The 114,338-nt window shown below is 61.3% G+C and carries 99 protein-coding genes, 3 tRNA genes and 11 pseudogenes (2 of these 113 cut by a window edge); 59 read left to right on the top strand and 54 right to left on the bottom strand.

The genetic code is table 11. The features are described 5' to 3' along the window. Positions 1-1,085: the 3' portion of a hypothetical protein gene (locus tag MSIL_RS07805; RefSeq protein WP_012590550.1), read on the top strand. Its footprint begins 64 nt before the window's first position; the window shows 1,085 of its 1,149 coding nt (coding positions 65-1,149); its start codon lies off the left edge, out of view; it ends in the stop codon at positions 1,083-1,085. A 357-nt stretch (positions 1,086-1,442) separates the two neighbouring features. Here the strand turns inward: MSIL_RS07805 and MSIL_RS21640 are convergent, their stop codons facing one another. The 4 genes and pseudogenes from MSIL_RS21640 to MSIL_RS07790 form a co-directional block, all read right to left on the bottom strand. Further along, positions 1,443-1,601, bottom strand: a complete 159-nt coding sequence (locus MSIL_RS21640) for a hypothetical protein (RefSeq protein WP_012590549.1) — start codon at positions 1,599-1,601, stop codon at positions 1,443-1,445. After that, positions 1,598-3,475, bottom strand: a complete 1,878-nt coding sequence (locus tag MSIL_RS07800; RefSeq protein ID WP_012590548.1) for a phage tail tape measure protein — start codon at positions 3,473-3,475, stop codon at positions 1,598-1,600. The genes MSIL_RS21640 and MSIL_RS07800 overlap by 4 nt, the downstream gene beginning before the upstream one ends. A 3-nt stretch (positions 3,476-3,478) precedes the next feature. Continuing rightward, the gene (locus MSIL_RS21635) at positions 3,479-3,748 is read right to left on the bottom strand and encodes a hypothetical protein (RefSeq protein WP_041367755.1); all 270 of its coding nucleotides are present in this window, start codon (positions 3,746-3,748) and stop codon (positions 3,479-3,481) included. Then, a pseudogene (locus MSIL_RS07790) lies at positions 3,734-4,170 on the bottom strand (IS5 family transposase); the annotation flags it as partial. The pseudogene MSIL_RS07790 and the gene MSIL_RS21635, both read right to left, overlap by 15 nt. 69 nt (positions 4,171-4,239) lie before the next feature. Here MSIL_RS07790 and MSIL_RS20660 point away from each other — a divergent pair. After that, positions 4,240-4,398, top strand: a pseudogene (locus tag MSIL_RS20660) (winged helix-turn-helix domain-containing protein); the annotation flags it as partial. Positions 4,399-4,657: 259 nt separating this feature from the next. Next, on the top strand, positions 4,658-5,803 hold the full coding sequence (locus MSIL_RS07785; protein ID WP_187148735.1) for a sensor histidine kinase: 1,146 nt from the start codon (positions 4,658-4,660) through the stop codon (positions 5,801-5,803). Between the two features lie 95 nt (positions 5,804-5,898). On the opposite strand, the gene MSIL_RS07780 is transcribed toward MSIL_RS07785, so the two are convergent. Further along, complete coding sequence (locus MSIL_RS07780; protein ID WP_012590544.1) at positions 5,899-7,083, bottom strand: NnrS family protein; 1,185 nt, start codon at positions 7,081-7,083, stop codon at positions 5,899-5,901. Positions 7,084-7,292: 209 nt separating this feature from the next. On the opposite strand from MSIL_RS07780, the gene MSIL_RS07775 reads away from it, so the two are divergent. Further along, a complete protein-coding gene (locus MSIL_RS07775) occupies positions 7,293-7,988 on the top strand; it encodes a Crp/Fnr family transcriptional regulator (RefSeq protein ID WP_012590543.1) in 696 nt (231 codons plus the stop codon). Here MSIL_RS07775 and MSIL_RS07770 read toward each other — a convergent pair. The 12 genes from MSIL_RS07770 to MSIL_RS07715 all read right to left on the bottom strand — a co-directional run bounded on the left by MSIL_RS07770 (position 7,963) and on the right by MSIL_RS07715 (position 20,834). Then, positions 7,963-8,190, bottom strand: coding sequence for a DUF1858 domain-containing protein (locus MSIL_RS07770; RefSeq protein ID WP_012590542.1), 228 nt, complete (start codon positions 8,188-8,190; stop codon positions 7,963-7,965). The two genes, MSIL_RS07775 and MSIL_RS07770, sit on opposite strands and share 26 nt — an antisense overlap. Positions 8,191-8,225: 35 nt before the next feature. Continuing rightward, complete coding sequence (locus MSIL_RS07765) at positions 8,226-8,834, bottom strand: SCO family protein (protein WP_012590541.1); 609 nt, start codon at positions 8,832-8,834, stop codon at positions 8,226-8,228. Further along, the gene (locus MSIL_RS07760) at positions 8,834-9,538 is read right to left on the bottom strand and encodes a formylglycine-generating enzyme family protein (RefSeq protein ID WP_041368742.1); all 705 of its coding nucleotides are present in this window, start codon (positions 9,536-9,538) and stop codon (positions 8,834-8,836) included. Before MSIL_RS07760 ends, MSIL_RS07765 begins: the two co-directional genes overlap by 1 nt. 92 nt (positions 9,539-9,630) lie before the next feature. Then, positions 9,631-11,028 carry a copper-containing nitrite reductase gene (gene nirK, locus MSIL_RS07755; RefSeq protein WP_244406236.1) on the bottom strand — a complete coding sequence of 466 codons (1,398 nt, stop codon included), beginning with the start codon at positions 11,026-11,028 and terminating at the stop codon, positions 9,631-9,633. 291 nt (positions 11,029-11,319) lie between these two features. Next, positions 11,320-13,251 (bottom strand): nitric oxide reductase activation protein NorD, encoded by a 1,932-nt coding sequence (locus MSIL_RS07750; protein ID WP_244406235.1) that lies wholly within the window; start codon positions 13,249-13,251, stop codon positions 11,320-11,322. 27 nt (positions 13,252-13,278) lie between these two features. Further along, entirely contained in the window at positions 13,279-14,094 is an 816-nt protein-coding gene (locus tag MSIL_RS07745; protein ID WP_012590537.1) for a CbbQ/NirQ/NorQ/GpvN family protein, read from the bottom strand. A gap of 11 nt (positions 14,095-14,105) precedes the next feature. After that, positions 14,106-15,461, bottom strand: a complete 1,356-nt coding sequence (locus MSIL_RS07740) for a cbb3-type cytochrome c oxidase subunit I (RefSeq protein ID WP_012590536.1) — start codon at positions 15,459-15,461, stop codon at positions 14,106-14,108. Positions 15,462-15,498: 37 nt separating this feature from the next. Further along, the gene (locus MSIL_RS07735; protein WP_012590535.1) at positions 15,499-15,951 is read right to left on the bottom strand and encodes a c-type cytochrome; all 453 of its coding nucleotides are present in this window, start codon (positions 15,949-15,951) and stop codon (positions 15,499-15,501) included. A gap of 24 nt (positions 15,952-15,975) precedes the next feature. Beyond that, a complete protein-coding gene (locus tag MSIL_RS07730; RefSeq protein ID WP_012590534.1) occupies positions 15,976-16,386 on the bottom strand; it encodes a hypothetical protein in 411 nt (136 codons plus the stop codon). A gap of 4 nt (positions 16,387-16,390) precedes the next feature. Further along, complete coding sequence (locus MSIL_RS07725) at positions 16,391-16,984, bottom strand: cytochrome c oxidase subunit 3 (RefSeq protein WP_049768124.1); 594 nt, start codon at positions 16,982-16,984, stop codon at positions 16,391-16,393. A 290-nt stretch (positions 16,985-17,274) separates the two neighbouring features. Further along, positions 17,275-20,028, bottom strand: coding sequence for a nitrate/nitrite transporter (locus tag MSIL_RS07720; RefSeq protein WP_012590532.1), 2,754 nt, complete (start codon positions 20,026-20,028; stop codon positions 17,275-17,277). After that, complete coding sequence (locus MSIL_RS07715; protein ID WP_012590531.1) at positions 20,025-20,834, bottom strand: helix-turn-helix domain-containing protein; 810 nt, start codon at positions 20,832-20,834, stop codon at positions 20,025-20,027. The genes MSIL_RS07720 and MSIL_RS07715 overlap by 4 nt, the downstream gene beginning before the upstream one ends. 184 nt (positions 20,835-21,018) lie before the next feature. Here MSIL_RS07715 and MSIL_RS07710 point away from each other — a divergent pair, with 184 nt between their 5' ends. The 8 genes from MSIL_RS07710 to MSIL_RS07675 all read left to right on the top strand — a co-directional run bounded on the left by MSIL_RS07710 (position 21,019) and on the right by MSIL_RS07675 (position 29,654). After that, on the top strand, positions 21,019-24,753 hold the full coding sequence (locus tag MSIL_RS07710) for a nitrate reductase subunit alpha (RefSeq protein ID WP_012590530.1): 3,735 nt from the start codon (positions 21,019-21,021) through the stop codon (positions 24,751-24,753). Then, positions 24,750-26,264, top strand: coding sequence for a nitrate reductase subunit beta (gene narH / locus MSIL_RS07705; RefSeq protein WP_012590529.1), 1,515 nt, complete (start codon positions 24,750-24,752; stop codon positions 26,262-26,264). The genes MSIL_RS07710 and narH overlap by 4 nt, the downstream gene beginning before the upstream one ends. Continuing rightward, positions 26,264-26,971, top strand: a complete 708-nt coding sequence (narJ, locus tag MSIL_RS07700; RefSeq protein ID WP_012590528.1) for a nitrate reductase molybdenum cofactor assembly chaperone — start codon at positions 26,264-26,266, stop codon at positions 26,969-26,971. The genes narH and narJ overlap by 1 nt, the downstream gene beginning before the upstream one ends. Continuing rightward, complete coding sequence (narI, locus tag MSIL_RS07695) at positions 26,968-27,669, top strand: respiratory nitrate reductase subunit gamma (protein WP_012590527.1); 702 nt, start codon at positions 26,968-26,970, stop codon at positions 27,667-27,669. Before narJ ends, narI begins: the two co-directional genes overlap by 4 nt. Before the next feature lie 3 nt (positions 27,670-27,672). Then, positions 27,673-28,464 carry a peptidylprolyl isomerase gene (locus MSIL_RS07690; RefSeq protein WP_012590526.1) on the top strand — a complete coding sequence of 264 codons (792 nt, stop codon included), beginning with the start codon at positions 27,673-27,675 and terminating at the stop codon, positions 28,462-28,464. 9 nt (positions 28,465-28,473) lie between these two features. After that, positions 28,474-28,794, top strand: a complete 321-nt coding sequence (locus MSIL_RS07685; RefSeq protein WP_012590525.1) for a hypothetical protein — start codon at positions 28,474-28,476, stop codon at positions 28,792-28,794. Next, complete coding sequence (locus MSIL_RS07680; RefSeq protein ID WP_012590524.1) at positions 28,787-29,083, top strand: GNAT family N-acetyltransferase; 297 nt, start codon at positions 28,787-28,789, stop codon at positions 29,081-29,083. Before MSIL_RS07685 ends, MSIL_RS07680 begins: the two co-directional genes overlap by 8 nt. Positions 29,084-29,147: 64 nt before the next feature. After that, positions 29,148-29,654 (top strand): DUF6306 domain-containing protein, encoded by a 507-nt coding sequence (locus tag MSIL_RS07675; RefSeq protein ID WP_012590523.1) that lies wholly within the window; start codon positions 29,148-29,150, stop codon positions 29,652-29,654. A gap of 70 nt (positions 29,655-29,724) precedes the next feature. Here MSIL_RS07675 and MSIL_RS07670 read toward each other — a convergent pair whose 3' ends face one another. Both MSIL_RS07670 and MSIL_RS07660 read right to left on the bottom strand, forming a co-directional pair. Beyond that, on the bottom strand, positions 29,725-30,933 hold the full coding sequence (locus MSIL_RS07670) for a glycosyltransferase (RefSeq protein ID WP_012590522.1): 1,209 nt from the start codon (positions 30,931-30,933) through the stop codon (positions 29,725-29,727). 725 nt (positions 30,934-31,658) lie between these two features. Beyond that, positions 31,659-32,408, bottom strand: a complete 750-nt coding sequence (locus tag MSIL_RS07660) for a sulfite exporter TauE/SafE family protein (RefSeq protein WP_012590521.1) — start codon at positions 32,406-32,408, stop codon at positions 31,659-31,661. Between the two features lie 216 nt (positions 32,409-32,624). On the opposite strand from MSIL_RS07660, the gene MSIL_RS07655 reads away from it, so the two are divergent. Further along, entirely contained in the window at positions 32,625-33,191 is a 567-nt protein-coding gene (locus tag MSIL_RS07655) for an isochorismatase family protein (RefSeq protein ID WP_012590520.1), read from the top strand. Positions 33,192-33,377: 186 nt separating this feature from the next. Continuing rightward, positions 33,378-34,484, top strand: a complete 1,107-nt coding sequence (locus MSIL_RS07650; protein ID WP_148213052.1) for a hypothetical protein — start codon at positions 33,378-33,380, stop codon at positions 34,482-34,484. Positions 34,485-34,939: 455 nt separating this feature from the next. Here the strand turns inward: MSIL_RS07650 and MSIL_RS21025 are convergent. Beyond that, positions 34,940-35,859: pseudogene (locus tag MSIL_RS21025) on the bottom strand (IS3 family transposase); the annotation flags it as partial. A gap of 2,580 nt (positions 35,860-38,439) precedes the next feature. Here MSIL_RS21025 and MSIL_RS07635 point away from each other — a divergent pair. From MSIL_RS07635 to MSIL_RS07625, 3 genes and pseudogenes are all read left to right on the top strand, one after another. Then, positions 38,440-39,579 (top strand): annotated as a pseudogene (locus MSIL_RS07635) (IS3 family transposase). 478 nt (positions 39,580-40,057) lie between these two features. Continuing rightward, entirely contained in the window at positions 40,058-40,723 is a 666-nt protein-coding gene (locus MSIL_RS07630) for a hypothetical protein (protein ID WP_148213051.1), read from the top strand. A gap of 3 nt (positions 40,724-40,726) precedes the next feature. Then, positions 40,727-44,506 (top strand): CHAT domain-containing protein, encoded by a 3,780-nt coding sequence (locus MSIL_RS07625; RefSeq protein WP_012590515.1) that lies wholly within the window; start codon positions 40,727-40,729, stop codon positions 44,504-44,506. Positions 44,507-44,802: 296 nt separating this feature from the next. Here MSIL_RS07625 and MSIL_RS07620 read toward each other — a convergent pair. Then, positions 44,803-45,114: pseudogene (locus tag MSIL_RS07620) on the bottom strand (IS1096 element passenger TnpR family protein); the annotation flags it as partial. 60 nt (positions 45,115-45,174) lie between these two features. Here MSIL_RS07620 and istA point away from each other — a divergent pair. From istA to MSIL_RS20635, 7 genes and pseudogenes are all read left to right on the top strand, one after another. Beyond that, a pseudogene (istA, locus tag MSIL_RS07615) lies at positions 45,175-46,520 on the top strand (IS21-like element ISMsi1 family transposase). Beyond that, positions 46,490-47,218 carry an IS21-like element ISMsi1 family helper ATPase IstB gene (istB, locus tag MSIL_RS07610; RefSeq protein ID WP_012590514.1) on the top strand — a complete coding sequence of 243 codons (729 nt, stop codon included), beginning with the start codon at positions 46,490-46,492 and terminating at the stop codon, positions 47,216-47,218. The pseudogene istA and the gene istB overlap by 31 nt, the downstream one beginning before the upstream one ends. 225 nt (positions 47,219-47,443) lie before the next feature. Beyond that, positions 47,444-47,656: a conjugal transfer protein TrbL gene (locus MSIL_RS07605; protein WP_012590513.1), complete on the top strand. Its 213-nt coding sequence runs from the start codon at positions 47,444-47,446 to the stop codon at positions 47,654-47,656. Further along, entirely contained in the window at positions 47,656-48,336 is a 681-nt protein-coding gene (gene trbF / locus MSIL_RS07600; protein ID WP_012590512.1) for a conjugal transfer protein TrbF, read from the top strand. The genes MSIL_RS07605 and trbF overlap by 1 nt, the downstream gene beginning before the upstream one ends. 76 nt (positions 48,337-48,412) lie before the next feature. Further along, positions 48,413-49,430, top strand: a pseudogene (gene trbG / locus MSIL_RS07595) (P-type conjugative transfer protein TrbG). Next, entirely contained in the window at positions 49,427-50,635 is a 1,209-nt protein-coding gene (locus MSIL_RS07590) for a TraB/TrbI/VirB10 family type IV secretion system protein (RefSeq protein WP_012590511.1), read from the top strand. Before trbG ends, MSIL_RS07590 begins: the two are co-directional and overlap by 4 nt. Further along, positions 50,632-50,900: pseudogene (locus MSIL_RS20635) on the top strand (DUF2274 domain-containing protein). Before MSIL_RS07590 ends, MSIL_RS20635 begins: the two are co-directional and overlap by 4 nt. On the opposite strand, the gene MSIL_RS21915 reads toward MSIL_RS20635, so the two are convergent. From MSIL_RS21915 to MSIL_RS22325, 19 genes and pseudogenes are all read right to left on the bottom strand, one after another. Continuing rightward, positions 50,855-51,121: a type 2 periplasmic-binding domain-containing protein gene (locus MSIL_RS21915; protein ID WP_244406234.1), complete on the bottom strand. Its 267-nt coding sequence runs from the start codon at positions 51,119-51,121 to the stop codon at positions 50,855-50,857. The pseudogene MSIL_RS20635 and the gene MSIL_RS21915 overlap by 46 nt on opposite strands. A 32-nt stretch (positions 51,122-51,153) precedes the next feature. Beyond that, positions 51,154-51,780: a LysR family transcriptional regulator gene (locus MSIL_RS07585; RefSeq protein ID WP_244406233.1), complete on the bottom strand. Its 627-nt coding sequence runs from the start codon at positions 51,778-51,780 to the stop codon at positions 51,154-51,156. A gap of 348 nt (positions 51,781-52,128) precedes the next feature. Further along, positions 52,129-52,374 carry a hypothetical protein gene (locus MSIL_RS07580; protein ID WP_041367748.1) on the bottom strand — a complete coding sequence of 82 codons (246 nt, stop codon included), beginning with the start codon at positions 52,372-52,374 and terminating at the stop codon, positions 52,129-52,131. 324 nt (positions 52,375-52,698) lie between these two features. Further along, a complete protein-coding gene (locus MSIL_RS07575; RefSeq protein ID WP_012590509.1) occupies positions 52,699-52,896 on the bottom strand; it encodes a 2-hydroxymuconate tautomerase in 198 nt (65 codons plus the stop codon). Between the two features lie 3 nt (positions 52,897-52,899). Beyond that, entirely contained in the window at positions 52,900-53,664 is a 765-nt protein-coding gene (locus MSIL_RS07570) for a 2-keto-4-pentenoate hydratase (protein WP_012590508.1), read from the bottom strand. Continuing rightward, positions 53,661-54,701, bottom strand: a complete 1,041-nt coding sequence (dmpG, locus tag MSIL_RS07565; protein ID WP_012590507.1) for a 4-hydroxy-2-oxovalerate aldolase — start codon at positions 54,699-54,701, stop codon at positions 53,661-53,663. Before dmpG ends, MSIL_RS07570 begins: the two co-directional genes overlap by 4 nt. Continuing rightward, complete coding sequence (locus MSIL_RS07560; RefSeq protein WP_012590506.1) at positions 54,701-55,642, bottom strand: acetaldehyde dehydrogenase (acetylating); 942 nt, start codon at positions 55,640-55,642, stop codon at positions 54,701-54,703. The genes dmpG and MSIL_RS07560 overlap by 1 nt, the downstream gene beginning before the upstream one ends. Further along, entirely contained in the window at positions 55,642-56,349 is a 708-nt protein-coding gene (locus MSIL_RS07555) for a 2-keto-4-pentenoate hydratase (RefSeq protein WP_280110216.1), read from the bottom strand. Before MSIL_RS07555 ends, MSIL_RS07560 begins: the two co-directional genes overlap by 1 nt. 124 nt (positions 56,350-56,473) lie before the next feature. Further along, positions 56,474-57,988 (bottom strand): 2-hydroxymuconic semialdehyde dehydrogenase, encoded by a 1,515-nt coding sequence (locus MSIL_RS07550; protein WP_012590504.1) that lies wholly within the window; start codon positions 57,986-57,988, stop codon positions 56,474-56,476. A gap of 89 nt (positions 57,989-58,077) precedes the next feature. Further along, positions 58,078-58,503 (bottom strand): GlcG/HbpS family heme-binding protein, encoded by a 426-nt coding sequence (locus tag MSIL_RS07545; protein WP_041368730.1) that lies wholly within the window; start codon positions 58,501-58,503, stop codon positions 58,078-58,080. Positions 58,504-58,515: 12 nt separating this feature from the next. Next, a complete protein-coding gene (locus tag MSIL_RS07540; RefSeq protein WP_012590502.1) occupies positions 58,516-59,436 on the bottom strand; it encodes a catechol 2,3-dioxygenase in 921 nt (306 codons plus the stop codon). A gap of 12 nt (positions 59,437-59,448) precedes the next feature. Beyond that, positions 59,449-59,802 carry a 2Fe-2S iron-sulfur cluster-binding protein gene (locus MSIL_RS07535; protein ID WP_012590501.1) on the bottom strand — a complete coding sequence of 118 codons (354 nt, stop codon included), beginning with the start codon at positions 59,800-59,802 and terminating at the stop codon, positions 59,449-59,451. Between the two features lies 1 nt (position 59,803). Next, entirely contained in the window at positions 59,804-60,076 is a 273-nt protein-coding gene (locus MSIL_RS07530; RefSeq protein ID WP_041367744.1) for a hypothetical protein, read from the bottom strand. Positions 60,077-60,258: 182 nt separating this feature from the next. Continuing rightward, positions 60,259-61,242: an AraC family transcriptional regulator gene (locus tag MSIL_RS20630; RefSeq protein WP_012590500.1), complete on the bottom strand. Its 984-nt coding sequence runs from the start codon at positions 61,240-61,242 to the stop codon at positions 60,259-60,261. 75 nt (positions 61,243-61,317) lie between these two features. Beyond that, on the bottom strand, positions 61,318-62,541 hold the full coding sequence (locus tag MSIL_RS07525) for an NAD(P)/FAD-dependent oxidoreductase (RefSeq protein ID WP_012590499.1): 1,224 nt from the start codon (positions 62,539-62,541) through the stop codon (positions 61,318-61,320). A gap of 115 nt (positions 62,542-62,656) precedes the next feature. Continuing rightward, entirely contained in the window at positions 62,657-63,133 is a 477-nt protein-coding gene (locus tag MSIL_RS07520) for an aromatic-ring-hydroxylating dioxygenase subunit beta (RefSeq protein ID WP_012590498.1), read from the bottom strand. An 8-nt stretch (positions 63,134-63,141) separates the two neighbouring features. Then, complete coding sequence (locus tag MSIL_RS07515; protein WP_012590497.1) at positions 63,142-64,383, bottom strand: aromatic ring-hydroxylating dioxygenase subunit alpha; 1,242 nt, start codon at positions 64,381-64,383, stop codon at positions 63,142-63,144. Between the two features lie 25 nt (positions 64,384-64,408). After that, the gene (locus MSIL_RS07510; protein ID WP_012590496.1) at positions 64,409-64,732 is read right to left on the bottom strand and encodes a non-heme iron oxygenase ferredoxin subunit; all 324 of its coding nucleotides are present in this window, start codon (positions 64,730-64,732) and stop codon (positions 64,409-64,411) included. Between the two features lie 649 nt (positions 64,733-65,381). Continuing rightward, a pseudogene (locus MSIL_RS22325) lies at positions 65,382-65,465 on the bottom strand (transposase); the annotation flags it as partial. A gap of 662 nt (positions 65,466-66,127) precedes the next feature. Between MSIL_RS22325 and MSIL_RS07505 the strand changes: the two are divergent. The 3 genes from MSIL_RS07505 to MSIL_RS07495 all read left to right on the top strand — a co-directional run bounded on the left by MSIL_RS07505 (position 66,128) and on the right by MSIL_RS07495 (position 69,733). Then, on the top strand, positions 66,128-67,015 hold the full coding sequence (locus tag MSIL_RS07505; RefSeq protein ID WP_012590495.1) for a VOC family protein: 888 nt from the start codon (positions 66,128-66,130) through the stop codon (positions 67,013-67,015). A 63-nt stretch (positions 67,016-67,078) separates the two neighbouring features. Continuing rightward, positions 67,079-67,903, top strand: a complete 825-nt coding sequence (locus MSIL_RS07500) for an alpha/beta fold hydrolase (protein ID WP_210160586.1) — start codon at positions 67,079-67,081, stop codon at positions 67,901-67,903. Between the two features lie 33 nt (positions 67,904-67,936). Then, on the top strand, positions 67,937-69,733 hold the full coding sequence (locus tag MSIL_RS07495) for an FAD-dependent oxidoreductase (RefSeq protein ID WP_012590493.1): 1,797 nt from the start codon (positions 67,937-67,939) through the stop codon (positions 69,731-69,733). 285 nt (positions 69,734-70,018) lie between these two features. Here MSIL_RS07495 and MSIL_RS21235 read toward each other — a convergent pair whose 3' ends face one another. Further along, the gene (locus MSIL_RS21235) at positions 70,019-70,261 is read right to left on the bottom strand and encodes a hypothetical protein (protein WP_148213050.1); all 243 of its coding nucleotides are present in this window, start codon (positions 70,259-70,261) and stop codon (positions 70,019-70,021) included. Between the two features lie 67 nt (positions 70,262-70,328). Between MSIL_RS21235 and MSIL_RS07490 the strand changes: the two genes are divergently transcribed. The 3 genes from MSIL_RS07490 to MSIL_RS21630 all read left to right on the top strand — a co-directional run bounded on the left by MSIL_RS07490 (position 70,329) and on the right by MSIL_RS21630 (position 72,630). After that, positions 70,329-70,661, top strand: coding sequence for a hypothetical protein (locus tag MSIL_RS07490; protein WP_148213049.1), 333 nt, complete (start codon positions 70,329-70,331; stop codon positions 70,659-70,661). Positions 70,662-70,928: 267 nt separating this feature from the next. Next, positions 70,929-71,876, top strand: a complete 948-nt coding sequence (locus MSIL_RS07485) for a transporter (RefSeq protein WP_049768121.1) — start codon at positions 70,929-70,931, stop codon at positions 71,874-71,876. Positions 71,877-72,393: 517 nt separating this feature from the next. Beyond that, positions 72,394-72,630 (top strand): hypothetical protein, encoded by a 237-nt coding sequence (locus tag MSIL_RS21630; protein WP_187148711.1) that lies wholly within the window; start codon positions 72,394-72,396, stop codon positions 72,628-72,630. Positions 72,631-72,662: 32 nt separating this feature from the next. Here the strand turns inward: MSIL_RS21630 and MSIL_RS07475 are convergent, their stop codons facing one another. Then, complete coding sequence (locus MSIL_RS07475; RefSeq protein WP_041367738.1) at positions 72,663-72,950, bottom strand: hypothetical protein; 288 nt, start codon at positions 72,948-72,950, stop codon at positions 72,663-72,665. A gap of 132 nt (positions 72,951-73,082) precedes the next feature. On the opposite strand from MSIL_RS07475, the pseudogene MSIL_RS20620 reads away from it, so the two are divergent. The 3 genes and pseudogenes from MSIL_RS20620 to MSIL_RS07465 form a co-directional block, all read left to right on the top strand. Beyond that, positions 73,083-73,223, top strand: a pseudogene (locus MSIL_RS20620) (transposase domain-containing protein); the annotation flags it as partial. A 248-nt stretch (positions 73,224-73,471) separates the two neighbouring features. Beyond that, on the top strand, positions 73,472-74,290 hold the full coding sequence (locus tag MSIL_RS07470) for an IclR family transcriptional regulator (RefSeq protein ID WP_341871987.1): 819 nt from the start codon (positions 73,472-73,474) through the stop codon (positions 74,288-74,290). A 96-nt stretch (positions 74,291-74,386) separates the two neighbouring features. Continuing rightward, positions 74,387-74,629 (top strand): annotated as a pseudogene (locus tag MSIL_RS07465) (IS66 family transposase zinc-finger binding domain-containing protein); the annotation flags it as partial. A 280-nt stretch (positions 74,630-74,909) separates the two neighbouring features. Here the strand turns inward: MSIL_RS07465 and MSIL_RS21625 are convergent. Beyond that, positions 74,910-75,545, bottom strand: coding sequence for a TetR/AcrR family transcriptional regulator (locus tag MSIL_RS21625; RefSeq protein ID WP_012590489.1), 636 nt, complete (start codon positions 75,543-75,545; stop codon positions 74,910-74,912). Between the two features lie 213 nt (positions 75,546-75,758). Between MSIL_RS21625 and MSIL_RS07455 the strand changes: the two genes are divergently transcribed. The 4 genes from MSIL_RS07455 to MSIL_RS07440 all read left to right on the top strand — a co-directional run bounded on the left by MSIL_RS07455 (position 75,759) and on the right by MSIL_RS07440 (position 82,613). Then, positions 75,759-76,970, top strand: coding sequence for an efflux RND transporter periplasmic adaptor subunit (locus tag MSIL_RS07455; RefSeq protein WP_012590488.1), 1,212 nt, complete (start codon positions 75,759-75,761; stop codon positions 76,968-76,970). Between the two features lie 11 nt (positions 76,971-76,981). Beyond that, positions 76,982-80,131 (top strand): efflux RND transporter permease subunit, encoded by a 3,150-nt coding sequence (locus MSIL_RS07450; RefSeq protein WP_012590487.1) that lies wholly within the window; start codon positions 76,982-76,984, stop codon positions 80,129-80,131. A gap of 83 nt (positions 80,132-80,214) precedes the next feature. Continuing rightward, entirely contained in the window at positions 80,215-81,657 is a 1,443-nt protein-coding gene (locus MSIL_RS07445; RefSeq protein WP_012590486.1) for a TolC family outer membrane protein, read from the top strand. 107 nt (positions 81,658-81,764) lie between these two features. Beyond that, on the top strand, positions 81,765-82,613 hold the full coding sequence (locus MSIL_RS07440; RefSeq protein WP_012590485.1) for a universal stress protein: 849 nt from the start codon (positions 81,765-81,767) through the stop codon (positions 82,611-82,613). A 1,037-nt stretch (positions 82,614-83,650) separates the two neighbouring features. On the opposite strand, the gene MSIL_RS07430 is transcribed toward MSIL_RS07440, so the two are convergent. The 3 genes from MSIL_RS07430 to MSIL_RS07420 all read right to left on the bottom strand — a co-directional run bounded on the left by MSIL_RS07430 (position 83,651) and on the right by MSIL_RS07420 (position 84,995). Next, positions 83,651-83,767, bottom strand: a tRNA-OTHER gene (locus MSIL_RS07430). A gap of 117 nt (positions 83,768-83,884) precedes the next feature. Continuing rightward, positions 83,885-83,961 (bottom strand) — tRNA-Met (locus MSIL_RS07425). Positions 83,962-84,206: 245 nt separating this feature from the next. Then, a complete protein-coding gene (locus MSIL_RS07420; RefSeq protein ID WP_012590484.1) occupies positions 84,207-84,995 on the bottom strand; it encodes a hypothetical protein in 789 nt (262 codons plus the stop codon). Between the two features lie 826 nt (positions 84,996-85,821). Between MSIL_RS07420 and MSIL_RS07415 the strand changes: the two genes are divergently transcribed. From MSIL_RS07415 to MSIL_RS07355, 12 genes are all read left to right on the top strand, one after another. Continuing rightward, a complete protein-coding gene (locus tag MSIL_RS07415; RefSeq protein ID WP_012590483.1) occupies positions 85,822-87,765 on the top strand; it encodes a methyl-accepting chemotaxis protein in 1,944 nt (647 codons plus the stop codon). Continuing rightward, positions 87,765-88,100, top strand: a complete 336-nt coding sequence (locus MSIL_RS07410) for an STAS domain-containing protein (protein WP_012590482.1) — start codon at positions 87,765-87,767, stop codon at positions 88,098-88,100. Before MSIL_RS07415 ends, MSIL_RS07410 begins: the two co-directional genes overlap by 1 nt. Then, on the top strand, positions 88,097-88,462 hold the full coding sequence (locus MSIL_RS07405) for a response regulator (RefSeq protein WP_012590481.1): 366 nt from the start codon (positions 88,097-88,099) through the stop codon (positions 88,460-88,462). Before MSIL_RS07410 ends, MSIL_RS07405 begins: the two co-directional genes overlap by 4 nt. A gap of 72 nt (positions 88,463-88,534) precedes the next feature. After that, on the top strand, positions 88,535-90,817 hold the full coding sequence (locus tag MSIL_RS07400) for a chemotaxis protein CheA (RefSeq protein ID WP_012590480.1): 2,283 nt from the start codon (positions 88,535-88,537) through the stop codon (positions 90,815-90,817). Positions 90,818-90,821: 4 nt separating this feature from the next. Continuing rightward, positions 90,822-91,307, top strand: a complete 486-nt coding sequence (locus MSIL_RS07395; RefSeq protein ID WP_012590479.1) for a chemotaxis protein CheW — start codon at positions 90,822-90,824, stop codon at positions 91,305-91,307. Next, a complete protein-coding gene (locus MSIL_RS07390; protein ID WP_012590478.1) occupies positions 91,304-92,206 on the top strand; it encodes a CheR family methyltransferase in 903 nt (300 codons plus the stop codon). Before MSIL_RS07395 ends, MSIL_RS07390 begins: the two co-directional genes overlap by 4 nt. Then, on the top strand, positions 92,203-93,228 hold the full coding sequence (locus tag MSIL_RS07385; protein ID WP_012590477.1) for a protein-glutamate methylesterase/protein-glutamine glutaminase: 1,026 nt from the start codon (positions 92,203-92,205) through the stop codon (positions 93,226-93,228). The genes MSIL_RS07390 and MSIL_RS07385 overlap by 4 nt, the downstream gene beginning before the upstream one ends. 40 nt (positions 93,229-93,268) lie before the next feature. After that, positions 93,269-93,658 (top strand): response regulator, encoded by a 390-nt coding sequence (locus MSIL_RS07380; protein ID WP_012590476.1) that lies wholly within the window; start codon positions 93,269-93,271, stop codon positions 93,656-93,658. Continuing rightward, the gene (locus MSIL_RS07375) at positions 93,655-94,230 is read left to right on the top strand and encodes a chemotaxis protein CheD (RefSeq protein WP_012590475.1); all 576 of its coding nucleotides are present in this window, start codon (positions 93,655-93,657) and stop codon (positions 94,228-94,230) included. The genes MSIL_RS07380 and MSIL_RS07375 overlap by 4 nt, the downstream gene beginning before the upstream one ends. A 130-nt stretch (positions 94,231-94,360) precedes the next feature. Continuing rightward, positions 94,361-94,762: a hypothetical protein gene (locus tag MSIL_RS20095; protein WP_012590474.1), complete on the top strand. Its 402-nt coding sequence runs from the start codon at positions 94,361-94,363 to the stop codon at positions 94,760-94,762. A 299-nt stretch (positions 94,763-95,061) separates the two neighbouring features. After that, on the top strand, positions 95,062-96,027 hold the full coding sequence (locus tag MSIL_RS07360) for a hypothetical protein (protein ID WP_148213047.1): 966 nt from the start codon (positions 95,062-95,064) through the stop codon (positions 96,025-96,027). A gap of 101 nt (positions 96,028-96,128) precedes the next feature. Next, positions 96,129-97,472, top strand: coding sequence for an MFS transporter (locus MSIL_RS07355; RefSeq protein ID WP_012590472.1), 1,344 nt, complete (start codon positions 96,129-96,131; stop codon positions 97,470-97,472). Positions 97,473-97,476: 4 nt separating this feature from the next. Here MSIL_RS07355 and MSIL_RS07350 read toward each other — a convergent pair whose 3' ends face one another. The 5 genes from MSIL_RS07350 to MSIL_RS07330 all read right to left on the bottom strand — a co-directional run bounded on the left by MSIL_RS07350 (position 97,477) and on the right by MSIL_RS07330 (position 102,248). After that, positions 97,477-97,986 (bottom strand): molybdenum cofactor biosynthesis protein MoaE, encoded by a 510-nt coding sequence (locus MSIL_RS07350; RefSeq protein WP_012590471.1) that lies wholly within the window; start codon positions 97,984-97,986, stop codon positions 97,477-97,479. A 14-nt stretch (positions 97,987-98,000) separates the two neighbouring features. Then, positions 98,001-98,252: a MoaD/ThiS family protein gene (locus MSIL_RS07345; protein ID WP_012590470.1), complete on the bottom strand. Its 252-nt coding sequence runs from the start codon at positions 98,250-98,252 to the stop codon at positions 98,001-98,003. 37 nt (positions 98,253-98,289) lie between these two features. Next, positions 98,290-98,886 carry a CDP-diacylglycerol--glycerol-3-phosphate 3-phosphatidyltransferase gene (gene pgsA, locus MSIL_RS07340; protein ID WP_012590469.1) on the bottom strand — a complete coding sequence of 199 codons (597 nt, stop codon included), beginning with the start codon at positions 98,884-98,886 and terminating at the stop codon, positions 98,290-98,292. A gap of 79 nt (positions 98,887-98,965) precedes the next feature. After that, the gene (gene uvrC / locus MSIL_RS07335; RefSeq protein WP_012590468.1) at positions 98,966-101,005 is read right to left on the bottom strand and encodes an excinuclease ABC subunit UvrC; all 2,040 of its coding nucleotides are present in this window, start codon (positions 101,003-101,005) and stop codon (positions 98,966-98,968) included. A gap of 55 nt (positions 101,006-101,060) precedes the next feature. Then, the gene (locus MSIL_RS07330) at positions 101,061-102,248 is read right to left on the bottom strand and encodes a PA0069 family radical SAM protein (protein ID WP_012590467.1); all 1,188 of its coding nucleotides are present in this window, start codon (positions 102,246-102,248) and stop codon (positions 101,061-101,063) included. An 813-nt stretch (positions 102,249-103,061) separates the two neighbouring features. Between MSIL_RS07330 and MSIL_RS07325 the strand changes: the two genes are divergently transcribed. The 3 genes from MSIL_RS07325 (at position 103,062) to MSIL_RS07315 (ending at position 104,611) form a co-directional block, all read left to right on the top strand. Then, positions 103,062-103,388, top strand: a complete 327-nt coding sequence (locus MSIL_RS07325) for a hypothetical protein (RefSeq protein ID WP_012590466.1) — start codon at positions 103,062-103,064, stop codon at positions 103,386-103,388. Between the two features lie 194 nt (positions 103,389-103,582). Next, on the top strand, positions 103,583-104,269 hold the full coding sequence (locus MSIL_RS07320; protein ID WP_148213045.1) for a hypothetical protein: 687 nt from the start codon (positions 103,583-103,585) through the stop codon (positions 104,267-104,269). A gap of 84 nt (positions 104,270-104,353) precedes the next feature. Further along, entirely contained in the window at positions 104,354-104,611 is a 258-nt protein-coding gene (locus tag MSIL_RS07315; protein WP_041367727.1) for a hypothetical protein, read from the top strand. A 45-nt stretch (positions 104,612-104,656) separates the two neighbouring features. Here the strand turns inward: MSIL_RS07315 and MSIL_RS07310 are convergent. Next, positions 104,657-104,731, bottom strand: a tRNA-Thr gene (locus MSIL_RS07310). 172 nt (positions 104,732-104,903) lie between these two features. Between MSIL_RS07310 and MSIL_RS07305 the strand changes: the two genes are divergently transcribed. The 5 genes from MSIL_RS07305 to pheS all read left to right on the top strand — a co-directional run bounded on the left by MSIL_RS07305 (position 104,904) and on the right by pheS (position 110,221). Next, positions 104,904-105,140, top strand: coding sequence for a hypothetical protein (locus tag MSIL_RS07305; protein ID WP_012590465.1), 237 nt, complete (start codon positions 104,904-104,906; stop codon positions 105,138-105,140). Between the two features lie 134 nt (positions 105,141-105,274). Beyond that, positions 105,275-106,564, top strand: coding sequence for a UDP-N-acetylglucosamine 1-carboxyvinyltransferase (gene murA / locus MSIL_RS07300; RefSeq protein WP_012590464.1), 1,290 nt, complete (start codon positions 105,275-105,277; stop codon positions 106,562-106,564). 82 nt (positions 106,565-106,646) lie between these two features. Beyond that, on the top strand, positions 106,647-107,141 hold the full coding sequence (locus MSIL_RS07295; protein WP_012590463.1) for a DUF2948 family protein: 495 nt from the start codon (positions 106,647-106,649) through the stop codon (positions 107,139-107,141). Between the two features lie 56 nt (positions 107,142-107,197). After that, positions 107,198-109,012 (top strand): aminopeptidase P family protein, encoded by a 1,815-nt coding sequence (locus MSIL_RS07290; protein WP_012590462.1) that lies wholly within the window; start codon positions 107,198-107,200, stop codon positions 109,010-109,012. A 126-nt stretch (positions 109,013-109,138) separates the two neighbouring features. Further along, on the top strand, positions 109,139-110,221 hold the full coding sequence (gene pheS, locus MSIL_RS07285; protein ID WP_012590461.1) for a phenylalanine--tRNA ligase subunit alpha: 1,083 nt from the start codon (positions 109,139-109,141) through the stop codon (positions 110,219-110,221). 9 nt (positions 110,222-110,230) lie between these two features. On the opposite strand, the gene MSIL_RS21905 is transcribed toward pheS, so the two are convergent. After that, positions 110,231-110,470, bottom strand: coding sequence for a DUF1674 domain-containing protein (locus MSIL_RS21905; RefSeq protein WP_425277116.1), 240 nt, complete (start codon positions 110,468-110,470; stop codon positions 110,231-110,233). Positions 110,471-110,831: 361 nt separating this feature from the next. Between MSIL_RS21905 and MSIL_RS07275 the strand changes: the two genes are divergently transcribed. After that, on the top strand, positions 110,832-112,178 hold the full coding sequence (locus MSIL_RS07275) for an RsmB/NOP family class I SAM-dependent RNA methyltransferase (RefSeq protein ID WP_012590459.1): 1,347 nt from the start codon (positions 110,832-110,834) through the stop codon (positions 112,176-112,178). Between the two features lie 163 nt (positions 112,179-112,341). Next, the gene (locus MSIL_RS07270) at positions 112,342-114,051 is read left to right on the top strand and encodes a heparinase II/III family protein (protein WP_012590458.1); all 1,710 of its coding nucleotides are present in this window, start codon (positions 112,342-112,344) and stop codon (positions 114,049-114,051) included. An 18-nt stretch (positions 114,052-114,069) separates the two neighbouring features. Here MSIL_RS07270 and socB read toward each other — a convergent pair whose 3' ends face one another. Then, positions 114,070-114,338: the end of a type VI toxin-antitoxin system SocB family DNA replication inhibitor toxin gene (socB, locus tag MSIL_RS21230; protein WP_012590457.1), read on the bottom strand. It continues 457 nt past the right edge of the window; 269 of the gene's 726 nt are visible here — the last part of the coding sequence; the start codon falls outside the window, past its right edge; the stop codon is at positions 114,070-114,072.

Here is a 114,338-nt window from a genome sequence, read left to right as displayed (position 1 = left end):
TTCCTTTCGCGATGAGATCGTTCGACGCCGACGGAGCGTTTCCGCGTCCGAATTGGTCGCCCCGCAAGCTGCCTCCCGGAGGCGACAGGCCCGAGATCGACTTCGAAATCAAAGCGCTTTTGAGCGTGGCCGCCCGCCCAACCGCGCGTTCCGCTGAGCAGCTTTTGGAAATCGTCGAAAGGAACTGGCCGAACTCGCAGCCTCGCGACATTGATTTTAAATCGGCGTTGGCATGCCCCTATTGGAGAGCGAGGTGGAATATCGCCTACTCAGCGGCCGTGGCGCAGGAAGCGGTGCAGATCAGGCGAACGCATGACGATCGCCTGATGAAGCAAAAGAAAGCAATCAAAGCGGCGGCCGACTCTCAGCAAGCTCTTCTCGACGGCTTTGAGGTCGCCGCATTTGCTCCGGTGTTGCCGATTGGGTTCGATCAGCCTGATATTGCCAGCGCAAGTTCTATCGTTTCCAAAGTCGGACAATTGGAGGAGTATGTTAAAAAAAGTCTTGAAGCCATAGAACAACTACAGCGTCTTGCCGACGCGGAACGCGTCAGGTTCTTTACTCCGAACATTTCCGATAGGGCGCTTTGGCTTCAAACATTTATCGAAGGAACGGGGCACCTCTGGAATTTCCTCACCGGAGAAACTCCGAAACTGTCTTCAAAGGCTTTTGTCAAATTCGTCCAACAATCGATTGCCAGCCTTCCCGCGCCGTATCAATTCGAAGACATCATCGATTGGAAGATCAGACAAGCAACAGAGCGCGTGAATGGAGCGCCGAAATCGCAAGGCCGCCCCTATTGGGATAGATTCGATCGCCTTTCGGCGGGATATAAGCCACCCGACCCGTGGCCATCCGACGAAGAAATTCGGGAGGCGATAACAGTCTACAGAAAGCTTAATCTGGACTGGCGGAGTGAGATAAAGTCAATTTATGAGGATGCCGTTTCAGACGATCGCCTCAAGCAAGACGCCGGAATGTATATACTCAGCAGGTTGCACTCGATCGGCGATAAAGAGGTATCCGGCTACATTAAGGCCCTAAGGCCAGACAACATGGACCCAGAGGCTTTCGAAGTTATTTGAGAGTGGTAAGAACGCAACACAATTGACTATTTTTTTGGTCTGGCCACGACGCTAAATTATCTCGTCATCCTTCCGAAGTGGCTTGTTGCAAAGGAGAAGCCTATGCTTCGAGCTCTTCGATCGGCATTTATCATCGTCGCTATATTTCCTCAGGCTGCTCAAGCTAAGTTCTGTGGCTGCAAAGGCTGTGGTTGCTGTGGCGGCCCAGGCTATCGTGGCTCCAACGGCCAATGCGTCGGCTGGAAGCAGCTGAACAGTGTTTGCGGCGTCCCGCCAGAAACTCATTGCAAGCCCGAGCTCGTTCATTCGAAAACCGAGGATGAATCGGAGACGAAAAAATAGCTGCCTTCGACACGTCTACCGCCCACTTGGCGCGGCCTCGGGCATCGAGATTCCCGTGTTTGCCCGCAGCGCGCCGGCGGCGGTGATCGTGCGCGCCGACTCATAGGCTCGCAGCAGCTCGGGCGCGTCGATCTTCACGGTCAGGTCGATGTTCGCGGCGCCGTCGAGCTTCACCGGTGGCGGCGGAGCCGTGTAACCTGCGGCAGCGCCGGCGGGCGGGTGGGATAGCCCGTGGCAGGGTCGAAATTCTTGAAGGAGTGGTCGAGGCTAAAGCTGCCGCCCGGCACAGGACCCGGCGCGCCTTCGAGCGGCCGGCGCATCTCCATATTTGGCGGCAAATTCCTCTGAAACTTAACGATCCGAGCCTGCGCGCCGCGCCTGGCGTCACGCGCCGCGTTCAACTCGTCGAGCTGGCGCTGAGCCGCCGCGCCCTCCGACGCGTCGCGCTCGGCGCTCTCTTTCTGAACTCTCAGCTTGAGCTCTTTGCCGCCGGTGACATCATCCCAAAAGTGGTGCGGCGCGCCCGTCCAATCGTTATAGGCCTTGCGCGCATCCTCCGCGCGGTGCGCGGCGCCGTCGCGGCCTTCCGCTTTGCGCTGGAGCTCGGCGGCCTTGGCCTCGTAATCCACCTCATTGCGCTGGACCAACGTATCGCCGCGCGATCGATCGCTCGAGACGCCGTCGACAAGAAAATTGGCCAGGCGATTGAATTTTTTCTGCCCAGAGCCGGCCGTCGGCGCATTGCCGATCGCTTTCTCCAATTCCGCGAGAAGCTTCGTGGCTTGCTCAATCATCGGCGTGAGCGCCGGCGCGATCGCCTCGCCGAGGCGACCGGTAAACACATCCCAGGCGGCGCCGAGGCGATCGACCTTCGATTTCGTCGTCTCAAGGCGGCGGTCGAGATCCGCGGTGTTTGTGCCGATCGCCGTGGCGTTGATTTCGGCGACGGTGTCTTGGTAAAAATCCTTGAACTTCAGGAGCGCCATGATGCCTTCGCGGGCCTGGCGATCGGGAAACAGCGCGGCGATCTTGAAGGGATCGCCGGCGGTCATTTTCTCGACGAGACCGAGCATGGTCGTCACGTAATCAACGCCGTGCTTGGCGCCGTCCTTCAACACCTTTTCGAGGTCGACGCTCTTCTTCTTGAAAGATTTCGTCGTATCGGCCGAGGTTATCTTGTCCAGCAAGTTGAGGAGATTGTTCGCGGCCTCCTCGCCGGTCGCCGAGGTCTTGCGCGTCGTCTCCAGCATCGCGACGAGCTTCGTCAGGCCGGTCTCGCCGGTCAGGCCGAGCGCCTTCGCCCGCGACGCCACGGCAGGCAGTTCGCGCGCCATGTTCTTGAGCTCGAAGGAGCCGAGCTTGCCGCCCTTGGCCATTATGTCGAAGGCGCGGTCGAGCTTCTCGGCGTGGATGCCTAAATTCTGAATCGACGCGATGCCCGAATTGACAACGTCGTCGAGCGAGGCGCCGGAGGCCTTCGCCGCCTTGATCGCCGCAGGCGTTCCGGCGATCGCTTGATTGAAATCGATGCCCGCCGCGACGTATTTTTCAGCCGCTTCCGAGATCGTCGAAGCCGTCACGCCGTATTGTGGGCCGAACTCGCGGAATGATTTCATCGCCCCCTTGATTTGCCCGTCCGTCGCCTCGGCTGTGATGCCGAGGCTGGTCACCCTGTCTTCAAGCTCGGCGAAATTCCCGACGGCCTCCTTGGCCACGAGCGCGGCCGCGCCGGCGCCAACGATCTGCGGGAGGGAAAGCCCTGATCCAGCGACGACAGCCGGGACCGAATGTCCGCGCGGCGCCGGTGGGGCTTTGGGGATAGCCGCCGCGCCGTTGCGGGAGCCCGCTGCGCCGGCGGCGAGTAGCGTCGAAGCGCCCGACCGTGCGCCCGGGAGATAGGATTGCATCGCCGCGACGCGAGAGGCGGTCGAACTGATAGCCGACGCCGCCGCGTTGAGGCGCATCACCCGCTCTTCGATCGCCCGGAAGACCCCGCTGGTCCGGTCTTCCGCCGAAATAATTAGCCTTGCTTCCATTTGCGAAGACATGGATCATTTCCGCTTTTCGAGATAGGCGCAGGCGCGATGGAAAATCATGTCAATCTCGTCGAACGTCATGCCATAGGCGACGTCTGCGGCGAGGACGTGGAGCCCGAAGACGAGGAGGTCGGCCTTGCGCGCGATATCGCCGCTTGCGCGTCCGAAAAAAAACCGAAGAGCGCCTCCCTCAATTGCATCACGTCGGCGAGCGACATGACGTTCATCAGATGGTCGCCGCCGTCGACGGGCTTGCCGTCGGCCAGGATTGCCGCCGGTGAGCATGAAGGCGATCGGCCGGCAGGCGGCGTCGGTCAGGGCATGGATTTTGGTGGTTCTGCCGCCGCGCGATCAACCGATCGCCTGCGCGCGCTCCCCCCTTTGCCGCCCGAGGCGCAGCGAGGCGCCTTCACTGCGGAGCTGTCGAGGAGGATCTGCGCGGGCGGGCCGCCGGCCGCCGCGAGCGCACGGAAAATCTCCATCCACACGCCTTTCGCAGCCCAGCGGACGAAGCGGTTGTAGAGCGTCTTGCGCGGACCATACTCTGGCGGCGCGTCGATCCAGCGGCCGCCCGACTTCAAAACGTGAACAATGCCGCTGATCACCCGCCGGTCGTCGACGCGCGGCTTGCCCCGCGAATCTGCCGGGAGCAGCGGCTCAAGCCGCGCAAACTGTTCTTCCGTCAGCCAAAACCCTTCGCGAATCATTCGCCCCCTCCCGTTTAGACGATGAATCACAAAATCAGCCAAAGCTAAACCTTTATGGGTCCCGGCCCTATGTTGCTGCAGCATGTGTGGGATCTGCACTTCGATCCGATGACGAATATTATCGACGTCTATGTCGGCCGGCTGCGGCGCAAAGTCGATAGCGACGCCGACTACCCGCTCATTCACACGGTCCGCGGCGTTGGGTTCCGGCTTCGTGCTCCGGGCTAGCGTTTTACGCTACTCGACGCTGCGGCATGCGCTGCTTTGTATCGCATTCTTCAGCACCGCGGTCTTTGCCCATTTTGGCTATGTCTATTGGTCAACCACATCATTCGTCAAGGCAGGGTCCGATCGCGCGCTATCAAGCGAAAATGCCGCGCTGAGACTCGCTTATGATCATGGCGGCCGCGCAGCTCTCGCAACAGCCGTCCGCAGGCGCGTCGAGGATCCTGGGGTTGATCAGGCGTCATATCTTCTGACTGACGCTTTGTCGGCGCCGATTGCCGGCAATATCGACGCTTGGCGGGGCGCGGCGGTCGGCCGCGAGGGCTTTATCACCTTTACCGCCACGCTCCCCGGCGCCAAGATGCCGCCGCCGCGCGTCCGGGCGCATTTCGACACGCTTCCAAACGGCGACCGTCTCCTGGTTGGCCGTAGCGTCGATGATCTCGACCAGTTTGTCCGAACGATCCAGCTCGCCTTCGCCGCAGCCATCGTCTTGATGTTCGCGCTTGCAGGATTTGCCAGCGTGGCGGTCACTCGGCGCACCGCAGGACGGATAGAAGCGATCAACGCGACGAGCCGCGAAATCATGCGCAGCGGGCTCAACAGTCGAATTCCGCTTCGTGGGACGAGAGACGAATGGGATCTGTTGTCTGCAAACCTCAATTCGATGCTGGACCGCATTGAAGAACTGATGGAGGGCGTTCGGCAGGTCTCCGACAATATTGCGCATGATTTAAGAACCCCGTTGTCGCGCATGCGCGGGCGCCTGGAGCTCGCGGCGAAACGGCGTTTGAGCGCCGAGCACGCTGACATACTCATTCGTGAGACGATCGGCGAACTCGACAGGGTCCTTGCCCTTTTCTCAGCGATCCTTCGAATCGCACGGCTTGAAACACAGCAAGGGTCCGCCTCCTTCCGAACAGTCGATTTAAAGGAAATCGCAGAAGGGGTCGCAGAGCTATTCGACGCGGCCGCCGAAGAAAAAGGCGGTCATGTCAACGTTAAAGGCGCTGGCGCGACCCTGATGCAGGGCGATCGCGATCTTCTTTTTGACGCGCTTTCAAATCTCACCGATAACGCCGTCAAATATGGCGGCCGCTGTGGCGCCGTGACAATTGAGGTTTCGGCAGGCCCCGCCGGCCCGATTCTAGCCGTTTCGGATCGGGGGCCGGGCATTCCCCCCAATGAGCAGAAACATGTCCTCAAGCGTTTTTATCGGCTTGAGCAAAGTAGGACCACGCCTGGGAACGGCCTTGGCCTTAGCCTCGTCGCCGCCGTCGCGAATGTGCATGGAGCACGAATCACCATGCAAAACAACGAGCCGGGATTGCGGTTCGAAATCCAGTTTCCTGGGTCGGATTGTGGCTCCGAGACTCCCGAAGCGAGCAGGCGCGGGACCCGGGGGTAGGGCGCTTACTGGACGTCAGGCGCGTGCAACCATCATGCTCAGCGAGAGCCGCGCGCGATCCGCATTCGCGCCCACGAAATGGGTGACGCGGGGCTTTAGCTACTGCCTCTCGGGCTGAGCAGCGCTTTGCCATAGGCCAGCGCAAAACCCAGAAACGCGCCCGCCCAGGCGAAGGCCGCGATATGCAATAGGATAAAGCTCCACTCGGGAAGGAGAGCAGCGCCGATTCGCGCCAGCACGGCCAGCAACGACGCGCCGTAGATCGCTAGCGTCGCCGGTCCGGCGTGGAGGCTCTGGCCGGTGTGGCCGAGGCTGGCCCGCGTCATGATCGCGAGGGTCATCACGCCAATCGCTCCGGCGGTCCAGGCGTGAACGCCCGCGCTTTCCGGAATGCGCAGCGTGAATGCGCTGAGGCCGACAAGCAAGAAACCAAGCGGCGCGAATGCATAACCCAGATGCAGCACCAGCACGAGGGCATCGGCGAAGGCGCGATCTCCCGCCCAGCGCGCCAGGCGCGCGAAATGCAAGAGCCCGGCGACGATGAGCAAACCGCCAGTGACGGCGACGCCTGGGGCGAAAGTCCAGGCCAGCAAGGCCAAAACCGCCGCCGCCACGCTGAGCTTATCGAACGCGCCGAAATTTGCGGGGAGGCGCCCCGGTGCGCGCCGGGCCAGAAAATTGCGCGTGAAGCTCGGAATGACTCGTCCGCCGATCAAGATAACCAAGGCGACGGCCATGGCGACGCCGAGCCGCTTGCCATAAAACGCGGAGCCATTGACATGCGCTTCGATATGAAAGGCGGCGTTGGCGGCTAGCAACAAGACCAGCACGGCCAGCACCTTGAGGTTTTTCCAGTTCTTGCCGGCGATGAGTTCGCGCGCGATCGCCAAGCAGAGGAAAGTCAGAAAGGCGCAATCGATCAGGGCCGCGGCCGCCCAGCCGAGCCACGCCGAGGCGGCGATCGCGAACCGTCCCGCAAGCCAGACGAGGAGCAGAACAAGGAGCGGAACGCCCTGCAAGGGCAGACGTCCTGTCCAATTGGGAATGGCGGTCAGCAGGAAGCCTGCGGCGACGGCGGCGACATAGCCGAACAGGGCTTCGTGGATATGCCAGTCGAGCGGCGTGAAAGCCGTGGTCAGGCTGATCTTTCCAAAATATTGCGGCATCCACACCAGGACGGCAATGACGGCCCAGACGGAGCCCGCAAGAAAAAATGGCCGAAAGCCATGGCTGAGGATTGCGGGACCGTCATAAGCTGGCCGGCGCGGCGCAGGGGACATTTTTCACTCCATCAAGGAGGCGGATGGGCGGCAGCGATGGCGAGTCAGCCTTTTGCGCTTTATGCGCGCGCGCGCCCGCAGTAACGTTGCGCGCAAACAAACAGCGGAACGGGAGGCAAAACGCCCTTTTGCGCCGAGCTTTCGTTTTGGCCCGGACGGGGCCCTGCAGAGGGGGCGCCAGGGAGGCGCTGCAGTGGGGATATCGAGGCATGGCGCAACTTGATCGCTCTTTGATTTCCGAGCTGCCGGCCTTCGCCAGCATTGAGCCGGAAGCCCTCGACGATATTCTGGCGCAGGCGCGGCCCTTGCGCGCGCAAAAAGGCGTCGCTCTGTTTGAGCAAGGGCAGAAAGCCGAAGAGTTCTTCCTGCTGTTGAACGGGCGGCTGCGCGTGACGCGCGTCACCCCCCTCGGCCAGCAAGTCGTCGTGCGCTTTATCGGGCCCGGCGACTTGTTCGGCGTCGCCATGGCCATCGACAGCCCAGTCTACCCGGCCGCCGCGACCGCAGTTGTCGATTCCGTGGCTTTGGTCTGGCCGAACGCCGCCTGGGCGCGTCTATCCTCCCGCCATCCGGCTCTGGCGCTGAATACGATGAGGACCTTGGGCGCGCGTTTGCAGGATTCACAAACGCGCATTGTTGAGATGTCGACCCAGCAGGTCGAAAAGCGCGTGGCGCACGCCATTCTTCGGCTTGCCAATCAAGCCGGCCGGAAGACGGACGAGGGCATATTGATCGATTTTCCGATTTCGCGACAAGATATCGCCGAGATGACCGGAACGACCCTACACACCGTCAGCCGAATTCTTAGCGCCTGGGAGGAAAAGGGGCTGGTCGAGGGCGGACGGCAGCGCATCGTCGTGCGTGATCCGCATGGTCTGGTCATGCTGGCGGAAGACAAGGAATGAACCGCAATTCCGCAAGGAGCGCCTTTGGCTCCAGCCCATGTTCGCGGGCGGCCTCTTCGATCGTGTGAAAGTGGCCGACCGGACAGCCGACGCAATACAACCGCCTGCGCAAGAACACGCCGATCGTCTGCGGCCGCTGGCGCATCAAATCGTCGACAAGAGTTGCGGCGTCGATTTCGCAAGGACTGGCGGAATTCGGCATTGGCGGAGTTTCCCTCTTCCTGCCTCGTCGTCGCTCTATCTGGCCAAGGGGCGCAGCGCCTCCAGTTTCGACACGAAATCCAATCCCGCATCCCGGCCGCCCGTCTGTTGCAGGGCGATGTTTCCCTCGGCGTCGAGCAGCGTGATGATATTGGCGTGGTCGAAGGCGCCGCTGGCGTCGCGGCGATAGCGGACGCCGAGCGCCGCCGCGAGTTCGCGCACCGCATGATCATCGCCATGGTAGAGCGTCCATTGGGATGGATCGAGGCCGTGCTCGTCGGCATAGGCCTTGAGCCTCTCCGGCGTATCGACGACCGAGTCCAGCGAGAAAAATGCAAAGCGAACCCTGGTCAGCGATTTGGCCTTCGCCTTATTTTCGATCGCGACCATGTCGGCGACGATCATGGGGCAAATATCCTTGCAGCTCGTATAGACCATGGCGATCACGACCGGCTCTCCGCGCAGAGACGCCAATTCGACGGCTTGGCCGTCCTGGTTCGCCCAATGCGAGGTCAGATTATAAATCGAGCCGCCGGACAGCGGCTTGGTCGCCTCCATATGCTGCATATGCGCATGGTCATGCGCGCGTGCTGGCGTAAAGCTGAGGCCTGCGGCAAGCGCCAGCGGGATGAAAGACAGACGCATCAAGGTTCTCCCGCACAGCGAAAGCCGACATTATCGAGCGCATAGGCGGCCTTCAGGCTGGCGCGAAGGGCATAGCGCATGGAGGCGGGATAATCGGCGGCGTCGCGAACGCCAGTCGCGCCATTGCCGCAAAAGGCCGCGGAGTCCTTGCCGGACGGATCGCGCAGCTCCGGCCTCGAAATGAAACTATTGGCGTCGAGGGTCCATTCCCAGACAAGGCCGACGAGATCACGGACGCCGAACCCATTGGGCTTTCCCCGTCCGATTGCCGGAAGCTGTGTTGGATTGGGGGAGCCAAACCAATCGAGCGAGCGTTGTGCGACTTCGGCCTGGTCGCGCCCTTGATCGGCGAGGGCGTATTCAAATTGCTCGCTTGTCGGGAGTTGCAATCCGCGCGCTTCGCAATAGGCCTGCGCGGCGAACCACGAAACATTGGTGACAGGCTCATCCGCCGCCTCGTCCGGCACTTGCAGGTCAGATGGCCATTTGGCCAGATAGCGATGATCGGCGAAAAGCGGTTTGACCTGTGATTTTCGCCACTCGGGGCGCTCACGAACGAAGGCGAGGAATTGGCGATTGGCGATGGGCTCGACATCCAGCCGGAACGCGCCGACTTGCGTCGGAGCGCTGATTTCGGCGTCTCGGCTTTTGCCGGGATTGGCTTGAAAGAAAGGGAGATAGAGCCCTGCGGGGATTTGCGCCATGGGCGCGGACTCCGGGCCGGCGTCGCCGGCCGCCGCTGCGCCGCAAAGCGCGCAGGCCGAAGCCGCGGCAGCCAGTTTCCGGCCCGGGGCCGTCATGGCAGGTTGGCCGCCTTGACGCGATTGGCCGCAACCTCGGATGGAAGGACTTCCTGACCCGAATTGTCCCACTGGCTGTAGATATAGGTCATGACATTGGCGATATCCTCGTCCGGCAGGTCCCAGGCGGGCATGACGCCATTGAAGTCGTGGCCGTTGACGGTGAGCTTGCCATCAAGTCCCCCGGTGACGGTCTTGATCGCCCGGACCTTGTCCGCGTTGAGATAGTCGGATTTGGCGAGAGGCGGAAAAGCGTCGGCGACCCCTTCGCCATTGCCCTGATGACAGGCCTGGCAATTATTGGCGAAAACGCCTTCGCCCAGTTTGATGCGCTCGGCCTTGCTCTCGGCGGCGGCCGGCTTTTGTGACGGCATTTCCGCAACGCGGGCGTTCGAGCCTTCCGGCATATAGACCTCGTCGCTGACCTTGCCGGAGAAGAGCGCCTTGTTGTCCGGTCCGTTGATTTTGAGCTGCGCCAGAGCGCCGCGGTTGAAGGCGCGCGTCAGCGAATGATCAACGATGATGAAAGTGCCGGGCACGCTGTTCTTGAACTGGACGATGGCGGAGCCGCCGGCGGGGATCATCGTCGTCTGCACGTTCTGCGTAGGAGTGCTCATATTGCCTTCGGGCCACACCGTGTCGAAGATCTGGCCGATCACATGAAAGGATGAGGTCAAGTTGGGCCCGCCGTCGCCAACGAAAAGTCGAACGGTCTCGCCCACGTTGGTCGCCAGGGCGCGGTCGCCCACCGTGGAGCCGACAGAGCCATTGAAGACGACATAATCCGGCCTTTCTTCGATGGCCTTGACCATGCTGAACGGTTGCAGGCCCTGCTCGCCATTGGCGCCCTTGGTGTAGAAGTCGCTCTGCATGACGTAGAATTCGCGATCGACCTTGGGCAGGCCTTCTCTCGGTTCGACCAGGATCAACCCATACATGCCGTTGGCGACATGCATCGCGACCGGCGCGGTGGCGCAATGATAGACGAACAGGCCTGGATTGAGCGCCTTGAATGTGAAGACAGAGCTATGGCCCGGCGCCGTCAGCGAAGCTCCCGCGCCGCCGCCCGGTCCATTGACGGCATGGAGATCGATATTGTGCGGCATCTTGCTGCTGGGGTGATTGTCGAGATGCATCTCGACAAGATCGCCCTCGCGAATACGGATAAATTTGCCGGGCGTTTTGCCGCCGAAGGTCCAGAACGTGTAGCGCACCCCATCGGCAAGGCGTCCTTCCACCTCCCTGACCTCGAGGTGAACGACCACCTTCGTCGCGTGATCGCGATGGATTGCTGGCGGGACGGCGGGCGCGTCGGTCAGTATGGCGTCTTCGACGCCGATAATAGGCGCCTTGGCGTTGTCTTCGCGGCTGGCGCACCAGGCTTGTTGTGTCAAAAGTAAAGAAGTTGCGGCCAGGAGAGCGTTTCTTGTAAAAATCTTCATCGCGGCGCCTCGATCTTGTCCATGGCAAAAGCGATCGGATGGAACTCGATGTCTCGGGAAAAAGAAGATCCGCTTTGCGCTTCGCTGCCCGGGCAGAGTAAAGACGGAGATAACTCTCCACTTTGCGAAATCGCAAACAAACAGCCGATTATCAGCGTCTATTGCGCTCAGGCGGTGAGACAGTATGTAGCTTGCATACAACGGAAGGATCGCCCGGTGAGGGCGCCGCAAGACGTCTCGGCGTCATGAAAGAATTTGGCGGTAGATCGAGGGCAGCGCTTCTGTCAGGCGATCCGGCGTAGGAGCGAGCGCAAAACCAGATCGTCCGAACAAGCGAGGCAAATAGGCCCGCGCCTCAGCGTCAATGGTGATGGCGAATACAGTCTGCCCTTGTCGGCGCGCCTCCTGCACGGCGCGCCGCGTATCCTCGACGCCAAAGCGCCCCTCATAGTGATCGAGATCATTCGGCTTGCCGTCGGTAATCACCAGCAACAGCTTCCTGGCGTTGGGCCGCTCGCCAAGACGGAAGGAGACATGCCGAATGGCCGCGCCGAGCCGCGTATAGAAGCCTGGCTTGAGCGCATTGATTCTCGCGTCGACCGCTCCGCCGAGAGGTTCGTCGAATGTCTTGCAGACGTCGACGAACACGCGGTCGCGACGCAAGGATGAAAAGGCATAGAGGCCAAATTGATCGCCGCAAGCGTCAAGTCCCCGCGCAAGAGCGATCAGCGCCTCCCGCGCGACGGCGATGACGGGTTCGCCATGCGCGGAACTCTCCGTCGAGCGTGAGGCGTCGAGGAGCACGGCGACGGCCAGATCGCGTTCTTCGTTGCGCGCAGCGCGATAGAGTCGCTCGCTGCCGCGCCCGCAGGCAAGACGATCCGCAGCGGCGCGGACGACTTCGTCAAGATCCAGCTCCCCGCCATCATATTGCCGCGAGAGCATTTTTCTTCGCGGCCGCAGCGCTTCGAACTGTTTGCGGACTGCCTCGATGCGCCGCAGGGAACGCGCGTCGAGTTTTCGCCCGCCGGGCGCCTGCGGGGCCGTATTTTCCAGAACGCGGGCCTGATCGGCCACAAGCGCGTTCTTTTTCCAATCCCATTCGGGATAGACAAAGCGCCCTGCCAACATCTCGCGGTCGCCGTCCTCCGGCGACAGATCAAGATCGAATTTGAGACGGGTCTTTGGCCTTTGGCGATGGTCGGCGACGCCGATTTCTTCGGCGTCGTCGGCCGCCTTGCGCGCCGAGTCCTCGTCGTCATCCTCGACCTTCCGGTTGATGTTCAGGAAATCGGCAAAAGACAGAATCGATTCAAAGCGGTGCAGGATCAAACTGTCGCGCCGATCGGCCTGATCGCTCTTGCGCCGTTGGGCGGCACGCGCCTTTTCGGCGCCGTCGGATGCGCCGCTTCCCGCTTCGTGATCCCCATCCTTCGCCCGTGATGGACCTGCCTCGCGCAGGGGCGATCGCTCTCCCCACAGCAGCAGCGGGCGAAAACTGCGGTAATCGGCAGGCGCGGTCAAAACATCATCGGCGCGGCCCATGCCGGCCAAGGCGCGCGAAAGCGGCGTATCGCTGGGATGCTCCGGTTCTTGGGCTAATCTGGCGCGAATCCATGCCTCGATTTCAGCTTCGAGCGGCGGCCCCCTGAAGACCGCGCGAGAGGCAAGACACGCGGGGTAAAGTTCGTCGCGGATCGAGCGGAGGCCGGGAAACAGACTAACAGCCTCCTCGCAATCCTGTGTGACCTTCCGCAGGCGCGCAACATCCCGGCGCAGCGGGTCGGTCTCTCCGGCATCCGGCGGCGCGCTGACGACGGCCAAGGCGGCGAGCCAGAGGTAAAGCTTGCGATTGAGTTCCGGCTCGGAAAAAATATCGATTCGCTCGGGCAGCAGCAGCGTCGCGCCGTCGAAATGCGCCGCCTGAACCCGCTCCGCTTCACGTGCAAGACGGCGACGCCAGGATCGGCGATGCGTCGCCCTGACGCCGCCGCCGGCTTTGACTTCAACGCCCCTTTCGCCGCCAAGACCCCGAAACAGCACGGCCAGAGCGCCGCGCTCCTGAGCCAGCTCTACGGCCGCCTCGGGATAGCTCGGGGCAATTTCGAGACCTTCGACGAAGCCGTCCCAAAGCGTTCCAACGGCTTCTTCCGGCTCCCAGAATTTTACCCGCAAGAAACTCCGAAGGCGCGACATCGCGGCTCACCCCAGAGTGACGGAAACAAGGTCCAGGAGGCCACGCTTGATGTCCGGATCGTCGGTCAAAGGTTCGATCAAAGCCGCTTCGATCGCATCCTCGCGCTTCATGCCCGCCCAGATAAGGCTCGCGCAGGCGACGAGCAAACGCGTGGACGCTCCTTCTTCCAGATCCTGGCCTTTCAACGCCCGCAAGCGGACGGCGAGCCGCACCAGGGTGGCGCATTGTTCGAGCGCCAGATCCGACTCACGCGCGACAATGGCCGCCTCGACGTCCGGCCTCGGATAGTCGAAAGAGATCGCCACGAAGCGCTGGCGCGTCGATGGTTTGAGCGTCTTGAGCATAGATTGGTAGCCAGGATTATAGGACACGACGAGCATGAAATCGTCCGGCGCCTGCAGCGTCTCGCCGGTTCTATCGAGGGGCAGGATGCGGCGGTCGTCGGTGAGCGGATGCAGGACGACCGTGACGTCCTTTCGCGCCTCCACGATCTCATCGAGATAGCAGATCCCGCCATGCCGCACCGTGCGGGTCAGCGGCCCGTCCACCCATACGGTCTCATTGTTCTTGATCAGATAGCGTCCCGTCAGATCCGCGGCGGTCAGGTCGTCGTGGCAGGACACTGTTTCGAGGCTGAGCCCGAGTCTGGCGGCCATATGCGCGACAAAACGGGTTTTGCCGCAGCCGGTCGGCCCCTTGAGCAGGATGGGAAGGCGGCGACGATAGGCCGCCTCGAATAGGCTACATTCGTTTTTTTGGGCTTGGTAAAACGGGAGCGCCAAAGCGCGCTCCCTCTCGATCTGCGCAGTTGCGACGTTCATGGCTTGACCCTCTATTCCGCGGGCGCGCCAAGACCATTGGCTGGCGCGATCACTTCCGCCGTGCGCGGCACGAGCAGCGCATAGATGAACATCAACGCGCCGATCACCGTGACGACGCCCGCGCCGAACCGCATCAGGTAAAATAATCCGAGCTGATCCTGCACTTCCATGTAGGAAAGCCCCATCACGCGTTCGAGATGCGTCTGCAACACCCCCGCGAAGGTGAGCGAGACGGTCATGAACACCACGCCGCCGGACAGAACCCAGAAGCTGATCATGTTCAGGACCTGATTATATGGCGCGCGATTCTTGAGCTGCGGGAAGGCATAGGTCATCATCGCCAGATTGAGGCAGACATAGGCGCCATAGAAAGCCAGATGCCCATGCGCGGCCGTCACCTGCGTGCCATGCGTGTAGAAGTTTACGCCGTGCAAAGTATGAAGGAAGCCCCAGACGCCGGCGCCGAAAAAGGCCAGCACCGAGCAGCCGAGAGACCACAGAAGAGCGGCTTTATTGGGATGATCGCGACGGCCCTTCCAGACCATCGTGAAAGTGAACAGAACCATACCGAAGAAAGGAACGACTTCGAGAGAGGAAAAAATCGAACCGATCCACTGCCAGTAGCCGGGCGCGCCGATCCAGTAATAGTGATGCCCCGTGCCAAGCACGCCGGAGAACAAGGCGGTGGCGACGATGACATAGAGCCATTTTTCGATAACCTCCCGGTCGACGCCGGTTATCTTCAACATGATGAAAGCCAGAACCGAGGCCATCACCAGCTCCCACACGCCTTCGACCCACAGATGGACGACATACCACCAGAACATCTTGTCTTCAGACAGATTGCCCGGATTATAAAGCGAGAACAGGAAGAAGATGGCGATGCCCCATAGGCCGAGCAGGAGCACGTTGGTGATCGCGGTCTTGCGTCCCTGCAACACCGTCATCGAGATGTTGAACAGGAAAATCAGCGCTGCGACGATAATGCCGAGTTTTACCCAAAGCGGCTGCTCCAGATAGGAGCGCGCCTCATTGGCGTTGACGTGGAACAGATAGCCGACCACCGCCGCCAGCGCCCCGAAAAAGAAGATGGCGAACTGGATATAAGCCAGTTTGGTCGAATAGATCTCGCGTTCCGATTCTTCCGGCACGAGATAATAGGTCGCCCCAAAAAATCCGAGCAACAGCCAGACGATCAATGCATTGGTATGCACCATGCGGATGATGTTGAAAGGGAGGAGCTCCGAAAGAACATTTGGCATGATGTAGATGAGGCCGCCGAGCAGGCCGAAGCAGACCTGCACGGCGAAGATCAGCATGGCGCCATACCAGTAGACCTTCGCGATGCTTTGAGTTTCATATCGCATTAGATGTTCTCCACATCGATTGTTCCGCCAAACCGTTTCAGCCAGCTTTGCCCGGCGGCCAGCCTTGCGTGTTGGTCCGGCTCACCCATTCGAGAAAATCGGCGAGATCGTCGAGTTCGTTGTCGCTGAGGTTGAACTGCGGCATTTGCCGACGGCCGGCGACGCCGGACGGCTGCGATTTCATCCAGTCCTTGATCATTTCATGGGCGGCTTTGGGATCCTTGTCGCCGCCCCAGCGGATGAACACATTGCCGACTTCCGGCGCAAAGCGCGCGCCTTCGCCCAAAATGGTATGACAATCGAAACAGGCCTTGCTTTCCCAGATGCGCTTGCCGCGCACGACCGCGTCGGTGAGATTGGCCTGATCCGTGCCCTTGGTCAGGATGTAATGACGGCTGTGGAGAGTCAGTCCGACGAAGATCGTGAAGAAGAAAAGCGTGCCGCCGTAGAAGATATTTCGGGCCGTTGATTTGGTCAGGATTTCGCTCATTCTGTCGCTCCGGCAGGATTTGGCCTATAATTGCGTCGCATTGCGGCGAGCCTCTCCATCGATCAGAGGGCCGCGAATCGCGGACGGACCGCAGGCTTGGCGCGAACAATCGGCAGTTAGGGAAAAGGGCTGTGTGTTGTCGCGCGCCGAAGCTTGCCGCGGCGGCGTCGTAAACAGAAGAAACGAAGCGGAGACGATCGCCAGGGTCAAAACAATGGCGAATGTAAAGCCTGTGAGCGCGGCAGGCGCCGCATACAGGCCGAGATATGAGCGGAGGACGATGCGGGCCTTTGCCGCTGCCGCCAGGGCGATCACGACGATCCAGACAGGCCCCAGCCGCGAGGGATGGTTGACGTCGCCGGCGACGGCCAGAGCCAGCGTCAACGCCATCAGCATCGCCCACGCCGCCAGAAGGGATCGGACGGTTTCGCGCATCGCCTCACCTCAACAGATAGAAGCTGGGAAACACGACGATCCAGATGAGATCGACCATATGCCAGAAGGCTGTTCCGGTTTCGATGTTCTCTTTTGAATCGAAAAACGCCACGACGGCGAGAATTCCGATTCCGAGAATGACATGCAGCGCGTGGAACCCCGTGACCAGGAAATAGAGGGTAAAGAACGGGCTGGAGTCGATGTCGTTGCCAGCTGCGATTTCGCCGCCATATTCAAAGCCCTTGACGAGGAGAAACAGGCAGCCGAGCGCCGCCGCTGCCAATAGGCTCCAGCGCGCCCACCCGCGGTCGCCATTACGCCGCGCTTCGTTAGCCAGGGCGGCGAAAAGACCGCTGGTGAGCAGCGTCGCCGTATTGATGGTTCCTGCAACGCGGTCGAGTTGATCCTGCGCCGCAGCAAATCCCGAAGGGTCTTTGGCGCGCGCGCCCGCGTAGCCGGCCAGCGCCAGAGCAAACACCGCGAGTTCAGAGGCGATCAGCACCCACATGAGCGGATTGCCCGGAAGCGCCGACAACGGCCCCCAACCGGATGAACGCACGCCATCGCCCTCTTGAGGGACGCCACAGGCTTCGCTCATCTGTTCCGCGCCATTTCCATGGCGGCGACCGTACGGCGATGATCCAGCGCCGACTTTGTTGCGGAACAAACAAAGCGTCGAGCGCCGCTCGGGGACCGCACAGAATCGTAGGGGCCTCAAAGTGTTTGGCGGCTGAGTCCAAGATTGGTCGCGAAGCCGGGGTTCGCACCGGCCGCCTAAGAGATCGGCGCGAAGAGCGAAAGCGCCCCCACAGTTTTGCGTGCTCTAACGCAGGGGCGCCATCGTCGCGAGGCGGGCGCCCGTCGCTGCCCCGAGGAGGTGACGGACGGTCATTTTTTCGCTGCGCCACGCTCCACGTCGAACAGCAAACCGCCGCGCCTCGTGTAGAACCACCAGGTGACGGCGATGCAGCTCACATAGAAGGCCAGGAACGCATAGAGCGCTGCAGCCGCTCCGCCGGTCATGGCGATCGAAGTGCCGAAGCTCTTGGGAATGAAGAAAGCGCCATACGCCGCGATCGCCGAGCTGAAGCCGATGATCGCAGCCGATTCCTTATCGGATTGCTTGACGAGGTTGGCGGCGACGACGCCGGGCTCCAGCCGCGCCACTTCCTTGCGCATGATCGCCGGGATCATCTGGAACGTCGAGGCGTTGCCGACGCCGCTCGCTGCGAAAAGGAACAGGAAGCTTGCCAGGAAGACCGGGAAGGCGATCGGATCGCCTTTCACGCCAATGGCGTAAAGGACGCCGGCCACGCCGAGGCTCATGGCGATGAAAACCCAAAATGTGATGCGGCCGCCGCCGATGCGGTCGCTCGGCTTGCCGGCGAGCGCCCGCGCGAGGGCGCCGACGAGCGGGCCGAGGAAGGCGTAGCGCAGCGCGTTGACATCCGGGAAAAGGATCTTCGCCAGGAGCGGAAACGCCGCCGAGAAGCCGATAAAGGATCCGAAGGTGCCGGTATAGAGCCAGCACATGATCCAGTTATGCGTGCGCCGGAAGATGACCGCCTGGTCGGCGAACGATGACTTCATCGTGGCGATGTCATCCATACCGAACCACGCCGCAAAGGCGCTGGCGATAATGAACGGCACAAAAACGAAGCCGGCGTTCTGCAGCCATAACGTCGTTGTGACGCCGTCTTGCGTTGCGGTCTGCGGCGCGCCGCCAAGCCAGCCGAAAACGCCGGCCGTGATGGCCAGCGGCACCACGAATTGCACGACGCTGACGCCGAGGTTGCCGAGACCGGCGTTCATGGCGAGCGCGTTGCCCTTCTCCGCCTTGGGAAAAAAGAAAGAGATGTTGGCCATCGAGGAGGCGAAGTTGCCGCCGCCCAAGCCGCAGAGCAGGGCGAGGGCAAGGAAGATCCAGTATGGCGTGCTGGGGTTCTGCACCGCGAAGCCGATGCCAAGCGCCGGGATCAGCAGCGACCAGGTGGTCAGTGTTGTCCAGAGCCGGCCGCCGAAAATCGCCGGCATGAAGGAGTAGAAAATGCGCAGCGTCGCGCCGGAGAGGCCGGGCAGCGCCGCCAGCCAGAACAGTTCCTCGTTCGAGAAGGCGAAGCCGACGGCGGGGAGCTTCGCAACGACCACGGACCACACCATCCAGACGGCGAAGGATAGCAGCAGGCATGGAATGGATATCCAAAGATTGCGCCGGGCGATCGCGCGGCCTGTAGCGTCCCAGAAAACCTTGTCCTCAGGCCGCCAATCCTGGATGGCGCCTGTGCCCGCCATTGCGCCCTGCTGCGCAGCTCCGTGGATCGGCTGCATCTCGGGAAGTTCGGGGAGCGTCCGCAATGAGACGCCAGTCCCCTCGGCCGTGCGTTCCATCTGACGGACCGCCAGATGCATCCAGACGAGCGCGACCGACACGATGATGAACAGCAGCCAAAAGCAACTCTGCCAGATCCCGGTCAAATCGTTCAGCGCGCCAAAGGCGATCGGCATGATGAAGCCGCCAAGCCCGCCGACGAGGCCGACGGCGCCGCCGACGGCCCCGACGCGATCAGGGTAATAGATCGGAACATGCTTGAACACCGCCGCCTTGCCGAGGCTCATGAAAAACCCGAGCACGACGGCCACGGCCATGAAGCCGCCAATGCCCAGCCGGGTCGAGAAGGCGATCGGGCCGCGAATCCCCTCCATCACATAATGTGTCGGCGGGTAGGAGAGGATGAAGGTGCAGGCCACCGACACCAGGAATGTCCAGTAGAGGACCCGCCGCGCGCCGAATTTGTCGGATAAATGGCCGCCATAGGCGCGAAAGATCGACGCAGGGATCGAATAGGCGGCGGCGATCATGCCGGCCGTGGTGATGTCGAGTCCATAGACTCCGATGAGATAGCGCGGCAGCCACAGGGCCAGCGAGACGAAGCCGCCAAACACAAAGAAGTAGTAGAGCGAAAAGCGCCAGACCTGAGCGTTCTTGAGCGGCTCCAGCATGGCCGCCACCGACTCCGGCTTCTGTCCCGACGCCCGCCGCCGCGCGAGATCCGGATCGTCCTTCGTCATCAGGAAGAAGACAATGGCGATCAAGGCGAGCGCCGCCGCCCAGACCAGCGCCACCGTTTGCCAACCATATGCGACCATGATCGCGGGCGCCGTAAACTTCGTCACGGCGGCGCCCACATTGCCAGCGCCGAAGATGCCGAGCGCCAGTCCCTGCTTTTCCTTCGGGAACCACTTCGCCACATAGGCGACGCCGACCGAGAAGGACCCTCCCGCGATGCCGACGCCAAGCGCGGCGAGCAGGAATGTGGGATAATTGTAAGCAAAGGTCAGCAGCGCGGTCATGACGGCCGCGGACAACATCGTCAAAACAAGGACGACGCGCCCGCCGTATTGATCGGCCCAAATGCCGAGAATGAGACGAATCAGCGATCCGGTCAGGATCGGGGTGCCGACCAGGAGCCCGAACTGCGTGTCAGACAGGCCGAGGTCTTTTTTGATCTGGATGCCGATGATCGCGAAGATTGTCCAAACGGCGAAGCACGCCGTAAAAGCAATGGTGGACAACCACAGGGCGCGGGTCTGGTCGGCGGGATTGATTGCGCGGGCCGTCGGAATTGGAGGCGCCGTATTCATGGTCGGGCTTTCCTGTCTTGAAGGGGTTTGATCGGCTCTGGACCATCGATGAGCGGATCGAGCGGGAAGCGGGCGCGGGCCGCGGCCGCGTCTTCGACATGCAGCATGTCGCCGCGGATAAGCATTCCGAACTTCGCCATCCCGGCCAAGGCGCGCGAGAAGGTCTCGCGCGTCATGCCAAGCTGCGAGGCGATGAGGCGCTTTTCGAGCGGCAGGCGCACGGCGATGTCTGTTTGAGATTGCCCGATGAGCGCGACGAGGTAGCAGCCGACCCGTTCTTCTGCAGAGCGCAGCTTCAGGTTTTTCTGCATGCGCACCTGGCGCCGGAACTGCGCCGCCTGACGGCCCAGAATAGCGCGGCAAAAGGCGTGATCCGCTGCGATGGCGTCCCGGAAGGCTTCAGCCCGGATCAGAAGAAGGTGGGCCTCCTCGTAGACGCGGGCCTGCATCAGATAGGGCTGATCGCCGATGACGGCGGCGGGAATGACGAGATCTACCGGAAGCAAGAGTTCAATGAGGGTCTCGACCTGATTGCGGATGCCTAAAAGCTCGATGCTGCCGGCGAGGAGAATCTGGGCAAAGACCGGCGTCTCCGCTTGCTCGATCAGGACGCTCCCCGCTGGCACGCGATGCAGCAGAGCCTCCGCCGCCAGCGCGTCCAGCGTTTCAGGAGGGACCTCATGCAGCCAAGCAATGTCCCGGAGCGCATCACGGGCGGAGGACCAGGGCCCTGCATCGGCGCCATTTGCGGCTTCGGAAGCTGGAGCCGCGCTGTTGGGTCGATTGGCTGGCGAACCCACTTCCATTTGGTTTTCCTCTCGCCCCACGAGATGAGAATGCACGCCATGTGATCTTTATCACGCTATGTCTCACATCAAATCACGTTTTACATTGATGTAGATCAATGTGGCGACGCCGTGAGACCTGCAGGCTCAGCGAGCGTCGTCATCGCCTGTCTTTGCGCATGACCGCGAACCGCAGGGAAAAACCATGAGCCACTTCCTCGACCGGCTGACGTTCTTCAAGAGGCAGGTCGGCACGTTTTCCAACGGGCACGGGATCGTGACGAACGAGCCGCGCGAGTGGGAGGACAGCTACCGCAAACGCTGGCAGCACGACAAAATCGTGCGCTCCACCCACGGCGTGAACTGCACCGGGTCGTGCTCCTGGAAGATCTACGTCAAGGGCGGCATCGTGACGTGGGAGACGCAGCAGACCGATTACCCGCGCACGCGGCCGGATCTGCCGAACCACGAGCCGCGCGGCTGCGCCCGCGGCGCAAGTTATTCCTGGTATCTCTATTCAGCCAATCGCGTGAAGCACCCGATGGTGCGCGGACGCCTGCTCCGGCTTTGGCGTGAGGCGCGCGCGACGCTCTCCCCGGTCGCAGCCTGGGCCTCCATTGTGGAGAGCCCTGAAAAGCGCGCCAGATACACGAGCAAACGCGGCCTTGGCGGCCTCGTCCGCGCGACATGGGACGAGGTCAACGAAATCATCGCTGCGGCCAACGCCTACACGGTCAGAAAATATGGGCCGGATCGTGTGGTCGGCTTCTCGCCGATCCCGGCGATGTCCATGGTGTCCTACGCGGCGGGCGCGCGTTATCTGTCGCTGCTCGGTGGCGTCTGCCTGTCCTTCTATGATTGGTATTGCGATCTGCCTCCGGCCAGCCCGATGACCTGGGGCGAGCAGACGGACGTTCCGGAAAGCGCCGACTGGTACAACGCTGGCTATCTGCTGATCTGGGGTTCGAATGTCCCGCAGACCCGCACGCCCGACGCGCATTTCTACACCGAAGTCCGCTACAAGGGCACGAAAAGCGCTGTCATCTCGCCGGACTATGCCGAGGCGACAAAATTCGCCGATCTCTGGCTACATCCCAAGCAGGGCACTGACGCGGCGCTGGCGATGGCGATCGGCCATGTTATCCTGCGCGAATTCCATCTCAATCGTAAGGTCGCCTATTTCGACGACTACATCCGCAGATACACCGATCTGCCGATGCTCGTTCGTCTCGTGCGCAAGGACGGACGCTATGTTCCGGATCGCCTCTTGCGCGCCGAAGACTTCGCCGAAAGCCTTGGCGAAGAGAACAACGCGGCATGGAAAACCGTCGCCTTTGACGCCGAGGGCATCCCGGTGGTCCCGCTCGGCTCGATCGGTTTCCGCTGGGGCGAGCAGGGTAAATGGAACCTGGAATCGCGGCGCGGCGACGGAGCGGAGACGTCGCTGCAGCTCAGCCTGATCGACGGCGGGACGACAGGCGAAGTGGCCTTTCCCTATTTCGGCGGCGCCGCCACGAACGGCTTCACCGCGACCGAGCATCCAGACGTTGTGACGCGCGCCGTTCCGATGCGCCGACTCGCGTTGAAAGATGGCGAGACGGCGGTGGCGACGGTCTTTGATCTCCTGTGCGCGAATTACGGGCTCGACCGCGGATTGGGCGGCGCCGGCGTTTCATCCGATTACGACGCGGACGAGCCCTATACGCCAGCCTGGGCCGAGCGCGTGACCGGCGTGCCGCGGGCGCACATCATCCATGTCGCGCGCGAGTTCGCAACGAATGCGGAGAAGACGAACGGACGCTCCATGGTGATCCTCGGCGCCGGGGTGAACCATTGGTACCACATGGACATGACTTACCGGGGGATCATCAATCTCCTGACCCTGTGCGGCTGCGTCGGCCAGTCGGGTGGCGGCTGGTCGCATTATGTCGGGCAGGAAAAGCTGCGGCCGCAAATCGGCTGGCTGCCGGTCGCCTTCGGGCTGGACTGGAGCCGCCCGCCGCGGCAGATGAACGCGACATCGTTCTTCTACGCGCACACAGACCAGTGGCGCTACGAGACGCTGAAAGTTTCGGAGATCCTGTCGCCGACGGCGCCGGATGGCGACTGGTCCGGATCGATGATCGACTACAACGTCCGCGCCGAGCGCATGGGCTGGCTGCCGTCCGCGCCGCAGTTCAAACAGAATCCGCTGACCATCGCCGCGCGGGCGGCGGCGGCGGGTTTGTCGCCGAAAGACTTTGTGGCGAAGGCGGTCCGGGCCGGCGAACTCGATCTTTCCTGTCATGATCCGGACGATCCGGCGAACTGGCCGCGCAACATGTTCGTCTGGCGCTCGAACCTGCTCGGCTCCTCCGGCAAGGGACATGAATATTTCCTCAAGCATCTGCTTGGGACCAACAATGGGGTGATGGGCAAGGACCTCGGCGTCGAGGGACGCGAAAAGCCGCAGGACGTCGCGTGGCGCGATCAGGCGCCGGAAGGAAAGCTGGATCTGCTGGTCACGCTCGACTTCCGCATGTCGACAACCTGCGTCTATTCCGACATCGTGCTGCCGACCGCCACCTGGTACGAAAAGAATGATCTGAACACGTCGGATATGCACCCGTTCATCCACCCGCTGACGGCGGCGGTCGATCCGGCCTGGGAATCGCGCACCGACTGGGACATCTACAAGGGAATTGCTGCGGCGTTCTCCGAGATCTGCCCCGAGGTTCTGGGCAGAGAGACGGATGTCGTGTTGACGCCCGCGTTGCATGATACGCCCGGCGAGCTGGCGCAGCCCTATGGCGTCAGCGACTGGATGCGCGATGGGACAGAGCCTGTTCCAGGCAAGACGATGCCTTCGGTGACCGTGGTGGAGCGCGACTATCCGAACCTCTATGCCCGCTTCACCTCCATTGGGCCGTTGCTTGAGAAGCTCGGCAACGGGGGAAAGGGAATCAGCTGGGCGACGGGGCGCGAGGTTGAATTCCTGGCGACGCTCAACGGCGCGGTGCGTGCAGGCGCCGCCGCAGGGCAGCCCAGACTCGAGACCGATATCGACGCCATCGAAGCGATCTTGAGCCTTGCTCCCGAAACCAATGGCGAGGTCGCCGTAAAGGCGTGGCAGGCGCTCGGCAAGGCGACCGGCCGCGACCACACCCATCTCGCCGAGCCGAAGGAGGATGAGAAGATCCGCTTTCGCGACATCGTCGCGCAACCACGCAAGATCATCTCTTCGCCCACCTGGTCCGGCATCGAGAGCGACAAGGTCTGCTACAATGCCGGCTACACCAATGTCCATGAACTCATCCCCTGGCGCACGCTGACGGGGCGCCAGCAGTTTTATCAGGACCATCTCTGGATGCGGGCGTTTGGCGAGGCGTTGGTGACCTGGCGGCCGCCCATCGACACGAAGGGGACGGCGGCGGTCAAGGGCAAGCACGGCAATGGCAATCCGGAGATCGTGCTGAACTTCGTCACGCCGCACCAGAAATGGGGCATCCACAGCACTTACACCGATAATTTGTTGATGCTGACCTTGAGCCGCGGCGGCCCGTGCGTCTGGATCAGCGAGATCGACGCGAAGCAGGCCGGCATCGTCGATAATGATTGGGTCGAGGCCTACAACACAAATGGCGCGCTGGTCGCGCGCGCGGTCGTCTCGCAACGGGTCAATCCCGGCATGGCGATGATGTATCACGCGCAGGAGAAGATCGTGAACATGCCGGGCAGCGAGGTCACGGGACAGCGCGGCGGCATCCACAATTCGGTGACCCGCATCGTGCTCAAACCGACGCACATGATCGGCGGCTACGCACAACAAAGTTACGGCTTCAATTACTACGGGACAGTCGGCAGCAATCGCGACGAGTTCATCATCATCCGGCGCATGAACAAAGTCGACTGGCTGGACGGATCAACGCCAGCCGCCAGTCAGAAGGAGGCCGTATCATGAAAATTCGTGCGCAAATTGCGATGGTGTTGAACCTCGACAAATGCATCGGATGCCATACCTGCTCGGTCACCTGCAAGAACGTCTGGACCAGCCGCGAAGGCATGGAATATGCCTGGTTCAACAATGTGGAGACCAAGCCCGGCATCGGCTATCCAAAGGATTGGGAGAACCAGAAGCGATGGAAAGGCGGCTGGACGCGTCGCCGCGACGGCGCGATCGAGCCGCGCATCGGCGGCAAATGGCGCATCCTGTCCAATATCTTCGCCAACCCGGATCTGCCTGAGATCGACGACTATTACGAGCCGTTTACCTTTGACTACGGGCATTTGCAGACGGCGCCCGAGAGCAAAGCGATGCCCACGGCCCGTCCGCGTTCGCTGATCAGCGGCGAGCGCATGGAAAAAATCGAATGGGGACCGAACTGGGAGGAAATTCTCGGCGGCGAGTTCTCCAAGCGCTGCCACGACAGCAATTTCGAGGGCGTGCAGAAGGACATTTACGGCGCCTTTGAGAACACCTTCATGATGTATCTGCCGCGCCTTTGCGAGCACTGCCTCAATCCGGCCTGCGCGGCGGTGTGTCCGTCCGGCGCGATCTACAAGCGCGAGGAAGACGGCATCGTCCTGATCGATCAGGACAAATGTCGCGGCTGGCGTATGTGCGTCTCGGGCTGCCCCTACAAGAAGATCTATTACAATTGGTCCTCAGGCAAATCCGAGAAGTGCATTTTCTGCTATCCGCGCATCGAGGCGGGTCAGCCGACCGTGTGTTCGGAAACCTGCGTCGGCCGCATTCGCTATCTTGGCGTGATCCTATATGACGCCGATCGCATCGAGGAAGCCGCGTCCGTTCCGGACGAGGGCGATCTGTATGAGGCGCAACTCAAGGTCTTTCTCGATCCGTTCGATCCGGACGTGCAGGCGCGAGCGCGGCTCGACGGCATCTCCGACGCATGGCTGGAGGCGGCCAAGCGCTCGCCCGTGTGGAAGATGGCGATGGACTGGAAGATCGCCTTCCCGCTGCATCCGGAATACCGCACGTTGCCAATGGTCTGGTACGTTCCGCCGCTCTCGCCGATCCAGGCTGCGGCGGCCAAGGGAGACATCGGCGTCGTCGGCGGCATTCCGGACGTCAAGTCTCTGCGCATCCCGGTCGAGTATCTCGCCAACCTCTTGACCGCCGGACGCACGGCGCCGATCACGGCGGCGCTTGAGCGCATGCTGGCGATGCGCGCCTATATGCGGGCCAAGACCGTGGATGGCGTCATCGTCGAGTCGATTGCCGAGAGCGTCGGCCTGTCGGGTTTGGACATCGAGGAGATGTATCAGCTCATGGCCATCGCCAACTATGAAGACCGCTTCGTCATACCGACCGCCCATCGCGAGACCGGCGATGATGCGTTCCTCATGCGCGGCTCCTGTGGCTTCTCCTTCGGCGAGGGCTGCTCCGGTAGAACGGGATTTAGCCTGTTCGATGCGAAAAAGCCGAAGACCCCGATGGAGGCGTCGTGATGGCCCGCACCTATAGAGCCCTCGCGGCGCTGATCTCCTATCCGACCGAAGCGCTGCAGGGCGCCGTGGGCGAGATTGCGACTGCGCTCGCCGATGAGGGATTGGTCCCCGCGTCGCAGCGCGCCGCCATCGACGCCCTTCTGGCTGAACTTGGCGGACGCGACATCTACGAGCTCCAGGAGCGCTATTTCGCTTTGTTCGATCGGAGCCGAACATTATCTCTGCACCTGTTCGAGCATGTGCACGGAGAAAGCCGCGATCGCGGCCAGGCGATGGCCGATCTCGTCGATCTCTATCACCAGCATGGCCTTGAACCGACCGCGGGCGAGTTGCCGGATTTTCTGCCGCTATTTCTCGAGTTTCTCTCGCTGCTGCCCGACGAGGAGGCGCATGCGCTGCTGGCCGAACCGGCGAGCATTCTTCACGTTCTCGGCGAGCGCCTGATCGCCCGCGGCAGCGCCTACGCCGCCGTGTTTGAGGCTCTCGCGGCGCTGGCGAACGCGCCGGGCGCGTCTTCGTCCCATATTGCCCAGGATATAGAGCTAGACGATCCCGATGATCTGACCGCGCTCGACGCGGCATGGGAGGAAGCGGCGGTCCATTTCGGCCCCGGCGAGCAGACCGACGCCTGTGGCGCCGACCGGCTGCGGACCCTTCTTCGCGCCGGCGCGCGCGACGCCCGCCCTCCCAAGGAGACGCGACAATGAGCTTTTATCTGAACAGCATCCTTTACGGCTGGTACCCGTATCTTTGTCTCACCGTCTTCCTGCTCGGCAGCCTGCTGCGCTTCGACGCATCGCAATACACATGGCGCAGCGGATCGAGCCAGCTGCTACGCAGGCGGCAGCTGATGTGGGGGTCCAATCTGTTTCACGTCGGCATCCTCATCATTTTCGGCGGACACGTCGTCGGTCTACTGACGCCGCTGGCCATCTTCGAAGCGCTCGGCATCAGCCACACATTCAAGCAACTGCTGGCGATGACGGTCGGCGGGATCGCCGGCATAGCGTGCTTCGTCGGCATAACTCTGCTTGTTCACAGACGCCTCTTCGATCCGCGCATCCGCCGGAACTCGAGCGTCGCCGACATCCTTGTATTGCTGATGCTCTACGCGCAGCTGACCTTGGGCCTGCTGACAATTCCAGTCTCGGCGCAACATCTTGACGGCGCCGAAATGGTGAAGTTCATGGCGTGGGCGCAGGGCATCCTGACGTTGCATCCCGGCGCGGCCGAGCTTGTCGCCGACGTCAATCCGATCTTCAAGATGCATCTGTTTCTTGGCATGACCATCTTCCTGGTGTTCCCTTTCACCCGGCTCGTGCATGTGTGGAGCGCGCCCGTCTGGTATCTCGGTCGCCGCGGATTCCAGGTGGTGCGGACACGGCAACCGATCGTAGGGAAATGAGCCATGCAGATCGTAACAGTGAATGACATGGCCATTCCCGCCGCCGCCATCGCACGGGAAGCGCAGAACCATGAGGCGGAGTCTCCCGACGCGGCGTGGGAGCAGGCGGCGCGAGCGCTGATCATTCGCGAATTGCTGCTGCAACGCGCGCGAGCGCTCGATCTTGCCGCGGAGCCGCTTGTTCTGGATGGCGCACGGGAAGCCGACGAAGAGGCGATGATCCGCGTCTTGCTGGAGCGCGAGGTCCGCACGCCGACGGCGGATGAGTCGGTCTGCCGCCGCTACTACGATAACCACCGCGCGCGCTTCCAGACCCCGGATCTGTTCGAGCCCGCCCATATCCTGTTCAAGGTCCGGCGCGACGACGCAGCGGCATATGCCAGGGCCATTGAACGGGCAGAGGCCGTGCTAGCAAAACTCGCGGAGCGTCCGGATCGCTTTGGCGACTTCGCGCGCAACCTGTCCGACTGTCCTTCGGGGAAGGAGGGCGGGAGGCTTGGTCAGGTTGCGCTGGGCGACACGACGTCCGAGTTCGAGACTTGCCTGCTCGCGATGGAGGGCGGGCAGATCTGCCCCACGCCCGTGCGCGCGCGCTATGGCGTGCATGTGCTGCGGCTGGAGCGTAAGGCGCCTGGGCAGACGCTGCCGTTCGAAGCTGTCCGCGATCGGATCGCCGCCTATCTGGAAGAGAGCTCGTGGCGTCGCGCCGTTGCGCAATATATTGCGCTGTTGGCGGGACAGGCGCGGGTCATTGGCTTTGATCTTCCTGCCGCCACGTCGCCGCTCGTGCAATAGGAGGCCTTGATGCTGGGCATGATTTTGAGCGGATTGACGGATGCTGCGTCCGCGGAGGACACATTGACGGCTTTCGGTAATCCAGGCCTCGTGGAGCGCGTCCGGCTCGACGCGGCGGCCGAAGGCGTCGCCGTGGGCGCGCGCGTGGCCACGAAAATCCGCCATATGCTTGACCACGCCGGCGAAGACATCTGGCTCGAACTTCTGGGCAGGATGTCGGGTTCGCCGCAACCCGGCGCCGCCGCCTTGGAGGCCATGCTGAGCTACGCATTTCCGGATCTCAACGCGACTCCCGTGAGCGCGGCGCGCAATGAGGCGTCCCATGGTTGAACTCGCCGACAATGGCGCCCTCCATCGCTTCGAGATGCACATGGGCGGCGAGATAGCTTCTATATACTACGTATTGCAGAATAACAGGCTCGTGCTGGTCCACACCGAAGTTCCGCAAGCTCTCGCGGGACGCGGTGTTGGCGCGACGCTCGTCCGCGCGGTCCTCGCCGAGGCTCGCCGCCAGGGACGGCGAATCGTGCCGAGATGCGATTTCATTGCTGCATTCATCCAGCGGAATCCGGAGTACAACGATCTTGTCGCAGAGGCGGATCCGGACGGAGTTCGGTGACCGCCGCGTTCGACAGTATTGACGGAGACCAAAGGCGCAGCAATTTCTGGGGCTATGCAGTGCAATGACCAAGCCAAGCAACGACGACGCCACGATCGAGGTCAGTTCGCCGGCCTGCTCAATGCACGAGGCGGACGACGCCTATATGGGCTTTCTGGGGAAGGACGAGTTGACCGCTTTGCTCAACGAGCTGCTCGAGGCGGAGCGCGCCGCGGGGCGGGTGGCAATTGAGAGCACACACGCGGCTGGCGGCAGCCCGATCACAGAGCTGGCGCGAATGATTCAACGGGATGAAGCGCGCTGGCGGGCCATGTTGATCCAGCACATCGTAGCGCTCGGCGGGACGCCCTCTTCGAAAGTTGGCGCTTTATACGACAAGGCGACGGCTGCCGCGGACCTCGGCGAGCGCATCGCCTTGCTCAATCGTGGCCAGGGCTGGGTGGCGCAAAAGCTGCGCGAGGCGTTGCCGCGGGTGCGGGACGACCGGCTGCGCGCGGACCTTGCCGAAATGCTGCGTTCTCATGAGGACAACACTGCGCTCGCCGACGGTGTAGTGGCGCGCAATTCGTAAACCCGCAAAGCTTGTCCAACGCCGAAACTCATATTCGACGACATCGAACGCCGCTTCTGATATTAAATCTCTACCGGAGGCGCGACGAGCGGTCGATTGCGCCGGTCGCTTCAGCGTTGACCCGCGCCTCGGGCGGCCAGTTCTTTTGGGATATTGACGCCGGGCCTTGCCGGGCGTCGAACCGATTGCTCGCCCAGATGACCTGATGAGTGGTCCAGCCACGCAGCCACGCCGCAAGAGAAAGGCCTTCCCGGCCAAGGAAGGAGAGCGGCGACCAGATTGAAATGTCCCATCCCTTCGCCGCGGCGAAGGCTGTTTCAGCGCAGAACCAGCCAGCGAGCGTGGCGCAAAAAGCAGCCAGGGCCGAATATCCGGCGAGCGGCGATGCGAGCGCCGCCGCACAGGCCGCAGGGAGCGGACTGGCGAGCGGCTCCAACGGGTAGAACAGCACATTGGCTCGCCGGATGACGCTCCAGCGCACCTGGCGGTGAAAGACTTCGCTTAGACGTCGGGGACCAATCTCCTGGGTGATCGTGCGATGGGCGAAAACGGTCTTCAGCCCGAGACGCGCCAGCTCCACCGAGATCGCCGTGTCTTCCGCCAGATTTCCACTGATCGCCGGGACGCCGCCCACTCGGTCGAAATCGCTCCGCCGGAAGAGCATCATCTTCCCGACGCCGAAGCCGAAGCCAAGAACGGACGCGGAGAGGAGAAGCCGCGCATGTGAATTAATCAGGCAGGCTTCGATCTGGCCGGCGAAGGTCTCCGGCCGCACGGCCACCGGGATCCCGACGACAAGACCGACGCCAGGCGCAAGATTCTGCAGAAACGCCGTCATGGTTTGCGGATCGAGGGTTATGTTCGAATCCTTGGTCAGGACGATATCATGCTTCGCCTTGGTGAGCGGCGCGACCAGATTGTTCAGCTTGGGACTCACAGCCACTCGACTATCGGAATGAATAAAGCGGCAGGGACGGGATGGATGCGCTGCGGCGACGCGCCGCGCCACGCGGAGCGCAGGCGACTCGACTTCCGCGGCGCTGATCAGGACTTCGTAATCTGAATGACTTTGAGCGAACATTGAGGCCTGCGCGATCTCGAATCCGGGATCGAGGCTTTTGATTGGCAGGATCGCCGAAACGGGAAGTTGCGCAGCGGCCGTCGCGCGCCGCTTCTGGACGAAAGGCTGCGCCAGACCGCAACACAAAGTGAGCAGAAGCAGCGCGACAGCGAGGCACCACCAGATCGCTCCAGCAGAGCTGATAAAAGTCGCCGCCATAGTCTGATCCTTTTCTGTAATTGCCGGCGGCCGCTGGGCAGGCAAGCGCCACAGCTTCGGCCCGCAGCGTGTTTGGCGGTCCTGGAGCCATCGCTCTTGCCACCGAGGCGGGGTTGAGCCTTTGGCGTTGCGTGGCTGGATGGCATACACCCGCAGGTCGTCTGCCGATCGCCGCTCAAAGGCGTGGGCTCGTGACGCGAAAAACTTTGGCGCCTCATGGCAGGCCCGACTTTGTTCCAGCGCAAAGTCAGCGCGCGGCTCGTTCTCTGATCCGCGCCGACGACGCGCCCGCTTGGGATGGTCTGGGTCGCAGGCCTGGTCCGCGTGTTCTTCGTGGAGGACGGCGCATGCATGATTGTTGCGTCGACGATCATGCCGGGCGAGACCTGCCGCGCGCTAACGTCATGCGCGTTGTGGGCTTCCTCGCCTTCGCGGCCAATGCCGGCGTCGCGTTATTGCTCTATCGTTTTCGCGCCGGCGACGCCAATATGCGGTCGGTTTGGATTTGCTCCCGCAACGATGCCATCGGCAATGTGGCGGTGCTCGCGGCGGCCGCCGGCGTGTTCGGCACAGGCTCCGGCTGGCCTGACTTGATCGTCGCCGGCGTCATGGCCGCGCTCGGCGTGAGTGGCGGATTGCAAATCGTCCGGCACGCTCATCGCGAACTCGGCTCAGACGGCGATCGGGCATCTCACAAGATTCACCAACTCTCGTTAGGGATCGGCTCAAAACAGAATGAGCTTCGCGCCGGAGACAGCGAGCAAAGCGGCGAGGATGTGGCGCAGCGCTTTGTCCGGCAAATATCGGTTGCCGACTGTGGCGCCGATTGCTCCGCCGATCGCCGCCGCGACGAGCCACAGCGGCAGCGCTGGGGGAAGCGCTCTTAACGTCGCATAGGCTCCGGCGAGCGCTGCGATTGAGTTCAGAAGATTATAGGCGGCAGTCACAGCGGCGGCGCGGCGTATCTCGACCCAGTTCATCAACAAGATGACGGGCGCCAGAAAGATGCCGCCGCCCGTTCCGGTCACGCCGGACACGAAGCCGATTACGGCGCCTGTCAGCAGCGACAAGAGGAATGGCGGCGCGGTCGGCGGAAGCTTTCCGGCGTCTCGCTGGGGCGCAGGCCTCGCGAGCTGAAAAGCGGCGAGAAGCAGGAGGACGCCCACAATCGGATAATAGGCATGCCCCGGAAGGTGGATGGCGCCGCCGAGGATCGAAAAGGGAAAGCCGAGTACGCCAAAGGGATAGAAATTCCGCCACCGGAACAGCCCGGCGCGCCAGAATTGCGCCGTTCCGATCAGCGCCACGACGATGTTGAGAGCAAGGGCGGTCGGCTTCATCACGGCGGGGTCAAGGCCCGCCAGTCCCATCACCGCGAGATAGCCCGAAGCGCCCGCCTGACCGACGGAGGCGTAAAGCGTCGCCGTGACCAGGATCAAAACGCCAAGGCCAAGATTTTCGTCAAAGGGAAGCATGCTGTGTTCTAAAGAGAATAGAGAGCTATATATATTTCTATCTAGAGACAGAACGTCTGGATCCGGAAAGTGAAACTATAGATTATGCTGATGTAGAAGCAACAAATCGTTGGTGCTATATCTCCAATGGCATATCTGTAGACGCGTCTTATTCCACTGTTGAAACCGCTATGCCATATACTTCTATTTTCGAATTCATCTGCGCGGAGTTTTTCTATGCCTCTGATGGCTTCGGCCTCGGCCCATCTCCTGGTGATCGACGTTCAAGAGCGGCTCGCGCCAGCGCTGACGGCGGCGTCTTCATTGCTCGCGCGGGTAAAACTGCTTCTGGCCGCGGCGCGCGAATTCGGCCTCCCCGTAACTGTCACCGAGCAATATCCTGCCGGCCTCGGTCGAACCGTCGCCGACGTTGTAGCAACCTTGCCTCCTGACGCGGCAGTCATCGAGAAAACGGCTTTCTCGGCTTTTGCAGCGATCGAGGGGCGGCTCGCCATGCTCGCGGCGTCTGGACGGACCGAACTGATCGTTTGCGGCGCCGAGGCGCATGTCTGCGTGTTGCAAACAGTGATCGACGCGCGGGATCGCGGCGTCAGCGTGATTCTTGCGGCAGATGCGGTTTCCAGCCGCCGATGGATCGACGAAGACATCGCCTTGCGCCGCATGGCCGAGGCCGGCGCAAAGCTCGCCACGACGGAGATGATCGTCTTCGAATGGCTACGCGAAGCTGGAACGCCATCCTTCAAGGCGCTTGCGCCGGCGATCAAAGCGCTGGGGAACTGCTGACGGCGGCTTCCGTGTTGCGGGAGACTTAACGTTGTGGCGCCGCGGCGGCGCTGTTCTCAAGATCCAAAGCCGCCCCGATAGGGCGGCGCGCCTGACCGGTGCGCCGGAACACGGGCGGCGAGGAACGTCAGGCGCATGATCTTCCTCAATCGCGGGACTGTCTCGCGGATCAGGGGGGAAGTCATTATGAGCGGCGCAAGCAGCAGCAACGAAGATATGGTGACCGGCCGGACCAACCGCGCCGAGGGTCGCACCATCCTTTGGGCGGACGTCCCGCCCGATCAATCGAACTTCAACGGCCCGGCCATCATGATCGTCGAGACGGCGCAGTCGCCCGAAGACCCCGACGACTATGACGACGGCCAATCGTTTCAGGCGGCGAACCAGTACGACGGCCTTCGGGCGACGGGGTGGAGCGGCGGCAGCGCCTCGAACTTTGGCGGAACGCCAGGCGGAACGGGCGTCGTCGGCCGCGGCGGCCGCAATCAGGGAACCGGCGTGCAGGGCGTCGGCGGCGGCGTGCCGGAGCCCGGCAACGGCGGCGCGGGCGGCATAGGCGTCCACGGCCTTGGCGGCTCGCAGGCCGACTTCTTCGCCGATCCGACGACGCCTCCGGGCGCGGGCCTCGTCGGCCAAGGCGGCCGTCAATCGGCGCAAGGCAACACCGCGCAACAGCCCCATGCGGCTGGCGTCATCGGCATCGCCGGCGGCACGGGCCGGAGCTTCGACGCCCTTCCCGCCCACACCTTGACGGAAACAGGCGGCGTTGGCGTCTATGGTCAGGGCGCCGAGGCGACCACAGTCATGGTTCCGCCGGTCGACGCGGACGGAAACAGCACGAGCGGCCCCAACGTGCCAAGCGGCCCCGCCGCGGCGGGCCCCGGCGTTCTCGGCCGCGGCGGCGTGGCCGATATGGGGCCGGCGGCGGCCGGAGTCGTCGGCGTCGCGGGCGGCGTGGGCCTTCCAGGGATCGGCGCTTATGCCGACGCGGGCGTTTACGGCGAAGCCGGCGTCGGGCGCGGCGGCGTATTCAAGTCCGGCAAGTCGGCGCAATTGATGCTCGCGCCACGCAAAGCGGGCGTTCGGTTTAATCGCGGCGGCCCGGCGACGCCGCATCCGGTCGCGAATGAGCGCGTCGGCCTGCGCCTGCCAAAGGACGGCAAGGCCGGCGATCTGATCGCGCTGCTCGACGATACCGGCGAATGCGGCCTCTGGTTCTGCGTGCGTGAGGGGAATGGCGCGCCCGCCCAATGGGCCGAAGTGCTGCTCGGCCCGGCGTTCGCAGGAGCCTAAGCGATGGCGCCAGTGGCTAGGGCGGCGCGGTCAATCCATCGCGCGGGTCGGCGCGTCGTTTCTCCTACGCTGGCCTATTGCGCCAACGCAGGTCTCAAACACCCAGCCCGGAGCCGCCGCTTGTGCACGCGGCAATGAATCGAGGATTTTCCCCGACGACCGGGTCGCGAGGTCGTCGCAAATAGCAAAGCCGCCCGAGCGGGCGGCTTTGCTAAAAGCTTCGTAAATCAGGAGCATATGTTTGGTTGCGGGGGCACGAAGCCACCTTTACCGAACTCGATTCTCTGCGAGAGGTGCATCGCTCGGTGGCCCCTTGCCATCCTGACCTTGCCCCCAACTTTTTTCCAGTTTTGAGTTTGCTTTGGCCGTGCGATTTGCCCTGTTAAGCGGCTCAAGCTGGAGCGGCGTGAGCTGGCGGGATTGCGCAGCGCCGACTCACGCCGCGGGAAGCTATGGGCGAACTCGGCGGGCGTCTGCCAGCGGAGATTTGAGTGCGGCCCGTTGACGTTGTAGTCGGCGCGCCAGCTTGACGCGGGCGCTGGCCAATGACGAGAACAGCGTTTCGTTCAGGAACTCGTCACGCAGCCGGCCGTTGAAGCTTTCGATGAAGGCGTTCTGAACGGCTTGCCCGGCGCCATGTAATGCCAGTCGGCGCGCGTCTCGTCGGCCCATCGCAAGACTACGTGACTGGTGAACTCGCCGCCATTGTCGCTGACGACCATCTTCCGTCGGCCGCGCTCGACGATGATGCGATCCAGCTCGCGGGCGACCCGCTGGCCCGACAATGAGACATCCGCCACCAGCACCAGGCATTCGCGCGTGCAATCGTCGACCACTGTCAGGACGCGAAAGCGCCGACCGTCGGTCAACTGATCCGACACAAAATCCAGCGACCAGCGCTGATTGGGCGCGAGCGGGATCATCATTGGCGCTCGCGTCCCGATTGCCCGCTTGCGGCCGCCACGCCGACGGACGCTCAGTTTTTCCTCGAACAGCCGCTTGTGGTTAATGACATGCCCTCCCGGCGCAGCAAAACATGCAGACGTCGATAGCCCAAGCGACGTCGCTCATACGCATTGTCCAGCCGGCTCGCTTCGTAACGAACCGTCATCCGGCAGCTGCCAATGGTCTTGCACGCCCGCCGCTCGCTCATCTCGAAACTGGATCGAAGATGCGCGACCGCCTCTCGCTTCTCGGCGGGCGTTGCCATTTTTTTTTCGAGAAGATCCTTCAACGCGACGGCGTCAGGCAAACCGATCTTGAACAGATCGCGCGCTAGATGCATCGCATCGGCCTCGAGACCGAAAGGACCGATGTAAACTTGCTGATCGACCTCTAATCCCGCCGTCGCGGCCTTTTCCGCATATAACTTGGCAAAGCGGCCGAAGATCTGGTCCTCTTTTTTGTGTTTGATCTTTTCAGCTTTCACCTTTGCGTTCTTGACGGTCTCGCGATACTCCGCGCGCTTAGCCGGATCTTTCTCCGCGTTCAATTTGGCCCGGATGGCGTCACGCAGCAGCCGCTGGCCGTCGGCGTCCTTGGCGTCGACGTCAGGGAGCGGTGGCGGCTCCGGGCGAAACAAGGCCTCTTCGAAAACGTGCTGGGGATCGAACTCGGCAACCAGAACAGGCCGACTGTCCTCGAACTGCCCGTCCTTGGTTTGCACTAGGCGGCAGTCTGCACGCGCCGGTCGGATCACGGGCAGCGGCACAAAGGCAAGCACGAAGTCGAAAAACCGGAAGCGCAGTTTCATCAAGTCGTAGTCGCGCGCGGCGGTGAGCGTGGCGCGCGTCAAATCGATTTCACCGAGGCGCGATCCGGGATTGTGGCCGAGCCAGACGAAACTCGACGGCTTGGCTCGTGGAAACTCGCCCAGCGGTTTCAGCTCGGAGAGCAGTTCACCGTCTTCGAAGATAAGCCGGATGTCGCTGCCACCGTCGGGAAAGGTGAGACTGCTGTAGCTGGTGTCCTGCAGCGCGGTATTCGCCGCGAGCAGCTGCAGGTCAATCGCTAGCCTTCGCAACTGGCGCGCGGTATTCGCCGCCTGCCCTTGGCGCAGATCGTCAACGACCCACAACGTCGTCTGACGCGCCCCACCCCTGTCGCCGCAAGCTGCGCGAAAGAACAGTTCGCGCTCCTTTTTGCGGGCAGCCGCTTCATCCTGTTTCTTACGTGCGGCTGGGTCGTCTTTTACCTTCGCCTGCGTGACTGGCGGCTTGAAGCCGCCGGCAGCGCCCGGTTGCTGGTCGGCGGTCTTCGCAGCTTCATCGGGTGGCAAGGCGGCAAGGGTCAGTCGCCCGATCGGGGTCGGAACCTCCTCCGCGCGCAACGGCATCTTGCCGTCCGGATCCGGTGTCACGCCCGCGCTTCCGAAGATAACGGTACGCAACGATCTGGTTTTGGGCAGCACCGTCTGCGACACCACCACGTCGCTGACCGTCACATCGCCGGCTAGCGTGCCGGATTCGTTCTTGATGGCAATTTTGGTTTGACCCACCGCCAGTCGCGAGACTGTCTGTTCGAGCGCGGGATCCAGCGGCGAAACACCGATACGCACTTCGAATGCGCGCAATTCCTCTGGTCGCTGCAGACTGAGATCGGCGCAGTGACCGACGCCAACGACGACTTTCGATTTGTCAAACCCATCCTGCTGGACGGCACCGCGACCGGCAAGGAAAATGTCGCCAGCAATGCCTTCTCCCGTGATCTCATCGAGATCGGTCCGCCAGCCGAATGAAAAATCCTTCAACAGGGCTTGGCCCCCGAAAACGGAAAAGCTCTTAGGGGACGCCGCTGAAATATTCCATTGCAATTGGCTTTCGAAGGTGACTTCGCATGTCGCCGTCATATGATGCGCACTACGGATGTGATCTCGAAAAATTCGCCGCAGAACTGCGTCGACTCGGCACAAGGGGACATGAGTTTTCAGGCCCTTTGCGGGCGCGGCGACAAACTCTGCAAAGGAAATCCTTGTGACCTCCGAACCGCTCACGGGCTCGCGATCAGTGGGATTCCAGAAGTTGGTGAGAAGCTCGATGAACCAGCAAGCTTGGTCGTCTTTCCTTGAAAATTTGAAAGTAAATTCGGCGGTATGACCACCGAATTTGCAATTATGTATGTTCAAGGTCCTATGGTCATCCGATGCTGGTTTGGTCAAATCGAACCACGCTTTGGGTCCAAATAGTTCTGCATAAATGAACCAACTTGGGTTCCTCTGCTTGTCCTCCTTGGGTGCTACTGCGGCATCGAATATCGGCCGCTCGGCGATTGTCAGCAGACGATCATTCTGCGACAGACTTAATGTGAGTTCGTATTTGACGGGCACCAAGGCCCATGCCTCGGAAGACAAAAGGGTGGGCGATGCAGCTACACCTTGCAGCAAGCCGCGTCGAGTGATCTGGGATCCTGAAGGATCGACTTCAGAAGCTTCCCGGCCCCCACCGGTGTCACCACTATCGTTCACCGCCCCTTCCTTCCGCGAAGCAATAAAATGCGGCTGAGAACGAGTAGTGCCGCCGCCGCCGTAATCGCTGGACGACCGCGCTCGCTCTACTGACTATGGGTCTTTCTTTATGATGAAAATGGTCTAAAAAAATTCTCACTCTTAACATTAATGCGGTAGTGAACAACACGTTAAAGGCGAAGTCAACGAGATTGAGTTGGAGACCGTAATAAAAGCGCAGAAATGGTAGGTGTTCGAAGCGGTGCGGCCGCAGCTCGTTTCCTATGCAGCCCGGTTCGACGGATCTCACGCGGTGCCGGCGTCGGTCTTCAGGAGTAGCCGGGTGCGCTTCGACGACAGCAAATACTCGCTCGCGCGCTCGCCCACCCCAAACATGGCGTCAACCGATCCCATGCACTAACATTCAAACCGATGACCTGCTCCCGCTAAATTAGGCCATTCTGAACTGGAATTTTCCAATTATGATCCCCGACCGGGACCAAGGAGAATTCCATGAAGGCAAGCAAGTTCAAGGAGGCGCAGATCGCCCTCATTTTGAAGCAGGCGGAGGACGGCGTCGCCATCGCCGAGGTCTATCGCAAGGCGGGCATTTCGGATGCGACGTTTTACAACTGGCGCAAGAAATACGCCGGCCTGATGCCATCCGAGATGAAGCGGCTGCGCCAGCTCGAGGAAGAAAACGCCAAGCTGAAGCGGATCGTCGCTGACCTGTCGCTCGACAAGGCCATGCTGCAGGATGTGCTATCAAAAAAGCTGTAAGGCCTGGCCGCAAGCGGGAGCTTGTCGACGCCGTTCGATCGGATTGGAAGGTGTCGGTCAGGCGGGCCTGTTCGGCGCTACGCGTTGGTCGGGCGCTTTACGTCTACAAGTCGAAGCGTGGCGGCCAGGCCGACCTCAAACAGCGGATCAAGGAGATTGCCGAAACGCGTGTGCGCTACGGCTATCGGTGCATTCACGTGCTGCTGCGGCGGGAAGGCTGGGCGGTGAACGCCAAGCGGATCTATCGGCTTTACAAGGATCTTGGCCTGCAATTGCTGAACAAGACGCCGAAGCGGCGCGTGAAGGCCAAACTGCGGGACGACCGATGCGCCGCCATGCAGCACAATGAAACCTGGGCGATGGACTTTGTGCATGACCAACTGGCGACAGGCCGGAAGCTTCGGGTGTTGACTATAGTGGACACGTTTTCCCGGTTCTCTCCGGCTGTCGATCCCCGCTTCTCCTATCGGGGCGAGGATGTCGTCTTGACCCTGGAGCGGATCTGCAGGAGGGTCGGCTATCCGAAGACGATCCGGGTGGATCAGGGCTCCGAATTCATCTCGCGCGAGACCTTGATCTGTGGGCCAATCAAAAAGGCGTCGTGCTCGACTTTTCGCGGCCTGGCAAGCCGACCGACAACGCTTTCATCGAGTCGTTCAACGGCAAGTCCGCGCGGAATGCCTGAATGCCCATTGGTTCATGAGCCTCGAAGACGCCCGGGAGAAAATGGAGGTTTAGCGTAGAGACTATAATGAGGTCAGGCGCTGGCCTAAAAAAGGGGAGCGGTTCAATCTGGCGACAAAAAATCAAAAGAGTGTGACGATTGAGGGGAGCGGCCCGACAGTCGTTTTGATTATAAAACCGCAACTTTAATGTGGTCAAAATGCGAAAACTCAACTTGACCCTTTCTTTGTTCGCCGTGCTCTATTGTAGTAGGGCCTATGCAATCGACGATCGGCCGTTAATACCCGACGGTGATTTCCGGCAGTCGCAGACTCGAACATGTATTTCTTTATGCAAAATCGTGTATAAGCATTGTGTTGCTATTGGCGGCTTGGATAGAAAAGAGTACTGCGAGCCACAATACGTTAAATGCGCGTCTGATTGCTGATGAGATAGAATTGTTTTAGAGTCTTTTTCGGAGAGGTGTCCCGTAATGTTTAAAAGAAGGCTGTATCTAGTGGTGGTGTCGGTCGTAACTCTTTTTCCAAGGGCAGGCCATGCAGATGACCTTAATAAAATATTGCAATCAATACAGGACCGGATAACGACTCACCTTCGTGCGTTGACCCCGGGCCCAATTCCACTCTTTGGCTCCAACTATCACATTGGAGATGCATGGGATCCGACAATGTCCCATTTGTTGTTTGGCGGGGACCGTTGCTTCCCTCGCCTAAAAATTCGATCGTCACCCTATGCGATTCCGTCCTTTCGTTCTAACAATGACGCCTCAGTCGGGTTTTTGTTTAGATTAAAGAAATTATTTGAAATCGGCGCCAGCGGAAAACAGGCCGAAATTGTAGATATAAACTTCGACGACGTTGAAGAGCAAATAGTGTCGGAATATGATTTGAAGACGACCCTGAATCGTACTGAATGTCGGGATCTTGTAAGCGTTGTATCCAGTAAGCCGGTCGGCGATCGCGCGCCAGTCGTAATCGGCCGTCTGTACACGGGGAAACGACGGATATCCTTGAATTATGACGATAGCGCTACCGCAACGGCCCGACTCTCCGAATTTCTGTCCTACACACCAGCTGTAAACGTGACAGGCGCAGTCGGCTTCGGTAAGATTGTATCGATCGCTGATCGGGAGCCCGTGGCTCTGGCCTTTTTGCCCGCATTCGTTCCGGCGAGAACTGCCGGATCGGTTCTTGGAGAGGGCGCCAGTAACTCTCAATCATCGACTTTCGGCTGGGCTCCCCTCGACTTGGCAAAGACGCCGTCGCAGCGAAGTGCGTTGGAGGAGTTGACCACGCAAGTGTTCCAAGACTGGTTGTTAGACGCAGGGAGGTGATAAATGGGGTTCCTCCTATTTTCTCGGCTTTTTGCGGCGCTGGCCATCGCGGCAACCATCTGCATCCACCCGGCCTATTCTGGTCCCACGGTTTCAATGGGGGAGGAGTTTGAGGCAGCTGTACAACGGTCCGATGGATCGCAAGCACATTCGATCGCTGAGCGCGCTCTCCTAGGCGCTAGCGAAAATACAGAGAATGTTCGCTGGATGTTGAACCTCGCCTACGCTAGCCTTATCCAGGATGAAAATGAGATTGCTCAGCAGGAATACAAGAGAGCCTGCCTCGCTGCGACTGTAACTAAGATTAAACCCCTGATTGGCGAATGCCAGACAATGGTAGCGCTGACCGATTTAATTTTAGAGAAACCCGTCTCCCTGCAGACGGTGGAAAGAATCAAAGTTGCGCCGCAATCGAGAGCTGCCTTATTCCGTAATGCAACGCTGGCGTTAATTAAAGGTAGCGACTATACACATGCGTTAGTTTTATTAAGGGAGGCCGCCGCCACGGCAACGCGTGAAAAGACACTAGGCGACCCGCTGAGCGCAAGGCTTATTTCGGAATTGATGGTTCGCAGTGCAGAAGCTGTTATTAGCGACATCGATAATCGTAAGGATTTAAATCCCGATGTGTTTCGAAACGATTTGTTTACCGGGCTTGACCTTGCAAAACAATATAATGCCTTATCTTCTGCCGACCATCTCGAACTTCTCGAGCGGACCCGATTGAACCTTCGCGATGGTGACCCGCGTCAGCTTAGGATCAGCGCGGACATCTTAAGGATCGCGGAGGACGACTATTTGGTCGGAGCGACGAACGCGTTGGCGGCCATAGAGTCAATTTCCTCGGCGGGATACACGGATGATGCCCGGCTTAGCGCCTGGAAATGGCAATTATTCATTGAAAAAAAGTTCGGCCGTGACTCCCCGGAAGCATTAGAAGCATTGGCGCATTTAGCAGGAATGCTAACCCATAGCAGTCGGGGCAATCACGATGATCGCTCAGCGGTGTTGTTATTCCAATTTATAGAGAGGCGAACGAGCGAGAGGGGGACATTTTCCTCTTCGGAAGCTGGACGGCGTCTATTGGATTATATGAAAAACCATCCGCTGCCCCTCAGCGCGGTAGAAGATCCGCCGGACTTGCCGCTGGGCGGCAAACCTTTTGTTAATGAAAGCAAACAGCCCCCGCAAACCGCTCCAGGCCTCATCAAAACACCCTCGGATGACCCGCCGCGGCCGCCCGCGCCCGAAGCTCCCATTGCGACCCAAACGGAGACCGCTAAACCGCCCGTCGCCGAGGGAGCTGGGGCGGCGGCCCCATTGAGCGATGCCGTGGCTGGGGCGCCTGCCGCTCTAGCGGCGTCGAACGTAGACTCTGCACTGCGACTTTTGAACGATGGAAACTCAGCGACCGATTTTCAGCAAGCGATCGATTTGCAGTCTCGGTTGAGAAAGCTCGAACTGGAAAACTCTTTAAACGTTAGGCCACGTATTCGTGAAGAACGCGAGCGGCTTTTAGACGGGGCGGTAGCTCTAATGGAGAAGCGCCAATTGACCGAAAATTGGCGATATCGGTCCCTCATTACCAGCAAAGCAGATCTAGTACGGAGGGCAAATGGATATTCTGAGGCAATAAAATTGATTGATAGAACGCTTGGGAAAATGTTCGCTAATATTCGCAGTAAAGAACCCAGTGACTTCGACCTGTTAAAGCCATACATTGATATCGTCGGTTTTGAATATATCGACCACGATTTTCACACCAGTGATCCGATGGTCGTCCAGACGATTGTAGACAAATCTAATTTGATAATAAACTTTAGCAAACAAAAATACAAACGCAAGGTAGAACTCGTCGACGATGATACAGGTGTGGAGGGATTGGTCTCGCTGTTGATTGACTACGCGACGATGCTAGAGAACATTAAGGAGGCCCAGCAAGCAGGCTCATGCTATAAAGAGGCCCGCCGGCTCGTCGGCGACAGCACGTCTTCATTCAGTTATGAGACCATTTTCGACAGTATCGCCGCTGGGTTGGCTAGGACGTCCAAAGCACCAAAGTCGAGCCAAAACAAACCAACGACTCTCGACAAAGAGTGGCGCGAGTCGCTAAAAAACGATGCGATCACCTATCGGACCAAGATCGCGCGCGCGGAAGATTTTGATAAAGAGCGGCTATCTTCCGATGCAGCCGCGAATTTCGAGGCTCGTGAGGGTGGCGCCGGGTATCGATTGGAATTCGCCAGGGCAGCGTTGAAGTACGGGATCCAGCGATATGAAGCATTGTCGCGACGGGTGATACTCTCGCCATCTCAAATTCTGGTGGAACAGCAGCAATTTCTCAATTCCAGTGTTGATGAGGTTATCGGCGCAGTTCTCGGACAAAAGAGGGAGTTGACGTCACTAGAAAAGGAGGAGTTGTTTGGCGCCATACAGTGGATGGATTCCTCGGCAGCCGGTCGCGCACTGGGTCGTGCGGCTACACGCGCGATTTTAAAGCCCGAATTAGCACCCGAAGCGCGCCTTTATGATAAAGAATATGTTAATTGGAGCAGATTGCAACAAAAGTTGAACGAAAGCGAGTATTCAGGGCATGGCGTCGATAGCGAAGAAGTTGAAGCGCTTAATAAAACCCTCCAGCAAGCCCGCCGCGCTCGGGATAATCTTTTATCTGATAGCGCGTTCGTGAAGGCAACCCAGCTTGGGCAAATAAAACTCAAAGATGTTCAGGAAAAGCTGCACGAGAGTGAGGCCCTTATTAGATTTGTTGAGTTTAAACTTACTATTTATGCGTTTATTGTTACCCGAGGGCGGGTCGATTTTGTTGACTTGGGTTATACGGACGGCCTAGCCGCGGACGTCGACACCTTTGTTGGGCGCGTGGCCGCGAAGGAAAATGCGAACGAGCAGTCGCGCCTTCTGTATTCCCGCTTGTTTTTAAAGATTGATAGATTTCTTTCAGACAAGAAGGAACTGATTATCGTCGCAGATAACTCAGTAGCTAAAATTCCTTTTGCAGCTTTACGGGGCGGGAGATCAGCGTCCGAGGAATATTGGTTGGGCGAGCGCTACGCCATTCGAATGGTGCCATCTTTGTCCGCGTACTATGTGCTGAGGAACCCAAATGGACGCCGGAACTCGGACGTGGGCTTCGTAGGATTCGGTGACCCGCTCGTCACGGGAGTTAATTGCGTTACGTCTGCCTGGAGCGGCGGGGGAGCGGCAAACCCAATATGCCGTGAACCGAGAACTTTGGATATTCTCCAAAGTCTAGGCCGAATTATCTCGGGGCCAGCCCGCATTTATAGTGGTGAAGAATATTCTGTTGAGAACGTTGTTAGACATCTTCCCGACTCGGTCTACGCACTGGCATTTGCGACCCATGCAGTAGGGAGGAATTTTGCTGGCTATCCGGCCTTGGTCGTTCGCGTCGCGCCGGGGATGTCTTTGGAAGAACAGCAGATAGATGCTTCTGCCATCGAAGCATCCGACGTTGGCGCTGACTTAGTCATCCTGGTGGGATGCAACACTGATTCGGCCGATGAAAGCCAGGAGGCATTGTCAGGGCTTGCGCGGGCATTCTTCGAAGCTGGCGCTCGCGGAGTCGTCGTTTCAAGGTGGCAAATTAATCCATATTCCGTGGCGGAACTTTTCAATTCGTTAAGTTCGGTAGAAACGCATTTAACAACAGAGAATTTTCCAGAAGCTTTGAGGCAGGCAATGGCCGCAAACATTGCTAAATCACCGGCGGACTGGGCGATGTTTACCTACGTCGGACGTTAAGCAACTGGGGTTGACCTCCTGCTGACGTTGCCGCCAACTTCTATCCGGCTTTGAGTTTGTTCTGGTAGTTGGTTGACCTTGCCCCCTGAGGCTTATCCAGCTTGAAGTTAGCTCTGGCCCGAGATGAACCGCTCCCCCTTTTTAGGCCAGGCAGAACTGGAATTTTCGCGAGTTTTGGCTCATGGCGGCGAAGGAGCCGGTGAACCATTAACCTGCGAAATCGGCGGCTTATTGCCAATTGCGCTGTGAGGCCGAACCTCATTGTAGGTAAGCGTCAGACCACGACCGTCGTGTTTTCAATCGACATGTTTTTTCGAGACGGGGGATGATGTTTTTGATCGCGGCTTCTTCTGTTTTGCGAGTTGGGCGAACGCGGCATTGATGTCGTCGACGGCGAGGTCGTTTGGATCAAAATTGCCGCCGCTCCACTCGCTGAGCTTGGCATGCTGCTCGTGGTTAGGATCGGCGATTGCTTCGAGGAAGCCGGAATAATTCCAGGGTCCGCCAACGTCTTCGGGCGGTCCGCGACGTGCCCCTTCTATGAGGCGCGGATACACGATGTGAGATCGCGTGGAATGTTGTCCCCTTGAGGGGCTGATTTCGCGTTGAAGATTGTCCCCCTAGTTCGGCTTTCAGCGATCCTTCCGGCTTTGCGGAGGGCTCTGGGGATGATGGGCGTGGAGACGATCGCGCGGATCCGGTTCGAGCATTTCCAGAACGGCAAAGGGATCAAGCGGATCGCGCTGGAGCTGGGGATTGCGCGCGACACGGTCCGCAAAATTCTGCGCTCCGGCGTGACGGAGTTCGCCTACAAGCGCACGGTTCAGCCGCAGCGCAAGCTGGGCGACTGGGTGGAGACGCTGACAGCGATCCTGGAGGCGGAGGCCAAGCTGCCGCGACGCGAGCGGCGCTCGACCATCCGTTTATTCGAGGAACTCCGCGGCCGGGGCTATGACGGCGCGCATGACAGTGTGCATCGGTTCGTCAAGAGCTGGCGCGCCGAACGGGCCCGGGCGCCGGCGCAGGCTTTCAGTCCGCTGCGGTTCGATCCGGGCGAAGCCCATCAGTTCGATTGGAGCCATGAGGCGATAGAGCTTCAGGGATTGCCGCTGACGGTGAAGCTGGCGCAGATGCGGCTCGCTTACAGCCGCATGCCTTTCGTGCGCGCCTATTTCCGCGAGACGCAGGAGATGGTGTTCGACGCGCACGATCGCGCCTTCGCTTTTTATGGCGGCGTCTGCCGGCGCGGGATTTATGACAACATGCGCACGGCGGTGGAGGCCGTCTTCGTCGGCAGCGCCCGCACGTATAACCGGCGCTTTCTCCAACTTTGCTCGCATCATCTCGTCGAACCTGTAGCCTGCACGCCTGCCGCCGGTTGGGAGAAGGGCCAGGTCGAGAACCAGGTCGGCACGATGCGCGACGTGTTGTTCCGGCCAAAGCCAAAGGTGAAGTCGCTGGATGAGCTGAATGCTTGGCTGGCCGAGCAATGCGTCTCCTACGCCAAACGGGTCAAGCACCCCGAGTTCAGGGATCGGACGATCTTTGAAGTGTTCGAGGAAGAACGGCCGCGCCTCATGCCCTTCCTCGGCCCGTTCGCGGGTTCATCGAGAAGCCGATGCGCGCGACGACAACCTGCCTGATCGCGCATGATCGGAACAAATACAGCGTCGACGCCAAGGCGGCGGGGCGCGCTGTGCTGGTGCGCGTCTACGCCGATCGCATTGTGGCTCTCCTCGGCGAGGAGATTGTCGCGGATCACCCACGCAGCTTCAAGCGCGATCAAGTTGTCTACGAGGCTTGCGCCGAAGCCTTGGAGGCCGGCGTCGCCAATGGCGACGTCGTTGTGGCGATCCTCGCCCGCAACCGCCAACCTCCGGCGCCGCCAAGCATCACAACGCCCGAGGCGCTCAAACTCAAAGCCGAGCCCGTCGCCGACTGCGCCCGCTACGACAATCTGCGCAAAAGAAGGGAGGATGCGCTATGGAGCGTCATCAGATCATCGACGCCATGACCGGATTGAAGCTTTACGGAATGCGCGCCAGTTTCGACGAGATCGCCGGCAAAGGGCTGGCGCGGCGCGAAGAACTCTACCCGCTGCTCGGCAGCCTGATCCGCGCCGAACTGGCGCATCGCCAGTCCAGATCGATCAACTACCGCATCAGCGGCGCCAAGTTCCCCGTGCTGAAAGATCTCGACGCCTTCGTCTTCAAAGACACGCCTGCCGACGAAGGCCTGATCCGCGAACTCGCCACCGGAGACTTCATCGACGCCAAGTGTAATCTCATCCTGATCGGCGGCACAGGCACAGGCAAAACCCATCTGGCGATCGCCATCGCCGCCGCCGTCATTCGCGCCCGAGCGCGCGGCCGTTTCTTCAACCTTGTCGACCTCGTCAACAAGCTCGAACAGAAAAAGGCCGCCGGAAAAAGCGGCAGGATCGTCGAAGCCATGCTGCGTCAGGATTTGATCGTCATCGACGAACTCGGCTATTTGCCGTTCAGCCACGCCGGCGCGCAGCTGTTGTTCTATCTGATCAGCAAGCTCTATGAAAACACCTTGATCATTATCACGACCAATCTTGCCTTCGCCGATTGGCCGCAAGTCTTTGGCGACGCCAAAATGACCACCGCCATGCTCGATCGGCTCACGCATCACTGCGATATCGTCGAGACCGGCAACGAGAGCTGGCGCTTCAAGAACCGCGTCTGACCATCAACCAACAAAGCGCCCCATGGCCGGCGAAACAGCCGCGGCTCTGCAACCCCGACCAGCGACGCCGCCGCTGTTCCCGCTCTTCCGGGCTCTAACCGAGGGGGCTAACATTCAAAGCGAAAGCGGGGACAGCTTTCAAAGCGAATTGACACAGACGCGGTAAAGGGCAGTTTTGGGTCTGGCGCGAGGTCCGGGTTTGCCGCCACCGGAGGCTCATCGACCATGGGGACGGTCGAGGGCGGCGCGGCGGCGGCCGAGGCGTCCTATGCCGGCTCCGGATCGACGACGGCGACGTCTGCGCCGCCTGCCTGGGCGTCCCGCCTCAAGCGCAGTCAGGCCATCCGTCATGGCGTCTCGACGGCGGCCCACGCCGTGCGCGCGGGCGACAGCGCTGGCGGCGGCCATGCCGTCGATCTCTCCGAAAAGAATCCCTGATGTTCAAGCGATCGTCGGTGCGCTACGGCCGCACGCCCGCACCCGAAACGCCCTATCAGAAAGCCGCGCAGGTCTGGGACGAGCGCATCGGCTCGGCCCGCGTCCAGGCCAGGAACTGGCGGCTGATGGCGTTTGGTTCGCTCTTCCTGTCGGCGGGCCTCGCCTTCGGCCTCGTCCGGCAATCAGCCACCGGCACGATCGTCCCCTGGGTGGTGGAGGTCGACAAGCTCGGCGAGGCGCAGGCGATCGCGCCGGCCGAGGCCGACTACACGCCGGGCGATCCGCAGATCGCCTGGCATCTCGCTCGCTTCATCGAGGAGGTCCGCTCGATCGCGGCCGATCCGATCATTGTGCGGCGGAACTGGCTGCGCGCCTATGACTTCACCACGGCGAGCGGCGCGATGGCGCTCAACGACTATGCCCGCGCCGACGATCCCTTCACTAAGATCGGCAAGCAGCAGATCGCCGTCGACGTCTCGAGCGTGATCCGCGCCTCGCCCGACAGCTTTCGCGTCGCCTGGACTCAGCACCGCTACCAGGACGGCGCGCTCGCCGAGACGTGGCGCTGGACCGCCATTCTGACCATCGCGATCCAACCGCCGCGCGACGCCGAGCGGCTGCGCCAAAATCCGCTCGGAATCTTCATCAACGCCATCAACTGGTCGAAGGAGCTCGGCTGATGACCATGCCGCTTTTTCAAAAGCCGACCTTCCGGCTCCGCACAAATATGTCGTTCCGGCTTTCGGTGAATCCGTTTTGCCCGCTTCGCTCAAAACCGGATTTCCACCGTTCCGCAAACCCGCATGGCCGGTTCTCCTGCTGTCCGGTCTTGCGCTGACCGGCTGCGCCGCAAAATTTACGCCGCCCGACATCGCCTATGACGATGCGGCGCCGGCAGTCCTCGCAGGCGAGCCGCCGAAGCCCGTCAGGGTCGTCGAGATTCCAAAGCCCTTGCCGCTTCCCGGCCAGCTCAAACCGGTCCCTGGCCTCAAATCGCCGCCGGAGCCGGGCGATCCGACGGTCCGCGTCAACCAGGCCAACGCCGCGGCGCGCGTGCAGCCGGTGCGCGACGGCTTCATCAACGCCGTCCAAGTCTATCCCTTTTCCGCCGGCGCGCTCCATCAGGTCTATACCGCCGCCGGCCAGATCACCGACGTCGGTCTGCAGGAAGGCGAGCAGCTCGTCGGCTCGGGTCCCGTCGCCGCCGGCGACACGGTGCGCTGGATCATCGGCGAGACGGAGAGCGGCGCAGGCGCGACCAAAAATCCATATCCTCGTCAAGCCGACCCGGCCGGACCTTCAGACCAATCTCATCATCAACACCGACCGGCGCACCTACCTTCTCGAACTGCGTTCGACCGAAAAAACCTATATGGCCTCGGTCTCCTGGCAATATCCGGAAGACCAGCTGATCGCGCTCCGCCGCCAGAATGTCGTCGCCGAAACCGCGCAACCGGTCGCCTCCGGCGTCGATATTTCGAAGCTGAACTTCCGCTATGAGATCCAGGGCGACAATCCGGCGTGGCGGCCGCTACGCGCCTTCGATGACGGCTCGAAGGTCTATATTGAATTTCCCTCCGGCATCCGGCAGGGTGAGACGCCGCCGCTCTTCGTCATCGGCCCGGCCGGCGGCTCTGAACTGGTCAATTATCGCGTGCGGCAAAACTACTACATCGTCGACCGACTGTTTGGCGCCGCCGAACTGCGGCTGGGCGACAAGGACAGTGAGCGCCGCGTTCGCATCGTCCGCACCGACGGAAGATTGCGGTCATGACGGAAGCCGACGACGACGGGGAGGCTGCGCCGCGGCCACGCCATGCCGAACCGGACCTGCGGCTGCGCGCCGAGCCGCCGCGCGTCACCCGCCTGTCGCGCAAAGTCCTGATCGGGCTGGGAGCAATCGCCGCCTTCGGCGTCGCGGGAGCGCTGTTCTATGCGCTCCAGAGCCGACGCGGCGACAACGCGGGCAAGGAACTCTATTCGACCGAGAACCGCGCGACGCCAGACGGCCTCGCCAATCTGTCGAAAGACTACACCGGCGTTCCAAAACTCGGTCCGCCCTTGCCCGGCGATCTCGGCCGGCCGATCCTCAATTCGCAGAACCAGACGGTTCCGGCAATCGGCGCAACGGGAGGCGACGCCGCGGAGCAGCATCGCTTACAGGAAATCGAGGCGGCGCGGGTCAGCCGTCTCTTCGCGCCAACGGAGCGGCAGCCGGGCAGCGCCGCGCCGGCGCCGGCGGCAGCCGTCGCCACGTCGGGCGCGCTGCTCGCCGTCCCGGCTGAAGCGCCGCCGATCGATCCCAACGCCGTTCAAAACATGCAGGACCGCAAGGTCGCCTTCGTCAGTGCTCCCGCCGACCGACGGACCGTCAGTTCGGATCGGCTCGCCGATCCGCTTTCGCGCTCTATCGTGCAGGCGGGCACCGTCATCCCGGCCGCGCTCATTACGGGCATCCGCTCCGATCTGTCGGGCGCGATCACCGCCCAGGTGACGGAAGCGGTGTATGACACGCCGACCGGCAAATATCTCCTGATCCCGCAAGGCGCGCGGCTGATCGGCCAATATGACAGCGATGTCGCTTTCGGCCAAAGCCGCGTCCTGCTGGTCTGGACCCGCCTCATCATGCCGAACGGCCAATCGATCGTGTTGGAGCGGCAGGAGGGCGCGGACGCGCAGGGCTACGCCGGCCTTGAGGACGAGGTCGACAACCACTGGTGGGATCTCGCCAAGGCCGCCATGCTTTCGACCTTGCTCGGCGTCGGAACGGACCTTGGTGCCAGCGGCAGCAACGACAGCGATCTCATCCGCGCGCTGCGCCAGGGCTCGCAGGATTCGATCAGCAATACGGGAGAGCAGATCGTGCGTCGCCAGCTCAACATCCAGCCGACGCTGACCATCCGGCCGGGATTTCCGGTGCGCGTCATCGTCAACCGCGACCTGGTGCTGGCGCCTTACGCAGAGGAGGCAAGTCGATGACGAAACTGAAGCTCGCGGCGATCGAAGACGACAAACCGGTCAAAAGCTTACTATCGAGCTACCGGCCGCCGTGTTCCGCGACCTGGCCGCTTACGCCGAGGCGATTGGGCGGCAAAGCGATCAGGCCGCGCCAGAGCCGACAAAGCTCATCGCGCCGATGATCCAGCGCTTCATGACGACTGATCGCGCCTTCGCCAAATTGCGGAGAGGCAGGCCAATTCAGTCCTCGTCTGCGGACGTTCCCGGCGCCGACAGATCCGGATAGCGCTCGCGCAGCATGTCGAGGAACGGCGCGAGCGTGGGATTGGCGTTGGCCTCCCGCCAGTAGGCCACGAAGTTCAGGCGGGTGGGGCCGTCGCCGTCCTGAACCTCGCGATAAGCGACGCCCAGATGGGCTGCGCCGGTCGCGCCTTCCGCGACGAGAGTAAGGCCAAGCCCGGCGCCGACGAAGCTCAGAAGACGCTCGACCACCAGCTTGTGCCGCATGAGGCGGCATTCCCGCGACGAACCCAGCTTCGTCAGTAAAAGACGCTCGTAGTCAGGGCCCCGGTCGCGCTCGGTGACAAGGATAGTCTCGCCCTCCAACTCGGCCATTGGATGACCTCGTGGTCGTAAAGAGGGTGGCCTTCAGGAACGGCGGCGACGACGCGCTCGCTCCACAGCGGGAGCGCCTTATCCGCCCAGGCGGCAGAACCAGCGGTCATGATGGCGACGTCAATGGCGTCTGCCGAGAGGTCGGAGAGCAGGCCAACGCGGCGTCCATCGACGCCCTTGACGTCGACGTTGGGAAAGCGATCCTGATGCTCCATGAGGGTGGCGCGCAGATTGCCGGCGGAAAGCGCCGCGCAGACGCCGACGGTCAGACCGCCGCTTTCGCCGCGGGAGTGGGTTTTCAGCCTCGCAAAAGCGGCGTCCACATCGTCGACGATGCGCCGCGCCATCTCGAGAAATTCCCGGCCGGCTGCCGTCGGCCGCATCCCGCCGGTGGTCCTCTCGAACAGCGAGGCGCCCAGCCGATGCTCCAGATCACGCAGACGCCGGCTGAGCGTCGACTGCCGAACGTTCAGCGCCTCGGCCGCCTGTCTCAGGCTTCTATGCTGCGATGCGACGATCGCCCAGCGCAGATCTCGGAGTTCATCCGCCAAATTTCGGCTCCTCCGTCAGCCGGGGAATCGCCATGCATACATCACCGTTCAAGGAAGGCGACGAGTTTACACTACCCGCCTTGTACGAAATTATTCGATCCTGCATCTCGACGAATCCCTTTGTGCGGGCCTAATTCCATGTCGAGAATCGACCGCTGTTTCAGATGGCTGCTCAAAAGTCGCTGCTGACAAAGAAGTCCCCCTCGGGCACGCCACTCAATTTCCATACCGACGTTAACCGGTCAAATTCGTTCGGCACCTCCGGACCTGGGATTGAAGAGGGCCTCCCTATTTCTGGCTGGGCTTTGTCTCTCTTGCCCCTCGAAAGTCGAATGTGAAAAATGCGCCTCAGTACTTCGCGACGGCAGCCGGACCGAACGTATCGAAATTGTGGCTGAAGCAAACTGAACGCAGTTCGGGATGAAACGGTGGTTTAGCGTACGGAGCGAAGACGACGTCGTCGCCAAAAACCGTCGAATACAGGCGCGTGTGGCCGAACTCGATGTAGCGATATTCGGCGTGGCCGGACGACTTGTCGGCGACAGCATATTCGACGCCCCATAGACCAGAAAGCGGTCCCCGGCGGCATTCCACGCGATCTCACAATCTCGGCGAGAAACGCCGGCCGCCGTATTGCCTGAACGTTTTAAACCGTCCCAGAGAACGTGAGCTGCTTCATAGCGCATACCCGTGTGGGTCTCATACAAACTTAGCAGTCTTGTAGACAGCCGGAATCCGTCCCTTTTGCGGAGCTTCCTTAATTGGAAAGATCGGCTCCAGCGACCTTCGGTTTCTGGAGCCGATCCGCACAACGCCACGCCAATCGACTCCAAGGAACACTATATTCTATTTTGATCGACCTTGGCATGGTGGCGTAACTTTAACCGCAACCCCTCCAGCGGGTCGTTCGTTGGCCCTTCATGATTTCGCCGCAGGCTTCGCTTTGGCCAAGCCGCCGGCCGAAAAATGCAGCGGCGGCACTTCGCGGATGATGATGCGGATCGCTTCTTTCGGCGCGTCGATCGCCTCGTGAATGGCGTCGGCGACCTTCGCATGGAGGCGTTCCTTCGCCTCGTCCGAGCGGCCTTCGATCAGTGTGATTTCGACGATGGGCATGGTTTAGTCCGTGATGCTGATCGAGACCGAACCGAGATTCTGTATGATAGTGCGCACATGCTGGCCGACGCTCAGCGGGTGCGCGGCGGTGGCGCCGCCAGCCAGGACGATCCAACCGGGCTTCAGGCCGCCAATGCAGGCCGCGACCCGCGCCGCCGCGACAAGTGAGCGGGTGGGATGGCCGAGGATCGCCGCCGTCGAGCCGATCTGGACGGCGCGTCCGTCGACTTCCATGACGATGCCGAGATTGGAGAAATCCTGGTCTGGACGCCCCCAGTTTCCGACGACGAAACCGGATGACGAGGAATTGTCGGCGATGACATCCGGCAGAGCGAATTTGAAATTCTCATAGCGCGAATCGATGATTTCCATCGCCGGGGCGATGGCCTCGACCGCGCTCAAGGCTTCCGCCGCCGAAACGTCCCCCGACAGTTCGCGCTTCATCAGGAAGGCGAGCTCCGGCTCGATGCGCGGGTGGACGTAGCGCTTCTTCGATAGCGCGCCGCCTTCCTCGAGCCGCATGGCGTCGGTGAGGCGGCCCCAGATGACTTCATCGACGCCGACCTGAATCATCTTGGCGCGAGAGGTGAGTCCCATTTTCACGCCGACGAGGCTCTCGCCACGCGCAAGGCGCCTTTCGATGGAGCGCGCCTGGACGTCATAGGCCTCGTCCACGCCGAGCGGCGCCGATGTCGTGAACTGCGGGATCGCCTTCGCGATCCGCGCGGCCTCGTCGACGATTTCGGCGAATTTGACGATGTCATTCATTGGGCCGCCTCCGCCCCGTGTGATTTGAGAATGTCCAGCGCGACGTCGACAATCATGTCTTCCTGGCCGCCGACCATGCGCCGCTTGCCGAGTTCGGTGAGGATGTCGCGCGTATCGACGCCATAGAGTTTCGAGGCGCTTTCCGCATGGCGCAGGAAGCTCGAATAGACGCCGGCGTAGCCGAGTGAAAGCGACTCGCGGTCCACCCGCACCGGACGGTCCTGCAGGGGCCGCACGAGATCGTCCGCCGCGTCCATCAACATGTGCAGGTCGCAGCCGGTCTCGATTCCCATCCGGTCGAGCACCGCGATCAGAGCTTCGAGCGGCGCGTTGCCGGCGCCCGCGCCCATGCCGGCGAGCGAGGCGTCGACGCGAACGGCGCCTGCCTCAATTCCCGCCACGGCGTTCGCGACACCAAGGGTCAGATTGTGGTGGGTGTGCACGCCGATTTCCGTCTCGGGCTTCAGCGCGCCGCGCACCGCTTTTACGCGTTCGGCGTACTGTTTCGGCAGCAGCGCGCCAGCCGAATCCGTCACATAGACGCATTCGGCGCCATAGCTTTCCATCAGCAGCGCCTGTTCGACCAGCTTCTCCACCGGCGCCATGTGCGCCATCATCAAAAAGCCGACCGTATCCATGCCAAGCTTGCGGCCCGCCTCGATATGCTGGCGCGAAACGTCCGCTTCCGTGCAATGGGTGGCGACGCGCACGCTACGCGCGCCGGCCTCACAGGCATATTTGAGATCATGCACGGTGCCGATGCCCGGCAGTAGCAGCACAGTGATGCGCGAGAACTTGCATTCGCCGGCCACCGCTGCGATCCATTCGGTATCGTCATGCGCGCCGAAGCCGTAGTTAAAGGTCGAGCCGGTGATGCCGTCGCCGTGGCTGATCTCGATGGCGTCGACGTGGGCGCGGTCGAGCGCACGGGCGATGGCGCGCACCGCGTCAAGGCTGTACTGGTGACGCACCGAATGCATGCCGTCGCGCAGCGTGACATCCTGGACGTATAGCTTGTTCGGATTGATGCGGGCCATCACGCGGCCTCCTTCTGCAATTGCTTGGCCGCCCAATGGTCGGCAGAGACCAGAGCCGCGGAGGTCATGATGTCGAGATTGCCGGCATAGGCCGGCAGGTAATGCGCCGCGCCTTCCACCTCGAGCATGATCGTGGTTTTCAGGCCGGAGCACAGGCCGACGCCGGGAATGCGCACCGGCGCGTTGTCGCCGATATTTTCGAACTGCACCTTCTGCTTCAGGCGGTAGCCGGGCACATATTTCTGAACGGCGGCGACCATGTCGAGGATCGACTGCTCGATGGATTCTCTGCTGCCGCCCTGCGACAAAGTGAACACGGTGTCGCGCATGATCAGCGGCGGCTCGGCGGGGTTGAGAATGATGATCGCCTTGCCATGTTCTGCGCCGCCAAGAATCTCGATCGCTTTCGAGGTCGTCTCGGTAAATTCGTCGATGTTGGCGCGGGTGCCGGGACCGGCGGATTTCGACGAGATCGAGGCGACGATCTCGCCCCAAATGACGCGGTCCGTGGCGCGGCGCACGGCGCGCACCATCGGGATCGTCGCCTGGCCGCCGCAGGTGACCATGTTGATATTAGGCTCATCGATATTGGCGTCGCCATTGATCGCCGGAATGGTGAAGGGGCCAATCGCCGCCGGGGTGAGGTCGATCACCTTTTTGCCGTCCTTCTGGAGGATGGCGTTGTTGTGGACATGGGCGCCGGCCGAAGTGGCGTCGAAAACGATCTGGATGTCGCCGTAATTGGGGAGCTTGCGCAGGCCATCGATGCCCTCATGCGTCACTGGGACGCCGAGGCGCGCGGCGCGCGCCAGACCGTCCGACTTGGGGTCGATGCCGACCATCGCGCCCATTTCCAGATGTTTCGACATGCGCATGATCTTGATCATAAGGTCGGTGCCGATATTGCCCGAACCGATGATCGCGCAGGGAATCTTTTCCATTATGCTTGCTCCTTCGCAAAGGCCGCGCGCACCGAGCCGAGGCCGGCGATCCGCGCTTCAATAACGTTGCCCCATTTGACCGGCGCCATGGGACCGAGCGCGCCCGACAGCACCGTGTCGCCCGCTTTCAGCGGACGCCCGACCCGGGCCATGGTTTTTGCCAGCCAAAGCATGGCGGAGAGAGGATCGCCGAGGCAGGCCACGCCCGCGCCGACCGAGACCGGCTCGCCCGCGGTTTCCATGACCATGCCGGCTGCGCGCAGATCGAGATCCTTGAGCTTCTTGGGCGTCGCGCCGAGGACATAGAGCCCCGATGACGCGTTGTCGGCGATGGTGTCGAGAATGCCGATCTTCCAATCGACGATGCGCGAATCCACCACCTCGATCGCCGGAAGAGCGAAGGCCACGGCGCGGATCACATCCGCGATGGTGAGGCGCTCCTGATCGAGATCGTGATCGAGCACGAAGGCGACCTCGGCTTCTACCTTGGGTTGGATCAATTGCTTGCGCCCGATATCCCAGCCGTCCGGCACGGCCATATCGTCGAACAACATGCCGTAATCAGGCTGATCAACGCCAAGCTGCTTTTGTACTGCCAACGAGGTCAGGCCGATCTTGCGACCAACCAGGCGACGGCCTTCGGCGAGCCAGCGGCCCGTATTGACCTCCTGCGCCGCATAAGCCTGGTCGATCGCCCCTTCGGGCAAAAGATCCCGCACCGGCGCACTCGGCTTGCCGACGCGATGCGCTTCGAAAATCTTGTCTGCGACGTGATTTATCGCTTGGTCCGACACAATGGCGTCCTTCCTGAGTGGTTTGAATGGGCGGCCATCAAAGCTTGATGCAGACGTTGGAGAGTTCGGTATAGAACTCCAGCGAGTGAAGGCCGCCCTCCCGGCCGATGCCGGACTGCTTGGCGCCGCCGAAGGCCGTGCGCAGGTCGCGCAGAAACCAGGAGTTTACCCAGCAGATGCCGACATCCATTTTCGACGCGACGCGATGGGCGCGGGAGACGTTCTCCGTCCACACCGCCGCGGCGAGTCCGTAGGGCGTGGAATTGGCTAGCCTGACCGCCTCTTCTTCCGTGTCAAACGGGCGGATATGGCAGCACGGCCCGAAAATCTCCTCGTTGACGGCGCGGGCGTCATCCTTGAGTCCGGTCCAGATGGTCGGCTGAACCCAGGCGCCAAGCGCAAGCTCGCCGGGCATGTCGGGAACGCCACCGCCCGTGACAAGGGTCGCGCCTTCCTCCAGGGCCAACTTGTAATAGGACAGCACCTTGCTGCGATGTTCCTGACTGATCAGTGGGCCAAGATTAGTCGCGCCGTCTTCCGGCCGTCCGAGCCTCAAGGCCTCGGCGTCCCCCTTCATGCGGGCCACGAAGGAGTCGAAGATCGGGCGCTCGACATAGACGCGCTCGGTGCCCAGACAAACTTGGCCGCAGTTAGCGAAAGCCGAGCGCATCGTGCCCTCGATCGCCTTGTCCAGATCGCAATCCGCGAACACAATCGCCGGATTCTTGCCGCCCAATTCGAACGACACCTGCCGCACGCCGAGCGCCGCCTGGCGCATGATCGCCTCGCCGGTCCGGGTCTCGCCGGTGAAAGTGATGCCGTTGACCAGCGGATGCTGGGTTAGGAACTCGCCGGCGGAATTCGGGCCGAGGCCGTGGACGACGTTATAGACGCCCTTCGGCACGCCGACCTTGTTCATCACTTCGCCGAGCAGCGTCGCAGTCAACGGCGTTTCTTCCGACGGCTTCACCACAACTGTGTTGCCGCAGGCGAGCGCCGGGCCGACTTTCCAGGTCATGAGCAGCAGCGGGAGGTTCCACGGCGAAATTACCGCGATCAGGCCCTTGGGTCGGCGGAGGCCGTAATTGACGGCGCTCTTGCCGTCCGGCGTGTCGAGGATGAATGTTTCGGTCGAGACGTTCTTCACCGTATCGGCGAACATCTTGAAATTGGCGGCGCCGCGCGGAATATCGATATGCGAGGCGAGGCTATAGGGCTTGCCGGTATCGAGACATTCGGCGGCGAGGAATTCATCAAAGCGGGCGTCGATTTCGTTGGCAACTGCGGCGAGCAGATCGGTCCGCTGGGCCACCGTCATCTTGCCCCAGGTGCCGTCGAGCGCCGCACGGGCGGCGTGCACCGCCGCGTCAACCTCCGCCTGGCCGCCCTCCGGCACGCGGCCTATCACGCTGTTGTCGAGCGGCGAGCGGTTCTCCCACCAGCCCTTGCTGGTCAATCCCTGCGTGAACTCGCCATTGATGAAATGCGCCGCGTCGCGGCGCGCTGTATCGACGCGAATTTGCGCCAGCCCCTGCAATGCCTGAACCGACATTTTCGTCTCCTCGATCGGCTTGGACGCGCCTGTCCGGTTACAGGCCCCTTGAACTGTTGGCATTATCGCCATAATCCGCGTGCGGTGTTTCAAACCTGCCCAAGCGCCGCTAGTCCGGCTTCCGCGCAAGCCCGGTCCTCCGCCTCCGACCCGCCAGACACACCAATTCCGCCAATGACTTGACCATCAATGACAATCGGCAGGCCGCCGGCGAACAGGACCACGCCGGGGCGCAGGGCGATGCCCAGGTGCAAACTAGGATTTGCGCCCAAATCGTCGCTCAAAGCGTCCGTCGAGACGCCGAAGACGGCGGCGGTATAAGCCTTGTCCTGGGCGATGCCGACAGAGGCCTTGAAGGCGCCATCGGCGCGCAGCAGCGCGACGAGATCGCCGCTCGCATCCGCAACGGCGGCGACAATTGCCTGGTCCACGGCGCCGGCATGCGCCACCGCCGCCTCCACCGCAACATACGCCGCAGCGGCTGCAATCGACATGCGCGAGATGGCGATCTTCACGACGACCGTCACTTAGGTCACGACAGAGAGGAAGGCGTCATTCATCTTCCGCTCGTAATAGAAGATGCCCTTCCCAAGTTCTTTTTCGTCCCAGGTACGGGTCGGCAGGTCCGGGTAATAAGTGTAGCCGCCCGTAAACACTTCGTTGCGATTGCCGGAGGGGTCGAAAAAATAGATCGTCTGGCCGCGCGTGATGCCGTGACGGGTAGGACCGATGTCTATCGAGATGTCGTAGCGGGTCAGGATGTCGGCGGCGTTGCCGACGTCGTTCCAGTTTTCAAGATCAAAGGCAGCGTGATGGAATTTGCCCGGCTCGGGGTATTTAACGAAGGCAATGTCATGCGCCTTCATGCCGCAGCTGAGCCAGATCGCCAGCAGGCCGTCGGGCATGTCGACGCGCTCGGCGCAGCGGAAGTCGAGAACCTTCTCGAAGAAGTTGAGGTTCTTCTCGATCTCCGGACCATAGAGCAGGGCGTGATCGAAGCGGAGCGCACGCATGCCGTGCGGTTCGACTTCCCAAACATCGGGATTGTGGACGCGCGGCTTGGGATCGGATTGTTCCGAATGAGCGAATAGCTCGATACGGTGCCCGGAGGGAATCTTGAAACCGATGCGGCGGCCGATGCCCGGCATTTCGCCGGCGGGCACATGATCAGCGGCGATCCCGTAATCGGCGATGCGCTTCTCGAACTTGTCGAGATCGGCGTCCTCGAGCACCTTGAACGCCATCAGGTCGTACCCTGCCGTATCGGCGCGGCGCAGAACGAATGAATGATGATCGAATTCGTCCGCCGTTTTGAGATAGACGCGGCCGTCGGGCCCCTCGGTGACCTGGTGCATGCCGATGCGCTTGGTGTAATGGTCGATCGAACCCGGCATGTCCAGCACGCGGAGCTGGATGAAGCCTGGGCGCAGCACCCCTGAAATAGCCATGGTAATTCCTCCTCAGCCTTGTTGGATGGCCTTTTGGCCCATTCCTTTGACCGCGGCCGGAGGCTCCAGCCGCAGCGAAAGATCGGAAAGCGGATAGATGCAGCAGGCGAGCACCAACCCGGCGCCTTCATCTTCCACGGAAACATGCGTCCGGCTCATCGGATCGCGGCGATAGGCGCCCGCGAGGACACGCACGCGGCAGATGCCGCAGCCGCCGCGGCGACATCCCACGGGTAGACGGCACGGCATGTTTTTAATCTGGCCAAAACCCTGGGCGCGCTCCAACGCCACCAGCACGCGTTCGTCCGCATAGCCCGAGCTCGCGCCATGGCCTTCCAGAGTGAGGGTGAAGCGTTCGCTGGCCATGTCACAACTTCAGACCAACGGAGGAATCGATTGTGGCAGGCTTCGGATTGATTACGTTCTTGCTCTCCTTCTGGAGGACGTATTGTTTGGATTTGCGCGCCGCCGCCGTCCCGTCGATCGCAACCTTGAGGTGAGAAAAGTTCGGCTGTATCCGCAGCATTTCGACGCCCTCGGGCGTGACGGGCAGGCCGAACCGAACCGCGCACTCAAATCCGTCGGACTTGAGATTGATACCAACCATCGCGCCCGCCTCCAGATTCTTCGACACCGGCATAGTTCCAATCATAAGATCAGCGCCGATATTCCCGACCCAAGGATCGTATTGGGACTCATTTCCATCAAGCCTGTTCCTACGCGATGCGGCTAAAGTCACGCTCTGTGACCCGCGCGTAAGACATATCGCGTATGAATTAAACGCTTTTCGTAGAATTGTTGGCTTTACAAACATATACTTACTTACTGTCTATTTCGTCGCAATGTTTCTGAAGGCAATTCGTGATAGATTTTCTTGTAATCCGCTGCAAAATTGCCGAGATGTTCCATACCAACTGCCATGGCAACCTCGGCGACGGTCCTAACTGAACCATCGATATTCTCCAATTCTCGCCGGGCATGCTCTAAACGTATGCGCTTAACGTAGCCCATGGGCGTCGCGTTGTGGTGCGTATTAAACACCTTGTACAAAGTCCTCATACTTGCCCCGGAAGCATTCACGAGGTCATCAATTGAAATTGTCTCAGACAAACGGGATTTAACGTAACGCTCCGCGCGTCGAAGATAGCTAGGACCATTATGTTCACCAAGGCGGCTGATCTCTTCAGAGTAATCGTTCGGTACTCCTGTCAGTATTGCCGAGCACAAGAGCCCTTCGATCCGTTCATAAACGTGGACGGTCTCGCAACGGGAAAATGGGTCGTCCACTTCCTGACAGACATAGTCGATCGTGCGGATTAAACGTCTCAAACCAGGACCGTCAGCGCCCATGGTACTTACGAAATTGACGGGATCGCGTACCGGCGAGCCAAGGATATTTGCTAACTCTCGTTCCACGACATCGCTGCGAATGCGCACAATCAATTTTCGGCAATCTTCAGAGTGGTGCAGACTAAGCTTGCGAGAAGGATTAATCACCGCCAAAGACTTACAATCTACGACAACAGAGTTCCCCTGAGACTCGAGGCCCAGTTGACCGGACAGCACCATTTGAATGTAGTAGTAATGGGCAGGCGCTGCCCCTTCGACAACGGCTTCTGAACCGAAACCGAGGCTAGAAAGGTCGACGTTGCCCAAACTCAAATGCCGAAGGTACCCGCGGTCGTGGAGCGAGCGGCCACATAAATGCAGACGATGTTGCGCGACTTTCATGCACGCGTGTCTGGAAATCAGATCCGGCGGAGCCTCCTCCAATAGACTATGGCGCTGCAGCGTTGTGGTATCCATTAATCCCTCCGGCAGTGTCGCGTTTCCGTCTACTGAGATGGCATCGCGTCGTTCATTCAAGCGCCGCACAAGGCTCTAAACTAAGGAAACTTTGAGAGCCGCCTGCAATGCCGCCATATCCAGACGGGCAGGCTCTAACAATTCGGGCTCTATTCGCTTGCAAGCCTGAATCAGGCGCCGGCATAACGACATTTCTCGACCGGCATCCACTGTCGCGGCGCCGACCAATATATCCCTCTTAAGATACAGGAATACTTTACTACCTTCATTCACCCCATAGCGTTCATAACTAGTTGTGAATTCGTCAAATTTTCCGGCTAGTTGGATGTTATGACCAAGTTGATCGGTCCAAAACCAAGGCACATCAGGCACCCTTCTGGGACGCCCCGTTATGGACGCCGCTGCCGCCGTTGCCGTCAGGTTCGCGTTCTGCCAGGTTTCTACGCGGCATAAACGGCCGTTTTCGTCTCGTTTTATTGCATTGTCGCCGACCGCATAGATTTTTATGTCTGACGTCCGTAGCTGGCTATCGACGATTATCCCGTTGTCGATGGAAAGGCCCGCTTTTTCGGCCAGCGAGACATTCGGCGTGATGCCGATACCCACGACCGCGAAATCGCAGGTGAGGGTCTCGCCGGTACCAAGTTCGACCGACAGCTCAGCGTCAGCATCACGGACGGCGCCGATACCGACCGAGGTAAGGATACGGATGCCGGCAACTTGGTGTAAATCAGCAAGATAGGCCGCCAGATTGGATGGAAACCCCCTTCCGAGGATACCTGGCCCCTGTTCCACCACTGTCGTTTCTATGCCCATTGCACACAGGGTAGAGGCAACTTCCAATCCAATAACCCCTGCCCCTACTACGATTACCTTGCGTGCCTTAGCCGCCAAGTCACGAATTCTCAGAGCATCATCGACGGTGCGCAACGTGCAGATCCGAGAGCTTACGAACGGCAATTGGCGGGGTCGTCCACCAGTTGCCAGTACGAGGTACTCGTAGTCGCACGTCGTTCCATCATTAAGAAAAATAGACTGTTTGGCGCGGTCGATACGTTCTACTCTGGTCGCCAAGAAAATGTTGATTTCCGCGTCAGCATAATCCTTTTCGCCTGATACCCAGGACACTTTGGTCTGGACATCGGAAATCATTTCCTTGGACAAGTTGGGCCGCTCGTAGGGCGGATACGGTTCGTCCCCGATAAGCGTAATGCGTCCTTCATAGCCGAGGGCCCGGAGCTCCAGTGCTGTTCGAGCGCCAGCTTGCCCTGCACCGACGATCACGACGCCGCCACTCATTTTTTATCCCCGGTAATGGCCATGGATCGGCATCGATGTATTGAAATCAAGGCGGGTTTCTCTCGGCGCTGCCCAAGATGCGTCAGAAACTTCCCGCGCGTTTTAGTCGTTATTCCTATACGGGCGTGGCGAGTAGACGATGGACCCGATATGTATCGAAGACGCAAATTTTCTCTTTGAATTTCAGCTGACCGTGATCATTGACGATTGTGTCGAGATAGCGTCCGACCTGAAAAACTGAGGTCTCGCCATTTAATTGAGTCTGGAAAATAGCGTAACTTGTCTCTGCGGATATCGTCTCCCCATTACTCGCGGTTATTCGAGGCATACCCACGATATGGCGCGTAAAGTGGCAGTTGTAAATGTTGGCATTGCGGTATGAGACAATACGGTCTTCCAACATCGCCTTGCTGTCGCACATGATCAAACAGGCAGGCAGGTTCTCGTCGTAGTTTTCGCGAGGCGACAGCTTGTACAAACATTGGTCGGTAAAGAAATTTGGCCAACTCTCAAGCTTATCGTCGTCGATGGCCTGGACATAGGAGTTCTGCAAATGCGCCACATCCAGGAGTGCTTCTATGTTGATTTTCATCTCTTTCCTCACAATCCCATGATCTCGCGATAGCCCTTCCACATGCAGCGGATAGCGCCTTCGGTGACCAAATGATCAGCGCCAACAGCGTCGCGCCCTCCCATCTCCAGAACTGCTTGCCCGTCGCCTTCGCCCACGGTGGCCCGCTGGACGATTTCGATGGCCTCTCCGTCTTCCATGGAAATCAGTCCGCCGGGGCCAACCAAATTCATTTGCTTTAGACGGATCCCTTGCATTTCGGCGTCGTCGTCCACGTACCCGAAATAGTGCCAAATCAATTCCGTCTGATCCGGCGCTTTTGGCAACACTTGACGAAAGCATAGGGTGTTAGAGATCTGATGCATTACCAAACTGGGGAAAACGCTCATGATCAGGAGCGTTACCGGATCCGGGTATTCCTTGCGGCCTCGCAGTAGCGAAATATCTTTCAACTTGAAAGAGTCGGGCTGATACGTCCTGAGGCCTTCATTCTCATATGCATCGAGTTTATTGTCGTCCGAGCCACCTTCGGCAGTAATGATGCTATGCCAGCCGACTTCCGAATCCACCCAAGAGACGCCCGTCTGCGAAGTTCGAATGAGACCGAACGTGCCATGGAAGAGATGCAACAGACTGGCGTGGTAGGGATCACGCGTATTATCGAGGTAAAGTTTCCAGTTTCCGTGTATGTATTGACGATGATAGCCCAGCAATTTTAGCGGCTTACCGCAAACGCGATCGAGAAACTTAACAACCTTGGGGCCTAAAAACTTAGCCAAAGTTGGCGTATCATGATTAAACGTAGCGAAAATCAGGCCGCTAAACGTCTCTACCCTGAGTTTTTTTAGCGCATGATTCGCAGTGCTGAAATCCTTCGGATACCCCCCAACACCGGCCACGCCGCGGCGGAACGGTACGCCTGTCAGATTTCCTTCCGTATCGAAGGACCATTGATGGTAAACACAGGCGTGGGACTTTGAATTCCCTTTGCGCTCACGACAGACCAACGCGCCCCGATGCGAACAGCGGTTGACCCACGCAAAAAACTTTCCGTTCTCGTCGCGCGTCACAACAACCGGCGTTTCGCCAACGAATGTCGTTTTGAAATCATTGGGCTTGGCTAGTTCTGCCTCCATGCCGACAAAGTGCCAAAGCGGCCCGCTGTAAATCTTCTTCTGCTCAGAATCATACACAGACTGATCTGAATAAAGTCGATAGGGGACTCGGTCGTATTGATCAGCGAGCCAATCGTTAACTGCCGGCTTAAGCATACTGTCTCCTCCTTATTTTGTTCTTTTAGTCGTCAATGAAGACGAGGACGTCATCATGTTCGATTTTGGTTTGAAACGGACGCACTGGCTCAATGCAGGGAGCCTTCACGGCTTGGCCGGTACAAACATCGAATGTTCCTTGGTGCAATGGGCACTCAATTTCCCGGCCTTCAAGATATCCGTCCGAGAGACGGGCCTTGCCATGGCTGCAAATGTCGTAAGTGGCGAAAACTTCCCCATCCACGGAGTAAACAACAACGGGAACGCCCAAGACGTCGACCCCGATGACTTGCCGGTCCAATAGTTCCGCCAACGATGTCGCTCTCACCCATTTTCCAGGTTCGCGCATTTTTCCTCCATAGCGCTGAAGCGGGTTGGGCCCCGTTCTGTTTCGCACAATATACAATACTAAACGCAATGTGCAATAGAATTTGTTCGCCCAATCAGCCAGAAGGGACGACGAAGTCCTCGGCCCGAACGCCGCTAGGACCCTTAATCGGCGTGCGATGACGCCAAAGCATCCATCCTCAGACCCAAGATCTTCAGTTCCGATGACCGTCCGCGGATCACGAAGATAAGGGTTCGACGCAGGTCGGTTTCGAACGGCTCGAGTGTTCGGACGGCGGAATGTTGTTCCTCGACGACATCGCCCGCTGCCCCTTGTCTGTTCGTATGTCATTGAGGCAGGCGTCGTGTCCGATATCGGGTTCCTGTCCGTCGTGGTTCAGGTTTCCGTTCGCCCGTTTGCTTCTTTTCTCGGCATAGATGCCGAGATCTCCTGGCTGGTAAGACCGCCGCCGGGTTGCCCGCAGTTTCCTGTAGAAGCTCCCTTGGCAAGTAAGGCCCGGATGATTCGGGCGGTCTTATTGGCAAGCGCAATCGCGACCCGTTTGTAGGGCTTGCGGGCCGTCAACCGGATCCGCCATGGCGGGCAACGGGACGCCGCTCTTCGCTTGACTGATAATCGACGAGGCGCCGACGACCAGTAGGATCCAGAGTTAGCGATTGCCCTGTTTGGAGATTGACCCGAGCTTCTCCCTTCCACCGCTGGAGAGTAGGCACGGCGGGAGGCCCAGCCACGCGGCGAAGTCGCGGCGCCCGTGAAGCCCTCAATGTCGTTGACGGTCCGCCGAACGGCGGCGGTGATCAGCGGCCCGGCGCCAAGGACGCTGGTCAGGCGTCGAGCGGTCGCATCGCCTTGACGGCCGCCTAGATTTCCTGGTCGAGGCGCTCGATGCGATCGGAGAGCACGTCGATCTATTCTGCGATTTCGAGCAGGGCAGGTCGCGAGACAGGCGGGAACGAGACGTCATGACCGCGTACCTTATCAGCTTGGCAATGCACGCCATTCCGAGCACGCCGACGATGCCGACCTAGCTCATTTGCACTAGAAAGGCGTTCGCCAATTGCGAATCCTGGCGGATGAAAAGATCGTGAGTACGCAGGAGCATGCCCGTCGTCTGCTGTTCGACGAAGACATTCCCCCCCCCCGGGGGGGAGGAGAGCAAGGTCCCCCGTCAGACCCGGAACCTCCAGCAAAATGGTCGCCTCAGTTCTCAACTATGTACGCAACCAGGAATGACCGAAGATTGTTTGAGAACGCCAACTAATTGCAAGATTTGGATAGCCATCGCCATAACCGCGATAGACCGACCTCCCGCAATGAAGTCCAATTGAACAAAACGGAGTCGTCTTCGCGATTAGCACCGCGAACGCTAAGCCGTATCATTTGAGGAGGAGCGTCATGGCGGAAATTAAATGTTTGGGCTATCTGGGCTTTGCTGTTCAAGACCTCGCTAAATGGGAACAGCTAGCCGTCGATGTGCTGGGCATGCAACTGGGAGCCAAGGAAGAGGGAACGGTATCGCTCAGGCTTGACGACCACGAACAGCGAATCGTCCTCGAAAGTGGCGATGCAGACGATTTGCAGTATGCGGGTTGGCTATTCGACACGGAGGATGAGCTCGCGAGCTACGTGCAGGATCTCGCTCGTACCGGACTTAAAGTAGCTGATTGCGGCCGAGAATTAGCGGTAGAGCGCAAAGTAGAAAAAGCGTATTTCTGTATCGACCCAAACGGATTGCGGCATGAATTCGCCTTTGGAGCAAAGTACGCTTCAACGCCCTTTACCTCTAAGATTCTCAACGGTCATTTTGTCACTGGACGTCTTGGTATCGGTCATATTCTGGTTGTGGCCAAAAACTACTCCGAGACAGTGAATTTCTGTCGCAAGAATCTCGGACTCCTACTGAGCGATTATATTCGCGCTCCCCTCGAGACGCCGCACGGCGTCGTCGACGTTGACGCCACGTTTTTTCATACCGTTACCGGGCGGCACCATTCTCTGGCAACCGCGCAAATTCCTATGCCTAAGCGCCTTCATCACCTCATGATCGAAGTTGAGAATATTAATGATGTTGGCTTGGCCCACGATCGCTGTTTGGCGGCAGGCTTCCCTGTAGCTATGGGGTTGGGACATCACCCCAACGATCACATGTTCTCGTTTTATGTTCAGACGCCCTCGGGAGTTCTTATTGAATACGGCCATGGCGGGGTCGTCATCGACGATCTCAACTGGGATGTAAAGACCTACTCTCAGCTTAGCGACTGGGGGCATTCGCACGGACATTGACGTTAATAAACCACGAAGATACGGCGCGGGCCGCGGATCAATGGGACTATGGGCGAATTAAGAATGTACGAGAGCAAATTCATCAAAACTGGGGCTTTCACGACACACTACTTCGAAGCTGGTTCTGGAGATCCCGTTCTTCTTATCCATGGCGGTGGGGCTGGTGCTGATTCCTGGGGGAATTGGGCAGTGTGCTTCCCAATGTTTGCCGAGCGAATGCGCGTTATAGCCATGGATATGGTTGGATTTGGTCGATCCGATGCGCCTGATCCAAGTCTATTCTCCTACACGCAGGACGCTCGGAACGATCAGGCGATCGCCTTTATCGAAGCGCTTGGGTGCGAATCAATTCATATTGTTGGCAATTCCATGGGCGGGGCGACGGCGCTGGGTGTGGCGATGAAGAGGCCAGACCTGGTGCGTAGCATTGTTCTTATGGGCAGCGGCGGGCTAAATCATGAGCTTAGCGCCGCGCTCGCTCCGGTAGTGAATTACGACGACACCTTTGAAGGCATGCGGAAGATCGTCGCCGTTTTGGCCAACCCAGACCTCGAGATGCCCGAAGAGCTTCTACGGTATCGATATGAACTCTCGATCGATCCCGCGCGTAAGGCTGCTTACAAGGCCACGATGGGCTGGGTCAAGCAACGCGGGGGACTTCACTACGAGGAAAGGGAAGTTGCTGCGGTCAAAACACGCTGCCTTGTCTTTGCCGGTAAAGACGATTTGGTGATTCCAATGAAAGAGAATGTGAGGTTTCTCGAATTGCTCGAAAACTCGACGGGTTACTTCCTTCCGCACTGCCGTCATTGGGCCATGATGGAATATCCGGAGATCTTCACCAACGTGGTAATCTACTTTTTGCAGCCTGCTGCCAGACCTATGTAAAGTCGGCTAAAAATAATAAGGGAGGAATAGACGATGAAACAAGTTGAGACCGACGTGTTGATTGTCGGCGCTGGCCCGGCTGGTGCTGTTTCTGCTGTACTCCTATCAAGACTAGGAATCAGAAATATTGTTATTAGCAAATATCACTCAACATCTCCAGGACCGCGGTCTCACATCACAAATCAACGCGCTATGGAGATTATGAGAGATATTGGGTTGGAAGAAGCGGCAATTGGTCTTGCAACACCGCAAAATTATATGGGTGAGCACGTTTATGCCACCAGTCTGGTCGGTGAAGAGTTCGGGCGTATTCGTACCTGGTCTACCCACCCGACCAATAAAGCCGCCCACGATTTGGCCAGCCCGTCCTCCGTCTGCGATTTGCCCCAACTGTATTTTGAGCCTCTCGTCGTCAATGAAGCGTCCCAGAGAGGCGCGGACGTCCGCTTCAAAACGGAATATTTGTCTCATGCACAGGATGACGCCGGAGTAACGGCCCTCCTGTTAGATCATGTAACAGGCCTTGAATATGAGGTTAGGGCCAAATACCTTATCGGCGCCGACGGCGCGCGCTCCAAGGTCGCGCAAGATATCGATCTGCCTTTTAAAGGTCAAATGGCGCTCGGTGATTCTGGCTCTATTAATGTCGAGTTCACGGCGGATTTGTCGTCGCTTTGCGATCATCGTCGTAGCGATATGTACTGGATGCTTCAGGCTGGCACTGGCGTGAATGGCGCGGGCGTTGGCGTGCTTCGAATGGTGCGCCCATGGAATAAGTGGGTTTGCGTCTGGGGGTATGAGCTCGCAAAGGGGGCGCCAAACCTCTGTGAATCGGAAGCCGTGAAGATTGTGCATAAAATTATTGGAACAGACAAGATTCCTGTGACGATCGGGGCAATTTCATCTTGGACGATCAATCAGCAATACGCGGCTAAGATTTCAAGCGGTCGCGTGTTCTGTATGGGCGACGCAATTCATCGTCATACGCCGATGGGTGGTCTCGGGCTCAATACGTCCATTCAGGACTCTTATAACCTAGCGTGGAAGCTCGCCATGGTGGTCAAAGGCCACGCGGCGCCGACGCTTTTGGAATCGTACGAAGTCGAGCGAGCTCCTGTTGCGCAGCAGATTGTTGAACGCGCTTTTGCCAGCCTTGCGACCTTGCCGCCAATGTTCCATGCACTCGGCATCCCTCATTCGCCCTCGGAGGAGGATATTTCCAAGAGCTTGCAGACGTTAAAGGCTCCGACTTCCGAAGGCGCCGCGAGTCGGCAGGCGCTTAGAATAGCGATGAACGCAACAATTATTGGGTTTGGCGGCGGCCACGGTGTCGAATTGAATCAACGCTATGCGTCTAACGCAGTCTATTCTGATGGCACCGAAGATCCTGGTTTTGCGCGTGATAAGGAGCTTTATTATCAAGCCAGCACCCGCCCTGGCGCTCATCTGCCTCACGTGTGGCTCACAACGTCACAGCGACGCGTCTCTACTTTGGACTTGTGCGGCAAGGGGCGTTTTACGCTTTTGACAGGCCTGTCGGGAGGCGCATGGGAAAAGGCGGCCGCGAAGGCGTCAGAAATGTTGGGGATCACGATCCAGGTTCACGTCATCGGCCCCGGCGAACTGTATGTGGATACTTATGGCGACTTTGCGCGCATGGCCGAGGTGGACGAAAGCGGGGCTTTGCTCGTGAGGCCCGACTTGTTCGTTGCGTGGCGAGCAAAAGACGCGTCGGAAAAGCATCTCGATCAGCTGTCCGTGGTCATGCAAACCATCTTGGGCAAGCAAAGGGTGATCAGCCCATCAGGTCCGCTTGAAACCGTCGGTTAGTTAGAAATCTGAAGCGCCGGTTGAAGTTCGATAATACACCCACAGATTGCACGTTCATGTAGCTGTCTGCCGGTGGCCGACAAGGTAGTACGGACGAAATAGTTGGGCCGAATTGATTCGAGCCGGGTGGCTGATATTCCACAAACGAACAGCGACTTATTCCCGAACTGCCTTGTTAGTGGGCGGCAGATGATACGAGTTGCGGGCGTACCGGGCCGGAAATCGCATCTAACATCCGGCAGCGCAATTCGCGGCGCCGTCATAATTGGGGGTTGACGATCGAAGTCAGTGACCGCCCTGCGGAGTATGAAACGACGGGGAGTGGCGCAGATGGACGGCTGCAAAGCGATTCGGATCGTATCCGGCGCGCGCGCCGCCTTCACCCTTCGCAAAAATTGCCGACGCCATCACCGGATCGGTCGACGCGACGCGCGACGCGGGCGGACCAATCTTCGGGAAGTCTCGTGCGGATATTTGCGCCGCCGGCGCGTTGGGAACTGTTTCACCTGAAGACGGAGTCACGATCAAAGCGCGACGTTCCAACTCGAACTTCTGGTGTCAGATGCAATATTCCGTAACTCCCAACCAAAAGAAGTTGACCTTCGAAAATCATTCGCTTTTGGAAAGCTTGGGAAGGTTTTTGCGCGCCATAGGCGAGGCGCGCGCGCGTCGGCGACTGACCGTGGAAGAAGCGTTGATTTTTCTTGCAGTCGGTTATTTGGGCATTTCGGAGGCAAAGAGCGGAATTGTTACTATAAGGCCGGTCTCCTGCGTCGATATTGCGGCGATCCTTGAAATTCCCAGAGAAACAGTGCGACGAAAGGCCATAGCGCTCGCAGAAACGAAGGTCGTCTCAATGTCGGCGCGCGGAATTATCATAGTCGAGCTAGATCAGTGGCGCGAGTTCGTCGAACAAATACTGCAATAATAGTGTCGTGCGGCAATAACCCGGGCCAGTGTTTAACCGTCGAAACACCCGCCTCGAACTTCGCGACAGAAGAGTTGTCTTTCGAAATATTGTGACAAAAACGCAGCTGCTATATTAAAATCAAATAGAAACCCATTTTGGGCAGCGTGCCCCACACAAGCTATTTCGTTGATGCTATCTATTGCCTGCTTGCCGTAAGTAAACCGGAAGTGCGTTAAGTATCGGCATAATGGTGTGTCCCTATATCTGCACAATAACGCCGCGCGAATGGCGTTCAACAAGAATTACAAGAAGGTCGACACTTGCTTGTGCCTCCCGACAAAAGAAACAAAGGAGAGGAAAATGAATGTGCGAAATAAAATCATCGCGACGACAGTTGGCGCTCTGTCGCTTTGCGGCGGGGCGACAGCGTCGATCGCCCGGTCGGAACTCATCCCTGGCGTCAGCGCCGGTATCCCCTTGGGCGCACCGCTTCCACAGGGCATTTATGCAGTCTCCCTGCCGAGCTTTGGATATCGTAATTCGGTCCCTGGTCAATCCGTCGGCGCGCTGATGCCTGCTTGGATGATCTGGTCCACGCCCTGGGACGTTCTGGGTGGGCACGTGATGTTCGACTTCGCTACGCCGATGGCCAACGTCAATATTCACGACGTCCTCAACAAGGGAGGATTTCTCAATCCTCTCGTAGGTGCGCACTTGAACTGGGATCTTGGCGGCGGATTTTTCGGCGGGTTCATTGCCGGAGTGTATTTTCCATTGCGTGATTCACTGTCGAGTCTCGGGGCGACACGCAACTTCGCTTCGTTCCAAGGCGCAGCCGCTTTGAGCTATCTGGCCAACGGCTGGAACATTTCAGCTACTTTCATTTACGGCACCGGCCAGAATGGCAACCCTCTCGACGCCGGCTCCTGGGGTACGAATTGGATCAACGTCGACCTTACCGCGACACATAAGTTCGGAAAGTTCGAAATAGGCGCGGTCGGATTCGGTTCCGCGGACCTCGATTCCCCTTACAGGGGATACCAGCAGCAAAGCCAATTCGCGGTCGGGGGCCTGGTGGGATACGATTTCGGTAGCGTCAATCTGCAACTGAAGCTGACCCGCGACGTGGCACAAACCAATTACGGCGGTCATGAAATACGCGGCTGGGTCAACATCATCATCCCTTTGTGGGTCGCGGATCCGCCGCCGGCAGCCGTAGCAGCGAAATTCTAGGCCGTGAACGGTTTGGATGCTTCCTTGTGATCTGCGGCATCTCTCTGGAAATGACGCCAAAGCTGAACGACCAGGGAATATGTTCCGAGAGCGGTTCCCGATTTTGATTTTGCCAAGCGCCGCTCTCGCGCTCCTCGGGGGGGACGCGGAGCCGCTTTCGCGAACGCTTTTAGCCAGACAAGTTTTCGGTGTCGCATCGAGATTGTCATGAATTTCACGAAAAGGAGCGGTTTGCCAAGGCGCTCCTGACGGATCCTGGGCGCAACGGACGCTCGGCCGCCGGGCGTAACATTTCCAGCTTCAAGAAAAGCCGGCCAAAACCTATCTGGAGGAGACAGAGGATCAATCCGAATGCAGCGGTGTGTCTGCGCGTGCCAGATGATCACATTCTTGTTCAGGTCGATCGCGTTCCCGAGCTCTGATGGCTGCGTGGCGAGGACGGGATCTTTACTTAGAGCGCAAGGGCCGCCCCGGCAAGCTGGTTGAAGCGAGTCCGAGACGTCATTCCGCTTGTTGTGTGCCCGAGACCGTCGTCGATGACCTCGACATTCTGGAAGCCGCGCCGGCGGCGTGCATCGACGAGTTCCTATTGTCGGGACTGGCTTTCGAGATTGGTCTCGACCTTCGCCTTAGAGGACTTGACGACATAGAACACCACCTTGCGCCTCAGCACCCACGCGGGAAAAAGATCGGCGTCGTCATCGTCTCGCTCCTGCTTTGCGGGACCCGCTGCTTGCATCAAGAGGATGGCTAGGCGTCCGATTGCCTTCGCGCGCTCCGAGGCGCTCATCTTTTCCGGTTGAATGGAATCGAACGGAATGTCGAGTTGACGCGGCGCCAGGATGGCGCTGGGATGTCGGAACCGGATGCGGCGACTTGCTCATTTTGTTCCTCCTCGGCGATTCTCGAATTACCCAAAGAGCTTTCCCTGAAACCGCGCTCCGCGAGAAGGCGATGCAGATCCGTCAGCATGGATCTCGGCGCGCGGATACCCATGCTGGCGCAGGTGACGGGATCGGGCATCCAGCCCGCCAGCACAACGACAACGCCCGGCGTCGCCTCGACGTGGCCCACCGAGCCGCCGGCGCGCTGCTCACTGTAGGACTGTCGAACACGGGGTCCATAAAGCGATCCCAACGATAACGGACCTCGACTTCCGGCCCGACATGGGCAGAATGAACGTGAGATGGCCTTGGACAGAAAGAAACCGCCGAGATGAACGACATCGATCCCAAAGCGTGGCTAACCGACGTCATCGCGCGCATCGCCGATCACCCCATCGCCCGCATCGATGAGCTTCTAACGTGGAATTTGAGGCTGCCCGAGATCTCTATTCAGGCCTCCTGAACGACCCTGCGATCGTCGTCCAACGCTTAAGAAATATGAGACTGCCGCCTCCCTCCCCTCTCGGTGACCGCTAAATGCTTTCGTCAACGACAGTTTGTGGATCCCGCGGCCGGTTCGCGATCAGTTCGGCAATCTGCTATTTTGTCCCATGAGGCGCGCGCGCCCGTTCAAAATTGTCCGGCCGACTCAGTTATATGCGATAATCATTATCGACACAGCAACCGCACATTAGCACCGTCGGCGTTCAATTGACGTTATCCAGTGCAAGGAAGGCCGAATTGCCCCGAAATTCATCGAGCCAACAGACTAGCGTTCGCCGAAAGGGCATCCAGTCGGTAGAGATCGGCGTCGGCGTCTTGGATGCAGTAGTACGTCTTGGCGCGCCGGCAGGCCTGACCGACATCGCACGTGCGTCCGGGATGTCTACCAGTCAAGCCCACCGCTATCTTGCGAGCTTCGTCAACAGCGGATTACTGCGTCAAGACGCCCAAAGCGGCTTGTACGACATGGCTGCGGGCGCCATTCGCATTGGTTTGGCGGCTATGGCCAGACTGGATATCTTTGCTGAGGCCGGCGACCTGGTTCAGAAATTTGTCGATATGACCGGCCGCACAGCATTAATCACAGTTTGGGGCGAACAGGGACCGACAGTGATCCGCTGGTATGCCGGTAATCCGCCGGTCTTCACAACGATTTCAATCGGCTCTCGACTGCCGCTCACTCGTTCCGCAACTGGGCGCGTCTTTCTTGCCTTCATGAAAGAGGAACATGTTGCTGACCTCCAGCGCGCCGAGATGGCCTTAGATCGAGCCACTTCGCCAGTAGATATTAATGCAGTGAAGCTGAAGGTGCGTGAGGCAAAGATGGCGTCAATCAGCAACGACCTGGTGCCAGGGTTGCGCGCAATAGCTGTTCCTGTGTTTGATATACAAAAGCAGTTGACCATGGTGGTGACGACCATTGCATCTAATAGCTTTGACCCTGCAGGGGACGCGGCAATAGCAGATAGTTTGCTAAATTCTTGTCGGGAATTGACGCAACGGTTGGGCGGTAGTTGGCCAAGTTAAGCGCCATTCCGGAAGAACTCTTTTCACATTGATAAACTTAAGCACCAAGCTCCAGCAGACGAACTCCAAGTCCTGTAAGCGTTGGCAGCCAAGACAGACAAGCGCCGTCGCGCGCCCGTTCCGGAGCATCTGCCGCGCGGGCGCGTCGTGATCGCGACGTCTGAAAGCTGCCCCTGCTGCGGATCGACCACACTGCCGAGGCTGGGCGACGACGTCGCCGAGACACTGGAGTCGATCCCGCGTCAGTGGCGGGTGATCCAGACGGTGCGCGAGAAGTCCTCGTGCTCGGCCTGCGAGACGATCGTGCAGCCCCAGGCGCCTTTCCATGTGACGTCGCGGAACGCGTGAGCGCGTCGAAAGAGACCTTGTCTCATCATTTTGGCGGCAAGGGGGCGCTGGTTTCGAAGGTGGTGCGCAGCGGTCAGCCCGCTTTGCCGGAAGCGATGGGTTTCTCTCTGTGAACCTAGATCCAGCCGTCGAAATAAATCCTTGAGCCGTGCAATTTAGCGCGGTCTCGAGCCTCCGCCGCTGGCCAGATAGTGAGCCTGTCGAGCAGGACACGGACAGGACAAACATGACGCGGCAGGACGCCGGTTAAATGACATAGGTCGAGTTCATGTCACGTGTGCAGGTAGAGGAAGGCCGCCACTGTCTGCTCCACTCTGGCGTTGACTTCTTCGGCGGTGGGCCGCGGGCGAATTCGCAGCAGGAGACCCATCAGGAAGTCGCCGGCCGCCGTAAAGAACAGCATGCTGGACGCCTCTTCGGCGTTGTCGATCTTCAACACTCCGAGCGCCGCCTGCGCGGCGAGCCACTGTTCCAGCGCCCCCTTGCCGCGTCCGAGACCCTGCCGCTCCAGGGCCGAGACGATTTCCCCGGAGCAGGACGTCTCGGCGATCAGAAGGCGCAGCATCGCCACCTGTCGGTCCGTCAGCGCGAAATTAACCTGCCGCGACAGGACGTCGATCAGTACATCCTTTGGCGAGCGGCCGTCGGAATCGATCGGGACCGTATAAGGGGCGAACCATTCGGTCAGCAGCGCGTCGAGAAGCCCGGATTTCCCCGAGAACACCTGATAGACGGTTTTCTTTGACATGCCGGCGCATCGCGCGACGTCCTCCACCGTCGTCGCATGATAGCCTTTTTGCAGGAACAACTCGGCGGCCGCGGATATAAGCTTCGCGCGGCGCTCGTCTTCGAGCATCTGGCGCGGCCGGCCGACGCCCGCCGGTTTGGTCTGCAGATCAGTCGCCAAGTGAGCCTCTTTATTTTGTGCGGCGCCGAAACGGGCCGACTCGTCCCGCGCCACGAGAGCAAAGCACAAACAGCGAAGCATTGACATAGATATCGAAACCGTGCAGTTTCCATTTATGGGAACCGGCTGGTTTCTTAATTGGTTGCGCAGCCATCCGGCCATCGCGCGCCGGTCGCCGTCCATCGTCGTCGGCTGAATGAAGAGTGAAACTCCATGAACATTTCTGGCGCTTCTGCTTGGCCCTTCGGCGTCGTCGGCGTGATGGCTCTCGGCCTGGGCCTGGCCGGGTGTGACGGGGCGACGCAGGCCGGCCCCTCGGGGCCGCCGCCGAAGCCGTCTGTCGAAGTCGTCACCTTGCATGCCGAGCCGGTTACCCTCACCACGGATCTTCCGGGCCGGACCTCGCCTTTTCGAACGGCGGAGGTCAGGCCGCAGGTCAGCGGGGTCATCCTCAAGCGCTTGTTCGTCGAGGGCGACGTCGTGCAGGCGGGCCAGGAACTTTATCAGATCGACCCGGCGCCGTATGAAGCGAGCCTCGCCAGCGCGCGGGCGTCGCTGTTGCACGCGCAGGCGTCGGTGAGGACTGCGCAATCGACCGTCGACCGCCGTCGGCCCTTGACGGCGAAGAATATCGTCAGCCAGCAGGATCTGGATAACGCGGTCGGGACGCTGCAGCAATTTCAGGCCGATGTCGCCTCCGCCGAGGCCGCGATTAAAGCCGCCAAGATCAATCTCGCCTATACGAAGGTCTTGTCGCCGATCACCGGACGCGCCAGCCGGTCCTCGGTCACAGAAGGCGCCCTGGTCACGGCCAACCAAACGACCGTGCTCGTCACCGTGACGCAGCTCGATCCTATCTACGTCGACGTCACGCAGCCGGCCACCACGATCCTGCGGCTCAAGCGAGAGTTGGCAAGCGGGCAGATCAAAAGCGCGGGGAACGGCCAGGCGCCCGTCAAGCTGCTGCTGGACGACGGCTCCAGCTACGATCACGCGGGCGTCTTGCAATTCAGCGAAGTCACCGTCGATCAGGGGACAGGCGCCGTCATCGTGCGCGCGATCTTCCCAAATAACGAGGGTCTGCTGCTGCCCGGCATGTTCGTTCGCGCCCAGCTGCAGGAGGGGATCCGGCAGAACGGAATCCTCGCGCCTCAGCAAGGGGTCACGCACAGCCAGAAAGGCGAGCCGACGGCGCTGATCGTCGACGCCGAGGGCAAGGTGCAAAGCCGGCTCCTGACGACGGACCGCGCGATCGGCGACGCGTGGCTGATCACAAGCGGCCTCAACGATGGCGACAGGCTGATCGTGAGCGGCGTGCAGATGGCCCGGCCCGGCATGCAGGTCACCGTCAACGAGGCAAAGCTCAGCCACAACAGCATGGCGTCCGCCGAGCCTTTGGCCGGCGCCAAGCCGGCCGCGCAGTAAGGCGTCCATTCATGTCCCGTTTTTTCATCGACCACCCGGTCTTCGCCTGGGTGCTGGCCATCATCGTGATGCTGGCCGGCGCCGTCGCCGTCCTGACGTTGCCGATCGCGCAATATCCCAGCATCGCCCCGCCGGCGGTCTCCATCAGCGTCACCTATCCGGGCGCGTCGGCCGAGACGGTGCAGAGCACCGTGGTGCAGGTGATCGAACAGCAGCTCAGCGGCCTCGACCATTTGCTGTATTTCTCGTCCGAGAGCGACAAGGATGGCAGCATCACCATCACTCTCAGCTTCGACCAGGGCACGAACCCGGATATCGCCCAGGTGCAGGTGCAAAACAAGCTGCAACTGGCGCAGCCGCGCCTGCCGCAGGCGGTGCAGCAACAGGGCATCCAGGTGGCGAAAGCCACGAAGAACTTCCTTGTCGTGGTCGGCTTCGTATCGACGGACGGGGCGATGACCTCCGCCGATCTCGGCGACTTCATCGCGTCCTCGATCCAAGATCCGATCAGCCGGACCCCCGGCGTTGGCGATTACCAGCTTTTCGGCTCGCAATACGCCATGCGCATCTGGCTCGATCCAGCCAAACTGAACAATTACGCCCTGACGCCTGGCGACGTCAGCGCGGCCATCCAGGCGCAGAATGTCCAGGTGGCGGCCGGCGAACTCGGCGGGTTGCCCGCCGTCAAGAACCAGCAGCTCAACGCGACCATCATCGGGCCGTCCTATCTGCAGACGCCGCAGCAATTTGGCGAGATTTTGCTGCGGGTCGAGCCGACCGGCGCAAAAGTCCTGCTCCGCGACGTGGCGCGGATTGAACTGGCCGGCGAAAGCTATTCCGTCGACACCAAATACAATGGGCGTCCGGCTTCAGCCCTGGCGGTGAAGCTCGCCAGCGGGGCCAACGCGCTGGACACGGTGAAGGCGGTGCGCGCGACCATCGAACAGCTGCGGCCGAACTTCCCGTCTGGGGTGGAGGCGATCTATCCATACGACACCACGCCATTCGTGGAGCTTTCCATCCATGGAGTGGTCGAGACGCTCATCGTCGCGGTCGTCCTCGTCTTCCTGATCATGTATCTTTTTCTACAGAACCTGCGGGCGACGCTGATCCCGACGATCGCCGTTCCTGTCGTGCTGCTCGGAACCTGCGCCATCCTGTCGCTGGCGGGATTCTCGATCAACAGTCTGACGATGTTCGGCATGGTGCTCGCCATCGGTCTTTTGGTCGACGACGCGATCGTTGTCGTCGAGAATGTCGAACGCGTGATGGAGGAAGATCATCTCTCTCCCAAGGAAGCCACGCGCAAATCGATGGACGAGATCTCGGGCGCGCTGGTCGGCATCGCGCTGGTGCTGACGGCGGTCTTCCTGCCAATGTCGTTCTTCGGCGGATCCACCGGCGTCATCTACCGGCAGTTCTCCATCACAATCGTCTCGTCCATGATCTTATCGGTGCTGGTCGCGCTGGTCTTCACGCCAGCCTTGTGCGCGACCATCCTGAAGCGCCCAAAGGAAGGCGGCAAGCGCGGCTTCTTCGGCTGGTTCAACCGCAATTTCGATCGCGGCAACCGCAGATATGTCGGCGTGGTGAAGCTGGCGATCGCTCATCCGATTCTATCCATGTTGGCGTTCGTCGGCGTCACGACCGTGCTGGTTCTCGTGTTCGTACGCATACCCAGCGGATTTCTGCCGGACGAGGACCAGGGCGTGATGTTCGCGCAGGTCGTCGCCCCGCCCGGCGCCACCAGCATAAGAACGCAACAGGTTCTGGACGAGGTCTCGGATTATCTGCGCACGGACGAATCTCATAACGTCGAGGGCGTCTTCGAAGTTAACGGATTCAGCTTCGGCGGACGCGGCCAGAACGCCGGCCTGATCTTCGTCAAACTGAAGGATTGGAGCGAGCGGCCGGGCGAGCAGAACAAGGTCCAGGCGATCGCCGGACGCGCCATGGCGCGGTTCGGAGAGATCAAGGACGCGCGGGTGTTCGCTTTCGCGCCCCCCGCCGTGCTGGAGCTCGGCAATGCGACCGGTTTCGACTTCCAGATCCTGGACCGCGCCAATCTCGGCCACGACAAGCTGATGCAGGCTCGCAACCAGCTGTTGGCGGAGGCCGCCAAGGATCAACGGTTGGTCGCCGTGCGACCCAATGGAATCGATGACGAACCGCAATATACCATCGTCATCGACAGGGAGAAAGCGAACGCGCTAAGCCTGAGCATCGCCGACATCAACACCACTCTGTCGGCGGCCTGGGGGTCGGCCTACGTGAACGATTTCATCGATCGCGGCCGAGTAAAGCGGGTCTACATGCAGGGCGACAGCCATTCGCGGATGCTGCCCGATCAGCTCGACAGCTGGTACGTGCGCAACAAGCTCGGCCAGATGGTGAAGTTCTCATCCTTCGCGGCAGGGCGCTGGACCTATGGCTCGCCGAAGCTCGAACGGTATGGCGGCGTCCCATCGATCGAAATCATGGGTTCGCCGGCGCCGGGCCAGAGCACGGGCGCCGCAATGGAGGCGATGAAGGAAATCGCCAGCAAGCTGCCGCCGGGATTTGGCTATGATTGGACAGGATTGTCCTACGAGGAGGTGAAATCCGGATCGCAGACAGGACTGCTCTACGCCGGCTCGCTGATCGTCGTCTTCCTCTGCCTTGCCGCATTGTACGAAAGCTGGTCGATCCCGGTCGCCGTTCTGCTTGTCGTGCCGCTTGGCGTCGTCGGCGCGGTTCTGGCCACCTTCTTCCGTGGACTGAACAACGACGTTTATTTCCAGGTTGGCCTGCTGACGACGATCGGCCTCGCCTCAAAAAACGCGATCCTGATCGTTGAATTCGCCAAGGCGAATTTCGAGGCGGGCGAGGATCTGGCCGAGGCGGCGGCGATCGCCGCGCGAGAGCGGCTGCGGCCGATCCTGATGACCTCGCTGGCCTTTATTCTGGGCGTGGCGCCCTTGGCGATCTCCACCGGCGCGGGCTCCGGCGGCCAGAACGCCATCGGCACCGGAGTCGTCGGCGGCATGATCTCCGCCACGGTTCTGGCGATCGTTCTGGTTCCGGTGTTCTTTGTCGTCGTCTTGCGCCTGTTCAAGGTGAAACGCTTGAATCATGAGGAACATGCGACGGCGCGGGACCTTCAGCCGGCGACCGAGCCATGACGCGATTGAAGCCCGCCTCCGCCATCCCCGCATCCGCGACATTTTGCCGAGCGGTTGTTCATTTCTCCCGCACGACGTGGACCATGGCCATCCGCCGGATCGAGACGGTCGCTACAGCGGATTCCGCGCCGCTCGCGCGCGCCCTCAACGGCCGTATCACGCCGTTGAGCCGCGTCGCCGTGGTTCTCGCGACGAACCTGGCGGTTGCGCCGCCTGCAACCGCCGAAACGATGTCGAGCGCGCTGGTTCGCGCTTATATCGGCAATCCGGATATGAACCAGCAGCGCGCGGGCGTTCGCGCGCAGGACGAGAATATCCCTCGGGCCACTTCGGGCTGGCGTCCGCAGGCCAGCGCGACCGGGCAGGTTGGCTATAATTATCAGGACTTTCGCCAGCTCGGCACGCGCCTTAACGGCAGCACCCTGCCGACGACGATCGGTCTGTCGGTCACGCAAAATGTCTTTAACGGCAACCGCACGCTGAATTCGGTGCGGCAGGCCGAGTCGGGCGTTTTCGGCGCCCGCGAGGATCTGCGCAACACCGAGCAGAACGTCCTGCAGAACGGCGCGACCGCCTATATGAATGTGCTGCGCGACACCGCCGTGCTTGAGCTTCGCCGCAACAATATCACCGTTCTCGAAGAGCAGCTGCGCCAGACGCGCGACCGCTTCAATGTCGGCGAAGTGACCCGCACCGACGTGGCGCAGGCGGAATCGAGCCTGGCGAATTCGCGCTCGGAATATTTCGTCGCGCAAGCCAATCTGCAAAACAGCATCGCCAATTTCCGCCAGATCATCGGCGTCGAGCCGACCCGTCTCGAGCCGGCGCGCACCATCGAGGCCCTGCTGCCGAAGAACATGAATAGCGCGGTGGCTCTGGCGCTCGAGGAGCATCCGGCGATTCAGGCGGTGCTACATGCGGTCGATCAGGCGGAATTGCAGGTCAAGCTGGTCGAGGGCGAACTGGCCCCGAGCGTCAATATCGTCGGCAGCGTGCAGCGCGCGACCGACTATCAGGGCATTCGCAACGCGAGCCTCGTCAACGGACAGGTGGTCGGACAGATCTCGGTGCCGATCTATATGGGCGGCGAAGTCTACGCCCGCGTCCGCCAGGCGAAGGAGACGCTGGCGCAAACGCGGCTGCAGGCCGATCTGCAGCGCGACTCCGTCCGCGCCACCGTGGTCTCGGCCTATGGGCAGCTCGACTCGTCAAAAGCGGTCATCCAGTCGGCCAAGGCCGCGGTGAAGGCGGCGGAAATCGCCCTCGACGGCATCCGCGAGGAGGCCAAGGTTGGCCAGCGCACGACCTTCGACGTCTTGTTCGCACAGCAGACGCTGCTGAACACGCGCGTCAGCCTCGTCACCGCCCAGCGCGACCGCGTCGTCGCCTCCTACAATGTGATGGCGGCGATCGGCAAGCTCTCGGCGGCCAACCTCAGCCTGAACGTCGCCGAATATGATCCGACCGTTCATTTCGAGCAGGTCAAGGACAAGTGGATCGGCCTGCGCACGCCTGACGGACGCTGACGACGCGGAGCGCTCAGGAAACCATTTGGAGGCGCCAATGCCCAACATCGCCAAGCCCACCCTGACCACAGCTCAAAAGCGCCGTCCTTCGGCCGAGGAACGCAATCATGCAGATTAAGACGATCACGGTCTTTCTCGATGCGAGCCCCTCGGGAGAGATGCGGTTAGGTCACGCGGCGGCGCTCGCTCAAAGGTACGCCGCTCATCTGGTTGGGGCGCATGTGATCTTCGCGGGCGTGACCGATCCTCCGTCGCTGTCCTATGCTCGCGGAAGCAAGGCGATCGCCGAGGAACTGGCTTATGAACGACGACGCGACCGCGCCGCCGAAGAGGCCGCGGCGCGGGTTGGCGAGCGTTTTCGCGCCTTCTGCGCTGGGCTCGATGTTTCCGGCGAGTTTCGTGCGATTGGTCGCGGACAAACGGCGGAGGAGGCGGTTCTCAACTCTCTCCATTCCGACCTGGTCGTCGTCGGTCACCCCGAGCCGAATGGACTCCCGGACGACATGTCGCCCGAACGAATTCTGCTCGCAAGCGGGACGCCGCTTCTCGTCGTGCCCAACGACTGGAAAGGGCGGACGATCGGCGACCATGTCCTGATCGGCTGGAATGCGACGCGAGAGGCTCGGCGCGCTGTCGCCGACGCGATGACCTTTCTGATCGCCGCAAAGTCCGTGACGGTGCTCGTCATAGATCCGCCTAGACATCCGCACGGCGAGGAGCCGGGCGCCGACATCGCCTTGCATTTGGCCCGGCACGGCGCGCGTGTCGACGTAAAGCAGGCGACCTCGGATGATGCGTCGACCGCGGAGTTCATTCTTCGCTATGCCGAGCGGAACGCGTCGGATCTTCTGGTTGTCGGAGCCTATAGTCACGCTCGCCTGAAAGAGCTCCTCCTCGGCGGCGTGACGCGAACTCTGCTGGCGCAGACGCCGGTCCCGGTTCTTATCTCGAGATGACAGGGCCGCGCGGCCTGACGCTCACGAAAGCGCAACATGGCGCTTGCCGGTTGGACCGGGCTCCTATTGCGATTGAGCCGCCGATCCCATCGGTTCAGGACGAGCCAGAAATCGAATTGGCAGAGTTGCCTGGGCGAAGGTCGCGAGCTGGTTCGCACCCTGCGTACGGCCTTGGTTTGCCGTCAAGGCGATATAGGGATCGGCCGGGGCACGCAGCTCTCCTTTCCTGACCGCACCGGGTCATTCGGCATGCGGCGGGGCGCGTTGGAGTCCAACCACTTCATTTCCCAGATATGGCCGTCGGTGTATCCTCGAAGCTCCGGCCACATTTGAAGCCGAAGTTCTGCGCCGGCGTCGGGCCGGCCTTGCCGCTGGCGTTTACCGCCCTTTCGACCATCGCCGCAACGGCGTTCCGACTGCCTTTCGACAGGCACAATAGCAACTGCGCGCCGGCGTTGACGATCGCTTTAGAAGCGAACGGGCGCTACTTGTCGTGGGTGACAAGCATGGCATGGACCGTTTCGTAAAACACTGTGCAGGCCACAGTATCGTTGGTGAACTGTGGATTATTGGGGGGCGCCCACCGCTTCGCAGAAGGCCATCGGCCGTCTGAGATCGGTCGCCGGCGGGTCAACGAAAATCAGCTTGCCCATCGCACCCCCCAGAAGCGTGGGCATCAGCGCACGGAATCCCAAAGACGTCCCGGCTGAACCGATCATCCGACGCTGATCTCTTGCAAAATCCGGTGCGCGAAGTCGATCCGGTGTATCGCCAGCGAGGAGCATTGCGCAAAATCAGGCCCTGGAAGAGCAGACCTCAGCCTCCACGATGGGGTGGAGGCCATCCTACGTCGGGGCTTGGGCGGTCTTCGAAACCGCCAGCGCGGAAAGGCGGCGAGGAGGGGGAGCTTCGAAACCTACGCCGGATTTCACCCTTATTTGCTTACACAGTGCTTACAGCGGGAGGCAGGAAGGCAATGTAAGCAAAAAATAGCCCCGAAGGGCCGCTTGTAACGGCTTGAAATATCGAAGAGAATTTGGAGCGGGCGAAGGGATTCGAACCCTCGACCCCAACCTTGGCAAGGTTGTGGAACGTCACAAATGATGAGGCTCGGATGGGCGCGCCTAGTTCCCGACAGGTCAAACCGCCTGCGCCTCGGTACGTTGGAGTTTGCTCCCGAGTGATTCCGATTTGATTCCGAAGCCGTTTTCGTGGTGGGTGCTTCAAGAATCAGAAATCCCGCTAGATCATTGATCTAGCGGGCTAAAATCTGGTTGCGGGGGCAGGATTTGAACCTGCGGCCTTCAGGTTATGAGCCTGACGAGCTACCGGGCTGCTCCACCCCGCGCCGACTGTGTAGCAGCGTCAGCCGCGAATGGGAAGCCTTCAAATCACTCACAAACGCTGCCTCAGAAATACAAATAAAATGAATAGGTTGCACCCCAATGCGGGGCAATTTTGCAGACCTGCGCTACGCCGCGCTTCAAAAAACTTTCGCAAAACGCTCATGATTTCGTCGGGGATTGCTGCGGCGCCGAAATCGGCGCGGCCGGCTGAACCGGGCCGTCGAATCGCCGCCGCACAAGGCTCGTCCTACCAAGCGCGCGGATGAAGCCTGCGCTTCCAATGCTGGCCACGCGGCAAGGCGGCGGCGTCGTCGCGGCCAAGCCTTGCCAGCGAGACGCGCGGCGGACCGTCCGCATGATCCTTGACGTCCTGAGCAGGCGTCTTGGCGAAAGATCGTGTTGGCGCGGGCTGCGATTCGCGCGGCGCCGGCAAGGGAGCCGAGGCGGCCGGCCGTCTGCGCTTTGGCTGGCGCTTCACGCCGAGGGATAGTTCGCCCTGGACCTCAACGCCGGCCGCTTTGCGGGGCGCCTCAGCGTCAGCGAATGATTCGATTTTTGAGCGTCGCGCGGGACCCCGTTCTTGATTCGCGCGCTCATCTTGCGCAGCCTCGCGCCTTGGCCGCGGCGTCTCGGTCTTCGCCTGGGCGGCGCGCGTGGCGGCGGCGGAGGCGTTATTGGAGGGCGCCGTCATCGGGCTTTCCGCCGGGATGAGGCTTTGCAGAATGCGTGGGCGGGCTCGCGCCTCGACCGGCTCCTGGCTCGTCGCGGCAACCGGTTTCGGCCCGAACAATTGTTCAGCTTCCTTCGACCAGGAGTCGGCGGCGGGGCGCGGGGCCGGTTTGTCGGATTGCAAAAAGGCGGGAATGGCGAAATCGTCCCCGCTCATGGGGCTGGCGGCGGAACGATCTTTTTCGAGCGGCGCTTGCGTCGGTCCGCCGAAATCCAACCGCTCTTTTGGAACGGGTTCAAGGGGCAAAGCGGGAGCGCGGCGAGATTTCTTGATCTCGACCGCAAACGGTTTCGGCGAATGTTTCATGCGATTTCCATAGTAATGCGTCTAAATAAGCTCCGCGCGTGATCGCGAGGAGAGAGCAGTATTTATGCCGAGGGAAGCCATAGGCCGGTCGTCAGCTAGGGCGGGGCAAATTGGCTGCAATTTCGAAGGTAACGCGCTTCGTTTTCTTGCGGAGGCCAACGGTGATTCACCTTAAGAAGCACGCATATCATTGCGGGCGACGCCTTTCAATTCAGTATATGCCGCAGATCTTTTAAAAAGCACAAGAATCGCACGTTCGTGATGGGAATACGCTCATGCGACGATGCGCCATTTCAGGCCGCCTGTTATTTGAGGGGCGCTGCGCCCTGCTTGCCGGCACAAACTCGCCGGACGCTTTAACCCGCGCGCCAGGATATGCTCAGGCTTCTGACTCTGAAGCGATTTCTTAAAAACGGCCGCACGCCCTGACAACATTGCGGTGTGGGCGTCCACTGTCCCTAACCCAGTCTCAACAAAGCGGTAATTTCGTGGCGAACGCATCCGAAGGGGATTTGTTTCGCCCAGCACTGGGAATTTACGCTTCGGACGCGGGCCGCCAATTGTGGCGGCGGCCGGAATTTCGCCGAAGAATCTGGTTAAATTTATGCAAAGCATGTATTTACGATTAAATATAAGCACAATTATTTATGTAATAAAATATATAAAATTATTTTTATGTATAAAAAGCCGACGCATTGATCTTTTATTCAATATTTTGGCGGATACATAGTCCGGAGCGCGCGGCGGTGCTTGGGTATGGCTCCTTATGCCGATTCTCCACGCCGCGTAAAACTTTAAACCGGCCGGCGCGCATTGCGAGGACGACATGACCCTTGAAAATTGGACGATTGCGCGAAAACTCGGCGTGGGCTTCGGCTGTGTTCTCCTGGCCGTCGCCTTGATGAGCGGCGCGCTTTGGAACGCTCTGATCTCGCTCGATTCGGTGGCGAGCCTCAATCAGCGGACGCAGCAGCTCCTCGACGACGTCGATCTGGCCAACGCGGCGGCGCATGAGGAATCGCGCGCGTCTCTTCGATTCACGCTGCTGCGCGCCGATCGCTTCCTCGGCATGTATAATGATGCGGTCCAATCATTCTCCGATCATCTCACGGCGGCGCGGCGCAACGCCGAAGGCTCTCCGGAGATTCTTGCGCTGCTCGACAAGGCAGACGGGGCAGGCGCGCTCTACCGTCGCTCCGTCAGCGATGAAATCATGCGACTGACGCGGGAGAATTCCACTTCGCAGCTTGCGCTGGAACTCGCCAATTCCGATCGAGCCAGCGCGATTCTCGAGGCGTTGAAGGGAACGATCGAGGAGGCCCGAACGAAGGTTGCGGCCAAGGCGCAGGAAACGCAGGCGCGGTTCGACGGAATTCGCCAGTTTCTTGCCGTCACGATCGCCCTCGGCAGTCTTGGCGCTGTCCTGACCGCGCTGCTTGTCGGCTGGTGGATGAGCCGCATCATCGCCCGCCCGGTGACGGCGATCACCGCGGTGATGCAGAAGCTCGCCGCGGGCGACAATTCCATCGAAATCCCGGGCGTCGGGCGCAAGGACGAGATCGGCCATATGGCTGACGCCGTGCTGGTCTTCAAGAAGGCGGCGCTGAAGAAGATCCAGAGGGATGCGGACGAAGCGGAAGCGGTCAAGGTTTGGCAAAAGGAGGAAGAGGCGCGGTCAGCCAAGCTCGCCGAGGAGGCGCGGCAGGATCAGGTCGCGATCCGCAGCCTTGCCGAGGGTCTTGAGCGGCTCGCGAGCGGCAATCTGGCGTTCCGCATCGAAACCGAATTCGCGCCGAAGGCCGCCCAATTGCGCTCCGATTTCAACGCCGCCGTCGCCCGTTTGCAGGAGACCCTGGCGAGCGTCAGGTCCAACACGGATGGGATCGCCTCGGGCAGCGGCGAGATCGCCTCCGCCGCCGACGATCTGTCGCGCCGCACCGAGCAGCAGGCGGCCGGCCTTGAGGAGACGGCGGCGACGCTCGATCAGATCACCGCCACGGTGAAGAACACCGCCGAGGGCGCCTTGCGGGCGCAGACCGTCGTCTCGACGGCGAAAGCCGACGCCGACCGCAGCGGGGAGGTGGTGCGCGAGGCGATCGCAGCGATGGGGGAGATCGAGAAATCCTCGCGTCAGATCGGCCAGATTATCGGCGTCATTGACGAGATCGCCTTCCAGACCAATCTGCTGGCGCTCAATGCCGGGGTCGAGGCGGCCCGCGCCGGCGACGCCGGCCGCGGCTTCGCCGTCGTCGCCTCCGAAGTGCGCGCTTTGGCGCAGCGCTCCGCCGAGGCCGCGAAAGAGATCAAGAGCCTGATCTCGGCCTCGTCGACGCAGGTCGCGCAAGGGGTCGACCTCGTCGGCGAGACCGGCAAGGCGCTCGGCCGCATCGTGACGCAGGTCGCCGAGATCAACACGGTGGTGGCCTCGATCGCGGCGAGCGCGCAGGAACAGGCGACGGCGCTGCATCAGGTCAACACGGCGGTCAATCAGATGGACCAGATGACGCAGCAGAACGCAGCCATGGTCGAGCAAACCACGGCGGCGGCGCATGCGCTCGGCCAGGAGAGCCAGGAGCTGGCCCGTCTTGTCAGCGTGTTTGAGGTCGGCGCCGCCGCCAATATCGATCCGGTCCGCGCCAGGATGAAGCGCGTTGCCCCGCCGCCGCGCGCCGCGCGGCCGGCGCTGAAGACCCTTGGAGGGCACAAGGGCGGCGGCGCCGTCCGCAAGGCCGATGCGGCTCCCGCTGACGATAGCTGGGAGGAGTTCTGATGGGCGAAACGCAAGGCAACACGGCGCCCTCAAACAGGGCGCAGGAACCCCGGCGCGCGCGCATCGTCGAACTGCCTGCGGCGCTCGACCTCAAGGCCGCCGCGCCCCTCGTCGCCGAATTGCTCGCCTGCCGCGGCGACGAATTGCTGGTCGACGCCTCGCGCGTCGAACGACTCGGCGGACAGTGCCTGCAGGCGCTGATGTCGGCGGCGATGACATGGAAAGCGGACGAGCTTCCCCTCGCGATCGTCGACGCGTCGCAAGATTTCATCGACGGCCTGCGCCGCTTTGGCGTCGCGCTCGAAGACCTCACTGATCGGGATTTTACGAAATGACGAAGACGATTCTCACCGTCGACGATTCGCGAACGATGAGGGACATGCTGATGCTGGCGCTGTCGGACGCCGGCTTTCGCGTGGTGCAGGCCGAAGACGGCATGCACGGCCTCGAGGTTCTGGCGGGCGAACAGCCCGACGTCATTGTAACCGACATCAACATGCCGCGCCTCGACGGCTTCGGATTCATCGAAGGCGTCAGGAGCGACAGCCGCCATAGGGCGGTGCCGATCCTTGTGCTGACCACAGAAAGCGACGCCGAAAAGAAAGAGCGCGCCCGCCGCGCCGGCGCGACCGGCTGGATCGTCAAACCCTTCGACCCCGTCAAACTCGTCGCCGCCGTCCGGCGCGTCGCAAGCTGATCGCGGCGCAGGTTGTTTGGCCGCGGGCTGATCGAAGCAGCCCCGGCTCCGTTTCGAAAAGGGTGTCTTTCCATGGATGCGATGGCGGCGATCAAGCAAACATTCTTCCAGGAATGCGAAGAACAGCTTGCGGAGCTGGAAGCCGGACTGACGGCCATTCTCGATGGCGATGGCGATGGCGACCCCGAGACGGTCAACGCCGTATTTCGCGCCGTGCATTCGATCAAGGGCGGCGCCGGCGCCTTCAGCCTCGACGACCTTGTGCGCTTTGCGCATATCTTTGAAACCGCGCTCGACCATGTTCGCGCAGGAAGGCTCGCGCCGTCGCCGGATTTGCTCAAGATCATGCTGCGCGCCGCCGACGCTCTCGCCGATCTGGTGCGGGCGGCGCGCGATGAGACAAGCGTTGAGCCGCAGCGCTTCGCCGCGCTTGCGAGCGAACTCAAGGCGTTCGATCCGGCCGCGCGGGAGGCGGACGCCGCCGCGGGCGATCCGGGCGGCGTGGACGAAGAGCCGGCCGGCAACGACGAGATCGTCTTCAGGCCGATCCTCATGGATGAATCCCTGTTCGACGAGATGGAGGCGCCGGCCGCCGCCGCGCCGCATTTGTTCAAGATCCGGTTCCGGCCCAAGCCCGCGCTCTACGCCAAAGCCAATGAGGCGGCGCTGCTGTTGCGCGAAGTGTCGAACCTTGGCGAATGCAGCGTTGTCTGCGACGCCTCGGATCTGCCCCTCCTTCCGGACCTTGATCCCGAGGGCGCGTGCCTCACCTTCCTCATCACCCTATCGACCGATCGGGATGAGGCGAGCGTCCGCGAGATTTTCGAATTCGTCGAATGGGATTGCGACCTCGATATCGCCGAGGAGATCGAAGAGGAGGCCGGCGGCGACATCGCCGCTCTGGTTGAGCGGCTTCAGGCGAGCGTCGAAGCCGAGCGGGCCGCGCTGGAGGAGGCGAAAGCGCGGGGCGACCGCCGGGCCGAGAATACCGCGGCGCGAGCGCCCGCCGCGGCTTCGATTGCTCCAGGCGTAGCGCAAGGGGATCGATCCGACGCAATCGGCGGGACGGGTCAGACCGGCAGGAGTGAGCCGGCCAAAACCGATCCAGTCAAGGATCCGGGCAAGGCCGACCTCGCCGCCAAAGGCGATCAGCCGGGACCTTCGATTCGCGTCGATCTCGAACGCGTCGACCGTCTGATCAACCTCGTCGGCGAATTGGTGATCAACCAGGCGATGCTGGCGCAGCGCGTTCTGGAGGAGGGGTTGGCGCGCGCCTCGGGCGTCGCGACGGGCCTCGACGAACTGGAGCAGCTGACCCGCGAGATTCAGGACAGCGTCATGGCGATCCGCGCGCAGCCGGTAAAATCGGTGTTCCAGCGCATGCCGCGGCTCGTTCGCGAAGTCGCGGCGATGACCGGCAAGGCGGTCCGCCTTGTGACCGACGGCGAGAACACCGAGGTCGACAAGACGGTGATCGAACGCATCGCCGACCCGCTGACCCATATGATCCGCAACGCGATCGATCATGGCCTTGAGGCGCCCGACATCCGCGTCAAGGCGGGCAAGCCGGAAGAGGGCGTCGTGCATCTGTCGGCGCTGCATCGCTCCGGGCGCATCGTCATCGAGGTCAGCGACGACGGCGCCGGCATCGACCGCCCGCGCGTCAAGGCGATCGCCGCCGACAAGGGGCTGATCGCGCCGGACGCCGCGCTGAGCGACGATGAAATTGACAATCTGATCTTTCTGCCGGGCTTCTCCACCGCCGCGGCCATCTCGGACATATCGGGCCGCGGCGTCGGCATGGATGTGGTGCGCCGCTCGATCCAGGCGCTCGGCGGGCGCATCTCGATCCAGTCGCGGCCGGGCCGGGGATCCACCTTTACGATGAGCCTCCCGCTGACGCTCGCCGTGCTCGACGGCATGGTGGTGACGGTCGGGGGCCAGACCCTGGTTGTGCCCCTGACGGCGATCGTCGAGACGCTGCAGCCGAAGGTCGCCGACGTGCATGAGTTTGGCGGCGGCGCGCGGGTCATCGCCATTCGCGATCAGTTCACGCCGTTGATCGACGTCGGCCGCGAGCTCGGCTATCGCGCCGACAACGCCGATCCGCTCGCCGGCGTCGCGCTGCTCGTCGAATCCGAAGGCGGCGCGCGCAACGCCATGCTGGTCGACGCCATTCTCGGCCAGCGTCAGGTCGTCATCAAAAGCCTTGAAGCCAATTACCGGCATGTGCCGGGCATTGCGGCGGCGACCATTCTTGGCGACGGCCGCGTCGCCCTGATCCTCGACGTCGACGCCATCGTCGCCACATCGCGCGCGGATTCGGACGCGCATCTTCTCGCAGCAGCAGGATAAATCCATGACCCACTCCGAGAGCGTCTCCGGCCGGCGCGCGCCCGATCCCGCCAGAGCCCGCGAACTCATCGCCTTTCGCATCGGCGCACAGGAGTTCTGCGTCGACATCATGTCGGTGCGCGAAATTCGCGGCTGGACGCCGGCGACGGCGCTGCCGCAGTCGCCGGGCTTCCTGCGCGGCGTCGTCAATCTGCGCGGCGCGGTGCTGCCGATCGTCGATCTATCGGCGCGGCTTGGCTTTGCGCCCGCCGAGCCCACCGCCCGCCACGTCATCATCGTCGCGCAGATCGGGCGCCAGGTCGTCGGCCTTCTCGTCGACGCGGTCTCCGACATTCTGACCGTAACCGACGATCTCTTGCAGCCGACGCCGGACGTCGCTTCTGAAATGGCGAAAAGCTTCGTCCGCGGCGTGCTCGCGATCGACAAGCGGATGATCAGCCAGATCGCGCTCGATCACGTCCTGCCGCTGTCCGAACGGGACGCGGCATGAGCCAGACCCAACGCGCCGGCCTCGGTCCGCGGGCGGGCGCGGCTCTGACGCCTGGCGAATTCATGCTCTCGCGCGATGATTTCCGCGAGATCGCCGCGATGCTGCATGAGGATGCGGGCATCCATTTGCCGGAGTCGAAAGCGACGCTGGTCTACTCCCGGCTCGCCAAGCGGCTGCGCGCGCTCGGCCTTGAGAGCTTTCGCGCCTATTGCACACATGTGAGGGGACGGGACGGCCTCGACGAGCGTCAGAAGATGCTCGCCGCGCTCACCACCAATGTCACCAAATTCTTCCGCGAGCCGCATCATTTCGAGCACCTTGAAAAAATCGTGCTGCCGCCGCTGATCGAGGCGGCGCGGCGCGGCGGTCGCGTGCGGCTGTGGTCGGCGGCCTGTTCGAACGGGCAGGAGCCTTATTCCATGGCGATGATCATTCTGTCGCTGATGCCGGACGCCTGCCGCCATGACGTCAAGGTGCTGGCCAGCGATATCGACCCCAATATGCTGGCCGAGGCCGAGCGCGGAATCTACGCGGAGCATTTTGCCGAAGGCGTTCCCGCGAAGCTGCGCGAGCGTTGGCTGAACCCGGTCGCGGACGGCGGGTCGGAGCGGAAATTCAGCGTCGCCGCAGAGCTGCGCGATCTCGTCGCCTTCCGCGAGCTCAATCTGTTCGGCGCATGGCCGATGAAGGGACCGTTCCAGGCGATCTTCTGCCGCAACGTCGCGATCTATTTCGACGAAGCCACCCAGATGCAGCTCTGGAGCCGCTTCCCGCCTTTGCTGTCGTCGGGCGGCCGACTGTATATCGGCCATTCGGAACGGCTGCTCGGGCCCGCCGCGGAAGCCTTTTCCGGCGAAGGGGTCACCCTCTACCGGCTAAAACAGGGAGCGCGGCCATGACTCCCACTCGCGTCCTCATCGTCGATGATTCGGCGACCGTCAGAGGCCTGATCCGAATTCTGCTCACGCGCGATCCGGCGATCGAGATCGTCGGCGAGGCCGCCGACCCGCTCGAGGCCCGCGCCGCCATCAAGGCGACCGATCCCGACGTCATCACGCTCGACGTCGAAATGCCGAAGATGAACGGGCTCGACTTTCTCGACCGGCTGATGCGGCTGCGGCCGACCCCGGTGATCATGGTTTCGAGCCTCACCGCCGCGGGCGCCGAGACGGCGATCGCCGCGCTCGAAATGGGCGCCTTCGATTGTGTTGGCAAGCCGGGCAGCGGCGAGCAGGAGCAATTCGGGGATGTGCTGCTCGCCAAGGTCAAAGCCGCGGCGGGGCTTCGCGGACGGCCGCGCCGCGAATCGGCGCGGCAGCCGGCGGCCGAACGCCAACCCTATCGCAGCGACGGTCGCATCGTCGCCATCGGCGCCTCGACCGGCGGCGTCGAGGCCCTGATCGCGGTGCTGTCGCAATTTCCTGCAAACGGGCCGCCGACCGTCATCACGCAACACATGCCGGCGACCTTCACGAAAAGCTTTGCCGGCCGTCTCGACCGGCTGTGCCGGCCCGCCGTCTGCGAGGCTTATGACGGCGCGCCGCTGACTCCGGGCGCGGTCTATCTCGCACCCGGCGGCGCGGCGCATCTGCGCGTCGAGGCGGGCGCTCCGCCGCGCTGCCGCCTCGTCAAAAGCGCGCCCGTCAATGGACATCGACCTTCGGTCGACGTGTTGTTCACTTCCGTCACTGATGCGGTCGGCGCGCGCGCGGTGGGCGCGATACTCACGGGCATGGGCCGCGACGGCGCCGAGGGACTGCTCGCCATGCGGAGCGCTGGCTGCCAGACCTTCGGCCAGAGCGAATCCTCATGCCTCATCTATGGAATGCCGAAAATCGCCTTTGAGTTGGGCGCAACCCAGAAGCAGGTTTCGCTCGCTACGATGGCGTCGGAAATCCTGCGCGCCACTTGCGCTGCATAAGTCCTGTCGGCCGCGCCGCCGAGAAACGAGGAGAACTTTGATGCCTTTCGCAGCCGCCTTGCGCGTGCTCATCGTCGACGATCAGTTGACCAGCCGCCTGTTGATTCGCGGCGGTCTACAGGAGCTCGGCGTATCCGACATCGAAATGGCGGCCGATGGCGAGCAGGGATTTAAAGCCGTCACGGCGAAGCATCCCCATCTCGTCATCTCCGACTTCAACATGCCGAAAATGGACGGCCTCGCCTTTCTGCGCGCGGTGCGCTCCTATGAGCCGACCAAGCGCGCCGCCTTCATCCTCCTGACCGGCCGCAGCGACAAGGAGTTGATCGAACGGGCGGGTAAGCTCGGCGTCAACAATGTGATCGCAAAGCCCTTCACCATTCCCGTTCTGAAGGCCCAGATTGAAGCCGTCGTGGGGAAACTGAAATGACTGTCGCCGCGCGCCGCAGCGAGGCTGGCGCCGCCGAGCGCCGCATTCATTTGATCCAGGGCGACTATTATGTCAGCGACGAGCCGGATGTCATGCTGACGACCTTGCTCGGCTCCTGCGTCGCCGCCTGCCTCTACGATCGGCTGGTAGGCGTCGGCGGCATGAATCATTTTCTCCTGCCGGGGCTCCAGGCGGCGGGCGAGGCGCCCCAGGCGCAGCGCCGGGCCGACGACCCTTACGCGGTTCATCTGATGGAGCTTCTCGTCAATGGGCTGCTCCGGCGCGGCGCCCGGCGCGACCGGCTTGAGGCGAAGCTGTTCGGCGGCGCCCGCACGATGGAGGGGCTGGCCGACGTCGGCGCGCGCAATTCGAGTTTCGCCAAGCGCTTCCTGGAGCATGAAGGCATACGCGTTGTCGGCGCCAGCTTCGGCGGCGACAAGGGCCGGCGCATCCAGTTCTGGCCCGTCAGCGGCCGCGCCCGGCAGGTGTTTCTCGCCGCAAGCGAGGCGACGCCTCCGCCGTTCGTGGCGCCGCGCAGGCTGCCGGATGAAGGAGCGGTGGAGTTCTTTTGAGCCCTCGCGGCGCAACAGCCGACGCGCAGTTTTGCAAGATCGACAGATCGCGCGCGACGCAGCGCCGGATCTCGACGTTGAAACTTGCCCATCGAAGGCCGATCGATCCGATCGCAATGGATTTTTGCAAATGGCGCACCAGGGTCGAGAGCAGGGAGCTGACGCCAACGGGCGAGAGCCAGCTCACGCCTCGCTGGCCGATGTGCTGAAGCAGGTCAGCCATGAGCTTGCGCAGCTCTCCGGGCGCCTCGGACATATCGAACATCTGGTCGGGCCGCCGATCCTTGAGGCCGCGCGGCGCGACCCCCGCTTTCTGCGCCAGATTCAGGATCTCGATCACATCAGGCAGAAAATTCAGGCGCTGGCCGATTTCCTGACGGGCCTTGCGCGCGTCGCGCCGGAGCAATATCGCATCGACGCCGGCGCCGCCGCGCGGGGCTTGACGCTCGCCGAACTCGCCGCGCGCCTCACTCTGTCGGAAGATAGCAGCGGCGCCGACGACGCAGGGCGAGGCGAACTCGATCTGTTTTAGACCGGCGGCGGCGGCGTCAGGCTGAGGCAAGCATCACGCGCCAAAATGACATGCTTGGAGCACTACACAACATAGCGTTGTGTTGAGATGTCAAAGAATTCCGTGGACCGGCCTTTACTTTCCAACAGCAATGCCGAAGCCTCGCAGGCGGAGTCATCGGCCATGGAACGCTGCGTCAGCAGTTCAAGAAGCGGTTGTTCAAGATCAGACGCGTGGGGGGAAAATCAATGCAAATGAGATTTGCGATAACGAGGATCTTCTGCTTTTTTGACAATGCGATTCAACTTATCGCGCGCTGGTTGAGAACCCTGAGCGCCTTGCTGTTGTTCGAACCCGCGCGGAGCCGCCTGTGGTATGCGCGGCCGTCAATCGCCGCGCTCGCTTTGCTCGGCATTGCGCTCCTTGGCGCGGCTCTAGACGCAGCTCATGCCGCGGATCTGAGGCTGATCTGTCCGGGGGATGGATCAAGCGTTCCGGTCACCGAACCAATGCTCGAGGATCAATCGACAGGATTGCGGACCACCTTTACGGATCCGCAACTCAAGGCTGTGGCGACGGAGACCTGCAGTCCGGGCAATGTCGCGGGCGCAAATAGCGTCGTCAAGATAACCAATAAGCGTGACGTTTCGATCTTCGTAAGTTTCACGACGAGCAACCACAAGCAGGGCCCGATCATCTGGGGCGGCGGGTGTGAAAAATTACTCCCCGCCAGCGCCAGCAGCGCCGGCGCGATCGGCGGAGTGATGATCCGCAAAGGCGTCACATGCACCGCCAAAGTCAACAACAACGCGGTTTCGTCGCGCTTTTGCGCCGCCCTCGATCGGCCGCCAGCCGATTGCTACAATGCGCAGGCCAATCATCAAACCATGGTGGAAACCATTTTCGAGCCGGGCAGCAACCCGGGATGCTTCAACAAGGGGTATTGCGTCTGGTTTGACATCAGCGTCATTCCATCAACATGCACGGACGATCTCTGGAAGCTGAATCAATGCGCCAACACGGGCGGCGCTTCCTACAATCTGCCGGTTTCGGTCGCCTGCGGCAGCAAGCCGGTCTATACCTGCCAGGGTCCGACGAGCGGCAAATATGGATCGGCGAATTATCCCGCCAATTGCGGAAATCCCGACGCCACCTGTTCTGGAACGCCAGCCTGCCTCAACGCCTACTTCTATCCGATGTTTGATCCGCCCGAAAACAAATATCAGCCGAATACGGTTTGTCTCGGCGGCCAGACGTTGACTTTGACCTTTCTTCCAGGTCAATAAATGCGGAGGATTAGAGCGCCGACGCGCTCCTTCTCCGACGCGGATCACGATGATTTCGGATTTTAATCAATCCAAAAGCATGAAACGTGATCGGGTCCGCCATGCTCTGGAGCGTGACGCTATCGGCTGGAGCTTTGTGCTCCAGCTTTAACGTTCACGCGATCGTTGGGCGAGGCGCTAAAACAGCTGTTGCGGCGCTGCGGCAGGTCGGGCTAAAGCCACGCAATGTTTTATCCGCTCCGCGCCTGCGCCGCGCGCCGCCGAAACCTTCCCGCGTGACGCGCCGCCTGACCCTTTTTCTGGCGGCGGCCTGCGGGCTTATCGTCGCCAATCTCTATTATGCTCAGCCGATCGCGGCCAATATCGGCGCCGATCTTCGCATGAGCGAATCCGCTGTCGGCCTCCTCGTCACTTTCACGCAGATAGGCTATGGGCTTGGCCTCGTTCTCATCGTTCCGCTTGGCGACGTGTTCGAAAACCGCCGGCTTATCGCTTTTTGTCTTGCCGGTTCCGTCGTTGCTTTGACGGGATTTGCGCTGGCGCCGACTGCGGCTGCCGGCCTTTCGGCGGCGCTGCTGCTCGGCCTCGCCTGCGTTTCGGCGCAAATCATCGTTCCCTATGCCGCGCAATTGGCGAGCGAGGACACGCGCGGCCGAGTGGTCGGCGACGTCATGAGCGGTCTATTGGCCGGCATCATGCTCGCGCGGCCGGTCTCGAGCTTTCTCACCCATTGGCTGAACTGGCGCGCCATCTTCTTCCTGTCGGCCGCGCTCATGGCGGGCCTGTCGTTCGCAACGCTGAAAGGGCTACCGTCTTTTCGCCCGACCGCCTCGCTCAGCTATTTTGGAATCTTGCGCTCGCTCTTCGGCCTGCTGCGGGACACGCCTTTGCTGCGGCAGAGGATCGCGTATCAGGCGCCCCTGTTCGCCGCTTTCAGCGTGTTCTGGACGGCCTCGCCCTTGCTGCTGCTCAGTCCCGCCTTTAATCTGACGCAGCAGGGCGTCGCGCTATTTGCGTTGCTCGGGGCGGGCGGCGCGATCATGGCGCCGATTGCTGGCCGCGCCGCCGATCGCGGCGGAGTCAGGCTGATGACGGGAGCGGCGATCGGTGCGGTCCTGCTTTCTTTCGGGGTCGCCTGGGCGGGCGGCGCGTTTCGATCGCTCCCTCTGCTGGCCGCCGCCGCGCTGATTCTCGACATGGGCGTTGCCGCCAATCTCATTTTGAGCCAGCGCGCCTTGTTTGCGCTCGGCGATCAGGCGCGCGGGCGCCTCAACGGCCTGTTCATCGCCGCTTTCTTTCTCGGCGGCGCGGCGGGCTCGGCGCTCTCAAGCGTCGCATTCGCGCGCGGCGGCTGGCCGCTGGCGAGCGCGGCCGGCGGCGGCTTTGCGCTTCTCGCCTTCTGCTTCTGGCTTACGGATATTTTTACGCGGAAGCGCGAGACCTAAACCGCTAATCCCGCTCGGACCCCTCGGGCAGGCGCCATCTTGCGGTCGCGGAATCATCCTCGGCCTTGGCGGCGACCCAACCGCCATCGGGCCTGTCGCCGACGAGATGCTGCTTCTTCCAGAACGGCGCGGCGGTCTTCAGATAATCCATCAGGAATTCCGCGGCGGCGAAAGCGGCGCTGCGATGCCGGCTCAAAGTGATGACAAGGACGATCGGCTCGCCCGGCGCAATGCGCCCATAGCGGTGAATGACAAGCGCGCCCTGCAGCGGCCAACGCTCCAGCGCCTTTGCGACGACGCGGCCGATTTCGTCCTCAGCCATGCCCGGATAGTGTTCGATTTCGAGCGCTGCGAGCGCGCCGCCTTCGTCGCGGCAGAGGCCGGTGAAGGCGACGACAGCTCCGACATCGGTGCGCCCCTGCGTCAGCAGCGCCATTTCGCGGCCGACGTCGAAAGCGGCGGCCTCGACCCGGACAGTCGCCAGGACGTCCGGCTGGGCGACGCGAGGGTTCATCTTCGCATCCTGCTTCACCCGCCCGTCATCGGCGGGAAAAAAGCAATTTCGCGCGCGCCCGCGATTACGGAGTGAGGCCCGGCGTGGGTTCGGTCCAACGCGGCCCGAATCGACGATCCCTCAGTGAAAGCGTCGGCATAGCCTTCGCCGCGCTGGCTAAGCCACACCATCAGATCAGTGATGGTCGCGACGTCCGGCGGCGGCACGATCTCTTCCTCGGCGAGACCGATCGTCTCGCGCACCGCAGCGAAGTAGAGAGCTTTCATCGATCCGATCCCATTGGCGTCCCTTCGGCTTTCGCCTTCAATCCTCCGTCACATGCTTGATGCCGGCCTTGAGATAGTCCCAGCCGGTATAAAGCGTCAGCAGCGCGGCGAACCAGAACAGAACGAGGCCGATCTCGGTCGTTTGCGGCAGCACGACGTCGCCGGCCGGGCCGGCGACGAGGAAACCAAGCGCGACCAGCTGCAGCGTCGTCTTCCATTTGGCGATGCGACTCACCGGAATCGAGACTTTGACTTCGGCAAAAAATTCGCGAAGGCCGGAGACAAGGATCTCGCGGCAGAGAATCACCACGGCGGCGGCCAGCGAATAGCTGGCGATCGTGTGATCGGCGACGAGCATCATCAGGACCGCCGCGACGAGAAGCTTGTCGGCGATCGGGTCGAGCATGCGGCCAAGGGCGGACTGCTGCGACAATCTGCGCGCGAGATAGCCGTCGAAAAAATCGCTGATCGCCGCCGCGACGAAGACGCCGAGCGCGATCCAGCGCATGGCGTGGATTTCCGACCAGAACAGACAGCCGACGACGATCGGCACGGCGATGACCCGTCCATAGGTCAAAAGGTTCGGCACGCTCCAGGCATGCCCCGGACCTCTCGAAATCGTTGTGATCGCCATGGTGCGAGGGAACAACCTCTGAAACTTCACGTCAATAGCGCGGCGGCGGATCGGCGCCCGCCAATGCCGGTCGGCAAGCTTAGCCGCCGCCCTCGTGGAAATAGTTATAAACGAGCCGCGCCGTCGCCGCATTGACGCCCGCGACTTTTTCGAGATCGGATAAAGCGGCCTTTGAAATCGCCTTGGCGGTGCCGAAAGCGTGCAGCAGGGCGCGCTTGCGCGCCGGGCCGACGCCGGCGATCTCGTCGAGCGGACTGCGGGTAAATTCCTTCTTACGGCGGGCGCGATGCGTCCCAATCGCGAAACGATGCGCCTCGTCGCGCAGCCTCTGCACGAAATAGAGGGCGGGATCGCGCGGCGAGAGCCGGAACGGCGCCTTGCCTGCGACGAAAAAGCTTTCGCGGCCGGCGTTGCGGTCGACGCCCTTGGCGATCCCGGCCACGGCGACCCCGGTCACGGATAATTCATCGAGAATGGCGTTGGCGGCGTCGAATTGACCCTGGCCGCCGTCGATCAGGATCAAATCCGGCCGCTGCGGGAAAATGTCTTCATCGTCGTCTCGCGTCGAGGGCCCGTCCGCCGCCGCTTCGTCCTTGGCCAGCCTCAGAAAGCGACGCCGCAGAACTTCGCGCATCATACCGTAGTCATCGCCCGGCGTGAGATCCTCGCCCTTTATGTTGAAGGTGCGATAATGCGCCTTCATGAAGCCGGCAGGGCCGGCGACGACCATTGCTCCGACCGCATTCGTCCCCATGATATGGGAATTGTCGTAGATTTCGACCCTCCGAAGAGGGGCGGAGAGGCCGAGCGCCGCCGCCAGCGCCGCCAGCAGCTTCTCCTGCGAGGCGGTTTCCGACAGACGGCGGCTCATCGCCTCCCTTGCGTTCTGGCAGGCATGTTCGACGAGCTCATGCTTTTCCCCGCGCTGCGGCCGCGCGATTTCGATTCGATGTCCGGTGCGGAGGGAGAGAGCCTCGCTCAGCACGGCGCCGTTTTCGATCTCATGCGAGAGCAAAATCAGCCGCGGAGCGGGCTTGTCGGCGTAAAACTGCGCCAAAAACGCGTCGAGCACCTCGGCGGAGGCCAGGCTCTTGTCGGCGCGCGGAAAATAGGCGCGGTTGCCCCAGTTCTGGTAGGTGCGGAAAAAGAAGGCTTCGACGCAGAATTGCCCGGCTTCCTCGACGATCGCGAAGACGTCGGCCTCCTCGACGGTTTTTGGATTGACGCCCTGGGCGCCCTGGATGGCGGAGAGAGCGGCGATGCGGTCGCGCAGGCGCGCGGCGCGCTCGAACTCAAGCGCGTCCGAGGCGCTGGTCATTTCGGTCGCGAGAAGATCGCGCACGGCGCGGCTCTTGCCGGAGAGAAAGTCGCGCGCCTCGCCGACCAGCCGGCGATAGTCGTCAAGGTCGATCTCGCCGGTGCAGGGCGCCGAACAGCGCTTGATCTGGTGCAGCAGACAGGGCCGCGTGCGGTTTTCATAATAGCTGTCCGAGCAGGAGCGCAGGAGAAAGGCGCGCTCAAGCGCATTCATGGTGCGGTTGACCGCCCATACGCTGGCGAAAGGCCCGAAATAGTCGCCCTTTCGATTGCGCGCGCCGCGATGCTTCAGGATCTGCGGAGCCGCGTGGTCGCCTGTCAGAAGGATGTAAGGGAACGACTTGTCGTCGCGCATCAGCACGTTGAAGCGCGGCTTCATCTGCTTGATGTAATTCGTCTCGAGCAGCAGCGCTTCCGTCTCGGTGCTGGTCGAGATGAAGACCATCGAGGCGGTCAGCGCGATCATCCGCGCGATCCGGTTGTTGTGGCCGAGCGGGCGCATATAGCTGGCGATCCGCTTGCGCACGCTCTTCGCCTTGCCGACGTAGAGCACCTCTCCGTCGGCGGCGATCATGCGATAGACGCCGGGACCTTGCGGCGCCTGGCGCCAGAAGCTGCGGATGACGGCCGCGCCGCGCCGCACCGAGGCGGGGGCGGCGTCGTCCTCGGGAAGGTCGAGATCGGCGAAGTCCTGGATCTCCTCATCGCCATCCTCGACGGCGAAATCGAACTCCGGCGGCAGCGGGCTATCGGCGCCTGGCGGCGACTCCGGCTCGGGAGCGTCTTTGTCAGTTGGGACCATCCGCGCAGATTTATGCGTTACGGCCCCGCATGAAAAGGCTTGCGTCGCGCCGGCGTCAGAGAAGCTGCAGCTGCTCGCCCAGCCGCGCCGGACGCCGGAACAGATCGGCGCGCAGCGGCGTCCGGCTTTTGGCGAGGCCAAGCCTTGCCGCGGCGGCCTCGAAGCGGCGCCCGATCATCCAGGCGTAGGGGCCGGCGCCGGTCATCCGCTTGCCGAAGGTCGAATCATAGAGCTTGCCGCCCCGCGTCGAGCGCACCAGCGACAGAACATGCCTGAGCCGGTCCGGATAATGCACCATCAGCCATTGCGAAAAGAGATCGCGCAATTCGAGCGGCAGACGAAGCATGACATAGCCCGCTTCCCGCGCGCCCGCAGCCTTGGCCCGCTCCAGGATCGCTTCGATCTCGGCATCATTGATGGCCGGAATAATCGGCGCGGTCATCACTACGGTTGGAATGCCGGCGTCCGAGAGCCGCCGGATCGTGTCGAGCCGGCGTTCGGGAGAGCTCGCTCGCGGCTCCATCTTGCGCGCGAGGACGGGGTCGAGAGTCGTCACCGACAAAGCGACCTTGACGAGGCCCCTCTCGGCCATCGGCCCCAGAATGTCGATATCGCGCGCAACGAGAGCGGATTTCGTGACGATGCCGACGGGGTGATTGGTTCGCGACAAAACCTGAAGCACCTCGCGCATCACCAGCTCGGTGCGCTCAATCGGCTGATAGGGGTCGGTGTTGGTGCCGATCGCAATCGTCTTGGGCTGGTAGGACGGCGCGGCCAATTCGCGTTCGAGCAGTTCGGCCGCATTGGTCTTGGAAAAAAGCCGCGTTTCGAAATCGAGCCCCGGCGACAGACCGAGAAAAGCATGCGTCGGCCGGGCGAAACAATAGACGCAGCCATGTTCGCAGCCGCGATAGGGATTGATGGAACGGTCGAAGGAAATATCCGGCGACTCATTGCGCGTGATGATGGTCTTGGCGCGCTCCTTGATGACGGTCGTCCGCAGCGGCTCGAATTCGTCGAGAGCGGACCAGCCGTCGTGCTCCCGAAGCCGCTCTTCCAGCTCGAAGCGGCCGCTGGCGTTTGTCAGGGCGCCGCGTCCGCGCCGCGCCGGAAGGGGCGCCGCGAGCTCTAGTTCGCGAGGCGAGGATGTTGGTCTTGCCCTCGGCTTTACTCCGGCGAGACTTGAGACGGAAGAATTCAAGAGGCGCTTCGCATTGCGTTTCAATGTGTCGGCTTCGGCCATCGACGCCTTCTGACTCCGTCGCATATACGGATGCGGGAAAAGAATTTGTCAGGAACCTATAGGGAACAAATAGGGAGTCGTCAACGCGCCTGTGGATAAGTTGGCTGGTTTCACAGCTTCGGGCTGCGCTTCGAGCGAATGGGTCGGGCAGGGCCCAGTGGAACATAAACTATTAAAAATGAATTAACGTCCATTCATATATGATTTAAGCATAAAAGCGCGCTTTTATTGAAATCGAATGCAAGTCGATGTATTTTTGATAGTGCTTGTTTCATCGGCCAAATGGCGCAAGGTCGTGGAGAAATGAAAGGCCTCGCGGCGCTGCGAGCGAGTCATGTGCAAAATCGCACACGAATCGCCTGAATTTGCTCCCGATTTTACCGGAACCGTCTTGGAATCGGCAATCGATCGCTTAGCTTTAAAAGAAGCATAGCGAAAGCGACGCCGTAGTCCTTTATAGGGACGCTGATCCCGCAGGGGTTGAAGATGAACACTTGTTCATACGCAACAGAGAGCCGAGCCGCTTTTTTACAGAGGACGCGGCGTTCTCTTCTCTCGGTTGCGGCATGAATTCAGAAGAATTTGCTTTGGAAATTGGGGAATGTCTGTGATATGGGTTCGCGCCCGCGGTTTCCCCGTCGTGTCGCGCGCGTTTCACTAATATTCTTAACGGCTCATCCGACTAGCTCTGTTTTCGGCTATCGCGCCGTTGGCGCGCGTTGCGGCTTTTGCATCGCAAGTGGAATGGCTGGCTTAAGGATGAGGGCATAAGACGGGTTTGGAATTCGGGTCAATAAAGTGAAGAGAAAAGCCATGAACAAGATTGGAGCTGCTGTTTTATTCGGCCTTGTTGCTTGCGCCCTGCCGGCGGCCGCGGCGGAAGTCGCTGCGCGCGCCGCCTTGACCGAGACGGACGACGTCACCGGGGCAATTAACAAGGGCGCAGCGCAAGGCGGCGTCTCGGGCGGGGCGAGCACGTCCGCCGCTTCTGTTTCGTCCTATCAGCAAGCGTTCCGGAATTGGCGCGATTGCGTCGCCACGCATCAGGGCGGCGCCAATCCGCCGCCAATGTGCGAGCCGCTTCGCGCGGATCTGCGCCGGGCCATGAGCGAACGGTCGCGCAACGAGGCGGCCAGATAAGGCGTCAGATCTGCGACAGATCCGAACGTCCAAAAAACGTCCCGGCGTGAACGAGGCTTGACGCTTCGCACGCCGGAGACGCTTCCCTCTCGGCCTAGCGTGGAGCCGGAGCGTAAGTCGGCGCGACGGCCGCCGGTAGGCCCTATCCGGTCAAGGATCCGGCCATCGCCGCCGTCGCCTATAGCGGCTCCGTTTTGAAAATCTACGCATTCCTAATGATCGCACGCCTCGCTCCCGAACTGGGCGGTCGATACTGCGACAAAGGAAAGGCAGGCAATTCCAGCGCGTTATCTAGCGGGAACCTAGCCAGTCTGACCATTTCGCATCGGCTTTGCAGCCACGATCGCGGCGGATTATCCGGCTCAGGCGCAGCGCTATTACCAAGTCACCTGGGAGTTCCAGATGACTTGGATGTAGCGCCGCTCGCCGGCGCAGCTCATCCAGTTTTATTCATCGAGCTATGCGGCGATCAAGCGGCCGATCCGAAAGCTGTCATCGCCGGGCCGACGCTGTTCACGGAGGGTGAGAACGCGGACGGCTCCGTCGATCAGATGGCGCAGATGTGGTCAGCGCGCCTCGCGACTTATCTCGACGCCGTGTCAATGCACCCCTACGGGGGCCCGACCTTCCCGCCAGAAGGCGGCGGCTTTGTCGCCGCGCTGCGCGGGCAGATGGCCAAGGCGGCGGCGGCGAAGGGCGCGGCCATGCCCTTCGTCGGCACGGAGCACGGTTATGATTCGGCTCATTTCGGGCTGCTGCAACAAGCGCAGGCGAACATCCGGCAGACGCTGATTCTGATCGGCGAGGGGTTCAAGATCGACTTCGCTTTTTATGTGCATGATTTCTGGGATGTTTCCGCGGGCCACAGCAGCGCGCGATAGGGCCTCTATTACAATCTGAATCCGTCTGTTCCGTTCGGGACCAACAAGGTCGGGCCGAAGCCGGCCGCCCCCGCCTTTTCAGCCATGACCTATTTGCTCGACCGTGCGACGACGGCGGGGCCCGTCTCGGGCCTTGGGGGGACGCAGTTGGGCTATAAATTCACGCGCGGCGGCAAGACGATCGTCGCGCTGTGGGACCATAGCGGCAGCACGTCGGCGGCCATCGCGATCCCCTCCGGCCCCTATACGATATATGACTGGATGGGCAACGGCGCTGCCGCGGCAAGCGCCGGCAGCCCCACATTCGCGCTCAGCCGATCGCCGATCTATATCGTGTATTGACGCTGTTTCCGATCAATTCAAAAGCGTCTAAGCCTCTGATTTGAATGGTGCTGCGAGACAGGATTGAACTGTCGACCTCTCCATTACCAATGGAGTGCTCTACCACTGAGCTACCGCAGCCGACGCTTCGGGGCGCGACGGCTGGCGTATTGCCACAGTCGCGCCGCGCAGGCAAGCCGGCCCGTAAAGCCTTGTTTCCGCCAACGCCGGGCTCTAAAGGTGTCAGCGGCCGCCCGCCGAGCCTTGGCGCGCGGCGCTTCGAAACGAGCTTCATGACGCAAGGGCCTTCCGTATGAATAGGATTCCGGTGCGCGGCGCGGGCGAGGATCGCAAGGGCGCGGAGCGCCAGCGCCTCGCCGCGGCGCTGCGCGCAAATCTTAATCGCCGGAAGGCGCAGGGCAGGGGGCGACAGGCCGCTGACGCCGGGAGCGGACAGCAAGAGCGCGCCGGAGCCGAGGGCGAGCCGATTTCAAAGGACAGCGCCTGCCATTCGGGTGGCGGCGGCGATTGTCCGGGGACGACGAGCTAAAGCCTAACGCGGAAAGCGGCGTCTGCTTTCCCTTCCTTATTTTGCTCCAAACATTATGAAATCGATCAATTTGATTTTGGATCGGGTGAAATCCGTAATCAAAATGATCCAAACGGCCGGAAAGACGGGGGATTATGGATCGCATTCGGATTGTCGGCGGCCAGGAGCTGAATGGCGTCATTCAAATTTCCGGCGCCAAGAACGCGGCGCTGCCGCTGATGATCGCCTCGCTTCTGACCGCTGAAACGCTTACGCTCGACAATCTCCCCAATCTCGCCGACGTCAACATGCTCCTGCGCATTCTGGGGCATCACGGCGTCGATCATTCGGTGGACGGGCGTCGCCTCGGGGCGGCCCCCAACGCCAGCCGGCCGGTGCATCTGACGGCGCGCGACATCGTCGACACAACGGCGCCTTATGAGCTCGTCTCGAAAATGCGCGCGAGTTTCTGGGTGATCGCCCCGCTTCTCGCCCGCATGGGCGAGGCGAAAGTGTCGCTGCCCGGCGGCTGCGCCATCGGCACGCGCCCGGTCGACCTCTTGATCATGGCCCTCGAAAAGCTTGGCGCCAGCGTCGAAATCGAAGCCGGCTATGTTCACGCGAAGGCGCCGAAGGGATTGCGCGGGGCGGAGATCAAGTTCCCCAAGGTGACGGTCGGCGGCACCCATACCGCGCTGATGGCCGCCTCGCTCGCCCATGGCCACACCCGCATCGTGAACGCGGCGCGCGAGCCGGAGGTGGTCGATCTGGCGGAGTGCCTCGTCAAGATGGGGGCTCGGATTAAGGGCGCCGGCCAGTCGGTGATCGACGTCGAGGGCGTCGCGCGGTTGAATGGCGCGAGCCATCGCGTGCTGCCGGACCGGATCGAGGCCGGCACCTATGCGATCGCGGCGGCCATGGCCGGCGGCGACGTCATGCTGGAAGGCGCAGAGGCCGGTCTGCTGCAAAGCGCGCTTGATGTGCTCGTTGAGGCCGGCGCCACCGTCAACGTGGTCAATGAAGGCATCAGGGTGCAGCGGAACGGCGCCGGGCTGATGCCGGTCGATATTGTGACCGCGCCTTTTCCCGGGTTTCCGACTGACCTGCAGGCGCAATTCATGGCGCTGATGACCAAAGCCAAGGGGCAGTCCCGAATCACGGAGACGATTTTCGAAAATCGTTTCATGCATGTGCAGGAATTGGCGCGCCTCGGCGCCCATATCAGGCTCGATGGCGACGTCGCCTTGGTCGATGGAGTCGAGCGCCTCGAAGGCGCGCCGGTGATGGCGACGGATCTGCGCGCCTCGGTGTCGCTCGTCATCGCGGCGCTGGCGGCCGAGGGTGAGACGATGGTCAACCGCGTCTATCATCTCGATCGCGGCTTCGAGCATCTGGAAACCAAGCTCGGCGGCTGCGGCGCAATCATTGAACGCCTGTCCGGATAGCCTAAATCAAGGGTTTGAAGGCCGGCGGGAGTGGCGCCATTCTCTCCGGGCCGCGGCGCGGCGCATAGCGATGGGTGATTCGATGAGCGAAATTTTGGCCCCGACCGAGCTTCGGCTCATCGCGCTCGACAAGGAAGACCTCGATATCGTCTCCGCCAATCTGCAGGATGCGCTGGTCCTTGTCGGCGAAATGGCCCTGCTGCCCGATACGCGGCAGTTCGCCTTCCTCGCCTCGCGATTCGATTGGGTCAAGGCGGCGTCGGGGCCGCTCGAGCGGTGCCGCGCCGGCCTGCATTTCGACGGCGTCGTCGGCGCCGCCTATTCGGGTTTTTCGCTGAGCGACAAGACGCGCATTCTCAATCTGCTGCGCATTTGCTTCAGGGAGACGCAGGCTCCCGCCGGCGAAGTCGATCTCATCTTCTCAGGAGGCTGCGCCGTGCGGCTCAAGGTGGAGCGGCTGGAGGCGCGGCTGCGCGATCGGGGCGAGCGCTGGAAATCATGCGGCCTTCCTGGGCATCCTTGCCAGGACGAGAGGCGGGATGAGACTCACAGCGAGGGCCAAGACGCCTTGGGCTGAGCATTTCTTGCCGTCGCCCGGTTGCCGCGCGTAAAACTTGCTTCTACTCTCGCGCTATGTTCGAGAGCGCATTTCAATCCTTCGACGATCTTGCCGACGCGACGCAGGGCCCACCGCGCGTCGCCGCGCTGCGCCTTGAATTGCGCCGCCTCGGACTCGACGGCTTCATCGTGCCGCGCGCTGATTGCCATCAAAATGAATATGTTGCGCCCTCTGAGGAGCGGCTGGCCTTTCTGTCCGGCTTTACCGGTTCGGCTGGAACGGCGATCGTGCTGCGCGACCGCGCGGCGGTGTTCGTCGACGGGCGCTATGCGCTCGCGGTGAGGGACCAGGTTGATGTAAGCATTTTTGAGCCGGTTGAGATCGCGCAGACGACGCCGGCCGAATGGCTGGAGCAGGCCGTTCGGCGCGGCGCCCGGATTGGCTACGATCCGTGGCTGCATACGCCGGGGCAGGTCGAGCGGCTCGCCAAGGCGGTCGAAACCGCGGGCGGCGTCCTCGTCGCGGTCGAGCCCAATCCGATCGATGCGGTGTGGGGCGACCGGCCAGCGCCGCCGCTGGGCAAGATTACGCTGCATCCGGGCAAATATGCGGGCGAGACCGCGGCGCGCAAAGTCAGCCGCGTCGCCGCGCTGCTAGGCGGCAATGACGCTCTTCTGGTGAGCGACCCGCATGCGGTCGCCTGGGTTTTCAACATCCGCGGCCATGACGTCTCCTACACGCCGCTGCCGCTCGCCTTCGCTCTCGTCTTCAAATCCGGCAGGCCGCGGCTTTATATCGACGGGCGCAAGCTCGATGCGGCGCAACGCCGCAAGCTTGAGGCGCTCGCTGAATTGAAGGAGCCGTCGCAGCTCGAGCGCGATCTTGAAGATCTGGGACGCAAGGGCAAGAAGCTGCTGTTCGACGGCGCGACGGCTCCCGCAAGGCTCGTTTGCGCGTTCAAGGAGGCGGGCGGCGTCTGCGATATCGGCGCCGATCCGATCGCGCTGATGAAGGCGCGCAAGAATGCGACGGAACTCGCCGGCGCGAAAGCCGCCCATATTCGCGACGGGGCGGCCGTTACGCGCTTCCTCCACTGGTTCGCCGAACATGCGCGCCATGGCCGGCTGACCGAGATCGACGCGGCCAAGGCGTTGGAGAGTTTTCGGCGCGAGACGGGCAAGCTCAAGGATCTCTCCTTTCCCTCAATCGCGGCCGCCGGACCAAACGCCGCCATTCCGCATTATCGCGTCACGAACAGGACCAACGCCCGCATCCGCAACGGGATTTTCCTCATCGATTCCGGCGGCCAATATGAGGACGGCACCACCGATATCACCCGCACGCTCGCGGTCGGGCGCCCGACGGCGACAATGCGCGACCGCTTTACGCGCGTGCTCAAGGGTCACATCGCCATTGCGCGGGCGGTGTTCCCGAAAGGCACTTCCGGCGCCCAGATAGACGCGCTGGCGCGGCTTGCGCTTTGGCGGGCAGGGCTCGATTTCGATCATGGCACGGGCCATGGGGTCGGCTCCTATCTCTCGGTGCATGAAGGTCCGCAGCGGATCTCGAAGATTGGCTCGACGCCGCTGCAGCCGGGCATGATCCTGTCCAACGAGCCGGGCTATTACAACGCGGGCCATTGGGGCATAAGGATCGAAAATCTCGTCGTCGTCGAGCCGCGCGCGATCAAGGGCGCCGAACGCGAAATGTACGGATTTGACACGATCACTCTGGCGCCGATCGACGCCGCGCTGATCGAGCCGAAGCTGCTGGAGCCTGAGGAGACCGCCTGGCTCAACGCCTATCATCTGCGCGTTCGGCGCCAGCTTTCGCCGCTGCTCGACCCGGAGCGCCGGCGCTGGCTGGTCGCTGCGACGCGGCCCATCTGAGCGACGGAGGCGGTCGCCTATCGGCCGCAGGCGGCGGCTCTGTCCTGAGTCGACGCCCACGCATTTTCCTGTGCCGCCGCGGGCAAAATGCTCTATGACGGCGGCGCAATTGGAATTTTACCCATCATGGCCGACCTCGAAGACCTGAAAACCGCGCTCTTGAGCGATATTGCAGCGGCCGCGGACGAATCCGCGCTTGAGGCGGTGCGCGTCGCTTCGCTTGGCAAGAAGGGCTCAATTTCCGCTCTGCTGTCCGGCCTTGGAAAAATGTCGCCCGATGAACGCAAGACCGAGGGCGCGGCGATTAACGCCCTGAAGGACGCAGTCAATACGGCTCTGTCGGCCCGGCGCGGCGTGCTGAAGGATGCAGCGCTCGAAGCGCGGCTCGCCAATGAGACGCTCGACGTCACTTTGCCGGTTCGCCCACAGGGCGCCGCGGCCGGCCGCATTCATCCGATTTCCCAGGTGATGGATGAACTCGCCGAGATTTTCGCCGATATGGGGTTCTCGATCGCCGAAGGCCCCGACATCGAGACCGACGATTATAATTTCACGAAGCTGAATTTTCCCCCGGATCATCCCGCGCGGGACATGCACGACACCTTCTTCTTTCATCCGGACAAGCACGGCCGCCGCAAGGTCTTGCGCACGCATACGAGCCCAGTGCAGGTGCGCACGATGCTGGCGCAAAAGCCGCCGATCCGGGTGATCTGCCCTGGCCGAACCTATCGCTGCGATTCCGACCAGACCCACACGCCGATGTTCCATCAGGTCGAGGGCCTTGTCATCGACCGCTCGTCCAATCTCGGCCACCTCAAATGGATTCTCGAGGAATTCCTCAAGGCGTTCTTCGAGACGTCGACCGTCAATCTGCGCTTCCGACCGAGCTATTTCCCCTTTACCGAGCCGTCGATGGAGGTCGATGTGCAATGCTCGCGCAAGGATGGCGAAATAAGATTCGGGGAGGGGAGCGACTGGCTCGAAATCCTCGGCTGCGGCATGGTGCATCCGAATGTCTTGCGCAATTGCGGCCTCGATCCGGAGATTTTTCAGGGATTCGCCTGGGGCATCGGCATCGACCGGTTGGCGATGCTGAAATATGGCATGCCCGATTTGCGCGCCTTCTTCGAGGCGGATGTCCGCTGGCTGAAGCATTACGGCTTTCGGCCGCTCGATTTTCCGAGCCTCGCGTCGGGTTTGAGCCCATAAGGCGACGTCTCAAAAATCGCTAGCGATGCCCTTGACCTCCCAGTCGCCGTAGCGCGCTGGCTCTGGCCCGTCGCGGCCGTTGATTTCCTTCGGACGCGGCTCATGCGCCAGCTCCTTTAAACGCCGGCGCTCCGCCGCCTCGGCGAGCGCGCGTTGCGCGGCGGGCGGCAATTCGCGCCGATCATTTGCGTCCGGCTGCAGCGACTCAGTTCCGGTCGCCGCGGCGCCTGCCGCCTGATTCGCATCGATGCGGCTTGGATCGGTAGGGATTGGCTCGGCGGGGCCAAAATCGGGCTTCTCGCTCATCGGGCGATCTCGCGTTCTTCATAAATAAGACGTCCCAACCTTCTAAAAGGTTTTGGATTGCGGCAAAACCCCCGCGCGGAATCAGGCCGCCCGTGCTATAAACCGCGGCAGTCGAACCGCGGCGGCGGTGTTCGGCAATTCAATCCGCGTCGGGCTTTGTCCGGCGGCGGTTATTTGCCAGATCGCCCGCAGCCGCCCAACAATGCAGCCATCCATTGGCGGAGCCATAAATTTGAACGCACCTCCGCGCCGGCCCGACCCACAGCGCAACCGCAAGGGAGCGCTCCATCGGCCGGGCCAGTCCATGTCGGCGGAAGCGTCAAGGATCGAGGCCGAACGTCACCCGGGGCTGCCGGCCCGTCTTGCCGCCGCGGCCATCCTGAATGATATCGTCGGCAAGGCGCATTCTCTCGAAGATTGCTTTTCCCCCGGCGCCATCCCCTCCCGGCTGCAGGGACTGGACCCGCGCGACGTCGCGCTGACGCGCTCGATCGTCACCGCCGCGCTGCGACGGCTCGGCACCATCCGGAAGACGCTGGGCGAGTTTCTCGACAAGGGGTTGCCGCGTCCGGTCGCACACCTCGAATGGACCCTTATCGCCGCCGCGGCGCAGATTCTCTTTCTGGATGTTCCAGATCATGCGGCCGTCGATCTTGCTGTTCGCGCGACCCGGCTCGAAAATAAAAGCGCGCCCTTTGCCGGCGTGATCAACGCCGTTTTGCGCAATATCGCGCGCGGCCGCGACAAGATCCTCGAAGACAGCGACCCGTTCGATCATGATACGCCGCCCTGGCTCGCCGCGCGCTGGCGCAAGACCTATGGCGAGGATCTGGCCCGAAAGATCGCCAGAGCCAATCGCGACGAGCCGACGCTGGATCTCACCGTCAAATCCGATCCCGCGCTCTGGGCGGAGCGGCTTGGCGGCCTTGTTCTGCCGACCGGCTCCGTACGGCTTCTGACGCATGCGCCGATCGCCGAGCTTCCCGGCTTTGCGGAGGGCGAGTGGTGGGTGCAGGACGCGGCCGCGGCCCTGCCGGCCCGGCTGATCGCTCCCGCTCCCGGCGCCCGCGTCGCGGATTTTTGCGCGGCTCCCGGCGGCAAGGCCGCTCAGCTCGCCGCCGCCGGCGCCAAGGTCACGGCGATCGACCGGTCGGCGGAGCGCCTGAAACGGCTCGCCGCCAATTTCTCGCGGCTTGATCTTCATGCCGATGTCGTCGTCGCCGATATCGTCGGCCTCAAGGCGCAGCCCTTCGACGCCATCCTGATCGACGCGCCCTGCCTCGCTACGGGAACCATCCGCCGCCATCCCGATATCGCCTGGATCAAGAAGCCGACGGACATCGCTTCCCTCGCGCAGGTTCAGGCGCGCATGCTGGACAAGGCGGTCGAACTGGTCCGCCCGGGCGGCGTGATCGTCTATTGCACCTGCTCGCTTGAGCCGGAGGAGGGCGAACTCCAGATCGCGGCGCTGCTTCGCCGCAATCCGGACATGCTGCGCTCTAAAATTTCCCCGCATGAGGTCGGCGACGTCGAGGGCGTCATCAACAATGAAGGCGAGCTTCGCACCTTGCCTTGCCATCTTCCCGCTGACGATCCACGGCTTTCGGGCCTCGACGGCTTTTTCGCGGCCCGGTTGATCCGGCGTAGTTAATAAAGCCGAGAGTTTTTTCCCCCATATTTGATTTTCCGGGATAAGGAGCCGAAAAGTCTCAAGCTTTTCGGATCGGCCGCCTCTGTCCCGTCGGGATGGTCTTTTTGCGCCATTCCGGTTTTGGAACATCTTCATTGAGGCCGCGAGACGGTCGGGGGTACTTGTGGCCGGCGCGATTTTGAAGGATCGGCTGCATGTCGCGGGCCTCGTTCTCGCGCGCGGCGCGGCGGCGGCGTGGCGCTTCGCCGCGAGCCCCTGGCGCGCGCTCGCCGGGCTGCGGCGCCGGCCGCCCGAACGGCTGCTGATCGCGCCGCAGGACATCCGAACCAGCGATCCGACGCTCGCCGCCGATATTTACGCCGGCTATTTCGCTTTCGGCGGCAAGATCGTCAACGCGCATGGACGCTCGCCTTTCGAGCTTGAGCCGCAATCGGACGCCTGGGCGCGCTCGCTCGCCAGTTTCAGCTGGCTGCGCCATCTGCGCGCGGCCGATACGGCGATCTCGAAAGCGAATGCGCGGGCGCTGGTCGAGGATTTTCTCGTCGATTTCAGCAAGCCCGGCGCGAACGCGGCCTGGGAGCCGCGCGTCGCGGCCAGACGGCTGCTCGCCTTCCTCTCGCAGTCGCCGATCATCCTGCATGGCGCCGACCGCGCTTTCTATCGCCGCTTCATGAAGGCGATCGGGCGCACGCAGCAATTTCTCGAACGCAAGATGGCCGAGGGGCTCGCCGGCGAGGACCGGCTGCTTGTCGCGATCGCGCTGGTCGAGCTCAGCCTTTGCGCCGAGGACGCCGGAAAATTGCGCCAGCGCGCCGGCCGGATGCTCGCCGAGGAGCTGCAGCGCCAGATCCTGCCGGATGGCGGCCACATCAGCCGCAATCCGCAGATCCTGATCGACCTGCTGCTCGATCTTCTGCCGCTGCGTCAGGCCTATGCCGCGCGCGGCGCGCAGCCGCCGCCGCAGCTTCTCAACGCGATCGACCGCATGATGCCCATGCTGCGGCTGTTCCGCCATGGCGACGGCGCGCTGGCGCTGTTCAACGGAATGGGCGTGACGCCGCCGGAGCAGCTTGCGACGGTGCTCGCCTATGACGACAGCCGGGCGCGGGCGCTGACCAATGCGCCCCATTCCGGCTATCAGCGGCTGGAGGGGCAGGACGCGGTCGTCGTCGTCGACGCCGGCCGGCCGCCGCCGCCGGTGTTTTCGACGCGCGCCCACGCCGGCTGCGCCTCGTTTGAATTTTCGGTCGGCGCGCAGCGTCTCGTGTTGAATTGCGGGGCGCCGGAGGCAAACCGAGCCGCCGCGCGCGAGGCGGCGCGCATGACCGCCGCCCATTCGACGCTTGTCGTCGACGATCTGTCCTCATCGCGCTTCGCCTTTCATCTCGGCTTGCGCAAATGGCTCGGGGACGAAATCGTGTCGGGGCCGGAACAGGTCGAGATCGAACGCCGCGACGAGGCGGCGGGCTCGACTCTCGTGGTCCAGCACGACGGTTATGCCTCCCGCTTCGGCCTCATTTGCCAGCGCCGCCTCGTGTTGCACAAGGACGGCAAATGGCTCGACGGCGCTGACCGCATGGTCGCCGCGACGCCCGGCGACGCCATCGAGCGCCGCCCCTTCGCGGTGCGCTTCCACATCCATCCCAATGTGCGGCTGAAGCGGGTGCGCGAGGGCCATGCGGTGTTGTGCCTGCTTCCGAACGGGCGGCGCTGGCTGTTCGAGACGCCCTGGATCGCCGAGATCGAGGAGAGCATTTTCTTCGCCGCCCCGGATGGACCAAGAGCCTGCTCTCAGATCGTGCTCGAGGGCGAGACGCGCGACGGCCTGGAGCTGACTTGGAGCTTTCGGCAGGCGGAGAAGAAGAAGCGGTAGGCGACTGACAATACTCAGCTAGAAGCCAAACGGGTTTGGGCCGCCCGTGCCGGTTTCTGGCGCGCGACGCCTCCTCTCGTCCAACACACGCGCCCAAGTCTCATAGACAATTCGAATCCGCTTATCGATTTCCGCATAAGGCAGGAGATCGGCTTCCCTATGAAACTCTACATGAATGCGCCTGGTATCCTTGGCGGTAGGAAACTGAATGATCGCCAGACGGGCTTCCGAAACGTCAGGGTGCCGCTCGCGCACCCACAGATGTTGCATTGAAAAAACGATCTGCC

The organism is Methylocella silvestris BL2 (genome assembly GCF_000021745.1).
Taxonomy (GTDB): domain Bacteria; phylum Pseudomonadota; class Alphaproteobacteria; order Rhizobiales; family Beijerinckiaceae; genus Methylocapsa; species Methylocapsa silvestris.
This window is presented reverse-complemented; position numbering and strand designations above follow the sequence as displayed.

Excerpts from the sequence above, each read along its gene's own strand:
- MSIL_RS07655 (WP_012590520.1), top strand. The coding sequence starts at position 32,625 with ATGCCTCTGATGGCTTCGGCCTCGGCCCATCTCCTGGTGATCGACGTT.
- MSIL_RS07485 (WP_049768121.1), top strand. The coding sequence starts at position 70,929 with ATGGCGTTCAACAAGAATTACAAGAAGGTCGACACTTGCTTGTGCCTC.
- MSIL_RS07275 (WP_012590459.1), top strand. The coding sequence starts at position 110,832 with ATGTCGGCGGAAGCGTCAAGGATCGAGGCCGAACGTCACCCGGGGCTG.
- MSIL_RS07345 (WP_012590470.1), bottom strand. The coding sequence starts at position 98,252 with ATGAAAGCTCTCTACTTCGCTGCGGTGCGCGAGACGATCGGTCTCGCC.
- MSIL_RS07760 (WP_041368742.1), bottom strand. The coding sequence starts at position 9,538 with ATGGCGCAAATCCCCGCAGGGCTCTATCTCCCTTTCTTTCAAGCCAAT.
- MSIL_RS07720 (WP_012590532.1), bottom strand. The coding sequence starts at position 20,028 with ATGAATACGGCGCCTCCAATTCCGACGGCCCGCGCAATCAATCCCGCC.
- MSIL_RS07405 (WP_012590481.1), top strand. The coding sequence starts at position 88,097 with ATGACGAAGACGATTCTCACCGTCGACGATTCGCGAACGATGAGGGAC.
- MSIL_RS07570 (WP_012590508.1), bottom strand. The coding sequence starts at position 53,664 with ATGAATGACATCGTCAAATTCGCCGAAATCGTCGACGAGGCCGCGCGG.
- murA (WP_012590464.1), top strand. The coding sequence starts at position 105,275 with ATGGATCGCATTCGGATTGTCGGCGGCCAGGAGCTGAATGGCGTCATT.
- MSIL_RS07710 (WP_012590530.1), top strand. The coding sequence starts at position 21,019 with ATGAGCCACTTCCTCGACCGGCTGACGTTCTTCAAGAGGCAGGTCGGC.
- MSIL_RS07290 (WP_012590462.1), top strand. The coding sequence starts at position 107,198 with ATGTTCGAGAGCGCATTTCAATCCTTCGACGATCTTGCCGACGCGACG.
- MSIL_RS07630 (WP_148213051.1), top strand. The coding sequence starts at position 40,058 with ATGTCCCATTTGTTGTTTGGCGGGGACCGTTGCTTCCCTCGCCTAAAA.
- dmpG (WP_012590507.1), bottom strand. The coding sequence starts at position 54,701 with ATGGCCCGCATCAATCCGAACAAGCTATACGTCCAGGATGTCACGCTG.
- MSIL_RS07410 (WP_012590482.1), top strand. The coding sequence starts at position 87,765 with ATGGGCGAAACGCAAGGCAACACGGCGCCCTCAAACAGGGCGCAGGAA.
- MSIL_RS07495 (WP_012590493.1), top strand. The coding sequence starts at position 67,937 with ATGAAACAAGTTGAGACCGACGTGTTGATTGTCGGCGCTGGCCCGGCT.
- MSIL_RS07730 (WP_012590534.1), bottom strand. The coding sequence starts at position 16,386 with ATGCGCGAAACCGTCCGATCCCTTCTGGCGGCGTGGGCGATGCTGATG.
- MSIL_RS07325 (WP_012590466.1), top strand. The coding sequence starts at position 103,062 with ATGAACAAGATTGGAGCTGCTGTTTTATTCGGCCTTGTTGCTTGCGCC.
- MSIL_RS07540 (WP_012590502.1), bottom strand. The coding sequence starts at position 59,436 with ATGGCTATTTCAGGGGTGCTGCGCCCAGGCTTCATCCAGCTCCGCGTG.
- MSIL_RS07780 (WP_012590544.1), bottom strand. The coding sequence starts at position 7,083 with ATGTCCCCTGCGCCGCGCCGGCCAGCTTATGACGGTCCCGCAATCCTC.
- trbF (WP_012590512.1), top strand. The coding sequence starts at position 47,656 with ATGTTCAAGCGATCGTCGGTGCGCTACGGCCGCACGCCCGCACCCGAA.
- MSIL_RS07400 (WP_012590480.1), top strand. The coding sequence starts at position 88,535 with ATGGATGCGATGGCGGCGATCAAGCAAACATTCTTCCAGGAATGCGAA.
- MSIL_RS07775 (WP_012590543.1), top strand. The coding sequence starts at position 7,293 with ATGGCGCAACTTGATCGCTCTTTGATTTCCGAGCTGCCGGCCTTCGCC.
- MSIL_RS07525 (WP_012590499.1), bottom strand. The coding sequence starts at position 62,541 with ATGAGTGGCGGCGTCGTGATCGTCGGTGCAGGGCAAGCTGGCGCTCGA.
- MSIL_RS07745 (WP_012590537.1), bottom strand. The coding sequence starts at position 14,094 with ATGAACGTCGCAACTGCGCAGATCGAGAGGGAGCGCGCTTTGGCGCTC.
- MSIL_RS07415 (WP_012590483.1), top strand. The coding sequence starts at position 85,822 with ATGACCCTTGAAAATTGGACGATTGCGCGAAAACTCGGCGTGGGCTTC.
- MSIL_RS07740 (WP_012590536.1), bottom strand. The coding sequence starts at position 15,461 with ATGCGATATGAAACTCAAAGCATCGCGAAGGTCTACTGGTATGGCGCC.
- MSIL_RS07375 (WP_012590475.1), top strand. The coding sequence starts at position 93,655 with ATGACTGTCGCCGCGCGCCGCAGCGAGGCTGGCGCCGCCGAGCGCCGC.
- MSIL_RS07515 (WP_012590497.1), bottom strand. The coding sequence starts at position 64,383 with ATGCTTAAGCCGGCAGTTAACGATTGGCTCGCTGATCAATACGACCGA.
- MSIL_RS07625 (WP_012590515.1), top strand. The coding sequence starts at position 40,727 with ATGGGGTTCCTCCTATTTTCTCGGCTTTTTGCGGCGCTGGCCATCGCG.
- MSIL_RS07530 (WP_041367744.1), bottom strand. The coding sequence starts at position 60,076 with ATGCCGGTGTCGAAGAATCTGGAGGCGGGCGCGATGGTTGGTATCAAT.
- MSIL_RS07550 (WP_012590504.1), bottom strand. The coding sequence starts at position 57,988 with ATGTCGGTTCAGGCATTGCAGGGGCTGGCGCAAATTCGCGTCGATACA.
- MSIL_RS07350 (WP_012590471.1), bottom strand. The coding sequence starts at position 97,986 with ATGAACCCTCGCGTCGCCCAGCCGGACGTCCTGGCGACTGTCCGGGTC.
- MSIL_RS07590 (WP_012590511.1), top strand. The coding sequence starts at position 49,427 with ATGACGGAAGCCGACGACGACGGGGAGGCTGCGCCGCGGCCACGCCAT.
- pheS (WP_012590461.1), top strand. The coding sequence starts at position 109,139 with ATGGCCGACCTCGAAGACCTGAAAACCGCGCTCTTGAGCGATATTGCA.
- MSIL_RS07385 (WP_012590477.1), top strand. The coding sequence starts at position 92,203 with ATGACTCCCACTCGCGTCCTCATCGTCGATGATTCGGCGACCGTCAGA.
- MSIL_RS07510 (WP_012590496.1), bottom strand. The coding sequence starts at position 64,732 with ATGCGCGAACCTGGAAAATGGGTGAGAGCGACATCGTTGGCGGAACTA.
- MSIL_RS07690 (WP_012590526.1), top strand. The coding sequence starts at position 27,673 with ATGCAGATCGTAACAGTGAATGACATGGCCATTCCCGCCGCCGCCATC.
- MSIL_RS07440 (WP_012590485.1), top strand. The coding sequence starts at position 81,765 with ATGCAGATTAAGACGATCACGGTCTTTCTCGATGCGAGCCCCTCGGGA.
- MSIL_RS07670 (WP_012590522.1), bottom strand. The coding sequence starts at position 30,933 with ATGGCGGCGACTTTTATCAGCTCTGCTGGAGCGATCTGGTGGTGCCTC.
- uvrC (WP_012590468.1), bottom strand. The coding sequence starts at position 101,005 with ATGGTCCCAACTGACAAAGACGCTCCCGAGCCGGAGTCGCCGCCAGGC.
- MSIL_RS07305 (WP_012590465.1), top strand. The coding sequence starts at position 104,904 with ATGAATAGGATTCCGGTGCGCGGCGCGGGCGAGGATCGCAAGGGCGCG.
- pgsA (WP_012590469.1), bottom strand. The coding sequence starts at position 98,886 with ATGGCGATCACAACGATTTCGAGAGGTCCGGGGCATGCCTGGAGCGTG.
- MSIL_RS21915 (WP_244406234.1), bottom strand. The coding sequence starts at position 51,121 with ATGCGGCACAAGCTGGTGGTCGAGCGTCTTCTGAGCTTCGTCGGCGCC.
- MSIL_RS07455 (WP_012590488.1), top strand. The coding sequence starts at position 75,759 with ATGAACATTTCTGGCGCTTCTGCTTGGCCCTTCGGCGTCGTCGGCGTG.
- MSIL_RS07450 (WP_012590487.1), top strand. The coding sequence starts at position 76,982 with ATGTCCCGTTTTTTCATCGACCACCCGGTCTTCGCCTGGGTGCTGGCC.
- MSIL_RS07770 (WP_012590542.1), bottom strand. The coding sequence starts at position 8,190 with ATGCCGAATTCCGCCAGTCCTTGCGAAATCGACGCCGCAACTCTTGTC.
- MSIL_RS20630 (WP_012590500.1), bottom strand. The coding sequence starts at position 61,242 with ATGGATACCACAACGCTGCAGCGCCATAGTCTATTGGAGGAGGCTCCG.
- MSIL_RS07675 (WP_012590523.1), top strand. The coding sequence starts at position 29,148 with ATGACCAAGCCAAGCAACGACGACGCCACGATCGAGGTCAGTTCGCCG.
- MSIL_RS07390 (WP_012590478.1), top strand. The coding sequence starts at position 91,304 with ATGAGCCAGACCCAACGCGCCGGCCTCGGTCCGCGGGCGGGCGCGGCT.
- narJ (WP_012590528.1), top strand. The coding sequence starts at position 26,264 with ATGGCCCGCACCTATAGAGCCCTCGCGGCGCTGATCTCCTATCCGACC.
- MSIL_RS07735 (WP_012590535.1), bottom strand. The coding sequence starts at position 15,951 with ATGAGCGAAATCCTGACCAAATCAACGGCCCGAAATATCTTCTACGGC.
- MSIL_RS07445 (WP_012590486.1), top strand. The coding sequence starts at position 80,215 with ATGGCCATCCGCCGGATCGAGACGGTCGCTACAGCGGATTCCGCGCCG.
- MSIL_RS07535 (WP_012590501.1), bottom strand. The coding sequence starts at position 59,802 with ATGGCCAGCGAACGCTTCACCCTCACTCTGGAAGGCCATGGCGCGAGC.
- MSIL_RS07380 (WP_012590476.1), top strand. The coding sequence starts at position 93,269 with ATGCCTTTCGCAGCCGCCTTGCGCGTGCTCATCGTCGACGATCAGTTG.
- MSIL_RS07395 (WP_012590479.1), top strand. The coding sequence starts at position 90,822 with ATGACCCACTCCGAGAGCGTCTCCGGCCGGCGCGCGCCCGATCCCGCC.
- MSIL_RS07725 (WP_049768124.1), bottom strand. The coding sequence starts at position 16,984 with ATGAGCGAAGCCTGTGGCGTCCCTCAAGAGGGCGATGGCGTGCGTTCA.
- MSIL_RS07500 (WP_210160586.1), top strand. The coding sequence starts at position 67,079 with ATGTACGAGAGCAAATTCATCAAAACTGGGGCTTTCACGACACACTAC.
- MSIL_RS07680 (WP_012590524.1), top strand. The coding sequence starts at position 28,787 with ATGGTTGAACTCGCCGACAATGGCGCCCTCCATCGCTTCGAGATGCAC.
- MSIL_RS07765 (WP_012590541.1), bottom strand. The coding sequence starts at position 8,834 with ATGCGTCTGTCTTTCATCCCGCTGGCGCTTGCCGCAGGCCTCAGCTTT.
- MSIL_RS07650 (WP_148213052.1), top strand. The coding sequence starts at position 33,378 with ATGAGCGGCGCAAGCAGCAGCAACGAAGATATGGTGACCGGCCGGACC.
- istB (WP_012590514.1), top strand. The coding sequence starts at position 46,490 with ATGGAGCGTCATCAGATCATCGACGCCATGACCGGATTGAAGCTTTAC.
- MSIL_RS07660 (WP_012590521.1), bottom strand. The coding sequence starts at position 32,408 with ATGCTTCCCTTTGACGAAAATCTTGGCCTTGGCGTTTTGATCCTGGTC.
- MSIL_RS07295 (WP_012590463.1), top strand. The coding sequence starts at position 106,647 with ATGAGCGAAATTTTGGCCCCGACCGAGCTTCGGCTCATCGCGCTCGAC.
- MSIL_RS07315 (WP_041367727.1), top strand. The coding sequence starts at position 104,354 with ATGACCTATTTGCTCGACCGTGCGACGACGGCGGGGCCCGTCTCGGGC.
- MSIL_RS07800 (WP_012590548.1), bottom strand. The coding sequence starts at position 3,475 with ATGTCTTCGCAAATGGAAGCAAGGCTAATTATTTCGGCGGAAGACCGG.
- MSIL_RS07420 (WP_012590484.1), bottom strand. The coding sequence starts at position 84,995 with ATGAAACATTCGCCGAAACCGTTTGCGGTCGAGATCAAGAAATCTCGC.
- MSIL_RS07520 (WP_012590498.1), bottom strand. The coding sequence starts at position 63,133 with ATGAAAATCAACATAGAAGCACTCCTGGATGTGGCGCATTTGCAGAAC.
- MSIL_RS07330 (WP_012590467.1), bottom strand. The coding sequence starts at position 102,248 with ATGGCCGAAGCCGACACATTGAAACGCAATGCGAAGCGCCTCTTGAAT.
- MSIL_RS20095 (WP_012590474.1), top strand. The coding sequence starts at position 94,361 with ATGGCGCACCAGGGTCGAGAGCAGGGAGCTGACGCCAACGGGCGAGAG.
- narH (WP_012590529.1), top strand. The coding sequence starts at position 24,750 with ATGAAAATTCGTGCGCAAATTGCGATGGTGTTGAACCTCGACAAATGC.
- narI (WP_012590527.1), top strand. The coding sequence starts at position 26,968 with ATGAGCTTTTATCTGAACAGCATCCTTTACGGCTGGTACCCGTATCTT.
- MSIL_RS07605 (WP_012590513.1), top strand. The coding sequence starts at position 47,444 with ATGGGGACGGTCGAGGGCGGCGCGGCGGCGGCCGAGGCGTCCTATGCC.
- MSIL_RS07575 (WP_012590509.1), bottom strand. The coding sequence starts at position 52,896 with ATGCCCATCGTCGAAATCACACTGATCGAAGGCCGCTCGGACGAGGCG.
- MSIL_RS07355 (WP_012590472.1), top strand. The coding sequence starts at position 96,129 with ATGCTCTGGAGCGTGACGCTATCGGCTGGAGCTTTGTGCTCCAGCTTT.
- MSIL_RS07715 (WP_012590531.1), bottom strand. The coding sequence starts at position 20,834 with ATGGAAGTGGGTTCGCCAGCCAATCGACCCAACAGCGCGGCTCCAGCT.
- MSIL_RS07685 (WP_012590525.1), top strand. The coding sequence starts at position 28,474 with ATGCTGGGCATGATTTTGAGCGGATTGACGGATGCTGCGTCCGCGGAG.
- MSIL_RS07560 (WP_012590506.1), bottom strand. The coding sequence starts at position 55,642 with ATGGAAAAGATTCCCTGCGCGATCATCGGTTCGGGCAATATCGGCACC.
- MSIL_RS21635 (WP_041367755.1), bottom strand. The coding sequence starts at position 3,748 with ATGCTCACCGGCGGCAATCCTGGCCGACGGCAAGCCCGTCGACGGCGG.
- MSIL_RS07505 (WP_012590495.1), top strand. The coding sequence starts at position 66,128 with ATGGCGGAAATTAAATGTTTGGGCTATCTGGGCTTTGCTGTTCAAGAC.